The organism is Embleya sp. NBC_00888, from assembly GCF_045207655.1.
Taxonomy (GTDB): domain Bacteria; phylum Actinomycetota; class Actinomycetes; order Streptomycetales; family Streptomycetaceae; genus Embleya.
The window spans coordinates 7,759,709-7,875,051 of sequence record NZ_CP108784.1; the positions used below are offsets into that span (position 1 = coordinate 7,759,709).

A 115,343-nucleotide genomic window follows, 5' to 3' on the forward strand; every position below is an offset into this window, starting at 1 on the left:
CCGGTCTCGGCCGCGCCACCGCCGGTGCAGGCGGCGCCCGACCCCGAGCCCACGCCCACCTTCCAGCCCGCGCCCGAACCCAAGCCGGCGCCGGCGCCCGAGCCCGAATCGGACTTCGAGCCCGCCGAACTGCCGCCGTACGTCTCGCCGTACGCCGGATTCGAGGAACTGGACCAGGACCCGCCGCGCCAGGCCGCGGCAATGCCCTCGGTGCTCTCGGGCGGTTCCGGCTCCGACGAGCCGCTGCCGTACGTCTCGCCGTACGCCGGCTACGAGGAACTGGACTCGGACCCGCCGCGCCAAGCCGCCGCGACACCCTCGGTCTCCTCGGCGTCCTCGGCAGGTCCCGACCCCGACGAGCCGCCGCCCTACGTCTCGCCCTACGCCGGTTACGAGGACGAGCCGGACGAAGCCGATTCGCACATCTTTGCGGATGCGAATGCGGAACCGGAAGCGCTGCAGGCCGGCTCGCCAGGCGCGGGACCCACGGGCTACTTCCCCCGCCCCCACGACTGGGAGTTGGCCGAAGAGAAGGCGGATCGCAAGCGGATCAAGCCGATATTCCTGGTCGCCGCGGGCGCAGCCGGTCTGTTGGTGATCACCATCGGTGTGGTCCTGGTGTCGGGCGGCGACGAAAAGCCCACGGCGGCACCGGAACCCTCCCTGCCGAGCACGCTCGCGCCCGGACCGGCCGATCGGCAGGTGCCGGTCCAGCCCGGCAAGCCGTCCGGGTCCGCGGCCGGGTGGAGCACGCAGACGGCGCGGCCGGTCGAGCAGGCCCAACTTGCCACCCGGGTGCCGCGTTCCGTCGTCGTGAGCGGGTTCGAGAAGGCGCTGAAGGTCGTTTGGGAGGCGCCGGTGAACGTGCAGAACGTGAGTGGATATGTGGCCATCGCGCAGACACCCGCGGGCAGTCTGGTCGAGCGGGTCCTGGTCGGCGCCAACGAGCGGACCGCGGTGTTCTCGCAAGCGCCCCACAGCTCCTGCTTCGTGGTGAGCACGCTGATCGGAGAGCCCACCGGCGTGCTCGTCGCCCGCGGCGAACCGGTGTGTCCGGATGCGAACAAGACCCCGCCGGCGGCGCAGAATTGACCGATTCGTCGGGCCGGGACCGACCGCGCGGCGCAGTCCTCGACGGTCATCCGATTGGCGCGATCGGTCCCACGCAATCTGGATAGTGGGGTTCCCACGGGATGGCTAATGTCGGCGTGCGCCTTGCATCAATCGGCATCATCACGTCTTACGGAGCACCATCTCGTGGCAGACCCCACAATCGGCCGGTTTCCGCCGATGGCACGGCGACGTGGAGGTCTGCCCGGCGCGGAGAGAGCGCGCGCTGGTGACTTCCGTCCTCCCATTTTTTTCGCGCGCGCGCGGAAATACGGCACTACGGCCGATGTTTCGGGTTTTCACCGAGGCATGAGGCTCGGATCGGCGGGGCGGGGCGGTGCCGACTGCCGAACGCCTGGAGATACACATGGTGCTGTTCGATCTGCTGCCGATGGACGATCCGCCGGACGGACCGGCGCCGCCCAGCTACATCGTGCCACCGAATACGGTGAAGCAACTGCCTCCCGATCCCGGGGGGAGCGCGCCTTTCGCCGGGCCGCTGAACGAAATCATCAGCATCGGCATGTACTTGACGATTGCCGCGTGCGTGGTGGGATTCCTGTTGTCCGCAGCGAAGCTGGCCATGACGTATCGCGACGGGGACGCCGAGGGCACGATCTTCGGCATGGGTTGGGTGATGGTCGCCTGCGCCCTGGCCGGAAGTTCGGTGTCGATCGCGAAGGCGGTCGTCTTCTGATGCCGCGCTCCCGGAATCCGGTCATGGTTCCTGCCGCCACGCTGCGACGACCGTCGTAACGCGGGGGTGATCTCGTGTCACGTCGACCTGAAGAACCGAAGGGCAATCCCTGGCTACCACGCGCCGCGGTGGCCGTGGAGAGCGAACCCGAGGTGGAGGCTCCCACCTACGTCAGTCTCGGGCCGCAGACGCCGCAGCGGGGGTTGGTGCAGCCGGGGACCGGAGGTCTGGGTACCTGGACTCCCCCCAGCAGCGCTCGTCCGCCCTGGTGGTGGGTGAGTTGCCATGGGGGAGCGGGGGAGAGCACCCTCGCGCTGGCGATACCGCAGGGTGCCGAATCCGGAGGCCGGGGATGGCCGGTCTCGTCGGCGTCGGGACGAAGCGGTGTGGTCCTGGTCGCCAGGACTCACGCGGGCGGTCTGCACGCAGCCCAGAACGCCGGGCGGCAATGGGCCTCCGGGGCCCTGGAAGGGGTCGACCTCCTGGGTCTGGTGGCCATCGCCGACGCTCCCGGTCCTTTGCCGAAGAGCCTTCAGCAATGGCTGAAGCTCGTCGCGGGAGGAGTGCCTCGTTTGTGGCGAATCTCCTGGAACGAGGCGTGGCGGCTGGGTGAGTGGCCCGACGCTCGGAACTCCGCCAAGGACGTTCGGAAGTTGGCTTCCGAACTGGCCGGCCTCACCAACAACCGATACAGCGGGGAGTAGTAATGGTTTTGATCGCAACAACCCTTGCACAGGTCGGGGGCTTCATTGCGGACAAGGAGCCCAACAAGGGTGGCGGCGGCGGCCTCAAGGACCCCAAGCCGACGGCACCCGGGTCGCTCGGCACCGGCATCAACGAGTTGCTGGGCTACGGCGCCTGGGTTGTGACAGTGATCTGTGTCATCGCGGTCCTGGCATGCGCCGGGCGAATGGCGATGTCGCACAAGAGCGGTGGCAGCGGCGAGCACATCATGAGCCTCGGTTGGATCATGGTCGCCGCCATCCTGGTCGGCAGCTGCGCGTCGCTCGCACAGCTGCTGCTCTGAACTAGCCGGATCTCCCCGGGGGAACGACTGTGGCCTTCCTACGGCGTAACAAATCGGCTGACAAGGAGCACTCCGGGGATGATGGGAACCCGTTCACCCAGCGGGGGTTCGTCGTCGCCACGGCGGGCTTCGGCATTCTGTGTCTGGCCGCAGTCACGGTGATCGTGTTCGAGCCGGACGGGCTGCCCTCGACACCGCAGGCTCGCGCGGCTTCTGCGTCGACGAGCCCCGTGGCCTCGTCGGCGGCGGTTCCGCCCGGTTCGGGCGGCGAGAAGAGTTCGACCAACACGACGAAGCAGTGCCCCGAGTTGTCCGACCGGGATCAGACCATTCCCACGGTGCAGCCGGCGGGTGTGGTCTGGGAGCCGTATCACGGGGTGGGTTTGCCGGTCTCCCGGGTGGCGGGCCCGGGGCTCGCCGATTCCGGCACGGTCCGGTGCTACGCGCGCACACCGGTCGGGGCGTTGATCGCCGCAGCCCAGGCAAGTGAACGGTACGAGACCGCGGAGTCGCCGATTCTGGTGGCGGGCACGATGTTGGCGCAGGGACCCGGCAAGGAGAGTTTCCTGGCGCGCAGTCGTTCGGCAACGTCGACCCGAACTGCGGATCAGGGCCAATCCGTGCAGGACAAGCCGCAGTTCGTCGGTTTTCGGGTGGACAGTTACTCCCCGCAGGCATCGACCGTCACTCTGGTGCGGATGCGCGAGAAGGCGGGCACGTTCGATGCCACCACGTGGACGGTGGTCTGGGACGAAGGCTGGCGTCTGCAACTTCCACCCGACGGCTCCCGGCCTCCGGCCCGATCGGTGTCGACGACTGCCGGATACGTGGCGTGGACCCCCTGACGGTCCGTGAACCGCCGGGCGCTTCCGACCGCGACCGCGGATGTGAGCGATCGCGGCCTCCGAGGAGACGAACGTGACAGCACCCGAGATTCGTACCTACGGCAATTGGCGCAAGCCGACTTCGCCGGGCATCCTCGGCCTGGGGATGGCCGGAACATTGATCCTGCTGGGCGGCATGGTCACGATCATCATCAGCATGATGATCTCGTTGATGTTCGCGATCTTCCTCACGGTAATGCTCGCGGTCGTCCTGGCTCCCTTGCTGTACCGAGATCGACAAGGACGTACGGGGTTGCAGTGGTTGGTCGCCCGAGGCGCGTGGTCGCGGGGCAAAGCGAAGGGTCAACACCTCTACCGATCCGGCCCGCTGGGCCGTGTGCCGTTGGGCACCTGCAAGTTGCCCGGCCTGGCCGCCGGATCGAAACTCTATGAAGCCCAGGACGCCTATCAACGCCCGTTCGCGCTGCTGACGGTGCCCTCCACCAACGACCACACCGTCGTGATCGAGTGCGACGCCGACGGCGGGTCGCTGGTGGACACCGAGCAGGTGGACACCTGGGTCGCCTATTGGGGGCAGTGGCTGGCCGCGTTGGGCAACGAGCCCGGCATCGTGGCCGCTTCGGTCACGGTGGAGACCGCGCTCGACACCGGTGAACGGCTGCGCCGTGAGGTCTTCGACCATCTGCGGCCGGACGCGCCGAATCTGTCCAAGCACGTGCTCAACGAGGTCGTGGAGCTGTATCCGGTGGGATCGGCACGGGTGTCCACCCGGGTCGCGCTGACCTTCTCCGGCGCTCCTCGCCCCGGCGTGCCCAAGCGCACCCCGGAGGAGATGGCCACCGAGTTGGGCACCCGGCTGCCCGGGCTTTGCGCGGGTCTGCAGATGACCGGAGCCGGGCAGGCGCGTCCGATGAGTGGTACCGAACTCGCCGAGGCGGTACGGGTCGCGTACGACCCGAGCGTGGCCGCACTGATCGACCAGGCCCGCTCCGAGGGCGGCGCGGGCATTACCTGGGACGACGCGGGGCCCAGTGCCACCCAGGAGGCGTGGGACCACTACCGTCACGACGGCGCGCTGTCGGTGACCTGGGCGATGTCCGACGCACCGCGTGGCGAGGTCTTTTCCAACGTCCTGGCGCGACTGTTGGGGCCGCACCCCGACATCGACCGCAAGCGGGTCACGCTGCTGTACCGCCCGCACGACTCGTCGACCGCCGCGAACATCGTCGAACGGGACGTGAAGGACGCGATGTTCAAGGCCAAGCAGGCCAAGGTCGGCAACGCCCGCGACTCGATCGCGGTCCGCGCCGCACAGCAGAGCGCTCAGGAAGAGGCCACGGGAGCCGGACTGGTCAAGTTCGGCATGCTGGTCACCGCGACCGTCGAGGACAGCGACGGTCTGGACCTGGCCGCGTCGGCGATGGACAACCTGTCCGCCTCCGCCCGGATCGCGATCCGCCGCGTGTACGGCTCCCAGGCGTCGGCCTTCGCCGCCGCGCTGCCCCTGGGTCTGGTCCTGCCGAAGCACCTCAAGGTGCCGCAGACCGTCCGGGACGCGATGTGACCGGCCACCGGACATCGACCGCGTACTCGCCGGGCGTTCGCGCACGCGGCTAGAAGGGCAGGACGAAATGTCGGTGCACAACCCCACAGGGGTCATGCCCGCGGAGGAGTCCGAGCAGACGGACGTCGGACGAAAGCGGGGGAGACGGTCGAAGCCGGCTCCTCTTCCGCATGGGCCGCAGGGTACGACGGCCAAGTCGAAGGCCGAGCAAAAGAAGAAGGCCCAAGCCCCAAGGCCGAGAACGGCCGGCTGGCGAGGCTGGACCGGGTACGGCGCGGGCTCGGTGGGATATGTGGAGGCGCCACCCGAGTGGCGTGGCACCACCGTCCAGGTCTGTGGGCTTTGGCCGTTCGCGGCCGGATCCGGCACGCCCGCGGTCGGTGTACCGCTGGGGCGTTCGCTGACCGGTGGCGGCACCCTGTGCTGTGACCCGATCAGTTGGTTCCAGCGGGCCAAACTCATCCTCAACCCGAGTGAGTTCGTGCTCGGCAAGCCGGGCCTGGGCAAGTCGACCATCGTGCGCCGCCAGGCACTGGGGCTGGCGGGGTACGGGGTCAACCCGGTGGTGTTCGGCGACCTCAAGCCCGACTACGCCGACCTGATCCGCGCACTCGGCGGACAGGTCATCGAACTCGGCCGCGGGCGTGGCTATCTCAACGTCCTGGACCCGGGCGAGTCGAAGGCCGCCGCCGCGCGACTGCCCGAAGCCGCGCGCCGCTCGCTGTTGGCCGACGCGCACGGTCGACGGCTGAACGCCGTCGCCTCCCTGATCACGGTGCTTCGCGGCGCTCCCCCCGCGGACCGCGAGGAAACGATCCTCAACGCGGCGTTGAAGCTGCTCGACGATCGTTTCGTCGGGGTACCGGTACTCGCCGACCTGCTGAAGGTCATTCAGGAGGCGCCCGACGAACTGCGGGCGGTGGCCCTGGACCGAGGCGACGTGGCTCGCTACCGGGAGATCACCGAAACCCTGGAGTCGTCGCTGATCGGTCTGTTGGGCGACGGCCGACTGGGCGAGATGTTCTCCCGGCCGACCTCGGAGCCGATGCGCCGGGACAGCCCGGTCTGCTTCGACGTCAGCGCCATCGACGACGGCGAAAGCTCGCTTCAGGCCGCGGCGTTGCTGGCGTGCTGGAGCTACGGCTTCGGTGCGATCTCGGTTGCCCAGGCCTTGGCGGACGCGGGCCTGGAGCCCAGGCGCAACTACTTCGTCATCCTCGACGAGCTCTGGCGTGTGCTCCGCGCCGGCCGGGGCCTGGTCGACCGCGTGGACGCGCTGACCCGACTCAACCGCCAGCGTGGTGTGGGCATGGCGATGATCACCCACACGATGTCCGACCTGCTCGCGCTGCCTGCGGAGGAGGACCGGATGAAGGCCAAGGGCTTCGTGGAACGCGCGGGAATGGTGATCACCGGTGGTCTGCCCGCGGCGGAGATGCCGCAACTGAACTCGGTCGTCCCGATGACGATGGCCGAACAGCGCATGATCGAGGACTGGTCGACGCCGCCCTCGTGGGACTCCACCCGCGGCGAGGAGGCCCCGCCTCCCGGACTCGGAAACTTCATGATCAAGGTTGGTGGCCGCCCCGGGATTCCGGTTCACGTCGACCTCACACCGGCCGAACTAGACGTGAACAACACGAACAGGCGGTGGTGACGTGTGTGACTTCGCGCCGGTCAATCCGTACGGCCCCAACATCGCCGACAAGCTCGCGGACAACCAGTACGACTCCGAAGAACTCGTCCGCGGCGACTTCGCCTGGACCGACACCTATGCGATCGGCAAGATCGGGTGTCACGAGTACCATCCGGACGAGAACTTCAGCTGGCACAGCGCCTGCACCCTGACCGACAAGGAATGGGAGTGGGCGGTCAGGAAATGGGCCACCGACAAGACCAACAATCCCTACGGCTTCCTCGGTCAGCCGATCGAGTGGATCCGTTTCGAGATGAGCCAGCTCGCCACGGAAGTGCTGAGTTGGTGGCTCAAGGTCGACCCCCCGTTCACCGGGGGGCAGGATCGCGGGGCCAGCGGCATCACCGGCATGCTGCGCAGTCACACGATCTTCATCACGACGGTCGTCGCGGTGCTGTCGTTGTTGTGGGTTGCCGGGAAGATGGCGCTGTCGCGCAACCCGATGGCGGTCGGGTCGATGGTCAAGGCCATGTTCACCCTGGTCGTGGTCACCACGTCGAGCATCGCGTTCTTCGGCCTACTGCTCACCGCGGGCCATACGTTCACTCAATGGTTCCTGATCAGAGGTCTGTCCGGTAGGAGCGACACGGCGATCAACGAGGCCGAGGTCTGCAACTCCATCCAGAAGTACCTCGAAGTCACGCCCATGGGCAGCACGGACCGCCCGATCAACTTCGCGCTGTTCCTGCTATCGGCGATTCTGCTCATCATCGCCGGCGTCATGTTGTATCTATATATGCTGGCGAGACTCGTCGGTCTGACGCTACTCCTGGGCATCATGCCTGTATTCGCGGCCGGCTCGGGAACCGAAACCGGCAAGGCCGCGCTCAAGAAATGCTTCAGTTTCGCCATCGGATTCGCGTTGCTCGAACCGACCGCCGCGTTCGTCATCGTTCCCGTGTTCCGCATGTGGGCCAATCCGGAGGACGGCAGCACGGCCGAGGGTCTGGCCAGCGTCATCATTCTCGCGGCGGGCACGTTGTCGCTGCCGGCGACGATGCGCATGGTCAACCCCTTGGTCGGCCTCGTGGCGGAGGACGGCAAGGGCGCCCACGGCGCGGTGATGGGGACTCTGGCGATGGGTGCCAAGGGGGTGGCCGCGCTCGGCGCGGTCGTCGCCACGGGCGGCACCGGAGCCGCCGCGGCGATGGCCAAGGGGGCAGGCGGCGGAGGCGGCCGGCGTCGACCGCCGGGCCCACCGGCGAACCAGCAACAGCAACAGCAACAACGGCAGCAGCAACGGCAGCAGCAGCAACAACAGCAGCAGCAGCCGAGCAATCCACCTTCGACACCGGTGTCGCTGGTCAAGCAACCCCCGCCGCCACCACCCCCGGCCCCGCCGGCACCTGCGGTACCGCAGCCACCCGCCGTGCCCGCGAACGCGCCGATCAACACCGCCGCCAAGTTCGTGGCCTCGAACGTGCTGGGCAGCGCCACGGGCCTGCCACCGGGAAGCAGCGCGCTCGCCAAGATGGCGGTCCCGGTCCTGGGAGCGATCGGCGAGTACCAGATGAACCAGGTCGGTGGCGGTGTCGAGGGGAGCGCGTTCATGAAGGAGCCGAAGTACGTGGAGCCCCGACTCCCGAAAGCGCAGGCACGTCCGGTCACCGTCTCCGCGGGCGGGCCCGCAGGAGGAGCGGCGACGGCGCCGCGTTGGTGAGCAGTCTTCGGCCCGGGGCCGTGCGCCCCGGGCCGTGCGTACGAAAGACAAGGGGGTAACGCATGAGCGCCACTCAGAAGCGCAGAGGGCCCAACGTCGAACTCGAGGCGTTGGTATTCCTGTTCGGCATCGTCGCACTGGTGGCGCTGCATGTGATGACCTGGCTCGCCGCTTCCTGGGCGGCCGAAGGGCCGGCGGAGGAGCCGGGCCCCAATCCACTCATGCTGTGGGTAAGCCTGGCCATCGGCAAATACCAATGGCCGGGCGCGATAGCGACGGTGTACCTGTGCCTGCAACTGGTTGTCGTACTCGTCCTGGTCGGCCTCGGGTGGAAGGTCTGGGCGAAGGCTCGGGGCAAGCGCGAGCGGATCGACATGGCCATCCGCTACCTGGCCTCGCCCAAGGAACTGGCGCCGTCCATGACTCACCAAGTCACCCGTACGGCAAGCAAGTTCGGCCTCTCGAAGGGCACCACGCCCGGCGTCTTCATCGGTCGCACCGTGCGCGGTGACAACGAACTGTGGGGTTCCTGGGAGGACATGCACGTCGACATCTGGGGTCCACGAACCGGTAAGACGGCGACCAGGGCGATCCCGAACATCGTCAGCGCCCCGGGCGCGGTCGTGGTCACCTCCAACAAGCGCGACGTGGTGGATGCCACCCGGGCCATTCGCGAGGCCAAGGGCACGGTCTACATCTTCGACCCGCAGAACCAGGCCGGTGGAAAGCCGGTGTTCTGGTGGAATCCGCTGACCTACGTCGGCGACAGCATCGTCAAGGCGGTCAAGCTCGCCGCCCGCTTCGTCTCGGTCAACCGCCAGGACCACGCGCGCAGCGACGCCTACTTCGAACCCGCCGCCCAGGACCTGTTCGCCAACCTGCTGTTGGCGGCCTCGATCGACAAGCGTCCGATCACCCAGGTCTACGTGTGGCTGACCCGCCCGACCGACGACACTCCCGTACGCATCCTGCGCGACGGCGGCCATCACATGCCCGCCGAGGCCGTGGAATCGGTGATCGGTCAACCCGACCGGCAGCGGGCCGGTGTGTACGGCACGGCGATCCAGATGGCCTCGTTCCTGGTGGCCGAGAACATCAACGAATGGGTGACGCCGGGAAGCGACCCCAGCCGACCCGAGTTCGACTACATGGCGTTCGTGCGCTCCCCCTCGGACACCCTCTACCTGCTGTCCGAGGAGACCAACAAGATCGCCGCTCCGCTGGTGATGGCGCTGACCACGATCCTGGCCGAGGAAGCGGAGAACTACTCGCGTGACTCGCCCAACGGACGGCTGCCCATTCCGGCGCTCTTCGTTCTGGACGAGGCCGCGAACGTGTGCCCCTGGAAGGCGCTTCCCGACAAGTACACCCACTTCGGTTCGCGTGGCGTCATCGTGATGGTGATCCTCCAGTCCTGGGCCCAGGGGGTCTCGGTGTGGGGCGACAACGGCATGCAGAAGTTGTGGGGTTCGGCGAACATCCGGGTCTACGGAGGCGGCGTCTCCGACGTGTCGTTCCTGGAGAACCTGGCCAAGTCCGCGGGCATGTTCGAACCTCGTACCACGTCCACCAGCCACAAGTTCGGTGACCATCGCGGGATCAGCCGGGCCAGCCGAGCGGAGGCGGTGCTGGACGCGTCGGACCTGATGTCGATGCCACGCGGCCGGGCCTTCGTGCAGATCAGTGGTTCGCGCCCGACCCTGGTACGCACCGTGCCGTGGTGGGAGACGGAGTACGCCGACCGGATCCAGGAATCGATCAACACCTACGACCCGTCCCAGGTGATGAACGCCGCCCAGATCAACATGGCCAAGGCGGTGCAATGAGCGGCGAACTCCCGGACGAAGACGTCTGGGGGCAGGGCGACGCGCTGGAGCGATTCCGGGCGATGACGGAGGCCGCCGCCCGGCAGGCGCAGGAGGAGGCATCGCCCGATCCGGAGGAGTTCGACGAAGAGCTGGAGCCCGAGCCGGAGTTCGTCTTCGAATCGGTCGATCGCTTCGTCGTCGACTACATGGTCAAGGTGATCGAACGCCGGTTGAACCGCTCGTCGATCATGTGGTGTCCCGCGTGGTGGAAGCACCCCGAGGCGATCATTCGCTTCACCGCGATTTGGCGTGCGTTCGAATACCTGCGCCACGACGCGGCGTTGGGCATGTCGACCTGGTGGCTCCAACACGCGGATCCACATCTGCGCATGCTGATGGATCCCGAACTGGGCCCCTTCGTCGCGTGTGACCCGCGCGAGGGTCACACGGATCGCCCCCTCGCGGAACTGCCCATCGAACCCTCGCCGCCGGAGATGTGGGACGACCCGGCGTTCCGGGTGACCCCGCGCGATCCCGACGCTTCATGGGATGATGGCGACATCGCCTACGAGATCGACGACGATTTCGAAACACCGGGTCAACCGGAACGGCCGAAGGAACAGTACGACCTCCAGAAGGCCAAGCTGAACCGCCCGGGCTGGCCGTGATGTTCGCCGGAGGCATCAGCCGGCACGGAAGGGATGAGCGATGAGCCAAGCCGTCGAGTTCGGCCCCAACGGTGGTCCACATTCGATCGCGGACGCGGTCGACCTGGCCCAGCCCGTCCTTTCTTGGGTGAGCGGGCGGTTCGACAAGGTTCGCAAGCACCTGAAGAACAAGCGGAAGGACCACTACAAGGTCCTCAAGCCGGCCCTGAAGAGCGGCGTGGCCAAAGGCATCAGCAATGTCGCATCCAGGGTGCAGGCCGCGAAGTTCTACGGGCAGAACTCCGGCACATTCGCGGCAGCGCGGGCCTATCGCAAGTACGAGAACCAGGCCGTGAAGGCGGCCGACAATCGGGCCAAGGTGCGGGCGTTCGCGGGCCGCAGTCGGGCGCAGGCGGCGCTGTTGAACCAGATCGCGCTGGGCAACGGGCGCCGGTTCGCACCCGGCATCCAGGCACGCAGCGCACAGCGCCGCAGGGTCAGAGCGCAACGCGGTGCCGCCAGGATGGGCACGCGGGCGGTCCGCGCGCACCGTAGGGCGTTGGGCTTCGCCGCGCAGGCGCAGTCCGGCCGGGACCGGGTAGAGCTGCTGCAGCAGACCGGCAACATGGTGCCCCGTCGGGTCACGCGCGAGTTCAACCTGTGATCGACCAGGAACGAGACCCGAGACATTCGGGCCGGGAGGCGACGTGAGTGAGCAGGCCGGTCCCTCGCGACCCGAGCCGTCGGCGTCCGGGAATCCCTGGACCGCCGGCGGCCAGGCGCCGCCGGCGCGGGACTTGGGCCCGCCGACATCTCCGTGGAGGCTGGGGTACGTACCTCTGGGCATGTCCGCCGCGCCGCAGCCGCAGCCGGCTCCGGGTCCGCTCGCCGTGGCCGGGTGCGGGTTCGGCCCCCCCGCCCAGCCGCTGGATGTGCCCGGCACCTTCCGCAACCAGTTGACCCGGGACGGCATCGCGTCGGAGAGCCGGACTGTCGAGGTCGTCCGCGACGCGAACACCACGCGCGCCGCGGCCGTGGCGATCGGCATGACGCCCGCCGGCAGGTGACCGGCGGGCGGGCCGCCTCCTACTTGAGGCCCTTCAACCGGCGCGGCTCGTACGGCCCCGACCCCGGGAAGTAGAGGTAGGGGATCTTGCGGTAGACCGCGCCGACCCTGCCGGATTCCTCGTATCCCCAGTACTCGGTCTGGCCTCCGTCGGCCCACTTCTCGAACAGCACGACGTGCCCGGAGTTGCCGCCGTCGTCATCGAGGATGATGTCGCCGGCCATCAGTTCGCTCTTCTTGATCGATTCGGTCATGCCGGTCATCGCCGTCGTGTTCGCCCCGGCCTCCACGCCCCACGCCATGGTGACGAAGCCCGAACAGTCGGTGCGGTACCTCTGCTTCGTCTTGCCGTCGGCCATCAGACCGTCCTTGTAGGAGGTCTGGCTGTAGGGAACGCGGGCATCGGTCCACACCTTCGCCCGCGCGATCATGGCCTGTCGATCCTGGCCCACGATCGCGGGGAGGTTGCCGCCCGCCCCCTTGAGCGAATACTTCTCCTTGGCGAGCTTGATGATTTGGTTCGCGTATTCTCGGGGCTTCTTGTTCTTCGCGTCGTCGATCTGCGGCATGCCATCGGAGGCGAACGTCATGCCCGGGGGCGGATCGGTCCAGGCATACGGGCCGCGGAGGTAACCCGCCAGCATCAGGTCCGGCAGCTTGAGCTGGTCGCCGGGCCGGACATTGGGGATCTTGCCGTCTTCGTGATTCTTGTGGAGCTTATCGGCGATATAGCACAGATAGTCACCGATCGCGATGATCATATCCGCCGGATTGCCGATGTCCTTCTTCTTGTCGTTGTCCCCGTCGCGGCCCGCCCCGTCGTCGGGGTCGTTGGGCTTGCCGTTCCAGGTGTCCGGCATGAACTGGCCGAGGCCCTGGGCACGCCCGGAATCATTGTTGACCTCGGGCGGATCCCAGCTCGACTCGGTCTCGATCAGCCCCGCGATCAACGGCGCGGTGACGTCGGCGCAGGCCTCGCCGGCCTTCTCCAACTGGGGTACGTACTTCCGGTATTTCTCCGGAATGGCGGACACGTCCAGCAGGTCGGATGTCGCCCCACCGCCTCTGGAAAGGTATATTTCGCGATCCTGGGACTGCACCAGCATGTTCGGCACCTGGCTACAGCCGGCAAGGGACGCGCCGGCGGCGACGACCGCGGTGAGCCGCGCCAGTCTCGCTTTCGTGCCGGCCCGAATCCCCGAAGCTCCCCCGCTGCTCATTGCCCCCACTCCCGTCGTCCCTTCGACAACCCGAATACCCCGATGACCCTGCGCGGCCGCCAGCGCGCGAGCACGCGCCGGCGGCGTGACGTCGTGGACGACTCGCGGCGCAACACCCCTTCCAGGGCGGCGCACAGACTCCACGCGTCGTCGGCTTCCTGCTGCGTGGCGACCCGTTCGCCGTACGCGCAGTCGTTGACCAGGTCCGCCAACGCGGGCAGCCGTGCCCCGACCTCGGCGGGCAGCAGTGCGCCGCCGTACACCGCGACCTCCTGCGCCGTCGCCGCGCTCCCGGCCGGCAGACCGGCTCGGGTGAGCGCCGCGCCGATCAACTGCCAGGCGCCCAACACCCGTTCGTTCGGCGTGCCGCCGCGACGTCGACGCCGCTCCACGCGCGGCGCGATGAAGACCAACACCGCGTAGCCCAGCAGTACGACGGCGGCGATGACCGCGGCCACCAGCCACCACGGAATACCGGAATCCTTGTCCTCGCGCTCGTGGGGGTCCGGCGCCACGCCGCTGCGATCGGTGCCCTCGATGCCCGCGTCCACCTGGTCGCGGGTGAGCTGCGGAGGCGGCGGCGAGGCCACCGTGCCCGGCTGGGCCACGTCCTGGCCCGGCGCCTTGTTCCGGTCACCCGGTTCGTTCTGGCGTCCAGGGGTGGGGAAGAAGGGCACCCACCCGGCGCCGGCGAACTCGATCTCGGGCCACGCGACCACGTCCCCGGCCCGCACCTCGCGTACCCCGCCGCCGATGTCGGTCCCCGAGGAGAACCCGACCACCACGCGGCTCGGGAGGTTCAGCGTGCGCGCCATCACCGCGAACGCGGTCGCGAACTGCTCCGAGGTGCCGATCTTGCCCGACTCGAGGAAGAACTGGAGGTTGCGGTACGAGTGTCCCGGGGTGGCCGTGATGTCGTACCGGTAGTTGGTGCGCAACCACGACGCGAGCCGCAGCGCCTGCTGGTAGGGGAAGCTGGCGCCGGCGGTGGCCTCCTCGGCGAAGCGCCGAAACACCGGCAGCGCCTCGAACGGTTCGCCCGTGACGTCCTTGTCCGGCATGGTGATGAAGGCGGGATCCGTACCGACCGGCAGGAACTGCAGGCGGTTGGGATCCAGGACCGGGACGCGCGAGTCGACCTCGTAGCGGGTCCCCGCAGGCAGCCGCCGGTGTGCGGCCACCGTGCCGCTGTGCTGCTCCACCGAGATCTCGAGGCCGGCCGGCGGACGGATCTCGCGCGGTCGGTCCGCCGCGGGCAGCCAGATCCCGCCGAGTTCCTTGATGGTCACCAGATGCGACTCGGCCGTCTTGGACACCACGGAGGTGTCCTCGCGGTCGGGAACGCGCCCGGTCGTGGTGCGCAGGTCGTCGGCCGGAGCCCAGCGCACCCCGTTGTAGGAGTCGAACACCGCCAGCCGCCAGTTGCGTTCCGCGGGGGCCGGGCCGGCGACGGTGAACAGTGGACGTTCGGGGGTCTGCAACCACGCGGAGATGCGATCCAACGGGCTGGCCCCGCCCAGGCGCACATCGGTCGGCGGTTCGACGAGCGTGTGCAGGTCCGGCGCCTCGCGTGCGGTCGCCCCGGGCAGCGCGGGACCGACCGCGCCCGCGAACACCGACGAGGCCACCACCAACGGCAGGCCGATCGACAGGTTGCGCAGCCCCGATCCGCGTCCCGGGCGCCGCGAGACGAGCAACAGGCCGACGGAGCCCGCCAACGCCACCGACGCCGCGACATTGCTCCCCGGCCCACCCGTCCCCAGCACGGCCGGCACCGCGAACAACAACACCGCCGGCACCGCGGGTGCGACGACCGTGCGGGTGCGCAGTGCCAACTCGGCGCCGCCGAGGGCGGCGAGCCACACACATGTCGCGGGCAGCACGAGCATCTCGGCATCACCGGGCACCGGCGCCACCACACTCAACACCGCGTGCGGCGCGTCCAACAGCGCCGACCAGATCTCCCGGATCAGCCCGATGCTCGGGAGGAAACCACCCGCGGCCCGGTCCCGGAAAAGCGTCGCGGACAACACCAGCGACCAACACACCACGGTGATGATCAAGGACGGCCACAACGGCCGCACGGCGGGCCCGCGTCGGGCCGCCCCGGCCGCACCGGTCCATGCGGCGGTGCCCGATGGGGCGCGGACCGGTCGCGAGCAGGCGACCGACAACAACACCGGCACGATCGCGGACGGGAGGATCACCGGCACCAGGTCGCGCGTCTCGAAGGTGCGGCCGAACGCCCAGCCCACCGACAACGCGGCGAGCGTCACGGGAATCAGCGACCACAGGGAACGATGGTCGGCGTCCGGCCGATCGAGCTGCCCGCGCGGGTGGTTCGGGCGCGTGGGCGGCGCGGACGCCGGCCCGCCCGGCCGGGAATCGCCGGTGGGCTCGGACTCCACCGGGCGATCGTCGAGAGTGGTGCTCACCGGGATATCTCCTTGCGCCACGCCACGGCCATCTCCTCCAGGCTGGACACCCGGATCTGCGACACGTGCATCGCGGTCGGCCGGGCGGTCGAGCGCCGGCCGGGGTCGGTGGTCGAGGGTGGGGCGACCCGAATCAGCAACGCGCGATCGAACCGGCCCTGGACCCGGTCCATCCGCGGCAACCCGGGGGTGTCGGTGCTGCCGGTGACCACGATCAACGTGTCGCCCGCCCGGGTACGTTCGACCACGTCGAAGGCGTCCGACAACGAGTGATCCTCGTGTGCCGAGACCTCGGCGAGCAGGTCGAGCCAGTGCTCGGCACTGCGGTGATCGCCCAGCGGCGCGGGCAACGCGCCGCGCCCGGTCACCACCTTCAGCGGGAAGTTGTTGCTCGCGGCGGCCAGCGCCACCGACGCCGTGACGTCGACGGCGACCTCGAACGCCTCGTCGCGCTCGTCGGCGTCGACCCCCTCGGCGAACGCGGCGAGGTTGGTGTCCAGGACCAGCGTGGTCTGCGGCAGGCTCACGTCGATCAGCTTGCGGACCATCATCGTTCCGGTGCGCGCGGTGGAACGCCAGTGCACCCGACGCAGGTCGTCACCCATGACGTACTCGCGCAGCGAATGGAAGGTGAGCGTCCCGTCGTCCGCGGTATCGGAGTTCGGGCCCTCGAGGTGATGGGTGCGGCCGGCCGGCAGCGACTGGAGCGCGATCGTGCGCGGTCGCACGAGCAGGGTCTCCAACTCGCCGTGCCGACGCGAACGCCGGGTCAGCCCGAGCGGATCGCTGCGCACGAGGTGCATCGGGCCGATCTCCACCCGGCCGCGGCGATGCGTGGGCAGCGTGTACCGGGCCCGGATCTCGGCACCGGCGGCAACGGGCGGCAGGTCGACGGGAGGAACCATCAGTCCCGCCACGCGGTCCTCGGCCCGCAGCCCGCGCAGTGCCCGCCGCCCGGTGTTCACCAGGGTCACCCGGCCCTGGGCGATGTCGCCGCGGGCGACCTTCGCGGGCACCACTTCGCGTTTCGCGGCCACGGAGGAGCGGCGCAGGGTCCAGGTCACGGCGACGGTCACGGAGACCAGGCACGCGACCCCCAGAACCACTCCCTCGCGATACCCCAACCCCCAGCCGAGCCCGCACAGGACCAGGCCGAAGACGAGCACACCGCGCCCGGTGGAGGAGAGCATCAAGCGTTCGCCTTCAGTGCCGTCGCGCTCGGGACGCTGACCTGGGAGAGCACCTCGGTGAGCACGTCGGCGGCGGTGACGCCGCTCAACTCCGCTTCGGGGGTGAGCAGCAGACGGTGCGTCAGGACCGGTCCGGCGAGCGCCTTGATGTCCTCGGGCAGGATGTGCGCGCGGCGCTGCGACGCGGCCCGGACCCGGGCGGCCCGGATCAACGACACGCTGCCGCGCGGCCCGGCGCCCAGTCGGGTGTGCGTCGACTCACGGGTCGCGTGGCCGATCCGCACGGCGTACTCGACGACCGACTCGACCGCCTTGACCCGGCTGCGGGTGATCTGGACGAACTCCTGGATGTGTTGCGCCGTCGCGATGGTGGGGAGCGTCTCGATCGAGGGTGCGCCGTTCGCCCCGGCCGCGACCGCCACCTCCGAGCGCAGGTCCGGATAGCCCAGGGACATCCGCATCAGGAAGCGGTCCAACTGCGCTTCGGGCAGCGGATACGTGCCGGACATGTCCACCGGGTTCTGGGTGGCGATCACCATGAACGGGCGGGGCACCGGGTGCGCGACGCCGTCCACGGTGACCCGGGCCTCCTCCATCACCTCCAGGAGCGCCGACTGGGTCTTCGGTGACGCCCGGTTGATCTCGTCGCCGATCACGATGTTCGCGAAGATCGGTCCGGGCAGGAACTCGAACGTGTTGGTCGTCTGGCGGAACATCGACACGCCGGTGATGTCGGACGGCAACAGGTCCGGGGTGAACTGCACGCGTTGCCACGCGGCGTCGAGCGAGGCCGCGAGCGCGCGGGCGAGGGTGGTCTTACCGGTTCCGGGCACGTCCTCGACCAGCAGATGACCCTCGGCGAACAGGCAGGTCAGCGCCAGTTCGATCTGCTCCCGCTTACCGACCACGACCCGCTCGATGTTGTCGGCGAGGGCGCTGAAGCACTCGCCGAACAACGCCAGCGCGTCGGGGGCATGGAACGGCAGAGAGTTCTGACGATCGTCGTTCGTCGTCGATGGCATCGTGTTCACGGCGCTCCAGGTCGATCGCCCACCGTCACTCCGTGCCGTGGACGGTCGGGGAAGGCGGGAGGGCTTGCCGCGTCTTGACGGGTGTGTGGTCGCGGACGGGCGGGGGTGACTCGGTGGTGCGCCCCGATCGGGAAAGGGGGCGCACCACCAGGAAATGTGTGTCGCGTCAGGCGGGTTCGCCGGCCGCGATCACTCGCACTGCCAGATATCCGGCGAGAAGCTGCCGCTATTGGAGTTGGGCGTGCGGATGTAGAGGTCGCTGGTCCAACCGTTGCCGGGGTCGCCCGGGCCGCTGTACTCGACCTTGTCCCAGATCGAACCGGTCACGTTGGTTCCCTGGCGGACCTGGTGCTCGCCCTTGACCTGGCAGACCACCGTGATGTTGCCGGTGTAGTCGGCCGCGATGTAGCCGTTGCGCACGGTGCCGGCGACGGAGGGACCCGAGCGAATGCCGATCGTGACGTTGTTGTCGATGTTCGGGCCGACCTTGTAGACGTGCTTCGGCGGGGTCAGGTTCAGGCTCCCCGTGGCCTTGGGGCTGGTGCCGGCCTCGTTGGTCGCGGTGATGGTGATCGGGTATGTGTTGCTGTTCTTGAGATTGCTCACCGCGAACTTGGCGGTGGTGGACTTCGTGGTCTTGTTCTGGAAGTCGATCGAGTACGTGAGGCCGGCGACATCGGTCCACGTGAACGTGCCACCGTGGCCGCCGGCGGCGGCCTTCGCGGTGACGTTCTTGGGCGCCGCCGGGAGCGTGCAGGGACGCACCGCCGTAGAGGGCTTCGACGTCTTCTCCACGCCGTCGGCGAAGACCGCAGTCACGGTGAAGCTGTATTCCGTCTTGCACTGGCCCCCGGTGACCTTGAACGACGATGTGGCCTTGGGGCCCAAGGAAGTGGGTTCGGCCTTCATGCCGTCCTTGAGACCGTCGATGCGGTAGCTCTGGGGTGTCGCTCCACTGGACTTGGCGAACGTGACGGTGATGAAGCCGGCGCCGGATGTTGCCTTCAGCGTGGTGGGAGCCGTCTGCTTCGGGGGGTCGGGTGTCGGCGTCGTCTGCGTGGGGCTCGCCGTCGCGCTACCACCGGGGGTCGTGGGGCTGTTGGAGGCCGTAGGGCTCTTGGACGCCGACGCCGACGGAGACGCGGATGCCGACGGCGTACTGCTCGCCGTCGGCGTCGTCGTGGCCGACGGCGTCGAGGAGCCCGTCGGGACGGGCGGGGCGGTGACCGTGATGGTGGCGGTGGGCTGGGGCTTCGGGTCGTTGCCGGGATCGGGGGTGGACGTGTTGCCACCGCCCTGGGTCGGACGATCCGTGGGCTTGTCCCGGCCCGGGTTGTCGTTGCCGCGGTCGTTGTCGCCGTCCCCGTCGTTGTCCTTCGGGTTCGGGTTCGGCGGAACGTCGGCGTTGCCCGGGTTGTTCGGCCGCTGCTGATTGTCGGCGGGCGGCGTCGAGGGCGGAAGCGTCGGAGGCAGCTCGTCACCCGGGACCGGGTTGCCGCCCTTCTCGTCGTACTTCTGCACCTTGTGCAGCTTGCCGTCGCCGTCGACGACGACCGCGGTGGCGTTCTTCTCGTCGTTGACCCACAGCAGACCGTCGCGGACGAAGGTCTCCAACTCGCCGGCGACGCCGGTGACCTTGACCTGCTCCTCGAGCTTGGCCTGCTCGGTGTTGTACACGATCAGCGAACCGCTGGTGCGGTCGGCGATGTAGACCTTCTTGCCCAGGACCTGGGGTTCGCCCAGGACGTTCCCGCCGGTGCCCAGCGGAACCGCGGACACCTTGCCCGCCGCGATGTCCACCAGGACGAGCGTGCCGTCGGCGGTGCTCAGGACGGGAAGCACCTGTCCTTCGCTCTTGCCGGGTACGACGGCCTTGTCGAGGCCGCCCTTGAACAGATCGGACGGCAGCGTGATGGTCGTCTGCACGCCGGTGTCGGTGAGGATCTTCGCGGCGCCGGCCGCGGCGTCGACGACGACCGCGCGATCCGCGACGAGGGCGAGCATGATCGGGCTGTTCGGTTCGGACACCTTGATCGGCGTGCCCAACACGGCGCCGCGGACCGGGATCACCTCGCCCTTGGAGGGGATCGGGATCCACAACGTGCCCTTGGCGTCCGCCTGGGCGCGACCGATCGGCTTCGCGCCGAGGGCGATCGGCGGTCCCAGCGGCGCGAGGGTGCCCGGATCGATCGGCCGCACCACGGCCGTCGTGGCGCCCGGCGCCGTACCGGACTCCACCAACCACGCGCGCTCGCCACCGGTGACCAACTGCATGCCGGCGTCACCGAGGTCGACCGACAACGGAGCGGTCAACTGGGCGGGGTCGATTCGGGTGACCTGGCCGGTCGATTCGTCCATCACCAGGACGGTGTCGCCGTCCTCGCTCACCTGGTAGTTGGAGCCGGGTGCCCCGGGCAGTCGGACTCGGCCGGTGATGTCGCCGGAGAGGCCGTTGACATGAACCATGCTGCCGTTCGCGCTGGGCAGCCAGGCGCCCACGTCGGCCAGGTCGGCGTCGGCTCCGGCCACGCCGATTCCGACGACGACCGAGGTCGCGAAGAGCGAGCCGACGGCGACCACGGCGACGACGGTGGTCGAGCGTTCGCGGCCACGTCGGATCGAGGCGACGGCCTGGGCGACCTGGCGGCGGGTCGACTCGATCGACAGGGAGGCGGCGATCGTTCGACCCGGCTGCGCGGCAGGCTCGGAGTGTTGGGACATGGATCCTCTTCCCGAAACAGGGAACGATTGTCAATCTTTACGTTCGGCCCGTCGGCGAACTATCCGCCGAGCGCGAAGCGTTCCGCGCGATCGGGATAGTGGCCGGGCCGGCGCCACCGATGTGGTAATCGCGCTTCGGCCGGCTCAACTCTTCTTGGTGGGGAGGGGTACGGCGGGCGGCGGCGGATACATCGTCAGGGTCGTGTCGAACGGCTCCCGGCCCTCCGTGTTGCGGGTCACGAAGATCCCGACGCTGGAGGCGGTGAGGAACGAAGGGGGACGAACTCCGGCGGGCAGCGCCTCGATGCCCTTCGTCGCGATGTTCAGCGCGGCCCGCCCGGCGTTGAGCTTGTTGCTGCCGTCGGAGCTCTGGATCGTTCCGTACGCGATGCCGGCGTTGGAAACCGATTCCAGCCGGACCGCGTTGTTGCGATCGTTCTGGGCGAAGCACACGGCCGCGCCGCGCATGTCCACGGCAAGTGGGCCCACGACGAGGTAGCGGGTGTCGGGGGAATGTCGAGCGGTGAGCAACCGATGATATTCGTCCGGGGTGTCGTCACGCGCGGTGTGGCAGGGGGTTTGCGTCAACGCCGCCCCGGTGACCAGGTCGTGCACGACATACAGGACCTCCTGCGGCTGGTTCTCCGCGGCGGGCGTCCACCACGCCGCCACCACGGCGGTGTTCGTGACACTCACCGGCACCCCGAGCGCGCGCCCCGGAGGCGCAACCGATCCGCTGTTCCAGCGTCCGGCAATCTCGAAACCGCGGCCACAGGCCTCGTCTCGGGAACTGTATACGCGACACGTGTCCGGCAGGCCGTTCTCGTCCTTGGAATCGATCGTCTGCCAGGTCTCGTTGAGCATTCCGGCCGCCGTCGGCGACATCGGATACGACAACATCGTGCAGGTACTGCCCAGCAGACAGCGACGCGGAGTCGGTCCTGTCGGTCCGGTCGGCGAGACCTCGCCCGTATCGGGATTCCACAGCGAACCTCGCCCGAACGGGCCTTCCTCGCGACGGTCCCCACCGTCGCGGAACAACACCCCGCCGTCCCCGACCCGGGCCGGCATTTCGGTCGTCCCCTCGGGCACGTCCCGTACCAGGTGTTGCCGCGGAATCACGTCCCGACCGCTGCTCGCGGCGACGAAGCTGTCCGCCACCACGACGCGGCGGGCCCGATTGAGGCCGTCCTCCGGGATCGTGCCCAACCGCATCAGCACGATCATCTCGGTGTCGCGAACCGTGATCAGCGACAGGATCGGTCGTTCCTGATCCTGCAACTGGGTCACCGGCTTGGACCACCACCAGACCTTGCCGTCGCCGGCGCCGCGGGCGACGACCACGGTCTTGGTGCGGGTGGTGGAGTCGCTGTCCGCCGACGGGATGTTGCTGCGGGTGTCGATGCTGATCAGCGCGCCGACCTTCGGGGCGACGACGTAGGCCCGGCTGCGGACGTCCGCCTGCCAGCCGTTGTTCACGTCGAAGCCGGCGGGAACCACCAGCTTGGGTGCCTTGACCGGCTCGTCGACCGGATTGCGCACCAGGGGAACGCTCCCGCTCCCGGCAGCCGAGCAGCCGCTCACTGCCAGCGCGGCGGCGATCAGCAGGGATATCAAGGGCAAGCGTGGGCGAATCACGGATTTCCGTTCCGCTCGGCGAGGCGACTCCGCTCCGGAGTCCGCGACTCGCCGCATGGACAGGTCGGGCTCGTGCCGGCGCGACAGGAGCCTAGAGGCGCGAATCGGAACGCGATAGGTCACAAAACGCGGAATCAGGCCTGGCTTTCGCGCATTCCGGCCTGTGCCGGATGGTGCTTCGAGGCCCTGCCGGAGCCGGCCTGCCCTTGCCGTGTGGACCTTCGACGACGCGTCGGACGGGACCTAACCCGATTTCGTGGTGCGGACCTTCGAGATCGCGCCCGAGACGGGAAGCAGGCCGATCCTGGCGAGTGCGGCGACACGGTCGGCGTCGGGCTCCTGGGCGGGTTGCGTTTCCGAGAGGTGGCGGGTCGAGGGACCGGACAGGGTGCGTACGGACGACACCCGATGGGTGGGCGACGGGGGTGCGGCCACCACGGGAGCAGGGGCGGGGGTCGAGACCTGGGCGGGGGCCGGAGCCGGGGGTGTCGTCGGCGCGGGCCTGGTCCTGGTCTTGGTCGCTGTGCCGGTCGGTCGTGTCGCCGGGTTCGCCGCAGCCTGCGGTGTCGGTGCCGGTGTTGCCGGGCTCGGGTTCCTGCGGGCGGGCGTGGGCGGATCGACGGCCGGGTGCACCGGACGTGGGCGCACCGGACGCGGGCGCGCCGGCGGCGGGGCGGCGGTCGTCGACTCCGCCGCGACGGCGGCGCGCAGCGACGGGAGGCCGCGGGCTTCGAGATCGATCCCGCCGGTGGGCAACGTCGGTGACGGCGACTCCGCTTCGCGACGGCTCACGTGGTCCGCCCACAACGCGAGCAGTCGCGTCAGGATCCGGCTGAGCAGCTCGGTCACCGCCGGGACGAGCGACGCGGACACCCGATCGGTCAGCCGGGACCACAGCGCGCGCAACCACGACCACCACGCGGTCGACAAGGTGGGCGTGATCCCGGCAGTCGGGACCCCGTTCGCCGCCTGCAGCAACCAGGGGTTGGCGCCGGAACCCTCCGGTACCCACAACGTGCCGGCGGACGGTGCAGAGGCGGGATCGTCCCAGGCGATCGCTCCTTCGGCGATGCGTTCGCGCAAGGCCTGTACGCCGGCTCCGCCGGACAGCGGCGCGACGTCGCGATCGTGGGTGGCCGGCAACAACAGGTCCAGCCGGCGCAGGAGTGCGTCGGCGTCCGGCGCCCGGCGCAGCACGGCGCGGCACGTCGTCGTCCACAACTCGTCCAGCACGCCCAGGGGTTCGGCGACCCGTCCCTGCCAGATCGAGGGGATGCCGAGCCAGTCGTCACCGGTGCTGCGCTTGGGCGCGGTCCAGGTCGGTACGAGATTGCCCGAGGGTGTCTCCTCGTTCGCGGCGACGGACAACATGCCGCGCAGTTCGTCCTCGACGGCGGCTTGCAGCGCGACGAAGTGCAGGACCGAACGGGAGGCCCAATCGGGCGTGGTACACGCCGACAGGACCTGGGGCGTGGGCACGTCGAGCAGTCCGCGCCGAGCCCCGACGATCACACCGTGATCGGCGAACCGTTCCCGAAGCGAGTCGAGTTCGCTCTCGGAGCGAGTCCGTACCGGATCGTCGGCCAGGGCCTGTCGGATCCGCGCGACAGCGCCGTGCAGGGACACCCGCAGGGCCTCGTCGCGAGCGGCGGCTCCACGACCACGCGGCCCGCTCGGCGACGACTTGCGTGACTCGGCACTCATGTAACCGCCTGACCCATCGTTCGTCTCCCCCGAAGCATCGAACAGCTCTAGCAGTATGGGGCAGGCGTTGGCTAGCCCGTCGTACGCACCGGGACTTTCCGCGGCGATGTCGACCGTGTTCGACAAGTCCGCCACCGGGGGAGTCGCGCGCAACAGACGGATCGCGCGAATACCCGTGACCGGTCCGCGTGTTGCGACCTAGTCGTAGCGTGCTCGTGATCACTACCGTGAAGTTTTCCGTGCGTCTGGTCAGAGGGAGATTCGGCCGGTGGCGACCCGCAATCCGTGGATCAATCTGGAGCCCGACGACCGGCGTGGCTTTTTCCGTCGATTCGTTTTGCCTTTCTTCCGGGCGATCGCGAGTCCCGTAGTCGGCATCTGGCGCTTCTTCGGCAACCTGCGGGACTCCTTCGCCACTCGAAATGTGCGGGCGAAAACGATCCCCATCCCCGGCCCGCTGCCCGGTGCCCGTGCGGAAGCCGGCACTGGCACCGCAGGCAATGCCCCGGCCGCCGAAGCGGCAGCCCCGGCTCCGCGAGCGCCGGCGCCGGAGCGAGAGGCACCCGCACCGCAGCGTCGGACCAGGGCCGCGGCCCGGGAGGCGCGGCAGGCGCGGCGTCAGGCGCGGCGGGCGACGAGGACTGCGACCAGGACGGCGGCTCGGGAGGCGCGGCAGGCGCGGCGGGAGACGAGGACCGCGACGAGGGTTGCGGCTCGGGAGGCGCGGCGGGTGCGGCGTCAGGCGCGGGCGAATGCTCCGGCGAATGGGGCGGAGCAGGGTTTCCTGACGAGGTTGCGTGCGGGGCTTCGGGCGCGGGCTCAGCAGGCGGATGCTCGGGCCGAGGGACCGCGTCGGGAGCGGGCCGGGGCTCGAGAGGCGCGGCAGGCGCGGCGTCAGGCGCGGCGGGAGACGAGGACTGCGACCAGGACGGCGGCTCGGGAGGCGCGGCAGGCGCGGCGGGAGACGAGGACCGCGACCAGGACGGCGGCTCGGGAGGCGCGGCAGGCGCGGCGTCAGGCGCGGGCGAATGCTCCGGCGAATGCGGCGGAGCAGGGTTTCCTGACGAGGATGCGGGCGGGGCTTCGGGCGCGGGCTCAGCAGGCGGATGCTCGGGCCGAGGGACCGCGTCGGGAGCGGGCCGGGGCTCGAGAGGCGCGGCAGGCGCGGCGTCAGGCGCGGCGGGAGACGAGGACTGCGACCAGGACGGCGGCTCGGGAGGCGCGGCAGGCGCGGCGGGAGACGAGGACCGCGACCAGGACGGCGGCTCGGGAGGCGCGGCAGGCGCGGCGTCAGGCGCGGGCGAATGCTCCGGCGAATGCGGCGGAGCAGGGTTTCCTGACGAGGATGCGGGCGGGGCTTCGGGCGCGGGCTCAGCAGGCGGATGCTCGGGCCGAGGGACCGCGTCGGGAGCGGGCCGGGGCCCGGGAGGCGCGGCAGGCGCGGCGTCAGGCGCGGCGGGAGACGAGGACTGCGACCAGGACGGCGGCCCGGGAGGCGCGGCAGGCGCGGCGAGAGACGAGGACTGCGACCAGGACGGCACGTGCCCAGACGAGGAGAGCGGCCTCCGCCCTCGACAGTCTGAGTCCGGTCAGCCCCGCGGCGGTTGCCAACGCGGTGGGCATCAGCAACGGCGAACCCGCGCGCCCCCAACCCTCCGTGGCCTTGCCGGTTAAGCCCGAGGCGACGGCCGGCCGCCTCAAGCCGCTGAGCCCGGAGACCGTGCAGAGTGTCACGAACCGCATCGCCCGGGCCGCCGGTCCGACCGTCGTGGCAAGGCCCGCAGCCGGCCGGACGAGCACGCCCGGCCTGGGGCAGGCCGGCAATGGCGCAGGGCCCGAGCGAACCACGACCCCCAGCCGGGACAGGGGCCGAGTGCAAGCACCCGGCGAGTGACGTCCCGGGCGCGATTAGGCAAGACGTCACGGTGAGATGAAAGGGCGCAAGTGCCGATCCTCAAGTACGACCAGGGGAAGGAAGCGATCGGCGATGTCGTCGATCCGCCCCGGAAACACAATCTGGCGGTGCGTGCCATCGCGAGGATGACCCGGAACTCTCCGGACGTGGTCGCGAACAGCAAGCTGTACAAGGTCGCCGCTGCCGGCACCAAGTTCGCGGTGAGTGTGGGCGCGAAGGTCCTCGACGCACACACGGCGGGGCTCGCCTCGACGACCCTCGCCGTCGCCAAGGGAATCGCCGCCGTCAATCGGGTCGCCCGGGGCCAGGAGAAGTCGGTGCCGAGGGAAGTGGCGGGCCAGATGCCGAACTCGATGACCGATCGAGCGGTCGGCAAAGTGGCCCAGTTGGCCATGGGTTTCTGATCCCGCCACAGACGAGCCTCCGCCGCGCACGGCCCCCTCCTCGCCCGCAAGCGCCAGGTCCGCTTGTCCTGCTCCCCACATTCCCGCAGCCTGCGCGGACTTGGCCAACCGGTTCCCATGCCGCAGGCTGGTCGCATCGAAGCGCTTCGCCGCCACACCCCGCGGTGCGCGTCTTCGTTCGCGACACACCCGGCTTGTCCTGAAAGAGCCTCGTCATCCTTCAGGAACCGAAGGGAACCCGATGGACTGCTCCGTATCGTCCCGCGGCCGAGGCCGCGCCGGCGCCCGAGGCATATCCCGCCTCGGCAACGCCGCCCGGACACCGCGCAGCGTGCATCGTGTGCCCGGCGGGCACAAGTCGTGGTCCCACCACCCGACGTCCGCCCAGGCGGACCGAGGGAACTGAGCGCCGCGGATCGGGCGGCGGCCGGGCGTTCCCCCTCAATGGCGCGGGGGAAGCGCACCCTCCCCGGCGATCGCCGCCCGACTCCGAGCGCCAACACCCGTACGGGATCGGGAGATTCGTCCCAGCCCGAGCCCCGTACGCGATTGCGACGCCCCGGAAGACGAGTTGCGCCTCGTCTTCCGGGGCGTCGTGCCGATAGGCCTCCCACCTCGCCGCCCGTCCCGGCGGGCGGCGCAGGCGAACCGAGGTTCCGCCGCCCGCACCACGACGAGTGTCACCCATACGACGACGGAGCGCCGACCCCAGCCGGGGTCGGCGCTCCGTCGTTCCCGTGGACGTACCCCCGCGCATGGTGCCTTCGTCCGCACGAGCGTGGGGGCCGGATCCGCAACGGACCCGACCCCCACGGTTGTTCCACTCGGTGGGTGCGGAGCGTCAGCCCGCGCCCGGTCGGCCGCTGCTCGCGCCTCGGTAGCCGAGGTCCTGAGCGGCGAAGTCCTTCCGCACCACATTGGGTGAGGAAACCGTCGCCACCGTGGCCGAGTTGCGGACGATCGACGCCGAGTTGGTGCCGTAGGCGAGCGGGAACAGCTTCGCCTGTACGCCGGCCGCCGCCTGATAGCTCTGGCCGGCGCCGCCGATCGTCGCGTTCACCGTCGCCGGTGCGACCAGGAAGGTCAGCACCTCCACCGAGTCCCGGGCCGCGTTGGTCCCCGACCTCGGTGTCATCAACTTCGTCTGCGTGCCGCCCGTGGGCTTGGCCGCGGCGAACTGCACGCGATGCGTGAGGTACGCCGTGTCACGCGTGATCCGGGGCCAGGCCCCGGTCTTGAACCGGACCAGGTAGTAGTCGCTGATGTCGACCCAGGTGTGTCCGGAGTTGGCCGAGGGCTGGAACTGGGTGCCCTCGGAGTAGTCGTTCCAGGTGGTGAGCTGTACCCAGTCGGCGCCCCCGGAGATGGTGTTGTCCCACGAGGTGCGCAGGTTCTCGGTGTTGTTCGCCTCGTCGTAGATACCCTGGTTGGGGCGCTCGTCCTGGACCGCGACCGGCTGCATCCAGATCTTGCCGAGGCTGTGCGCCTTGGCGATGTCCGACTGGATGTTGCCCTGACGGTTGGGACTGCGATTGCCCCAGCTCGAGAATCCGTAGCTGACCGACGCGTACTTGTCGGCGTTCGCCGAGAAGTTCAGGAACACCGGGACCAGCGCGGTCCCGAGCTTGTGCGTCTTGGTCATCGCGGTCGCGAACTCGCCCCACCACTGCGGGGTTTGCTGCTCGGCCTTGAAGGGCGAGATGACCACGCGACCGTCCGCGAGGCGCCGGACGGACCGTGAGGAGGCCAGGTCGGCCATCGACGCGGCCAGGCTCGCGGGTGTTGCGTCCTTGAGCGAGGTCATGTCCGGCATCAGCACGATCGCGAAGCCGGGGTCGACGGTCTCGGCGGCCTTGATCAGGTTCTTGATCCTGGTCCAGTGCGCGCCGGTGGTGGACAGTACGTCGACGGTGAAGCCGTCGACGCCCGCCGCGGTCGCGTCGCGGATCTCGCGCTGCATGTCCTGCAGCTGCCAGTCCCCGGTCAACGGCCCACGCGGGACCGGCCGGTCCCGCAGCAGCCCGCCGTACGCGGCGTGCTTGCCACTCTCGCCCGCGGGGTTGAGGTAGTTGCGGCTGTAGTAGTCCTGGCTGGGCTCCTGGTTGTCGAGGGAAGCGGGGTAGGGGGTGAAGTAGTGCGCGTACACCTTCTTGTCGCTCGCGCGCAGTGCCGACGTGGACGGCATCTCGAACGGGAGCGACCCGGTGGTGGGGGTGGCCGGATCGGTCCAGCTCACCGACAGGCGCGGGGCCTGAGCGGCACTCGCGCGCGAGGACTGGAACACGCCCTGCGCGCCCTTCCCGGCCGTGAGCGCGAAGCTGTACGCCCCGTTGCCGGTGAAGGCCGACGAGACGTCGATCGAGCCGACCTGCGACGCGGTGAAGCCGTCGCGTGAGCCCACCACATCACCGAACGCGGGTTGTTTGTTCCAGGTCAGGCTGTTCGCCGACCAGGAACCGGTGACCTTGTGCACGCGCACGGAGGTGTCGGTGGTCCTGGCCGAGTACAGATCCAGGCTCAGCCGCACATCACGCGCGCCCGCGGGTACCCCCGCGACGGTGAACTTGACGAACGCCCGCCGTTCGGAGCGGGGAGCTCCCTCACAGGTTGCCGGACACACCGACAACCAGGTCTGCGTGGCGTGCGCCTTGGCCGGTGCCACCTGGCTCACATAGGCGTTCTCATTGGTGGGCACCGTGGCCTTGGAGTTGTCCGAGTCACCCGAGGCCACTCCGAAGGTCACACCTGCGCCGACCAACAGGAACGCGGGCAACACGAATTTGAGCGAACGAAATCGCAAGAAGCCCTCCACGGTACTTCGCTGCTCCCGAAGTCGACTTACCCGCAACCGGTATGGGGGCGCCTGTCAGGCCACCGGGACTCGGCCCGGAGCCCTGAAAAAGGACACCGGAGCGGTGCGACGTCGGGAGCCTAGAGCAGAGGCTCTCGTGGTGCGAGCGTGGTTCGCGGATCCGCGCATTCCGGATGAGCCGCAGCGGAAATCCGCACCGGATCAGTGCGAACGGGGGCCGGACCGGTGCGGGCGACGGCCGATCAGCAGCAGGGCGCCGACCGCGGCGACCAGGATCGCGACGGACGCACCGGCGATCCGCTTGATACCGCTGTTGCCGCCGGTCTGGGCGAGTTGGCCGGTGACCGGCGGGGCGGTCTCGGGGGTGCGCTGGTCCTCGGACGGCGGGGTGGTGGTGGGCGGCTTCGTGGTCGGCGGCGCCGAACTCGAGGGCGCCGTGCTGGATGGGGTCGTGGTGGGGGGCGCCGTGGTCGGCGGCGCGGTCGTGGGCGGCTTCGTGGTGGGCGGCGCGCTGGTGGGCGGCTTGGTGGTGGGGGGCTTGGTCGTCGGCGGCGCGCATTCCTTGCCGCCGTTCCACCCGGCGATCAGATCGACGGGGAACTTCGCGTCGGGATAGCGCGGCAGCGGATTGGCCTTCCCGTCGTAGACCTTGTCGTTGCCGTACAGATCTATCTGGCCGAAGCAGGGCGGCGCGTACTTGGAGATGTCGAGCTTGGCGCTCTTGTGCGCGCTGCTCAGGGTGACCGTCTTGGAGCCGAGATACCGCTGGATCCCCGAGGTTTTCCAGGTGGGCCCCTCCGCGCTGTAGGAGGCGAGGGAGACCTTGTAACTGCACGACTTGGCCACATCGCCGGCGATGCGCACGCTCACCTTGGTGTGGAGCGCGCCCAACAGGCCGGCCTTGGACCACGTCTTGTCGTCGATGGACCATTCGATGGTGACCGGCCCACACGCCTTCTTGTCGTCGTCGGCCGCGTGGGCCGACCCGGCCGCCGCGATCGGCGCGATCAGCGCGAAGGCGCCCACGCCCAGACCGGCGGCGAGCGAACCGGTAAGACCTCGTTGCACTGTGAAGCTCCCCGAACTCGAGGCGTCGACTCGATCCGATGACAGAGTCCGGGGGGAAGATTTTCGCCGTCCTCGCGCGCGCGGCAAGGGCGAGCCGATGAACCGGCAGAGGTATACGTGCCGGTAACGGTCGAACGATCTTGGGCGTACGATCGGGATCAGAGCCAGAATATTTGCAACTGCAACGATGGTTTTTCGGCGACATGTCCCACTGGAGCAAGTCAAGTCATTCACGATTGCTCTTTGCAAATCCATTGTTTGCGAGTGCAATCCGGTCTAGATTCCCGGCCATGAGATCGAGAGCACTCCCGGCGTGCACCGCTCTGGCGCTGGCCTTCGGCATCGCCTGGGCGCCCACCGGCCAATCACCGGCACGCGCGGCCGAACCGGGCACGCTCAGCCCGGTGATGCTGGTCCTGGACGCCTCCGGGTCGATGAACGAGCGCGCCGGGACCGGAACCCGAATCGATGCCGCCAAGAAGGCGATCGGCACGCTGGTGGACGCCGCGCCGGCGGGCTCGCGGATGGGACTGACGGTGTACGGCACCGGGCAGAGCGGGTCCACCACCGACAAGGCCGACGGCTGCCGCGACGTCACGGTGGTGCGACCCGTCGGCACCGCGCCGGAGCAGGACCTCAAGGCGGCGGCGCAGGCGATCCGGCCGCTGGGCTGGACCCCGATGGGTCCGGCGTTGCGCAAGGCCGCCGAGGCACTGCCGAAGGAGGGCCCACGCTCGATCGTGCTGGTCTCCGACGGCGAGGACACCTGCGCGCCCCCGGAACCCTGCCAGGTGGCACGCGAACTCGCCGCCCAGGGCGTGGACATGCGCGTGCACACCGTCGGCTTCGCGGCGGACGCCAAGACCCGCGCACAACTGATGTGCATCGCCCGGGCCTCGGGCGGCACCTACGCCGACGCCCCGGACGCCGGCTCGCTCGAACGCGAACTGACCCGGGTGACCCAGCGCGCGCTGCGCAGCTACGAACCCGCGGGCACCCCCGTCGACGGCGGCCCCGATCCCGCGCGCGCCGCGGCCGTGCCCCCCGGCGGCCACCTGGACGAGCTGACGGACAAGGAAGTGAAGTACTACTCCGTCGACGTGCCCGCGGGCTACACCGCGTACGTGTCGGGAACCACCGTCAGCAAGGTCAAGGGCCTGGAAGCCCTGGACGTCAAGCAGCTCGGCGAGCGCGGCAACAGCTTCTGCGCGTCGGACACCGGACTCGACCAAGGGCTGTCCAAGGTCGTCACGGCGTCGGTGAGTTGGACGGCAGCCGGTCGAGGCACCAACGGCTGTGAGCAACCCGGCCGACAGGTGTTCTCGGTGACCCGTAGAGGAACCGGACCACCGGTACCCCTCGAACTCCAGGTCCTGCTCGAACCGCAGGCCCTGGACAAGGGCCCGGCCGAGGCCGACCTCGCGCGCTACACCGAACCCGGCGGCGCTCCGCAACCGGTGGTCGGCGGCGGCTCGTTCGGCTCGGCGACCACCCTGCCCGGATCCGGCCACTACACCGACACGATCGCCCCGGGGGAGTGGGCCTTCTACCGGGTCCGCCTCGACTGGGGCCAAAGCCTCGCCTTCCAGACGCGCGTGGGCGGCGGCAAGGAGATCGTCGGCGTACAAACCCACTTCTACAACCCGATCCGCGAGCAACTGGCCCAGGACTCGTGGGGTGTGCACGACACCGAACACATCTTCTCGAAGGGCGTGGACCCCTTCGCGACACGTCCCGTGCGCTTCCTCAACCGCAGCGACCGGCAGCAGGAGGTCGCCGACATGCTGCCCGGCTGGTACTACATCGCGGTAGCGGCCCAGGGCGAGGGGGAGTTGCGCACGCTGGCCGTGGACGTCTCGGTGGGCGGTACCAAGGAACCCGGTCCGGTGTACGCGCAGAGCGGGCAGCCGGTCGAAGGCTCACCACCGGCGAAGTCCGCGTCGACCGCCGCGAACCCGGGCACGAAGACTCCGGCGAAGAGCACGCCGAAGACCTCCGAGTCCTCGAAGGCCGACGATTCCGCGGCGTTCGGCGGCCCGTTGGTCTGGGTCGGACTGCCCGCCGCGATCCTGCTCGGGGCGGCGCTCACCGCGCTGCTGCTGCGCCGCCGACCGTCGCGAAACACATGAGTGCGGATCCCGGGCCCGCAGGTCGACGTTCCCGGTCGTCGCGTCCGTGGCCCGCTCGGCCGCCGTCCGTTCGTCGTCGGTGGTCGCGGCTCCCCCCGAAGGTCTTCCGATGACGGGAAAGGTATCGCGACACCGTGCGAACGGCGGCGACAGGCAAGGGTGTTCGGAAAGCCGGGAGGAACCGGTCCCGATCACCCCCACCCGGCGACCGGCCGAGTCCGAGCACCAGATCTGCTGAGGCTTTACGCCACGTTCCCGGGGCCTGGAAGTCTTGGCCACAGGTGTTCCGTAGCGCAGGCTTGGCGCGTCGAGGTGCTGCGCCGCCGTCTTCCCGGCGCTCCCCGGCTCATCACACCACCGGCTCGACCCTGAACAGATCCGCACCGTCTTTCAGGAACGGAAGGGAACCCGACATGACTTGCTTCGCTTCGTCACACGGCCGAGGCCGAGGCGGCGGTACCAGGGGCGGATACCGCGCCACCGGACCGCGGGTCTCGCAGCACGCGGTGTCGCCCCGCTAGGACGCCGGGGCCGGTCCGCACAGGCCCCGGGCAGGCGCACCCTTTCGGGGTGCGACCGCCGCACATCCCTACACACGACCGGGCGTCGACCCCAGCAAGGGGTCGGCGCCCGGCCGTCGTTCGTGGACCCGCCGCCGGGCCGCCGGAGCCGATCACCGACTCGGGTCGGGACGAACCGCCGCACACCCCGGATCACGGTCGATTCTCGGTCGCCCGATCCGTGGCACATGCGGGCGGTGCGTCGTGGTCGGGCCGCGAGGCGAGCCGCGAAGGCGGGCCGTCCCTCCGGGCGATCCGGCCGCGGTCGCTCAGCGCGCGCGCGTCCTACTCCGTCGGCAACGCGCGGGACAACCAATCGCGCACCGCCTCGCCCACCGGAACGTCACCGATCTCCCGGCGATCGAAGATCCGGAAGCGGTCCGGGTCGTCCTCCGCGAGCAACTCGAACAAGGTCGCCTTGAACCGGAGTTGGGTCGGGTCGAGTCCCTTCTCCTGGTCGTGCGCGCGCAACCGCTCCTCGATCGCTCGCGGTTCGTCCGCGGTCAGCAGCACCAGGTCGGGCAGCGGTCGCCACTGGGCGACGGTCGCGAGGAAGCGCCGCGCGGCCTGGTGCGCCTGCTCGACGTCACGGGGATGACGGGCGACCGCGTCCTCGACGGCGGCGGTGTAGACGCCGCGCTGCTCGACCACGGTGCGTCCGGCCGCCAGGAACAGCCGCGCGGACTCGTAGCGATGGGTCTGCATGGCGATCACCGTGAGCGTCTCGGAGGCGGACCGACCACCACGGATGTACGGTTCACCGCCGGCGGCCTCGGCCAACGCCATCAAAGTGGCGAAATCCGGACGGGCGTTGGGCTCGCGCGCCGACCCGACGAAGATCCGCGGGGGAGAGGCGATCGAACGCAGGAGCGCGGAGCTGACGTCGTGGGCCTCCAGCCCTTCGACCCCCACGAGCGGGCCGGGACGTCGGGTGCGATTGCCGGCCGTCGGTTTCGATGTGCGTTCGCGTGTGGCCTCTTGAGCGTTCTGCGGCATACCCGAAATCCTCGCGATCGGACCCGATGCGAAACAGGCCGCGTCGGGCACTCTCGACGGGTAAACCCCCCGGTAATACCGGGTGTTCGGCACACCGGCGACCGGCGACCGGCGTACCCGATGGCGGCCGACCCCGCCCGGTCAGCTCGCGGCGATGTCGAGCAGGGACGCGGGCAGCGGCGAGCTGTCCGAGATGCCGACACACGCCATGGTCTGCGCCAACACCCGATCCACGACCGCCGCCGGGCCGCCCTCGCGCGCGGCACGGCGCTGCCCGGCGGCGGCCGAACCCCGGGCGAGCAGACGCCCGATCGCGACCTCGACCAGGTCGAGGTCGCCGCTCTCGCGCAAGTACGGGGCCATCTCGGCGACCAGAGCGCGGACCACCGTGGCCGCGGGCAGTTTCACCGCGGCCACGGGGTCGATCAGGTCGCCCTCGATCCCGGAGCGCGCCGCCCGCCACATCGCCCCTCGGGCGAGCATGGGCGAGGGCGTCGGAGGCGTTCGGTCGGCGACGACGGCGTCACTCGCGTACAGGTAGAGCGCGCGGAACAGGGCGGCGATCGCGATCGTCACCTCGACGTCGGCGATCGCGTCGCACACCCGCAGGTCCAGTGCGGACCCCCGCGGGGACAGGCGCAGCGCCGGCAGGAAGAGGTCGCGGTCGGGCACGACACCGACCGCCACCAGGCTCGCGACCAGTTCGTCGTACTCCCGAGCCGAGCGCACCGGCCCGATCGGTCCGGCCGCGGGAAGACGCTCGACGCAGACCTGTCGCCAACTCGCGTAACCGGTGTCGCGCCCGGCCCAGAACGGCGAACTCGCGGACAGGGCGGACAACGTGGCCAGATGCGGCGTGATCCAGGCGATCGCACGAGCCGCCACGTCCCGGTCCTCGACCTCGACCCGGACGTGCATGCCACACGTGATCCACCCCCGGGACAACTCCGCGTATTCGTCGTCCCAGGCCGCGTATCGGGCCTCGGGGGCCGTCCGTACGTCCGCGAGGCTCATCATCGGCGCGGTGCCGCTCGCCAACACGCCCAGGCGCAGACCGGCGGCGCGGTGCACCAGCGTGCCCCGCAGTTCGGTCAACCGCGCCCGGAGCGCGTCCGGTTCCGCGTGTGTCGAGGTCGCGATCGCCACCGTCGACTCCTTGGATCGGCCGACGAAGGGGCCGGCCGGAAGCCGATCGAGGAGGGCGGGGGCGGAGGACACCGTGCGCTTGGTGGCCAGGTCCACGACGTGGAATTCCTCTTGGATCCCCAGCTTGAGCACAGCGACTCCCTCACGACCCGGCGCGAGGCCGACGGAACGAGGCGCCGGGGCCCGCCCGTTCGGCCACACACGGCTGCCACGGACCGCCCGATCGGCGCCGAGCGACAGCGCCCATGATCGCCGGCGGCGGACCGACCGGTAAGGCCGGAGCGGGTACCACGGTCCGGTAAATCCGCCGGTAGCTCCGCGCGCCGCACCCGAGACCCGCCGGCGCCGTCGTGGTCGCCTCGCCGGTCGCCCGGCCGCGCCCCGGCCGCCCCGTCCGTCTCCCGGTTCCGCCGCCCGGTTCGTTGCCTCAAAGACACGAGCGGCGCAAACCGACCACGCCCCGACCCCTGCCCGAACACTCCCAGCGGCCCGTGGGCGGCGACTTGAGGGCGACGCCCGCGTACATCCACTGCCGATTGTCCAGCAGACGCGGCAACCGATCCGCACGCCACGACGAGATCGGGACCACCCCGGGATCGATCGGACTCAGCCCGGTGAACAGCGCCCGCACCTCGGGCGCGGTCCGGGGGAACAACGGCGCCGCGGAATGGCGATACGACTCGGCGGTCGTGCGGGCCGCGTCCGGACGCAGGTCGGCGGCGACGTGCGAAAGCACCAGAACACTGCCGGGCACCGTCGCGTCCATCAACGCGCGCACCACGGAGCGGGGATCGTCGGCATCCGAGAGATAGTGCAGCACGGCGGTCAGCACGACCGCGACCGGTCGGTCGAAGTCCACCCCCGCCCGCCCACCCACCCGACGCAACAGCGTTCGCGGGTCCCGGAGATCACCCTCCACCACCCGAACCCGACCGGGCCGCGCGGACAACGCGCGCGCGTGCGCGAGCACCATCGGATCGTGGTCGACGTACACGGCCCGCGCGTGCTCGGTGCCGAGCACCGCACACTCGTACGTGTCGCCGGCAGCGGGCAGACCCATCCCGATGTCGAGGAACTGGCGGACGCCGATACCGGTCGCGAACGCCACCGCCCGACGCAGGAAGGCCCGATTCGCCAAGGCCATCGCGCGAACCTCGGGCGCCAGGGCCAGGACGGCCTCGGCCGCGCCGCGGTCGACGGCGAAGGTGTTCTTGCCGCCCAGGTAGTAGTCGTACATCCGGGCCGGATGGGCCAGATCGGTACGCAAGTCGGGCGAGCGCGCCGAGGGCACGCGTGCCCTCGGTCGATCCGCCGGCGATCCGTCCGCCGGCGGGCAACCGACGGGGGAACGGGTATCCGTCGCCTTGCCGGGCAGCACAATCATCGGCCTTTCCCCATCCTCGGGTCGCGGGCCGCCCGGACCGGGCGAGGCGGGGGTACCCGCCGGGCGGACCCGCATGTTCCTTCGCACTCCCGGGAGATCAGCGGCGAAGGAATTCCGTGACGACGGCGTCGAAGCGTTCGCCCTCCTCGACGAACGGCACATGTCCGCTCGCCGCGAACCGCTCCACCCGCGCGTCGGGCAGCGCCTGGGCCAGCCAACCGGCCAGGTCCCCGGGGAAGATCCGACTGCGCTCGCCGTAGATCAGCAGCGTCGGCACCTTCACCGCGGGCAACACCGGGCGCCAGTCCGAGTGCGCCATGTCCATCCACACGTCCAACGCGGACGCGGTGTGCGTCTGGGTGGTCTCCGCGTACGCCGCGTCCACCGCCTCCGCCGCCGGCGGCTCGGCGAAACACGCCGCGATGAACGGCTTGATCGCCAACGGCCGGGCGTGCCGCACGGTCTGCGCGAACACCGCCAGATCGACCGGCGAATAGCCGCCCTGTAGCGCGAAGTCCCACCCGGGCCCATCCATGAAACGCGGCGACTGATCGACGAACACCGCGCCGCGCAACCCCTCGCAGCCGAACTGGCGCACGTACGACAACACCACCGAGGTGCCCATGGACCAGCCGACCATGGTCACCTCGTCCAGACCCAGCGCCAGCACCAACTCGCGTACATCACGGGCGTACTGGTCCAGACTGTGCCCCTCGGCAGTCTTGCCCGAGCGCCCGTGGCCCCGGAAGTCGGCGACGATCACCCGATTCTCCGCCGCCAGCGCGGCGATGTTGCCCGACCAGAACGAACCGTTCATCGTCCAGCCGTGCAACAGCAGCACCGGGCGGCCCGCGCCGTGCTCCTCGTAGTACAGCGGAACGGCGTCGGACAACTCCAGATAGGGCACGTCTCTCCTCGGGTCCCGGCCGGCCGATCGCCGACCCGCGCTGCGGCAGTGTGCGCGAGCGGGAGACCCACGCACCAGAGACCGGAGGGGGGTTGCAGCAACGTTGCAGAACGGCGCCCACCCCCGCCACGCCACGGGCCCGACGTCTCGGGCCCAGCGCCGGCATGATGGACGCATGGCGGACGGACCGGACGCACGCGATCGAGCACTGGGCGGTGGGTCGGCCACGGGTGTGCGGGACCCGATCCGGGCCTCGTGGTCGCGCGCGCGGCGACAGGGACTGCCACCCGACGCCTACCTCCCGCCGGTCACCCTCGTCGACGACGAACTGGCCCGACACCGCGAGGAACATCCGCTCACCACGATCTGGCCCCTGCTGCGCCGCACCCTCAGCGGTCTGGTCACCGACCCGGGCCGCCTCCTGTTCCTCAGCGACGCGCGGGGGCACCTGCTGTGGGTGCAGGGCGAACACCCCACACTGCGGGCCGCCGAACGCGTGCACCTGTTGCCCGGGGCGCTGTGGAGCGAGGACGCGGCGGGTACCAGCGGAGTGGGCACCGCACTGGCCACGGGCCGCCCGTTCCAGGTGTTCGGCGCCGAGCACTTCCTGTCCGCGGCCACCGCGTACACCTGCACGGCCACCCCCATCCACGATCCGGCCGGGGGCGAACTGCTCGGCATCCTGGACTTCACCTGCCCCGAACGCAACTGGCAACCGCTCGCGGTACCCCTGCTCGACACCGCGCGCCGACTGGCCCAGGCGGAGCTGGAGAGCGTACGGCTGCGCGAGGAGGCGCGGGTGAGCACCCGCTACGTGGAGCGGATCGCCCGCCGGCTCGGCAGCAAGAGCGCGATCGTGGACCCCAAGGGGCGCGTCCTGCGTTCGGATCCCCCCGGCTGGCTGCCGCAGCGCCTGCCCGGCCCGCCGCGCGAAGGCCCGATGCTGCTGCCCGGCGGGCAGGTCCTGCTCGCCGAGCGCCTCGCCGCCGGCGGCCTGTACCTGCTGATCGCCGAGGACACCGCATCGGGGCCGGTCACCACCGCGCCGCTGCGCCTGCAGGCGCTGGGCCTGCGCCGGGCCCGGCTCGAGATCGCCGGCACCACGCACGAACTCACGCGCAGACACGCCGAGATCGTCACGACCCTGCTGAGCGAGCCCGGCGGGATGACGGCCAAGGCGATCACCGAGGCGGTCTACGGCCCCGGCGGACGCCCCGCCACCGTCCGCGCCGAACTGGCCCGGCTACGCGCGATCCTGGGCCACCGACTGGCCTCCGACCCGTACCGCCTGACCGGCGACTGCGAGGCCGACTTCCTCGACCTCGACCGCGCCCTGTCCGTCCCCACCACCTCGATCGACACCCTGCTCGACCACTACCGGGGCCACCTTCTGCCCGGCTCCACCGCCCCGCGCGTGCTCGCGCTGCGCGAGACCCTGCACGAACGCCTGCGCCGCCGCGTCCTGGACAGCGCCGATCCCGACACGGCGCTGCGCTGGTCGACCTGACCCGGCCACGCCGCACGCGCGTTCCGAGTCGCGAAGCGACACCGGGCGGGCCGCCGTGGAGCGGCGGCGGGTGGCGCACCCGTCGATCGATCCCGACGCCGTGCACCCGCCCACCACCGCCCCGCGCCCCGCGCCGAGGTCCGCTCCCGGGACTTCTCAGCCCTCCGTGGGCGGCTCCGCGCCGGGCGGATGTTCCGGTCGGCGGGGAACCTCGAAGGCCTGCGTGACCTCGTCGGACTCGGGCGCCGTGCCCGGCAGTCGATCGGCGACACCGGGCCGCCAGGTCGACGCCGGATCCCGGACGGGGGCAGGCGGCGCCGCGGGCGGTGGGGGAGGGCCGGGCAGGCGATCGGTCCAGGGGGAGACGGGTTCGGGCGCCGGGGCGGCGAACCGCGTGCGCACCGCGTACCCGAGACCGGCCGCGACCAACAGCGCGACGAGCGCGCCGCCCGCCGGCACGCCCCAATCCGAGGCCACGGACGAGCCCGCACCGCCGTCGGCGCGGGCCGCCGGCGCCGGTGGAGCGCCGGCCCGTACCGGGGAATCGGACCGGGCCGGAGACGGTGAACCCGGCACCACGCCCGCCGTCGGCCGCGGCTCCTCCTCGGGTCCCAACGGCTGATCCGGCCGCTGCACCACGGTGCCCTCGACCGACACCTCGAGCCGGATCGGTACCACGATGCCGCGCTGCGGCCCCTGGGCCCCGGTGATGGACATCTGGATGTAGTACGACCCGCGCAGCGCGTACTTGTCGTCCTTGAATTCCTTGAACGAGCCCTTGGTCCCGTCGAAGTTCTCGTACTTCTTGCCGTCCCCGACGGTCCACGCCCCCGAGGTCGCCTCCAGGTGCGCGGTGCCCGGCACGAGCTGGTTCGTCGGGTTGTCCAGGAGCGGAATGGCCTCGCGCAGCGGGTTGTAGAGGTTCATCACGAACCTCGGGCCCTGCTTGTACGGGAAATCGGCCGGGATGTCGACGGACCCCTTGATGGAGAGCTTCTGCCCCGGCTGCATGTACACCCGCCAGAACAGGAAATCGCCCACCACCATGCTCTCGCGATACACCCCGGGCCCGACCTCGCCCGCGCTGTTGAACGAGAAGCCGCTCGTGGTGTCCGCCGCGGCGGGTGTCGCGGTCATCACCGAGCCGAGGACCGCGGCGAGGGCGGCCCCGGCCGACGCCGCGATGCGGCGTATGCGTACGACGGCGTTCACGCCTGCCTCCCCTGCCGGCGCCGGGCACCGGCGACGAACGATCCCAGCGCGCCGCCGACGAGCACGGCGGCGGCGATCAAGGCGAGGGTCACCCCGGTTCCGGGGCCGTCGTCGTCGCCGGACGACGCGGCGACCGAGGCGCGGTCGTCACCGGCGCCGGGCGCGGCGGCCGGGGCGCCGGTGTCGGCGCTCGCGGGCGCGGGGCCGGACGACGTACCAGTGCTGCCCGGCCGCCTGGGGTGGCTGACCAGGAGTTCGAGCAGGATCCTGCGTTGCGGATCCACCTCGGCGTTGTGCGAGATCCGCAGGCAGCCGATCCCGTCCGGTGCCTTGGCGGAACTCTTCGCCCCGTCGGACGCGCCGGTGGTGACGATGTTGTTCGCCTCCAGGGCCACGCCCTCGGTCAAGAGCCAGCTCTGGGGTTGGTCCGGCGGGCCGGATCTGATGAACAGGTGGGTCAGGAAAGCCGAGTTCTCCCGGTCGTCGGAGACCCGCATGCGCTCCGAGAAGATCGCGGTGGCGCCGATGGCGAGATCCTCGCCCGGGTTCTTGCGAATGCGGTACCACAGGTCGCGACTGGTGACGAACGCGTCGAGGTACTGGCCGTCCTCGACGATCGGCGCGTTGGCACAACCGGTCGTCGCGCCCTGGATGGGTCGACCGGACGCGTCGTAGGGGGTCCACGCCCTGCGGAACAGGCTGGACATGTTCGAGACCAGCGAATCGGCGTCCTTGGCGTCGGCGTAGACGCCGTTCCCGGCGGCGGTGATGCACTTGAGCTGATCGCGCGCGGCGCCCGAGACGTTGAACCCGACCGCGTCGACCGTCAGCTTGGTGCCCTTCGCGTTCAACTCCTTCGCGACATCGCACGGTTGCGGCGGCGCGCAGGTGTCCTCGCCATCGGAGACCAGGATCACGTGGCGCTCGCCCTGGGTGCCGAGGTCGTCGGACGCGGCCCGCAGCGCGTTGCCGATGGGGGTGAACCCGACGGCGTTCAGGGCCGCGACCCGTTGCCGCGCCGCGCCCTTGGCCCCCTCGTTCATCAGCGCCACCGGCACCAGGAGCTGGGTGTCCGCACAGCCGAGGGCCTTGTCCGTACCGGGATAGGCAGCACCGTACACGCGGATGCCGACCTGGGCGGTCGCCGGAGCCGCGTCGATGATGCGGTTCACCGCCTGCTTGGCGGCCTCCAGGCGGGTCTGCCCGCCGGCGTCGTTCTGTTTCATCGAACCGGACAGGTCGAGCACCAGCTCGACCTTGGCCGGGACGGCCTCGGCGGGCGGGGCGGGGTCGGCCGCTGCGAGGGACGCAGGACCGCACAACACCAGGGACACCGCGCCCAGGGCCACGGCCGAGCGTGTGCGTAGGAAAGGGATCACGACGCCGATCATGGAATCCGCGACGTGCGATGCCAAGAGGGAGGGTCCATCACGGTTCCCTCGGAAGCCCTGAGGGGGCGGCCGGGTCGAAGCCCTGGGCGAGGGTTCGGTCGACCGGAGCCGATGTCTTCGGCGGTGCTCGGGCGGATCGGGGCGGGAGCCTGCGGTTGCGCTTCGGCGGGAGTTCGGTGGATCGGGAGAGCCTTCGGCCGGGCTTCGGCCGCCGCCCGGCTAACGTTCCCGCTCGTCCGAGCGCCCGCGATCCGTCTCCCGCGCGTCGCGGGCGGGCGTCGGCCGCCACGGGTGGACGCCGAGCGGTCGGCTGCCGGGCCCCGGGTCCATCCCGGGAAGTCCGCGTGAGGGCACCTGCTTCGCCCAACCGGCGGTGATGGCGGCGATGGTGGCCGCCGAGAGCGCGCCGTCCGCTCGCAGACTCCGGTCATAGGGACGCGGCATGTCCATCCACACCTGCGCGGGCGTCGGGGCCTGCGCCCCGGCCTCCGCCGCGACCTCGGCGGCGGCCGACCTGGTCGAGGGCCGGCCGGTGGACGGCTCGACAGGTGCGACCGCGTCGGTCGGCACCGCGGATCTGGCGAACCGGGCGACCGCCGTGACGACCTCGTCGGTGACCTCCTCCGGGGCCGGGTTCTCCCATCTCGGCGCCGCGCTGGGGGCCTTCCGGGGCGCGGGGGCGAGCCCCAGGTGCGCGGCCTCGGCATGGGCGAACCTCGCGAGGTCGCGCAACCGCACCATCCGCGCCCCGCGCAGGATCCGGGCCTCCCCCTTCATCGAGGCGTTCTGCCCCCACCACACGCCGTAGGCGACCCGCAGGCTCAGGAACTCCGGGTTGGCCTCGCCGCCGACCACGGTGCGGCCGAGCTCGCCGAACATGGGCCCGAAGTACGCACCCGGGTAGGCCACCCGGCCCGCGCTCCAGGGCTGGTACTGTCGCGCCGGCGTACGACCGAGTACCCACGACCGATCCATCAGCCGATCGGAGACCAGGTCCAACGGACGATCGCCGACCCATTGATAACGCGCCCAGCCGTGCAGCGGAGGTCGGACACCCGGCGGAACGGCTCCGCTCTCCACGTACCGGTTGCCCTCGGGCACGACTCCCGCGCGAAGCTGCGCGAGGATCGCCTTGCGACGCTCGTACTCGTGGATGATCTGCGGCCACTCGTCGCCCGAGACGGTACGCGCCAACCGCGCCGCGAACGACGCCACGCGCCGCAATTCCGCCGGGCTGCCGGTGGTCCGCGTCTCAGCCCCGTTCTTCGGCTCCGACCACTCGCCGGCCTCCCATCGGCGATACAACTCGGCCTCGGTGCGCGGCGGACCCGGGGTCTGCTTGTCGGTCGGCTCCCGCTCGTCGATGGTCCACAACTTCGGCATGGCGTACATCTCACCGTCGGGACCCACCCGCGGCCACCAGGTCACGCCCAGGTCCGCCTGCTTCTGCCGCTCGGTGGCGGTGAGCCGGTGCAGCAACCGCAGCGCCCCGATGGCCACCCGATACATGGGCACCCGGCGACGCATCCGGCGATACTCGATCCGAAATCGCTCGTCGCTCTCGATCCACGCTCGACCGACGAGCTTCCGCCCTCGAAGATGGTCGCTCAGCGCATTCGCCATGCGGACCATGATGTCGTGTGCGAGCCTCGGTGCGGGTGCGAGCCGGGTGCGGGTGCGGGTGCCGTCGGCTCGCGGGTCGAACGCGCCGAAGACACCCGGGCGGACAGGGGTAGGGACGGCAAACGCGGGAAACACCATCCGCGGGCCGATTCCTTGCGCGTACAACGGGAATTCGCATTCGGTTCCGCGTCATGCATGATTCAGACCAAGAACCAAGATCGCTCAGCGCAAGAGTTCCTGGACCCAGCGGGGCTTGGCAGCGGGGCCACGGCGTCGCAGTCTGGTCCAACGGCCTTGCAGGCCAATGGGTTTCGGGCGCTCACATTCGCCGGCCCCGGACCTGCACGGACTTTTCTCGATCTCGGGGCACCCCGAACGTCGAGGACACGGGGCACTACCGACTTCACGCGCAACCACATCGCGGTTACGCCTGGTTGCACGAGCCACGCGGTTCCGGTGCCGGCCACCGCACCCATTCGATCCGTCCCGTTGTACGGGTGCCCGATCCGGCGCGGCCGTTCGGCCACGCGGCACAACGACTGACGCAACACACATCTCAAGGGGACACATGTCGATTCGGACTGTGGGTGTCGAAGAAGAGTTTCACATCGTCGACCGACGCACCGGGCGGTTGAGCCCGGCCGGTACGGAACTGCTCGCCGAGCTGCCGACGGTCGGGTTCACGGGCGAGGCCAAGGAAGCCTCCATCGAGACCAACAGCGAACCGCACACCGAACTCGCCGATCTGCGCGCCGACCTGATCCGCTCCCGGACGCTCCTGGCCCGAGCCGCCGAGAAGATCGGGGTGGCGGTGATCGCCTCCGGGACCGCGCCGTTGATGGACCTCGCGGACTCGCCCCAGGGGGCGGGCGACCGCTACGCCTGGCTCAAGCGGGACTACGCGCTGGTCGGGGACGAGCAGGTGGTCTGCGGCCTGCACGTGCACGTCGGCGTCGAGGACCGCGACGTGGCCGCGCGGGCGATGGCGTGGATCTCCCCGCACCTGCCCACACTCCTCGCGCTGTCCGCCAGTTCCCCCTATTGGCTCGGCGACAACACCGGCTACGCGAGTTGGCGCAACATGCTCTGGCAGCGCTGGCCCTCGGCCGGCCCGGCCGACACCTTCGCATCGGCACAGGAGTACGACGCCATGCTCGAAGGCATGGTTCGCTCGGGGGTGATCCTCGACGCCGGCATGCACTACCAGGACCTGCGCCTGTCCTCGCACCTGCCCACGCTCGAGATGCGCCTGTGCGACGCGTGTCCGGACGTGGACACCTCCGTACTCATCGCCGTGCTCTTCCGCGCTCTCGTCCAGCGCGGTGTCCGGGCGGCCGAGAGCGGCGCACGGCAGCCGATGCTCTCACCGGCATGGTTGCGGGCCGCGACCTGGCGGGCCGCCCGCTCGGGCCTGGAAGGTCTGCTGATCGACCCCACGACGATGGCCACCGACTCGGCGCGCACCGTCATCTGGCAGCTCATCGAGGACCTGGGGCCCGACCTGGTCGCCGCCGGCGACCTCGCGTTCGTGCGCACCGTCGCCCGGCGCATGCTGGACGGCGGCAGCAGCGCCGCACGCCAGCTCCGGGTCGCGAACCCGTCCCCCCGGGCGGCCGTCGAACTGCTCCGCGAGCAGACGATCACCTTCTCCGAGTTGCCGGCCGCCCTCGTCAAAGAGCGGGCCGGCACCGCGAAATCGGACCTGGTCGACGAGTCGCCGACCCTGGTCGCCTGATACCGCGAACCCATCCGATCCGACGGGGTCACCGCCTACGGGCCGTGATCCCGTCGTCGGTTCGGCCGCCGGGACGCGCAGCGGGGCAGCCACCCGCGCGGCGACAACACGCACGCGTCGAGCGGCGCGAGCGCGACGCCGAGAGTAACGCCGCGCCCGGCCGACGGCGACCAGGGTGATCGGGCCGGCGCAGTCCGGGGGCCGGTCGCCGGGCCGGGGTGCGTCGGCAGGTCCGTACGGGCGGCCGGCCGGCGACGACGGCACGGGCGGGTGGAAGTGTGGAACTCCGCACTGCCGCGCCGGAGCCCGGCCGCCCGCTCAACCGCCGGCCGGGGTATCGATCCCTCGCGCGGACGACGTGCGCGCGGTTCGGCCCGCGCTCATCCGCTCTTCCAACGGCGCGAGGTCCAGGTCCAACGCCTGGAGGCGAGCGGCCTGTGCGGTGCGCCGCTGCGCGGCCTCGGCGTCGTGGATCACCCCTATGGTGAGCCGCAGTTCACGCAACAGCGCCGCCTGCGCCGGGGCGGACGAGTGCGACGGGGGAGCGCTCGCGGCGGTTCGGGCCGCCGAGCGCAGATTCGGGCCACGCCGAAGCGGCCGGTCGAGTACCGCCGTTCGGGCCAGGACGTCGGCCGCCCGGGCCAGCGGCCCGGGGCGGGCCGGTTCCGCGCGCGCCGACCACACCGCGAACACTCCGGCGACCTCCCGCGCGATGCCCGCCCACCCGGCCACGTCGTCCAGGGGCCGGTCGCGGGTCGCCGAGCGCAGTCGGGCCACATCCGTCGCCGCCCGGGCCCACCGCGCGAGACCGTCCTCGGCGGAGGCCGGATCCGTCGCGGAAGCGGGCACCGTCGTGGTAGCCGGGCCCGTCGCGCAGGCGCCGAGCGGATCGACCGCCGCCGCGCCGGCGCTCCCACCCGCGGTCGTGCCCCACCAGTACCGCAGTCGTGGCAACGACAGGTCCGGAGCGAGCCGCCCGCCTCCGTAGCGCACCGGGCTCGTACCGTCCGGCGGCGGCAGGGCGACCGACAACCCCAGCACCGTCTCGCCGTCCTCCCGATCCAGGCGCGGACGGACCAAGACCCCGGACGAGGACAGTCGCCGGAGGAAATCCTCCTCGTCGACGGCGGCCACCGCCGCACCGCGCATGTGCCGGGCCAAAGTGGCTCGTTCGACCTCCGGACGGCCCCGGCGCGCCGCGCTCTCGGCGTTCGCGCGGGAGTATCCGGGCAGCCCTCGCCCCTGCCGACGGCCCTCGACCGCGATCAGTTCGAATCGCCGCTCCAGTTCGGCGCATACCGCCGAAGCCTTGACCCGATCCTGCCAGGGGCTCGCCCGGGTGCCGTCCTCACGGACCAGACCGACGGCCACGTGGATGTGGTCGTTGCCGTTCTGGGAGAACCCGTGTCGGACCGCGATCCAACGACAGGGCGCCTTCCCCGCCTCCTCACCGAAGCCGAGGCGGTCGATCAGGGTGCGCGCGGCCGTCGCCCATTCCGCGTCGGTGAGCCGGCGGTCCCGCGGGGCGTTCGACAGGCTCGCCGTCCAGACCGATCCGTGTTTGACCTCGGTGCCGAAAAGCTGCCTGGGCGCGTCGAGTTGAGCGGCGAGCGAGGCCGGGTCCCCGGTGAGGTCGAGGCCCGTGGACGCGGCTATCGCGTGCGCGTCCTCGTGTTCGTTGGCGCGGCCGGGACCGAAGAGGTACGTCACGAGCTGCGCCATGTCGTCATGGCGCTCGTGCGCCGCGGAGAGCTTGGCGATCACGGGGCCTGCGTTCGCGGGCAGGCCGACGCGGACGGGTATCCGGTCGCCGGGTCGAGACGGTCCAGCACGGCTGAGAGTCGACCCACGACGTCCGTCCATCCCGGCGTCGTCGCATCCCGCGCCGCCGGGTCCGCGCCGAGTTCGGACAGCTGCTCGGACAGACGGGCCAACTGCCGTCGTACGGCCAGCAATTCGGCGTAGAAGGCACGGCGTTCGGTGGCCGTCGGCGCGTCGTCGAAGGCCGACTCCACCAGCAGCCTCGGGATGCTCACCGCCAGGTCCGCCGCCTTGGCCGAGACACGGGCGTACTCGTCCTCGCTCATCAGCACCTTGGTGACCCGGCGCCGCCCGCCCGTCCGACGGGGCAGCCGAGCCGGACCGCTCCCGGTCCGCGACTGTGCCGTCTCGTCGGTCGACATCCGCGTATCCCCGTTCTCCCGTGGCCGGTTCGCCCGCCGCGCGGCCTTCGTGGTCGAAGTCTCTCGTGAAGCCTGGCGACAGGAAAGCCTTCGAAGCAAGATAGTGCGAAGAGTTACCTGATCTTCGCTCGAACTCCCGGCAGAAATCAGTCCGAAGGGGCCACCGTCGGGCGTCGCGGGGGAAATGCGGCCCAGGGGGCCGCATTTCGGGTCCGGCGCCGCGAGGCGGCGCCGGTACCCACACCCGTGCATCACGATGCGAAGGTGCGCCCCGCCCGGCGTGCGGGTCGGCGGGCGTACGGGCGGCCCGGCGTCCGCCCCGCCCGGGCCCGGCTCGTCGGTGACCCCGAGGCCGGACCGCCCCGGGCGTGGGGCCGCCGGTCGGGACGGGGTCTTGCGGCGGGTCGGCGCGCCGTCGCAAACCCCCGCCCCGGTGGGTCGTCGGTGGGACGGTCTCGGGGCCGGTCGCCACAGCGCACGCCCGGCGGCGACGACGGTGATCGCGCGCTCGCCGACGCCGAACCGCCGTCGCACAGGCGGGGGAGGCGTCGGGGCCGGGCAGCCGGAAGCCCAGACCCACCGGCACCCGGCCCGCCCGGCACGCCCGGGATCCCCGGAACGTCCCCGGCGCCCACCGGACAGCGGGCGGCGAAGTCCGCACCGCCCCGGCTCAGTACCGCCCCCGCCACCGCGTCCGCGCCGAGCAGGTCCACCACCGCCGCGCACGACCGGCGTCCGAGGGCATTCCCCACGGACGACAACCGGCGGCGCCCGCCCGTCCACGCACCGAAGCCGCCGCCGACACGCATGACACCCTCGACGAACCCGGCGACGATCTCCGGCTTCCCGCGCCCGCGTCGGGGCTCGCGGTGCGCGGCGCTCCGCCGAAGGTGCCCTCGGTGGGGCTCACGTCGAGTGCGGTTCCCCCGGCGCGCACCGTGGTTCAGGCGAACACCACGCCGTCGCCGGGGACGACCTCCGCACGAGTCCAGGCAGGGCGAACACCATCCGCCACGGCCCCACGACCACGTTCACGGCGACGTGCGGTCAAGCGCCGCACCCACCCGCGCCCTCGACACGCAAGCGGAGCATGTCCATGCCGGACATGCCCGGACCGCCGAGGACGGCCACCCGGCCCACCTCGACCGTCGGATCCCCGCGCACCGTGCGGCTCGACTCGACGCCCTCGAACCCTCCGGCCACCACGACCCGCAGCACGCCGCCGGGCCGGATCGCCTCGACGGGCCGGAACACCGGCCGCGCGGGCCCGAACAGCAGCCCCGGGTCACGGAGTCCGACCAGGTCGAGCCCGACCCCCAAAACCGCGCCGGTACGCACGTCGTGGCCGCAGACGCGGGGCCCCGTCCACGGTCGAACGCCAGGGGACGTCCCGGGGCCGGTGACCGGCAGCACGTCCATGTCGCCGCGCGGGGCGACGAACGCGCGGTCCGCCGCGCCGCCGTTCGGGAAGATGTCGCAGCCGACTTCGGCGCAACCGCCGGTGAGGACCCGGGGCCCGACCGGCCTTCCGCAGGCGGGCGACCAGCCGCCGCGTGGTGCGGGTCCACGCGGCGCCCACCCCGCGGTGCCGATACAGGCCGCGACGAAAGGCGATCGGCTCGGGACCGAACCCGCCGCCCCCGGGCCGGATCCGGGCGGCCGTGGGCGCGGTCACGAGGGTGCTCCGGTGTGGGGTCCGGCGAACTCGGGCGGGTTCTGCCCACGTCCGGCGCTCGCGAGTCCTCGGGAGAGCGGCGCAGGGTGCCACACGCGGTGTGGGTCTCGGTGATCGGCGAGCCACACCCGACCGATGACCCCCTGTGCGACCGGGCACCGGAGGAGACCATACCCCGGGCATGGTGTCCAGGCGGGAAAGATGCCTGGACACCACACCCGCGCCATGGTCTGGCTGCGCCTGCCCGGCCCACCCAGGGAGTCACCGGCCGGGCGCGCGGCTCGTCGATCACCGAGACCCACACCGCGCGCGGCGGATCCCTCCGTCGATCTCCCAAGGCCTCACGAGCGCCGAACGGGTTGGCAAAACCCGCCCGGAGCTCGCCGGACATCCCACACCAAGGAGCACCACTCATGACCACGCCCATGGCCACCCGGATCCTCTCCGGGGTCGACGAGCTCGGCCCCGAGCTGATCGCCTTCCGCCGCGACCTGCACCAGCACCCCGAGCTGGGCTTCGCGGAGACCCGCACCACCCGGCGACTGGTCGCCCGCCTGCGGAAGGCCGGGCTGCGCCCCCGCGTCCTCCCCGGCGGCACCGGAGCCGTCTGCGACATCTTCCCGAACGACCCCGGCGCGGTGAACCGCCCGTTCGTCGCCCTGCGCGGCGACATGGACGCGCTGCCGGTCACCGACCTCAAGGACGTCCCCTGGCGTTCGACCGTGGACGGGGCATGCCACGCCTGCGGCCACGACGTGCACACCAGCGCGGTTCTGGGCGCCGGGCTCGCCCTGGTCGGGCTCCGCAACCAGGGACTGCTGCCCAGGCCCGTGCGGCTGGTGTTCCAGCCCGCCGAGGAGATCCAGCCCGGCGGCGCGCTGCGGGCCATGACGGCCGGAGTGCTCGACGGCGTCGAGTCGATCCACATGGTGCACTGCGACCCGACGGTCGAGGTGGGCCGACTCGCCATCCTCGACGGTCCGATCACGTCCGGCATGGACACGTTCCGCTTCCACGGCGAGGGCACCGGCGGGCACAGCGCCCGACCGCACCTCACCGCGAACATGATCGCGGGCATGGCGCCGATGATGCTCGCCCTGCCCGGACTCGTGCAGCGGTTCGCCCCCAGCGACGGCGTGGTGTTCGCCTGGACCACGGTGCACGCCGGGGGAACCGCGCTCAACGTGATCCCCACCGAGGGCGACCTCGGCGGATCGCTGCGCACCGCGAGCCCCGACGCGTGGCGCAGGATGCCGGAGTTCATCACCGAGCTCGTCGAGGGCGCCATGCGCGTCGGCGGCTCCGGCATCACGTGGAAGCTCGAACACCACCGGATGCCGCCCGTGGTGAACACCCTCGGCCACCTGTCGCGCGCGGCGGTGGTGGACCTGTTCGGCGAGGAGGCGGTGGCGACGACCGTACAGAGCCAGGGCGGTGAGGACTTCGCCTGGTATCTGGCGGGCACCAAGGACGTTCCGGGGGTCCCGGACATGCCGGGCGTGCCGGGCAACCTGGTGCGTCTGGGCGTCCGGCCGCCCGGGGTCGACCCGGCCACCTACCCCCACCTGCACGAGGGCGGGTTCGACGTCGACGAGCGCGCGATCACCGTCGCCGCCGCCTACCTGACGCGGATGGCGACCGACCCCGAGACCGTCGGCGCCGCCGCCTGACCCACCGGGTCGGGGGTTCGCGGCGGGGCCCGGTGCCCCGTCGCGAGCCCCCGTCCCGACCGGCGGCCGGGACGGGGTCGGCGACTCGGACCGAAGTCCGTACCGGGACCGAGGTCCCGGATGGGCAAAATCGCCGACCCCTGCCGGCGGCTCCCACGAGCAACCACCCCCAGCGTAACCCGGCTCGTGGGTGCGGCGCCGGGTCCCGCCGCACGTCCCTCGTCGGCAACAGGGGCCGAGGGCAAGGTAATTCGCGCACGGAGCGTGAGAGCAACAGAACCCGCACACCTATGCATCCACGGAGTCTCTTCCGTATCCGTGGCCCCATGATTACCCTCTGTCCCGTGCTGACGATCTCCGCCGGGAGCGATCACCGGTATCTCACCGACCAGGTCGGGCGCGGGGCGGAGCACTACTACCTCAAGGCGATCGAAGTCGCGGGGGAGCCCCCCGGCGTCTGGTTGGGCGCGGGCGCCGCCGCGTTCGGTCTCCGGGGCGAGGTCGACGCCGAGGTCATGGGCAGGCTCTACGGCGACATGGTCGACCCGCGTACCGGTGCCCCATTGGGCGCGCCGCCGCGCAACTACCGCGATGTGCAGGAACGCCTGGCGGACGCCCTGGCAGCGCTGCCCGACACGGCCACTCCCGAGGAACGGGACGCGGTGGCCGATCGGGTGCGGGCCACCCAGGTGCGGGCCGTGAAGTATCTCGACCTGACCTTCTCCGCGCCCAAGAGCTGGTCGGTCTTCCACGCCGCGTTACAGGCCGAGGGCCGGCACGAGGAGGCCCAGGCGGTCTGGGACGCGTGGATGGAGGGCGTGCGAGCCGGGCTCGAACACCTCCAGGAACACGCCGGTTTCTCCCGAGCCGGACACAACGGGGTCCGCCGCGTGGACGCGCACGAGTGGACCGTGGCGGCCTTTCGCCAGCACACCTCGCGCGACGACGACCCGCAGCTGCACGTGCACTGCGCCGTGCTCAACCGGGTGCGTTCGGTCGAGACGCACCCCTACACCGGCCAACGCATCGAGCGGTGGCGAACCCTGGACGGGCGGGCCGTGTACGCCGAGCGGCCCGCCGCCGCGGCCGTCGCCGAGCGGGTCGCCGAGGAGGCCCTGACGAGAGCGTTGAACGTGCGCTTCGCCACGCGCCCGGACGGAAAGGCCCGCGAGATCCTCGGCATCGGCGAGGAGGTCCGCGAGCAGTTCTCCTCCCGTCGCCGGGTGATCTCGGCGAAGGTCGCCGACATGGTGGAGGTGTACCGGCTCGTGCACGGACGCAAGCCGTCGGCGTACGAACTCACCTGCATGGCGCAGACCGCGACGCTGCACACCCGCGCACCCAAGAAGAAGCAGGCCGCGTCGCGCGAGGAACTGCTCGCGCGCTGGGAGCGGACGGCCACCACGCACCTGCGCGAGTCGCTCGCCGGCATCGCCCGGCGGGTGTTCGACGCCGGGACCGCCGCCACGGTCGAACCCTTCGATCCGGACCGGGTGATCGCCAGGGCGATCCGCGAACTGACCGCGAACCGTCCCACCTTCCGGCAGGCCGAACTCGTCGCCGAGCTCAATCGGCAACTCCCGGACCGGCTGGGCGGTCTGACGCAAGGTGAGGTCCGTTCCCTGTTGGCCGAGTTGGCCGCCCGGGCGCTGTCGCCGCAGTCGCGGACACCGGGCGGGCCCGCCCTGATCCGGCTCACCCCGCCGGACCCCGTGGCCGCGCCGTCGGCGCTGCTGATGTCCGACGGCACCTCGCGCTACACCCGGCCGGAGGCGGTGCTCTACACCACGGTCGAGCACCTGGACGTCGAGGCGCGGATCATCGCGCACGCCGTGCACGGACGCGCCCGGGCCGTTCCGCAGGCGATGGTGGATCGATTCCTGGCCGGCGCCACCCTCGGCACGGACCAGGCCGCCGCGGTCCACGACCTGGCGGCCGCCGGTCGGTTCGTCGACGTGCTGGTCGGCCCGGCCGGGACCGGGAAGTCCTACACCATCGCGGCCCTGTGCGCGCTGTGGGAGGCGAACGGGGGAACGGTCAAGGGCCTGGCGGTTGGTCAGCGGCAGGCTCGGGTGATGGCCGACGAGGGCGTCTCGCGGGTCGCGAACGTCCGGAGGTTCCTGAACGCCAACGCCGCGATCGCGGCGGGGGAGGTCGTGCCCGACCGGGACCTCTACACCTTCCACGCGGGCGAGTTGGTCATCGTCGACGAGGCCGGCACGTGCGCCACCGCGGACCTGGACAGGATCCTGTCCCTGGCCGCCGAGGCGGGCGCCAAGGTGGTCCTGGCCGGCGACCACGGGCAGACCGCGGAGATCGGCGCGGGCGGCATGTTCGGTCTGCTCGCACGCGATCTCCCGCACACGCACACCCTCGAGGAGGTGCGCCGTTTCCGGGCGGACTGGGAACGCGCGGCCAGTCTGCGGGTGCGCGAGGGCGACGCCGAGGTCTTCGCCGAGTACGACGCGCGCGGACGGGCACACGGCGGCACCGCCGAGGAGATGAAGGAGGCGGTTTACCGGGGCTGGCTGGTGGACCACCTCTCCGGTCTGGACGCACTGCTGGTGGTCCCCACCCGGGAACTGGCCGCCGAGTTGTCGGGCCGCGCCCGTGCGCAACTGGTGAGTCTGGGACGGGTGGAGGCGGCGGGCGTGCCGCTCGCGGACGGGAACGTGGCGGGGCGCGGCGACCGTGTGCAGCTTCGGCGCAACGATCCCACGTTGACGAGTTCGGGGCAGGGCCACTGGGCCACGAACCGGGACGTCGTGCGGGTGCTGGAACGGCACGCCGACGGCGGGCTGACGGTGGCCTACGACGACGGCGAGACCCTGCGCGTGCCGGCCGCGTACGTCCGGGATCACGTCGAACTGGGCTACGCGGGAACGGTGCACGCGGTGCAGGGCCGCACGGTCGAGGCCGCGCACGCGCTGGTCGCCGCCGGCATGAGCCGTGAGCAGCTCTACGTCGCGCTCACCCGGGCCCGGGCGGCCAACCACGTCTACCTGGCGGCCGTGGAACCCGACGAGGCGGGGGCGCGGTCGGTGTTCGGCGCGGTGCTGAGTCGCACCGAGGCGCAGCGTTCGGCGACCGAGGCCATGCGCGACGCGTTCACCGAGGCGGACTCGCTGCGGACGTGGGCGCCGGTGTGGAGCGACCTGGTCGAGCAGCGCGCCGCGGCGGACTGTCTGGGCGTGCTGATGGACGAACTCGGCGCGCGTGACGGCGCGAGCGTCCAGGACGACCCGGCGTTCGGTGCCCTGACCCGATTGTTGCGGCGCGTCGAGGGGGCGGGCCACGACGCGTACGGGTTGTTACGGACCGCGATCCGGGCCAGGGGGTTGGCGGACGCGGACAGCGTCGCCGAGGTGCTGCACTGGCGGCTGGAGCGGGAACTCGACCTCGCGGAGCGCCCGATGCCCGCCGGGCGCGAGGGGCGAACGGCCGAGGGGCGGATCGCCGAGGGGCGGCGGTCGGGCTCGGCGAGGTTGCCCGGCGCGCGATCCCGGGGGGAGGGCGCGGCCCATGGCACGCGGTTCTCGGGGCAGGGCGCGACCCACGGCACGCGGTCCTCGAGCGCCGGCGCCAGGCCCGGATCCGCAGGCCACGACGACCGGGTCGCGCGGGCCGGCGACGAACGCGAGGTGCCACGCGCACGATCCGGGTATCTCGCCCGCACGCCCGCGGCGAACGATCCCGTGGGTGTGTACCTGCGACGGCTCGCGGAGGTGATGGACCAGCGTGTGGACGAACTGGGCCGCGCGGCCGCGCAGTCCCCGCCCGAGTGGGCAATCGAGCGGCTGGGCGCGGTACCGAGCGATCCCGGTGCCCGCGAGGAGTGGACGCGCCGGGCCGGCCTGGTGTCGAACTACCGGGAGGCGTACGGCTACACCCGGTCGGGCGACGCGATCGGCCCGGCTCCGGCCACGGATGCGGTGGACGCCCGGTACGCGTGGGACCGGGCCGCCGAGGCGCTCGGCGTCGCGGCCCACGCACACCGAGCGGACGGAGCCTCGGAAGCCGAATTGCGCCGATCCCTGGAGCGCTACGAGCGCGAGGAACTCTGGGCCCCGCCGCACGTCGCGGACCGACTCAAGGCGGCGGCGGAGGAGCAGGCGCACTGGCAACAGGAGCGGGTCCGGGCGTTGATGGCATCGTGGACCGCCGGTACCGCGCAGGAGTCGGAGGCGGCCGAGCGATCGGCCGAACTGGCCGCGTGGCGCGCCGCGTCGGCGGAGACTCGGGCCCGGACGCTGGAGACGATCCATGCGGCGCGGCTCGCGTGGTACGCGCACACGGCCGAGGCACGCGAGCAGGCTCGGACGGCCCGCGCGGAACTGGACCGACGCGAGCGCCGGGCCGATGCGATGCGAGCCGGCGCGATGCGAGCCGATCGATCCGAGCCGCCCGTGCCCGGGTCGGCCGCATCCGGGTCGGCGGCACCCGGGTCGGTCGGTGCCGGACGTCGATCCGAGGGCGTCATCGACGGCGGAAGCGGCGGGAACGGTGGGAGCGGCGCGAACGGCGCGAACGGCGCAACCGCGGCCGGCTGGCGCAAGGCCAAGGGCGTCACCGCCGACCCGGCCTCCTCGCGTCCGCCGCGACCCGCGCCGCCTGGCAACGCGTCCACACAACCTCCACGTTCGAGCAATCCCCCGCCGTCGGACGAGTCGATGAGTCTGGAGGAGGCATCGGCACGGGCGGCACGGGCCCGAGCGATCATCGAACAACGGCGTCAGGCGGGCGCAGGGGTGGCCGCTGCCGGCTTCACACCGGCCGGCGACATCGCCGCCTCTCGCGGCCCCGCCGACGAGAGCGCGGGGGAGGCCGCTCATACGGTCGACGGCGCCGAGCCCCGGCACGAGATCCCCGCCCGAGTCGATCGCGAGCCGGGCAGGGGATAACCACCCGGGGCCACACCCCAACGGCTTTCGTATGCCGTGGTGTTCGCGTGTGGGGTCGCACGCGCCCGAACTCCGTTGCCGTGTTCGGGTGTCGGTGGTCCGCGCTATCCAACCTTTGGGTGCACTAGGGTGGTTCGCGCTTCGTGACGGACGGGTTACTGCGGTGCCCGCTTCGTGTCCGGGTGAACCTCGATCGATCGAGAGGGACTATGGCCGACAAGTACCAACGCAAGGCTCTGGAGGCGGGGGTTCCGGATCCCAAACTCGCCCTGGCGATTCGCGATCAGAAGAAATACCCCATGCAACCCTTCGGGTTCGTGCCGCCCAAGCCGTTGTACACCGCCCCCAAGGCTCCCGAGACGAAGTCGGAACAACAACTCGGCTTCCATGCGCCCGATCCGCGTGGTCTGCCGATGCCCGCGCCGAAGTACTCGGCGGAGATGCCGATCGGTTACGTGGCACCGGGCACCGCCGACAACTCGTTGCGGACCAACTCCGCGCCGACGCGGATCAAGGCGGGCTTCGTGGCCCCCGCGCCCACCGGCGGACCGTACCGGTCGCCGGACGGCTCCTCGCGGCCGGGACTGGGCTTCGTCCCCGCCAAGGATGGCGGTCGGGGCGCGCAGGCCGGCTCGGAGCGGGCCTCGCACCGTTTCGGGTTCCAGGCCCCCGAGGCGACGGCCGCTCGGGACCAGGGCGCCGGCGCGGACCGGGGATCCGGGAACAGGCAGCGTTTCGGGTTCCAGGCCCCCGACGCGGCGGCGTCCCGGGACAGCGGCCACCGGGGCCCGGAACGCTGAGCCGACCCGGGAAGATTCGTACCGCCGCGCCGGATTGGTGACCGCCCGGGGCCGCATCGGGCACAGCACCCTGCGCTGACGAAACCACGCGTTCGCAAGCCCCGGCCGGCGCCGCTGCCAAGGCGATGCCGCTCGATCCGAAGCTGTGCGGGCGCGGGTCCTCGAAGTACTACGAGGGCTCCTGACACCCTTCGCCTACATCGGCACGCAGCGCTCTCGACGCCCCCGCCTACATCTGCACGCCGCGCTGGACGTCCGTCCGAGGCACTGCCGCGGGAGCGACCGCGGGGTGCCGGGTATGCGGGGTGGGCGACGACGGGATCCGAGGCGCTCGAGTGGGGCGCACATGACCCGAGGTCGCCCTCGCGGGTGACCAGCCCCGGCCGGCGACGACGGCGGCGGACACACCCTGGGCCCTTGCCCCGGGACGATATCGGTCGGAGTTGATCACGCTCGCCGCGGTGAGGACCAGGCCGTCCTCCGCCACCATCCACTGCCCCGAAACGCCGGTCAGCGGACGGCCGTTCACCTCGGGGCCGGGGGCCAGGAGCACGTTCGCCCGGAACGTCCCACGGTCCGGGTCGATCAGCACTTCCGCCTGCCGCATGCCCACTTTGGTCCGGGCCAGCGGATACCACGCCTTGAAGGCCGCCTCCTTGGCACTGAACAGGATGCGATCCCACGGGACGTCGGGTCGCTCCGCCGCGAGTTCGGCCAGTCGGCGCCGTTCCGCCGGCCCCGTCATGCGATCCCACCCCACGGTGACCGGTCTGCTTCCGGCGTTGGCGTCGATCCCGATGCTGAGGATGTCCGCGACTCGGGCGACCGCGGCGCAGCGGTATCCCCGGTCGTGGGTGATCGTGCCGGTGACCTCGTCCGGCCACACGGGTGCCTTGTCCGGACCCTTGAGCACCGGCCCGGGCGGACAACCGAGTTCGGCCAGGGCACGGTGGGCGCATCGTCGACCGGTCGTGAACTCCCTGCGCCGTTCCACGCTGGGAGCGCCGGCGATGATCGCCTCCTCCTCCGGAAACAGCGCGTGCCCCGGCGGGTCACCGAACACCTCCGAGAAGACGACTCCGGGAGGCAGAATTCGTTCGATCATCATTTGCCTGTCTCGGACGTACGGGCCACGGGAGGCGAAGGAAGTCGAAGATTATTTTATCCGTGTCCGCCCCGGAACCCGCCTCGGATCGACAACGCAGTGCCGGGCAGCATGATCGCGGATGCACCCTGGAGCAGCCTTCACGTGATTCGCGGCCTACGCCTCGGGCCCACGCTGTTCCTGCGCGCTCCTGCGGCTTGTGTCGATCGTGTTGTTCTGCGTGGGGCCGCGTTCGTCGGATCGACCTGTCGCCGAGCGCGCGGATTGCGCCGAGGAGGACAGCGCCGTCGAGGCCGGGGCCCACCCGGCTGTCACGATCGATACGGGAAGTCGGCCCTTCGTGCCTGCAGGTTCGACCGGGATTCCTTGGCTGACGGCCCAATTTGCCCATGCCTCGCGAATCTCCGGCTTGCGCAATTCGGCTTCTGCCTTGCCCACATACGATGCTTTGTCATGGTTGTGCGTCATTTTCGCCAGGTCGTCCCACCAGGGCCGCACCGCCGCGGCCGGCAGACGCTCTTTGGCCAATGCGGTGTACAGCCGCAAGACGCTCGGCGCGTCCATGCGGGGGGCGAAGCTGTTCAAAAGGGAGTGCAGTTCGGGCTCGACCGGGCCCGATCGGGCGACCCAGTTGTGCACCTGTTCCGTTCCCGCGTCGCGCTGGATGTCGAGGGATTCCCGGGAGGCTCCGGAATCGGCGTGGGTCCGCGCGTAGTCGTGGATCGCCAACCAGGCCCCGGCCTTGACCGCGTCGCGTGTCGCGGGGGAACGAAGTCGTTCGTCGACCAGGACGGGATTGATGAAGGTGAGCCCGGACCAGTCCATGGGTATTCGACTCTGGAGACCCTGTACCGGGCCGGACCGCTCGATGCGTTCGGCACTGGTGAGCGGACCGCCCAAGAGGTACTCGAAGGCGTAGACACCCTCGAGGGAGGCGAACGTGTAGGCCGGATCCTGTGGGAGGAAGTCGAACGGACTGCCGGGGCCTGTCGGCATGTCCACCAGGTAGCCGCGTTTGGTGCCGGGATGCGGGTCATTCGGGGTACCGAGGTAGGCCATGTAGGCGCCGGAGAACGTTGTGCGGTCGTACAGGGCCCCCAGCAGTTCCTGGATGCTTCCCTTGAAGCCGTTGTCCACGACCGTCACGGCACTGTCGGTCCGGCCGACCGGGACGCCGGCCGAGCGCAGGTATCGCGTGAGCATCCGCGCCGAGCCGGAGACCTCCTGCGGGGACCTTCGACGGTCGCTGCGAAGGCCGGCGACCTGCGCGTTCTCGATGCCGAGACTGTATTCCGCGTCGCGCAGGGCATCATCGGCGAGCCGGCGGGAGAGCACCACCTCGCTGCAATGGCGTTCGAAGAATTCGGGGTCGAGGCCACGAAGCGCGCCTGCCAGGACGTGCCCATCGCGCCCGAGGAACGCGATCCGATGCGCGGGGTTCTGCGCCACGCTTGCCCGGAAATCGTGTGCCATGCGGTCGACGGCGGACGTGACGATCGGGCCGAACACGTCGTGGACGGTCCGGTAGGCGGATTCGACGGCGACCGCTTCCCCGGCTCCGAGACCGAAATAGTCGACGATCGCATCGACGCGGGGGAATCTCTGTTCGAGCGGATGCATCAGGACCGCGGTATGGCCACGGCTTGGTGAAGCCACTGGATGAAGGCATCGGTATGCACGTCGACACCCGTCCAGGGCATCCGGTTCTGTCCCGGCCACTCGAGGAGGTCGGAGTCCAGATAGGGCAACTCGATGGCGGCCGACAGGGCGAGCGCGGCGGTGAGACGGATGGGACTCTTCGCCGTCCGCGCCCACCATCCCTCGGGCACCTCGATCGCGGCGAGCCCCGCACAGGCCAGCAGGTTCCGTCCGAGCAGGAGGTGCAACGACTCTCCCGGTTGCACGGTGAGTGCCCGGGCACACAACGATCGCGGAACGAGTTCGGGTGCCGGGACACCTTCCGCGGACAACAGGGACAGCAGCACTCCGACGCTCGACGCGTTCGCGGGAACCACCTGTGTCACCCGAAGCCGGGTCGCCACGTCGCGGAAACCCTCACAGACCGACAGCAGTGGGGCCGCGTTGTCGGTGCCCACCCAGCGAATACGCCCGTCCACCGCTGTCACGACGTCCGCCGCCCGTGCCGTGACCGTGACATCGCGACGATCGCACGCGGTCAACAGCGCCCGGACCATCGACGCGTACTGCGACTCGACAACGACCGCGATCAGTTCCGGAACACGGCGCGCCGCGGCCACGACCGCGAGGAGCGAGGCAGGGTCCTCCTCCGGCGCGACGCACAGGACCAGGGGACAGCGGCGCAGATCCTCCGGAAACGGCGACCCTTGCGCGCCGGAACCGATTCCAAGCTCGGGAACGGCCTCGCCGAGCGCGGCCAGAGCTTCCCACTCCCTGCGCAACTCGTCCCAGGACGCGTCGTCGTCACGTTCGTCCATCACGCCCCCACCCCCGTGACGTGCCCGCCGGGATCAGCCCGCGAAACACCATGTGCCCAGTGCACCCGCCAACTTTACAAGTGGACGAACCATGAACGAACGGAACCACGTGCATTCCCACCAGGCCGACGGCGGGCGCCACACTGTTTGCCGTCCTACGGCGCGGCATTTCCGCACCGACGCATGCCGCGGTGCGCTCGGCTGGACCCAAGGCCTCGCCATCGGTGCCCACACCTTCGAAGGCCCACCCCGGCAGCCCGCCGCACCAAGCTCGCCGACACTCCGGCACCGGCCATCCGGGGCACCGCCGACCAAACCCTCGGGAGCAATGCCTGCCGGCGCGGGCCGGTTCACACCGTCGTCCCGTTTGGGCCGCCTTCCCCCGCGCGGCCCGTCCGAAGCGACCGCGCGGGGATGGCCCTCTGATCGGGTGACGGGCCGCAGTCGGCTGCCGACCACCGTCATCGACGCGGTGCGACGATGCCGCCGAGGTCACACCCCCGGCCACCATCCCGCCGCAGCACCGCCACCGACCGAGATCCGCCCCTGCTGCTGCCCGCCGCCTACGCCTTGCCGGCCGGCGCGTCAGCGCTTTCGCTTGAACTCGTACACGGTGGCGCGCGCCGCACAGTCACGCGGCGGAATCATCTCGACGCGCAGAACGCCCGTGTGCCGGTCGTAGTCATCGCCCTCGGTCTCGAAGTCGACGGCCGCACCGGGACAGGCGCTGAGCAGGGGGAGCGCGCCGAGCGAAGTCACGTGCCCGGTCACCGTCTGCCCGTTCAACGCCTTCTTCAGCTCGATCTGCAGGAGCGGCTTGGCCACGGGAAACAGCTTCGCGTCGGAGTCGTCCGAGGCACACAACAGCCGCTTGGCGTCCAGGAACGTGCATCCCTGGATGTCCTTGACCGGACGATCCAGCTCGATCGTCGCGGCGAGCGGCAGCGTACCCCCGCTGCGCGGCGTGGCCCCGTTCAGGATCGGCGTCGGGAAGACCAGCAGCCGGGTCATCGTGTCCCACTCGCCGGAGACGAGCCAACGGCCGTCGGGGGCAACCGCCGCGAACGAGTTGTTCATCGCCTCGCCCGGCGCCAACGCATGTACGTACTCGTGCGCGACACCCGAGGGCGTGGTCACCCTGAACATCTTCGACGTCGCGTCCCCGCCGCCCTGATAGGCGTCGAACACATATCCGCGAGAGGAGTCGGGGTCCCCGATGTGCGACCACCCGCGCTCCCGCACAGGCGCGGGAATCGAGGTGTTCCCCGCGTAGTACGTGTACGGCTCGCCACCGTGCGGCCGTACGCCGGCGAGCCCCTGAGCCTGGGACTGCGCGTCGATCTCGTACTGCCCGATCGCCTTCCACCCCTCGATCGCGGACGGGAACGCCGCGCTCGTGCCCTCCGACGCCTGTTCCGCGTGCGCCGTGCCGGTAAGCCCGACCGTCGCACACAGCGCGAGGCAGGCCGCGCCCACCGACAGTCCTCGCCGCACCGTTTTCCGACCCCGCACGATCAGCTTCACGTCCACCCAACTCCTTGTCGCGCCCACGCCGCACCACCATGTCCGGCCGCCAAGACCATGGCGCAGGAACCATGTCCGGCAGGCGCCGCCCGCCTGAACGATCAAGGAATTCCCAACCCCTCGGACCCACCCGCCCCATCCGGCGCCGACGCGCGCTCCCGGCGACCTCGACCCGGATCCGTACGACGCGGGGTGCGCGCGCGTCGGCACGCCACCGACCCCACGTCGATATCGGCGGCCCGACCTCCGCGCAGATCCGACCGGTTGCATCCCACGGGGGGCAGCGAATCCAACACCCGCCTCTCATGCCCAACCACCGCATCACCTCCACCTGTTCCTGACGCTCGCGTCGCGAGGACGTACGGAAGCGCACATGCACGGAGCCGCTCCACGTCCTGTCGTCCCGCGCCCGATGTCCGCCGGACGCCCACCCGGTCTCTCGTCAAAGCGCCCCAATTCCCTTTCAAACAAGCCAAATTCGCTCCCGGCCCATAACATCGCCAAGAGGGGAGATTGCTATTACCCGTGGAATCCGGCGTTGGGGATCCTGGTACCCCCTGCACCCCACACGCGAGAAATCGCCTGTCGTCGGAAACGAGGAACTTTGCGAACAACCAAGATCGTCCCCGCCCTCTTGGCCGCATTGCTCATGGTGCTCACCCTCGGCGCCACCGCCACTGCCTCCCCCGCCCCACCCGGCGTTTCCAACGACAATCCGTCGGCCAACGGTCCCCGGCCGATCATCGGTGGCGGATACGCACAGAACGCTCCCTGGGCAGCCCGCCTGTTCTCCGCCGGCAGGCAGACCTGTACCTCGACCATCATCGCGCCCACCTGGATCCTCACCGCCAAACACTGCGTCAGCGGTGGGCAGTTGACCTTCCGGATCGGCAGCCTCGACCAGAGCTCCGGCGGCACCGTGGCCAACGGCGCCCAGACCTACACCAGCCCGTCGGCGGACCTGGCCCTGGTACGCCTGGACCGCTCCGTCTCGGCGACCTACTCCCGACTCGGGCAGCCCGGTTCGGTGACGGTGGGTCAGAGCGTCCAGGTCTACGGCTGGGGCGCGACGTCCCGGTGCGGCCAGGAGATCAACTGCCAGTCGCAGTTCCTGAAAGTCGCCAATGTGACGGTCACCGGCGGCTGCCGCGACGCGTACAACGGCTCGGCGATCTGCGCCCGTTACGGCAATGGCATCACAGCGGGCGGCGACTCGGGCGGTCCGATGAACGCGAACGGCATCCAGGTCGGCGTTGCATCCACCAGTGACCGACAGACCACCACCGCCTACACGAACGTGACCGCGTACCGCTCGTGGATCCAATCCATCGCGGGCGTCTGACCGACTCGTCGTCCCCGAGCACCCCGCTTTTTCCTCGCGCCCCTGGACCCGTCCCCGCCACCGAACCCCGGGCGGGCCCAGGGGCGGTGTCCTGCGTCGACGCGCCGCCGGACGCCACACGGCTTCCAACACCGCCGCCCCACCGAGCTCCGACTCGACGTCGTCCGACAGGGACAGCTCCTGGAACCGCCTCGTGAGCACGCCGCCATCCGGGACGAGGCCGCGCATCGAGGCGGCGGTCACCGGCGTGCCGCGGTCGACGTACCGCCGGGTATCGGATCGTCACGCGGGGTTCAAGAGGTTCGTATGTCACGGTTTCATGGGTGTGTTGTCCCGTCGATTGTGACGTGCGGCGCGGAACTCGAACGGATCTTGGTTCCGTCCTTGGAACCGTCCCGTTGTTCATGCACGTGTTCGAGAAGAGCCACCATGTCTGTGCGTCGTCGCCCCTTGATCCTGTCGACCGCTCTCGTCGCCGGCGCCGTCCTGACCCTCGCGGCCTGTGGGTCCGACGGCGAATCCTCGCCCGCGGCGGGTGGTTCGGTGTCGTCCCCGTCGACCGGGGCACCGGCCGCGCAGCCCGATTCCCGCACGTCGGGGCAGCCCACCACCGCGCCCACGTCGTCCCCTTCGGCGTCCTCGCGTCCGAGTGGGCCCGCCGGGGGCACATCCGGCGCGAACGGCAAGCCCGGCGGCGGAGCGGACGACGCCTACGCCTACACCCACCCGTGCGACAAGCAGAAGTTGTCGATACGCGTGACCCCGCGTCCCGGCGCGACCGGTCAACGGGTGATCGAGGTCCGCAACACCGGTACCACCGCGTGCGGTCTGAGCCACTATCCACTGGTCTACCTGGACTCCGCGAAGTCGTCCGATCGCAGCGCGAGCGTCAAGCCGCTGATCCCCGGCGGCCTGGGTGGGGCGCCGGCGTACCCGCTGTCGGTCGGCCAAACGGCCTACGCGGTGATCGACCTCGACCCCGATGGCGCGAGTACCTCCGCCACCCGGGTCGACGAACTCAACGTCCTCGCGGACCCCGAGCACATGGCCAACGCGGACACCCTCAACTTCCCCCTCGGCTCCGCCACCCCCGTGCTCAAGCCCAAACTGGGCCTCTACCGCAGCACGGTCACGGACGCGGTCGCCTCGATGGCCGCCGCCGACACCCCCACAACCTCCTGACCCCAACGGCAACGCGCACGGAGGCGCCACCGAACCCAGGCCCTGGTCACCCCACAACCCCGCCCTCGCCACACCCGGCGACCCCCCCAAGAGCCCGCCCGCACACCTGCGCGGGCTGGATCCCGGCCACAACCCCGCAAGACCACGGCCCCTGTCGCGACCCATCCGCACGGCGAGCCTCGGGCGTCGGCGCGGCCTGCCGTGCGGATGGGTCCGGGGTCTCTGCGCGTGCTGCTCCGGGGCAGGGTCGGTCGGTCACCAGGGACCTGTTGCCGTCGGGTCGATGGCGCTGCCCGGGGGAGTGGCGAACCGTCAGCCGTAGACCATGGTCCAGCCGCTGCACTTGTAGTCGCCGGTGAGGCCGACCCGCATCTCGAACCACCAACCGGGGCCGACCTCGACCCGCTCGCTCGTTCCGAACCCGCGCTTGGCGTCCGGGTACCAGTAGCCGACCTGGCCCTTGTTCCGGTAGCGCACGGTCGCCCGGCGGCCGTCGGACGCGGTGTCCTGGATGGTGAGGTATCCGGTGCTCCGGTCGTACGTGGCCCTGGCACCCTTGGTGGGGTTGGAGATCGACGTCGTCGCGGCGCTCGCGGGAGCGGCGACGGCGGTGGTCACCCCGAGAACCGCGAGGCCGGCCGCAACGCCGACGCCGAGCCTGCCGGTGACGTCCGCCGGCCGTGAAACGGTGGCCGAGCCCAACAAGGGACGGCGCGCCGATCGCCCACCGTCCGAGCACCCTTCGGGCACCGCTCGAAAGATCTTGGAACCCGGACTGGACGGAACGGGCCTCGCGAACGGGATAACGGCGAAGGCATTTCGCGCCTCCCGCGCGCTCCGGGCGTACGCCCCGGACATCCGCGGGTCGCGTGCATCGATCGTTCGGAAGGATCACCCCAGTGATAGGCACCACCTGGCCCACCGGAGCCGGGAACCTCCGGCCCCTCATAGTCGTGCTCACCTTCGTTTCCCTCGTACGGGCCGGAATTCCCACACCGCGCCCGACCGGGGTCTCGCGACACCGAGGCCGCCCCGGGTACGGCCTCCGTGCCACGCGCGCCGTGCGCGGGAAAGGCGGCGGACGATGAGTGAATCCCCCGAAAGGGTCGACGCCCACTGGTTCGACCCCACCGAAGCGGAAATCCGCGCTCTCGGCCTGGAACCGGTCGACGTCTTCCCACGCCTCGACGGCGACGGCTTCGACGACCTCGACGTGTTCGCCGGCATCGACCCGATCGACCCCTTCGCGGCGCCGCACCCGAGAACCGAACCACCCGTCCCCGCCGTCGAGATCGTCCATACGACACCGACCCGGGACGGATCCCTCGACATAGACCTGACGGACCTTCTGCGCAACGACTACCACGCCTTCGCGCAGACCCATCTGCCCACCCTGACCCGCCTCGCCTACCGATCCCTGGGATCCGTGGACGACGCCGTCCGGGCCGTCGAGGACGTCATGGTCGTCGTCGACCGCCGCTGGGACGAACTCCTGCGCGCGCCCGGCCCGCCCGTCGACACCGTCGTCAAACTCCTGATGGAGCGCCTGGACGACCACGCCGCCCGATGCGCCCGCGTTCGCCACGCCATGGCACCCCACCGCAACGCCGACGAGGGCCCAAGGTTGCCGGTCGAACTGCCCTGGGCCGACGAGTTCGTCGACTTCGCCCGCGCCTACCGCCCCACCCTGACCTCGCTCGCCCGCCGACGCCTGGGCTCCCTGCGCCAGGACGCGGAGGACGTCGTCTCCGAGGTGATGCTCGCCATGTGCGTGCGCTGGAACCTTCTGGTCCAACACCCCAGCCCGCCCCAGGCCCTGGCCTACCGCATGCTCAAGCACAAAGCCGTCGACTGGCAGCGCCGGGCCGTCCACCGCCGCGAGATCAGCGTCGACTTCACCGTTTTCCCGGTCCCTGCCGGCACCCGCGCCCTCGGCGACCCCGCGACGTTCGTCCCCGACCTGCACGGCGTGCACCGCGCGATCTCGCTGATGCCCCCCAAGCGGGCCGCCTGCGCCTGGCTGCACCTGGTCATGGAGGTCCCGCCCGCCGAGGTCGCCGACTACCTCGGGATCACCATCTCCACCGTCCGTTCCCACGTACACGCCGCTCGCCGGGAACTCACCGCCGCGCAGTACGGAACCGTCCCCTACGACCCCGTCCGACCCAATCCTCCCGAGGGAAAGACGACATGAACCCCATCGACCGCGCACTCCAGGAGCAACGCCGAGCGCTCGACGAGGCGTTCGCCGACTACGATCCCGCCGCGGCGCTCCAGCGCCTGGCATCGCGCGTCGTGCAGGAACGGCTCGCGGCCGAGCTGATCCGACCGACCCCGCCCCGCCCTCCGTCCCCGGGGGAGGCGGGCGTCGACGACAAGGTCCGCGGTCGGGCGGCGGTCGAACTGGAGCACCTGTGCCGACTGGTGGTCGCTCGCGACGACACCACGGGACTGCTGGCCGACTTCGTCGATCACCGCACCCCGGCCGGTGCCGTGGTGTTCGGATGCCTGCTCTACCTCACCGGACGGACCGAACCGGCGGCGTTCTGGTGGCGGTTCGGCGCCGGGGCCGAGGACGCGGAGGCGATGCGCTTCCTGGTTCTGCACCACTGCGCCGAGAACGACCGCTACGACGCGGCGTGGTGGACCCGACACATGCCCGCCGGCGCGTCCGCACCACGACCCGCGCCCGACGATCCGGGGCCCGAACCGCATCCCGATCCGGACGCCGACACCTACGTCGCGCGTGTGGAACCGGGGATCCGGGGCGTGGAGGACCCCGACTACGGGGAGGTGTGCGTGCCCCACGCATGGCTCAAGTCGCGGGTGCAGACACCGGCCGACCACCCGCCGCGCCCGGCCCCGCGCGTCCTGCCCGACAGGCAACCGACCGCTGACTGCCGACCGTTGACCGCCGAGTCGACCGCTGACCGCTGACCGCTGATCGCGAACGAGGTCGGTCCCCATCCACGGGCTGTCCGGTTGCCGGGAACAGCCGAGCCCCGCCGGGTTGCTCTTCCGGCGGGGCTCGTTCGAGCCTGTGACGGGTCGACGCCCGTCACGAGAGGTCGGGGATTGTCGTGACGGGCTTTTGCACGTCCGTGTGTCGGTGTGTCCGGGTGTCCGCGCGTCACATGACGCGAAGGCGTTCGACGTTGCCGTTCTTGTCGTGCGGGAAGAGGTCGTAGCCCTCCTCCTGTCGTTCCTCCAGGTACGTGGCCAGGTGCATTCCATCCGGTCCTGGCGAAGTCCCACACACGCTGGGACGGTTCGACATGATGGAGTGACCAGCCAACGAGGGGACGCTCATGGGCGGGCGCCGGAAGCCGACGAAGAACAGCAAGGCCGACCCGAGTTGCGGCGATCCGGCCCGGCCCGGCTGGCGCAAGAGCACACACAGCGGTGCCGAGGGATGTTGCGTCGAGGTCGCACCGGTGTCGATTCGCGTCGGCGTTCGGGACTCCGGGTGGCCTCGGCCCGAGAGCATCCTGTTCGGCCGACCGGCGTGGCAAGGCTTCCTGGCGTCCACGCGGGCGCGGCCTGCGGATTCGGACCGTCCGTGAACGACTCACTCATCGTGGCGATCGTCGGGGTGGTCGGTACGCTCGCCGCCGGTGTCTTCGCGCAACGCGGAGCGATGAAATCCAAGATCATCGAACTCCGCCACGCGGAACGCATGCACATCGACACCGAGGCGGAGAACGCGCGCCGCGCCCACCTTGAGGCACGGCGGCAGTCGTACGGCGACCTGAACCAGGCCCTTCGCGACAAGTACACGCACCTGCTGCACCATTGGCGGACCTTGAAGGCAAACCAAACGATCGAGCCGTCACACATCCAGGTCGAAGACGAGTCCGAAGGCGAACTGAGGGCCGCCTACGCGAAGGCACAGATGATCGCCGCCGACAACGTCATCGAACTGGTCGGGCCACTCGTCCAGCGCCTGTACCTCGTGCACCGGGTCGTGCGGCAACACGACCGGGGCGAAACGCCGGATGAGAACCTCGACGCCGTGAAGGCGCACATCGACAAGGCCGCCGAGATGTTGTACGAAGTGCGCCAGGTGATGCGACGAGACCTGGGCATCACGGATCTCCCCCTCGACCGCCCCCCGGGCTACGGCTCCGTCGCCCGATAGCGCCGTACGGGCAGACGCCCACCGGCGTCCGCGAGGTGCCCTCCCGCGTTTCCACGTAGGAGAAGCCGTCGCGTAGCTCCCGGAGCTCCCGTAGCTCCCGGTATCAGCGAGCCTCGGCCGATCGGATTCTGCAAAATTCCATCCACAGCGCATTCCTGGCACCCGGTGCCGGTGCGCACAAAGCCTGGAAAAAGGCTGACGACGCGCGGCCCATGGAACCGCGTTCACGTCGAGCGTGGGAACAAGCGCGAGTCGACTGCCGCGTCGTGACGATGATCGGGACCGCCAGGGTCCAGGACGCCACCAACACCGCGGGCCATGACCACGATTCCCACCACCCCGATCACACCACCGACTCTGCCTCCGGATCCGCGACGCCGGACCGTCACCGAGATCGTCCTCGGCGGAGCCGTGTCCGGAGCCGTCCCTGCCCTCGTCGGCCGGCTCCCGGCCCACCTCACCGACCACACCTGACACCGGCGCCGGCCCCGACCCCACCGCGGGCCGAGGCCGGCGATCAGGTTCGGAGTCGCATCCGTCGGCCGGCAGCGGGCGCTCCTCGCCTCAGGCCCTGTCCGGCGGATCCTGGTGGGTCCGCGTCGCCCGGCACCGCGCCTCGCCGCACCGGAGAAACAGCCGAATGTAACCACCATGCGGCTGCCTCTCCGGCACGCCGACGCACGGCATCCGCCCTTCGGGCTCCTCGCTGCGCTCACGACGCGGCCTTATTCACCAAGATCCGCCGGACAGGGCCTAGGGTCGGCGGATGGCGAAGTATTTCGATGTGCACCCCGATAACCCCCAGCCGCGCACCATCACCAGCGTGGTCGACCTGATCCGCTCCGGATCGCTCATCGCGTACCCGACGGATTCCTGTTTCGCACTGGGATGCCAATTGGGCAACCGTGACGGGATCGGCCGGATCCGGACGATCCGCAACCTCGACGACCGGCACCACTTCACCCTGGTATGCGAGAGCTTCGCCCAACTGGGCCGGTTCGTACACCTGGACAACGACGCGTTCCGCGCCATCAAGGCATCGACGCCCGGTCCCTACACCTTCATCCTCCGCGCCACGTCCGAGGTACCGAAGCAACTGTTGCACCCGAAGAAGAAGACGGTCGGTGTCCGGATTCCCGATCACGTCGTCACCCGGGCCCTGCTCGCCGAACTCGGTGAGCCGATCCTCTCCAGCACGCTGCTCCTGCCCGGCGAGGACGAACCGCTGACACAGGGCTGGGAGATCAAGGAGCGGCTCGACCACGTGGTGGACGCCGTGGTGGACTCGGGCGACTGCGGCACCCAGCCGACCACGGTCGTCGACTACTCCAGCGACGAGGCCGAGATCGTACGCCGAGGCGCGGGCGACACCGCGCGGTTCGAGTAGCCGCCGACCCTCGGGCGAAGACGCCGGCGCCCGGGTCGAGCCGCCGACCCGGGCCCGAGCGACACCGGACGTGCCTCCGTGCCGCCGTGCCCCGGCGTCCCGGTACGTCTCGGGGCGTCGAAGTCGGTGCCCCGGACGTCGACAACGCGTTCGGTACGCCCGGCCTCGGCCGTGTCCATCGGGCGCGCACATCACACCTTGCCAGGGCAGTGCGCGAGCCGACCATCGGCGGGAGCGTCGCTCGGCGCCGGTGGGAACGAAGCCACAGGGATGACCTGCTCCCTTCGGGATGAGACCGCGCGGCCGCTTTGTGCCACGGCAGATTCAGGCCGGCTCCACCCCATGGAAAGCCAGACGAGCAGCGGCCAGGATTTCCACGACCGCCACCTTCGGCGGTCAAGGGAAGAACCGCGGCGTCATTCGAGGACGTGCCGCGGATTTCGCATCGGATTTCGAATTCGGTGTTCACGTCTTCCTGGTCGAAACTCACTCCCGGGAAAACCATGCCTGCTTCATCTTTTCGCCGCCTGATCACCGCATCCGCGGTGCCGGCGCTCGGCGCTTTCGCCCTCGTCGCCCTGTCCGCAAGTCCTCCGACCGCAGCCTCCATCGCCACCTGGGACAAGGTTGCCCAGTGCGAAAGCACCGAAAACTGGTCGATAAACAATGGAAACGGATATTACGGTGGGCTGCAATTCTCCATGAGCACGTGGCGGGAATTCGGTGGAGCGCAATACGCGGCCCGCGCCGACCTCGCGACCAAGAAGCAGCAGATCCTGATCGGCGAAAAGGTGCTCGCCAGGCAGACGGAGAGGGCCTGGCCCACGTGTGGACCGGCGGCAGGGCTGGGTCGTGACCACGCGGATCCCTACCCGGCCGAACCGCCGGTAATTCCCGGTATAGCCGAATTGGCAACGGGTGACTTCAATGGGGACGGCAATTCCGACATCGCCGCCGTTCCGACGTCGGGGAACCTCGCCATCTACCCGGGCAACGGCGTCGGCTCCTTCGATGCCCCCACTCCGGCGGGCACCGACTGGAACACCGTGGCCAACCTGGTCGGCGGCGACTTCAACGGCGACGGAAAGGCAGATCTCGCCGCCGTCGAGAAAACAACCGGGAACCTGTTCATATATACAGGCAACGGAAACGGGACATTCGGCACCCGAATATTCTCCGGCACCGGCTGGAACAGCCTCGACCAGCTCACCGCAGGCGACTTCAACGGCGACGGGAAGTCCGACATAGCCGCCGTCGGCAAGGGTGACGGAAACCTGTACATCTACCCCGGCAACGACGTCGGCTCGTTCGGCACACCGATCTTCGCGGGCACCGGCTGGAACAGCCTCGACCAGTTCACCGCAGGCATGCCCCTGTCGAGTCCCGCCCGATGGTCCACGTCTGACCGTCCCGCCCAGTCGCCCGATGTCACCACCGTCGGGGATGTTCCGGGGGCCGATCACGGCCCCGGAACCGGCCACCACACCGTGCGAGACCCACGAACACGTCACGCCCGACCCGCGCAACCGACGAACCGCACGAACCGGGAGCCCCCTCGGACCCCATCCGGACCCCATTCAGTCGGTCAAGATGAAGAGGTCACCGGTACCCGCCCACCATCCCGACGTTCGAGCAGGTCACAGGCCCTTCCGGTGCACCGGAAGGGCCTCTTGCGCACCTGGGCAATCGACGAAGAGGCCACAGACGCAAAGCGGTTGCCACGGCTGCGGACCCGCAGCTCATGCCCACGTCGATGGCGCCGTGCGAGCCCCTCCGGGCGAGGTGTCGCGGTCGAGTGGTGGAGGTTGCGGAAGCGGACGCGGCAAAGGCCGACTTGCGGCCGGCGCGGGACCGGCGCGCGCTGTGGGTCGGCCCGTCCGATGTCCGGTCGTGCCGCGGTGCTTGTGGTGGTCAGGGGTGCACGGTCCAGTGGTGGTTGGCTGCGGCGCGGGTGAAGGTCAGCGTCGGGCACAGGAAGTCGCTGCCGCGTGGGTTGGTGCTGGTCCAGGGGGAGTCGGTGGGGGTGGCGAGTTGCCATGCGCCGGCCCTGCGGAGTTTGATGTCGGCGCTGTCGAAGGCGGTGCTGCGGGCCTCGGTGCAGAAGTAGCCCTTGCCGGTGGCGGGGTTGACCGTGGCATAGATCTCGAAGATGTCCCAGCCGTAGGCGAGCCGGCTCTGGTCGGTGCCGGAGGAGCGGAAAAGCAGTTCCCAGGCCTGGGTGCGGTGGTTGTACAGATACGACGACCACGCGTTGCCCGAGGTGGCGTCCTTGGTCAACTGCACGCTGTAGGAGGTGATTCCGTTGGCGGTGGTGGTGTACTTCGCCAGGAAGTCGGCATTCACCTTCAGGGTCTTGGCGGGGCCGCTGGTGCCGCACCAGTCCCACGCCCATATCTCGGCGCCCTGGCTCCAGTAGGCGGTGACCACCTCCATGCACGAGTTCTGCGCCTTGGTGGTCGGGGCGTAGGTGAAGTTCTGCGAGTTGGTGACCTTGTACGAGGGATCCACGCTGTGCGTGGCGGTGATCCCGTCGTGCGTGCCCGGCTGCGGGAAGACACCCCAGAAGTTGTGCGTCGGCGCGAGGCTCGCGCCCGCGATGCCCGTCGCGGCGTGGTTCGGCGTGTCGGCGGAGTCGCCGGCGAGCGCCGCGCGCAGCTCGTCGCGCTGCTCGACGAAGGCCCGAACGGCCGTGTCCCGCCCGGGAGTCGGCACGTCGGGCCCGGTCTGTGCGACGACTCCCCGATGCGGCGCGGTGGGCGAGGGAACGGCGCCGGACGGCGGCGAGCCGGCCGCACCGGCGGGTCCGGCCGGGCCCAGCGCGACGAGCGCGACGAGCGCGGTGACCACGGCGGTTGCCAGGGCCATGGGTAACGAGCGAGGACGTGGACGGGCGCGGCGGGACATGCGTCTCCTCGACAGGGGCGGAAGTGGCATGAAACCGGAGGACGAGCGCCGCCGCGGAGTCCGAACCGACCACCGTCGAGCGGGACGTTCCCGTACAGCTCCGATCGGGCGGCACCAAAGTAGCCGGTGGCCCAGTCCCCGGGGTAATCACATCTGCCCATAACATCAAGCGATCTGGGCGCCACAAGTGCGTCCGCGCACGCGGTGCTCATGGGCCTTCGAAGACACCCCCGCTCGCGTGAAACAGCCGCAACCCGGACCCGGCGATCCACGGACGAGGCCGACCGGTGGTGAATGCTTGCCCGTTGTCGGACGGGGACCGGCGGGCCGCGTAACGGCCCGGCGAACAACCCGACGTCGATTGCGACTTGAACCCGACGTCGGTTCCGTGTCGAACCCGACGTCGGTTCCGTCTCGGGTAGAGGCGGAGTGCGCGCGCGGCGTCGACGCGGCTGTGGATGGTCGTGTTTCCGGGGCGACGTGCCTTGCGGCGTATGACCTCGTTGACGCCGGACGGCGCAAGGGGAGTGCGGCGCGCGTCCCCACGCGGGGCCGGCCACGACGGAGCCCCCTCCCCAAGGACATACGTCGTCGGCGCGCGGCCACCCCCACGGCCCGGCCGCCCCGTAGGGCCCAACTCGGCACCCGAGGCGTGGGATCTTCCCGGCCCGGCCCGCCCCCGCGCGGGCCTCAGGCCGCCGAGAGGCCGATGTCGGCGGCGAGGGCCTCGGTGAGCCAGTCGTGTGCGGCACCGGGCGTGGGCTCCGCCGCGCCGGAGCACGGCGTACGGATTGCGGCCACCTGCTGCCAGTAGTGGTCGACGCGCGGGTCCGAGGCAAGTTGGCCGTGCAGGACGCGGCGGAAGGCCGCCGTGTCGCCGGTGCCGCGTGACGTGGCGTACGCGTCGACGAAGCAGTTCAGGGCCTCCCCGGGTTCCGGCGTCCGCCGCGCCCGCAGGTGTGTCGATGCCAGCGCGTACGCGGTGACAAGGCCGTCGTAGAGCACGGCGGGCCGGTAGCCCTCCTCGGGCCGGTGTACGGCGGGTTGGCACTCGTCGACGTTGTCCCCGGGGCAGTTGCCGGTGACGAACGCGTGCAGTCGGGCGAACGCCAGGACCTGTTCCGGCGTCGGGTCGTCGGGGGGTTGTGGCACCGCGTGGTCGATGATCATCGCGGTGACGCGGGCCGGGAGCCGCGCGGGGAGCCAGCGACGCCAGAAGCGGGCCATGGCGGTGGTGTCGGGTGGCGTGGCGATGGCACCGACGAGGCGGAGCCGGTCGGCGCGTTCGTCGGGGGTGGCGTCGCGGAGCAGCAGGAGGGCGGCCTCGCGCCAGCGGAGTGCGGACATCTGCGAGCCGAGTTCGCGCAGGTGATGGGCGACGGCGTCTTCGAGGGCCTCCTCGTCGACGTCGCCGGGGGCGCCGTCGCGGTCGAGGATGCGACGGATCGCGGGGAGGGGAAGGTCCAGGCCGCGGAGCGAACGGATGAGGCGGAGGCGTTCGAATGCCTGGGGCGCGTAGCGGCGGTGACCGCCGGCGCTGCGGCACGCCTCGGGCAGCAGGCCGTGGTCGGAGTAGTAGCGCACGGTCTTGACGGTGACGCCGGCCTGTTCCGCGAGTTCCCCGATGCTGCGCAGACCATCGGCCGACAAAGACGCGAACGAGGAAGAGGACGAGGAGGACAACGACGAGGGCGGGCGCGGGCGCGAAGACGGTGGCGACGGCGTGATCCGGGGCCGCGATGGAGACGACACTTGAACCTCCCTCAAGGGGAGTTCCTACCGTACCCACGAGCGCGGACGGCCGATCGGGTCGGGTGCGCGGCAGCGCGGCGACGCGGCGTCGCGATGGTACGGAAGGAGAAGGTCATGACGGCATTCGTCCTGGTGTCGGGTCCTTTCACGGGCGGCTGGATATGGCGGCGAACGGCCGCGCGGCTGCGGCGGGAGGGGGCGGAGGTGCACGCGGTGACGCTGACCGGCCTCGGTGACCGCCGCCACCTCGCGGGCCCGGGAACGGACCTGGAGACGCATATCGAGGACGTGCTGCAGGTGATCGAGCACGCCGACGCGCACGAGGTGGTTCTCGTGGGGCACGACTACGGCATCCATCCGGTGCTGGGCGCGGCCGATCGTCGGCCGGACCGTATCGCGCGGGTGGTGTACCTGGACGCGGGCATGCCGAGCAACGGCGATGCGGCTCTCGCGCTCGTGCCGCTCCAGGGCGTCCGCGACGGGCTGTCGGAGCGACACAGGGAGCGGACCCCCGGAGAGGTCGACACGCGGTTGCCCGCACCGTCGCCGGACGAGTGGCATCTGTGGGGCAGTACGGACGGTCTCGCGCCGGAGGCGCTGGCGGCGATGACCCGGGCGGCGGCGCCCCATCCGGAGGGGACCTTCGGACAACCCCTCGTGCTCTCCGGCGCGGTCGACGAACTCCCGGCGACCGGCGTGTTGTGCACCTCCAGCGGTACGGACATCGCCCTGCTCGAATCGCTCGCGAGTCTCGGTGACGCCCGTCTCGGGGCTCTCGTCGAACGCCGCGTGACGCTCTTCGAACTGACCACCGGGCATTGGCCGATGGTGTCGGCCCCCGACGAACTCGCGACGGTGCTCATGGGCGCGGCCTCGGGCCAGGGGCACGTGATGAGTGCCGCGACCGCGACGAATGAGGAACCGACGCATCGGCGGCCGTTCCTGCTCGACGCTCCGCCGTGCCCGCGTGAGCGGATCGGTACCGTCGACCTGCATCTGCCGGGCGGCGATTCCCCGCGTCCCGCGGTCGTGTTCCTGCACGGCGGCCCGGTGCCCTCGGACGCGCGGCCGACACCGCGCGACTGGCCGGGTCTGGTGGGCCACGCCCGACTCGCGGCGAGTCTGGGGGCGGTCGGTGTGACGGTGGATCACCGGCTGCACGGTCTCGAGGACTTCGAACGGGCCGCCGCCGACGTCGTGGCGGCGGTCGAGCGGGTACGCGCGCATCCGCGCGTCGACGGCGAGCGCGTCGCCCTGTGGTTCTTCTCGGGCGGCGGCCTGCTGACTACGGACTGGCTCGCGGCTCCCCCCGAGTGGCTGCGCTGCCTGGCGGCGAGTTACCCGGTGTTGGCGCCGCTGCCGAACTGGGGGTTGGGGGACTCGCGGTTCCGTCCGGCGGACGCGGTGGGTGCGGCGGGTCGGCTGCCGATCGTGCTCACCCGCGTGGAGTTGGAGCACAAGGCGATCGCCACGACCGTGGCGCGGTTCCTGTCGGCGGCGGAGGCGGCGGGAGCCGACGTCGAGGTGGTCGACGTACCGCTCGGTCACCACGGCTTCGACACGATCGACCACACGGAGGAGGCGCGTGCCGCCGTGCGGGGTGCGATGTGCTCGGTTCTGCGTCACCTCGCCGGGTGAACGCGTCGGTCGGGCGCGGGTGTTGGTCCCGGCCTCCCGACCTCCCCGCCGAGGCGCATCATCCGGCGCCGGCGTGGTAGGTGCGGTACGCGGGCCCGGTCCTGACGGATCGTCACGAGATGGGCCGCGCCCGACCGGACGACCCTCGATGACGGCCGTGCCACCGCCGTCGCGGCGGTGGCCCGTTCCGACGCAGGAGGTCGTTCAGAGCCCTCCGCCACCACCACGCATCCAGGCGGTCGTGCCCTCCGCGCGGCGTGAGGCGGCGCCGTGGCTGATGGGCGCAGTCGTACCCACCCGCAGTAGGTCGTTACCGGCCGACGCCGCCTCGGCACGTCGCCGCCGCCTGCGGTCCCGCAAGGACGCCGCATCATTGATGGCCTTCTTCACCGCGTGCAACACTGGCGCCTCCAAGACCGACTGGTTGTCACCGCATTCATAGCAAACGAACGCACGCGCCAACCGAGGGAATCCCCTCCCCTCCCGCCGACACCCCACAACAGGCAGGAGAGGCACGGCGGTTGCGGGGGCGTGCGCCGGTAAACGGCCGAGTGGGGAACACCGCTCCGGCTCAGACGGGTTCGGCGCGGTGTGGGTTCGGTTCCGCGGCGTGGATGGCGGCGAGGAGGCGTTGGCCGGCGAACGGCCGGAAACGGGGCCACAGTTCGGGGTCCTGCGACACCGGGGTGACGACGCGGATGTGGGTCGCGTCCCGGACGTCCTCGTCCGAGGACGCGAGCAGTGCTTCCACGATCGCGGCGAGCGCGGGTAGTCGCCCGACTTCACCGGCGCGGGCGGCCGGAGCCAGGACCGGCCAGAAGAACGCCTCGGACAACACGCTGTACGGGTTGAGCGCAAGCGTGACCGAACCGGGAATCGCCCGCTCCGCCGGCGTGGCGTCGAGCCCGGCCTCGTGTGCCAGTCGGTCCAGGTGGGGCCGGGCCGCGGGGCACGCGCGCCAGAGCCGGTGGAACAGCCGACCGGATGCGGGCCGGGTTCGTCCGGAGTCGTATCGGGGTCGTGTCATCCTGCTGCGGCCTCGCGCTCGTCGTGCTCGTGGATCGGTGGAGCCGGGTTCGGCTCGGGAATCGGGTTCGGGTCCGGGTCCGGATGTTCCTGCCCCAGTACGATTCCGAACGCCGGTTCGGATCGGAGATAGGTGGGGTCCTCGGCGTTTCCGCTTCCGGCGCAGGTCCGATCCCCGACTCGGGAGCCGGGGTCGGACCCCGGGGTGCTCCCGTCTCGGGTGCGGTTCCGATCGTCGGGCCAGGTCGCCGAGCCGCCGAGCCGCCGAGCCGCCGGATCGCTGGGTCACCGGGTCACCGGGTCACCGGGTCACTGGCGGCTCGGGAGCCGGGGCCGGCCCCTGTGCGTTCCCGTGCCTGGTGGGGTTTCGATCGCCGGTTTCGGATCGGAAGCCGGGTTCGGGTCAGGAGCCGGGTTCCGGCCCGGGGCGCTCCCGTCTTCGGTGTGGTTCCGTCGGGGCCGCAGCCGGGCCCCGGCGACCGTCGCCGGGTTCGACGGCGGGTTCGACGGCGGGTTCGACAGCGGAGCGACTCGACGTCGGGAGGCCGGCGGCCGTGATCCGCGTGGGATCGAGACCGGCAGTGGCCGGCGGCGCCGCGCCGCGACCTTTCCTCGCGGCCCCCAGGTCGCGGAGCAGTCCCCGCAGCGGTGCGGCGGCGATCAGCGTGCGTCTGCCGTACGGGGACGTCTCGAACCGGGATCCGGTGGCCGGCGCCAGGTCGGGGTCGCGCCGGACCCGGTCGGCGACGTCCAGGACGGTACGCACGCGTGCGGGATTCCCGAGCAACCACCGGATGATCGCGCCGGCTTCGTCGGGCGCCTGCAACGCGCTCCACAACTCGGTGGACTCGGTGACGGCGACCTGACGGTCACGTTCGGTGAGCGTACGGTCGTGGCGCAGCAACTTGTGATACCGGCCGAGGAGGTCGGCGACGTCGACCGCGTGGAAGCGGTCGTTACCGGTGCGTTCCCCCGTGTCGAGTTCGTGGGCGAGGGCCGCCGACGCCTTGCCGTTGCCTCTCCACGTCGACGTACCCGGCTTGGCATAGGTGTCGCGAAGCACCAGCGAAAGCCTCTCGCTGTCCACCTCGGGAGGCGTGGCCCTTGCTTCCGGCTGCCGACCCACCGCGCTTCACCGCCCTGTACCGACTCGGATGTCCAAGCGATTGGGGCTGATGACGCCGCGCGCAATCGCCGCCTTCCCCGGCTCGACGTTCCGGGGAACCGGAAACGGACGATCATGATAGATGCCCGACTTCAAACGCTTTGCAGCGGCTCACACCAAAAGACCAACCGATCCCGACCGCCGGGCATCGACACCACCGAACACCCCGACGACAAGGCCGACATCACCGATTCCCCGTCAACCCACGGCCGAACACACCGCCCTGCCCAGCACGGATTCGCGGCGAACCCGACCCGCAGACTCCCGGGAGCACACCGAGCCGAAGGAGCGCCGCCTCCGGGGGAACGGGCACCACCACCGCGTCGAGAACCCCGCCCTCGCGGGCTGTGCGAGCCCTGTCGGCGGCGTGCACACCGAGCGCGACTCGCCGGCCGATCAACACGGACGGCAGAACACCCACAGGGGCGGCCCGCCCGCGGCACACCACGCACCGCCCGGGACCGCGAACCACTCACCCCCGGCCGCCGCGCCGCAACACGCCGCAGCCCCCGGGCCGCAATACGCCGCCGCCCCCGCGCCCGCCCCACTCCGTCCCGTCCCACGCCGTCTTGCTCACCGGTGGTCCCGACATCGTGATCGAGGGCGCCGCGAGGAAGTGCCGCCGGGTGCCGCCGTCACTCGCGCCCACCGCATCCCTCCCTCCCCACCCCAGCATCGCCCGCATCGCCCCGCATCGTTCCGACCCGCCTCACCGTCGGGGCCGACGGCACCGGTGTCCATCCGCACATCCCCAGACACCACCACCAAGGTCGTCACCGGTGTCGCCGTCACCCCCCGCGCCCACTCCGCCTCGGCCCTACACGGCGCCTCACTGTCGACGCCGGTGGCACCGCCGTGCAGCAGCCACACATTGACGACCGGCTTCGTTCTTTTGGACCGCCACTCACGGGTGGGCCCTTTCGGCACGCCGGGAAGGCGGGGCGTAGGGGTGGAGGAAGTCGATCTCGCGGCGCTGTGACGGAGCCCCCGATCGAGTTGGCGGTCGAGTTCGCAGCGGCCGGCCCGACCGTCTCCACCTGTGTGCCGGACGTCTCACGCTCGTCCGGTCCCGTCGGCGCGGTCATCACTCCTTCCCCCGTGCGCTGAAGCGCCCGTCCGGGGCCGTTGACCCGGTGGGCGAGGATTTCGATGGGGCCGGGTGCCCTGTGACGATCTCCCGCCTGACCCACCGCGATGCTCCGCGGCCTGCCGGAGGACCCGCGTAGTCCGATCGTTGACACGGTGCCCGCCCCCTCCCCATCCGGTGGCCACGGTGATCGGCTGCCGCCCTGGAGGGCAGATACACCGTCAGCGCCCACGGCACGGATGAGGGCCTCGTCGATCCGGCGGCTGCGGGGAAAGGGAAAGCAGCCGTGTCGGCGACCGTGCGCCCGGCTGCCCGGTGCTCCTGGCCCCTTCGAGTCCGGGGCCGGGGCTCGGGTGGTGGGAACGGCCCCTCGCCGGCGGGCGACCCGGTTCGTGGGCCTCGCGCTCGCCGGTCATCCACTCCCAGGGGTGAGGTGGTCGTGTCGGGCCGCGGCGCTGTCGTTGGCGATGTTCCGGGCGACGCGTTTCACTTGACGTGTCAAGAACGCCACCGCTGCGGCGCAGGCATCGCCGTCGCCATCCACGTCCGGGCGGCCGCGTAACAGCTTCGCCCTGGACGGAGGGAGGCCACACCACGCGCGCGGTGGTGGTCGTTCCGAGCGACCGGCGCCGGGAACGCCGGCCGGCCCGACGGTCCGCTGCCGCGCCCCACGTCCCCGGGCGCATTGCCGTATGGCTCACGACGTCGAGGCCGTTTCGACAAGGGGAGCGGCGTCGTTCGTGTGGAGGCGGCTGCGTGTCGGTGTCGGTGTCGCCGGGCCGTCCGGCGGATTTGCCTCGTCGGGGCTTTTTCGACAAGGGATGGGCGGCCTCGTCCGTGAGAGGGCCGCTTCGTGTCGGCCTCGTAGTCGCCGCGACCCATCCGGGAGGTCGGGGTTCCGAACCTCGGCGTGGGTCCGGGTTCGAGGCGCGCGAGGGTCGAGGTTTCGAACCCGTGCCGGGTGGGGGGTTTCGAGGCCCGGTGATGGGTGGGAGTCAGGACAGGTCGAGTTCGCCTATCCGTTCGTCTCCGCTGGTCTCTCCCGTCGGCCGGAAGCCCAGCCTCAGGTAGAAGGCCTCCGGTCCGTCGTCGCCGGGGTGCCAGCTGGTCGTCAGGCGGGTACCGCCGCGGCGCCGGATCTCGTCGGCCACGGACGCGACCGCGAACCGGCCATATCCGCGGCGTTGTTCCCCGGCCGCGATGTTCAGGCGCCACAGCCCCGAACGCAGGTCGGTGGCCTTCCCGCCCCTGCCCCCGTCCCCGGCTTCGGCTTCGGCTTCGGTCGGATCGTCGTCGAAGAACGCCATGTCGATGTCGAAGAACGCCATGAGGAACCCGACGGGCCGGTCGCCGTCGAGGATCAGACGTGGCCAGGCCGTATCCGGATGCACATACGCCTGGGCGAGCGACTTCACCACCGGAGCGACCAGATGCGCCTGGTTCGGGCGTACCCGCAGGTCGACGGCGTCGTCGAAGTTGGCAGGGGTGATCTTCTCCAGACGGAGCGTAGTCGTCATGCGTAAACCCTCGAACGGTCCGCGCCGAGGGGTCAACCAGGTTTCGCCTTCACGCCCGGCGGCGGAGTATCGAGGAACTCGCCCGGCGGCGGCGGAAGAACACCCGGCTACGCCAGGCCGTGGAGGTCCTGAGAGAGACCCGGTGACGGTGCACCCGTTCATCGAGACGGAGAAAAGCGCAGGTCACACAGCGTCAAATGCGCCTGTGAACTGCTGAAGGTCTCCCGAGCCGCCCCTTACCACCGCCGCAGCCCGGTCCCGGCCCCGAGCCGTCGAGGATGCCAAGCTCACCGGGCAGATCACTGAGGCCCACCAGCGCTCGTGCGGCAACTACCGCGCGCCGCGCATCCATGCCGTCCTGGTTCGCGCCGGCGCCCGGGGCGGGTGGTGTCGGCGTACTCGTCAAGTACCCAACCAAGTGCACGTGAACGTGCTCACGTGAGGACGATGCCGGTGCCCGTCTGCCCACTGCCTGGTCAGCGGAACCGGCCTTTCGTCCTACCGCCTCTGCGGCACGGCCGGCAACGGCAGATCGAGCAGGCGGGCAAGGGCGGCCGCCAAAGAGGCGGAGCGGCCGGGCAGGTGCCGGGATGCCCAGTCGGCCGCCGGCGCGACGAAGTCGGCCAGGTCCCGCTCGACACCCACCAGCAGCCGCCCGAGCTCGGAGGCGGACAGCTCGATCACCGGGCTGTCGCTCTGCCCGGACCCGACGGTCAGCCGGACGGTGTCGCCGAACCGCTCGGCGGTCGGCTGCGGATCGTGGCCGAGCCAGGGCCGCTCGCCGCCGTCGACGACCTCGTGCCACTGACGCCGGCCCTCCAGCCCACAGCAGCAGCCGGGCAGCAACGTGACTCCCGTGGAGCCGTCCACGACGCACAGCGGCTCACCGGTGAGAGGAAGGTAGCCGAACGGCTTCGTCTCGGCGACGGGCCGGAAGGCGAAGTCGCCGTCGGGCACATCCATCTCCAGCACGGGCTGCATCACGATCACCCGGCGAAGTGTGCCCCACTCCCCGCCCACCCCACCTCTCGTTTACGCCTGGGCACCCCCCATCACCAGCGCGGGCACGAAGTAACCCGATGACAGCCCGTACAGGTGGAGCAGCGGAAGTACCTCGCTGATCTTCGGAGACTTGCGACACCAGGGCGGGAGGATCGCCGAGGAGAACCGCTTGCGTTCCCCGGTCGCCTCGTCCACGCGCTTGTCGTTGACCCGCGGAGCCTCGACCTCGATGGTCCCGGGGCGGTGGTGACCTTCCGCGGCTGGTGGTAGTCGTTTGCGGACCTCCGGCCGGCGAACGCCCTCATCACACTCGGCTGCCAACTCGGCTACATACGTGTTGACTTCGTCTTCGGGCGCGGCGGCCGGCATGCGTCGGGTGCCCGCGCGGACCATCTCGTCGATCAGGGAGCCGTTCGGGGCGGAGCCATCACGCCCTGCGGCCAGAGTACGGCTCGCCGATGCCGACGCCCCACGCCCGCGCCGGCATCGGCGCCGATGGCGATGGGCCCGAGGAGCCAGCGGCCGGGGCGGTGTCGCGACGAGGTCGCGGCGTCCCCCATTTCGGCGCGCTTTCGTCTCGCGAACATCCGTTCGTTCGGGCGTAGGAGAGGGCCCGTGGGGACAAGGATCGATCCGACCCGTTTTCCCGGTTACCCTGTGGAGGACCACTGTGCGCAAGAGGCTGATCGTCTCTGCCGCCGCCGGCGCGCTCGCCATGCTCCTGTCCGTCCCCGCCTCCGCCGCCAATGTCGGCCCGGGAGCGGCGGGCATCGGCGACCCCTATTACCCGTACGCCGGCAACGGCGGCTATGACGTCTCGCACTACGACATCCGGCTCAAGTACCAGCCCGCCACCGACGAGTTAGAGGGCACCACCACCATCCTGGCCACCGCGACCCAGGACCTCACCCGCTTCAACCTCGACTTCGTGCTCAAGGTGAAGGAGGTGCTGGTCAACGGCCGCACCGCCAAGTTCGCCGGCACCGGTGAGCATGAGCTGGAGGTCACCCCCGCCCGGGTGATCACCAAGGGCAGCCCGATCACCGTCGTCGTCCGCTACGCCGACAAGCCCGGCGAGGTCGAGCGTGGAGGCCAGTCGGCCTGGCTGCGCACTCCCGACGGCGGCGTCGCCGCCAACGAGCCGGAGGGCGCGGCCTGGTGGTACCCGAGCAACGACCACCCGACCGACAAGGCCACCTTCGACGTGTCCGTACTCGTGCCCGACGGCACCCAGGTGGTCAGCAACGGCACCTCGACCCAGAGCTCGCGGGCCGGCTGGACCCGCTACAACTACCGGCAGACCAAGCCGCAGGCCACCTACCTGGCCACGCTGGCGATCGGCAGGTTCGACATTCGCACCGACACCACCCCGGGCGGGCTGCCCGTGATCACCGCGTACAGCAAGGACCTCGGCGACAACGCCGGTGCGGCGCAGGCCAGTGTCGAACGGACCGGCGAGTTGGTCGACTGGCTGAGCGGCTACTTCGGCGCGTACCCGTTCGGCACGGTCGGCGGCTATGTGCCCAACGTGCCCACCGGGTACGCGCTGGAGACCCAGGGGCAGATCTTCTACAGTCCCGCGCAGTTCGCCCGGGGCGCCAACACCTCCGTCGTGGTGCACGAGTTGGCCCACCAGTGGTACGGGGACAGCGTGTCCGTGCAGCGCTGGAGTGACATCTGGCTCAACGAGGGCTTCGCCCGGTACTCGCAGTGGCTGTGGTCCGAGCACGAAAACGAGGGCACGGCACAGGAGTTGGCCGACTACGTCTACAACCTCTACCCGGCCGACCACGCGTTCTGGACCGTCAAGCCCGGCGACCCGGGCGCGGACCATCAGTTCGACATCGCCGTCTACGACCGGGGCGCGGTGGCGGTGCAGGCGCTGCGCAACGCCGTCGGGGACGACAAGTTCTTCCAGATCCTGAAGGGGTGGCCGACCGAGCGCAAGTACGGCAATGCCACCATCCAGCAATTCCAGGCGTACGCGGAGCGGATCTCCGGCAAGCCGCTGGGCGAGCTGTTGAACACCTGGCTGTTCACGCCGGCGAAGCCCGCGGCGGGCTCGGCCGGTGCGGCGCCGAGCCCGGCGAAGTCGAGTGTCACGGCGGCGGACGTACTGCCGGAGCCGAAGTCCTGGAAGAAGATCCAGGAGACCAACACGGTGCACGAGCACAAGGATTGATGATTCGTCCGCGCTGAACCCCGAACGGCCCGGCCATCCGCAGGTGGAGCGGACGGCCGGGCCGTTCGCCGTGCTCGGCCCCGGAGGTGCCGGGACGCGGACGGACGTGGGCCAACTCCTCCATTCCGTACGGGGAATTGCTCCATCGCGAAGCGGCGGAGGACGGACGAGCCACCGTCGGGGCGAGTTGCGGCTCATCGGCGGTCCACAGGGCGCCCAGGGCCAGCCGAGGCGCCCGGCAGGCCGGGATGCAGGCCGAACCCGACACACCGGCCGGCCACGCTGCGGGCGTCGGCGTCGGCGTCGGCGTCGGCGTCGAATTCGACATCGACATCGACATCGACATCGGCGGTGGCGGGGCAGCCCGCGTGCTGTGACCAGGCCGACCGAGAGCAGTTCGCGGGCTTCGCCCCACCGCCTACGACACGTCCCTGGCCCCAACCGCGCGTTCCTCGTCCGGGTGCCGCCACAGACCCTCCGCGGCCAGCCTCGGCAGCACTCCCTCCCCGAACCAGTACGCCTCCTCCAGGTGCGGATAGCCGGAGAGCACGAACTCCTCGATCCCCAACGCCGCGTACTCCTTGATCAGTTCGACGACCTCGGCGTGGCTGCCGACCAACGCCGTGCCCGCGCCCCCGCGCACCAGCCCGATCCCGGCCCACAGATTGGGATGGATCTCCAAGCCGTCCCGGCTGCCGCCCCCGTGCAGCGCCAGCATCCGTCGTTGCCCCTCCGACTCGCTGCGGGCCAGCCCCGCCTGTACGGATCTCACCGTTTCGGGATCGAAGCCGGCCAACAGCCGTTCCGCCTCCGCCCACGCCTGTGCCGAGGTGTCGCGGGTGATCACGTGCAGGCGGATGCCGAAGCGCAGCACGCGTCCGTGTCCCGCCGCCAGGCCGCGGATCCACGCGATCTTCTCCGCGACCCGGGCCGGTGGCTCGCCCCAGGTGAGGTACACGTCCACGTGTCGGGCCGCGACCTCTCCGGCGAGGGCCGAAGAACCGCCGAAGTACACCTCGGGCACCGGATCGGGGACCCGGGCCAGCGCCGCGGCCTCGACCCGGAGGTGTTCGCCACGCGCATCGACGGTCTTGCCCTCCCACAGGCCGCGCACGATCTCCAGGAACTCACCGGTACGCCGGTAGCGGGCGTCCTTGTCGAGGAAGTCGCCGTAGGCGCGCTGCTCTTGGCTCTCGCCTCCGGTGACGACATTGAGCAACAGCCGTCCACGGGTCTGGCGTTGGAAGGTGGAGGCCATCTGCGCGGCCAGCGTAGGCGAGATGAAACCGGGCCGGAACGCGACCAGGAACTTCAGCCGTTCACTGTGCTGAGCGACCATCGCGGTGGTCAACCAGGCGTCCTCGCACCATGCGCCGGTGGGTGTGAGTGCACCGACGAAGCCGAGATCCTCGGCGGCGCGGGCAATCTGACTCAGGTATGCGACCGTCGGCGGCCGGTCCCGCCCGGAGGTGGTGACCGGGGCTCCGTGGCCGCCGCCGACGACATGTCGGCTGTCGCCGTTGGTGGGCAGGAACCAGTGAAAGGTGAGGGACACGGGAAGACTCCGCTTGGCTCGTCGGCTTGGATCGTCGGCACATCGAGGGTGTTGTACGTGCGGTGCCGGGACACCTTGTCGACGCGGCCGACCGCCGAGGACCACAGCGTCCACGCCCCGTCGAGGGCGACGCTCCCGCTCCCGGTGAGGCGCCGGCCGAGTTCGTCCCGGTCGTCGTGAAAGCTCAGGCCCGCGGAGTCGAAGCCCACGCTCGCGAAGCCGTGGCCGTCGGCAGGCGCGGACACGCGGAACTCCCGTTGCGGATACCGTCGATTGCGGATGCTCCCGAAATCTTCAGTACGCCGATGTCACCGAACACGACGAACGCACCGGGCACACCGGACGGGCCGGGCACGCCGGACGCCGGGTTCAGGCGCCGTGGCTGCGGTGATCGCCCGACAACCGCCGTCCAGCAGTGGACGTGAGCACGGGAAAGGGGGCGGGCCTACGGGGTCGAACCCGGAATCAGGCCTCGGCGCAACAGAAGGCGCTGGAGACACGCGAGAGGTCGACATGGCGTCGCCGCGTGAGCACCAATCGCGTCTGCATGTCGCCGATGCTCGCAGTCGACACCAACGATCGTCAAGATCCAACCCATGCCACCAACCGCAAGACACCAGCCGGAGAGCCCCGGCCCAAGAGCGCCACCCCACCGCACGGGAGCACTTCCGGCGGTGGTGGTCGGTGTGTTGCGGGTGGCGTCGGGTCTCGGTGGCGCGGCCCGAACGGGCCGCGTGGCCGGTTTCGGTGACGAGTCGGGTGCCGTCAGCGATGGCGGTGACGGCGGCTTGGCGGATCAGGCAGGTGAGGCTGCCGATGCGTCCGGCAGCACGCCGGCGGGTGGTGGGACGCGAGGCGGGGGAGTGCCCGCGTGGTGCGCGTTTCGGGTCGAGGGTGCCTTCCACTCCAGCGATCAACGTGCATCCACCCGCCGGCCGACCAAGGCCAGGCCGGGAAGGGACCGCGCAGGCATACCGGGCCACCCGACGGCAGATCCCGAGACAGGATCCCGAGACGCACCGCACGAGGTTCCCTGTACGGCGGCCGAACGCAGTCCGGCCGCTCGGCAATCCCCGGCACGCTGCTTCTCAGTTTCGCGTGGGCAGCAGGCCCCGCACACCGCCTCCCCGCCCCGCGAGGTCAGGCCGCCGCGCGGCGCGTCCCGCTCCGTACCCGTCCGCCCTGAAGCGCCGCCCGAAGTGTCGGCCCCAACACGCGTCGCACGTCGGCCGGGGACAGGCGTTTCGCAGCCGGCAGCGGTTGCAGGTACCGCGTGAAGATCAATCCGCCGATCACCGTGACGACGGCGGTCGCGCGCTCGGTCGCGTCCGTCCCCCCGAGATATTCAGCAATCTGCGGGAGCACCTCGCCGTCGAGGTACTCCCGCAGGACTGCCATCACGTTCTCGTCCTGCAGTGCGTCGCGGTTGACCACCGTGGCGTCCCACAGGTCCGTGACGGCCGCCAGGATCCTGTCGGCGACCCCTGCCGGGTCACCGTGCAGCGCCTCGGTGAGCCCCAGCGACTGAGCGCACTGCAGCTCCGTGACCTCGCCGAACAGCCGTTGTTTCGATCCGAAGTGGTACTTGATGAGCGCCTGGTCCACGCCGGCCGCCGCGGCGATGGCTCGCAGGGTCGTACGGCGGTATCCGTGCTCGAGGAACAGGCCGCGGGCGGCTTCGGCGATGAGCGCTCTGGTCGGCGGGTTGCCCCGCGGACGGCCCCGAGATTTATTCATCGTCTTTGAATACCACGCCTTCGCCCAGGCAGAGTCGGCGTCTGTCGAGCCCCGGGGACGTCCGGGGCGGGAACAAGGAGCGAACACATGCGCATCACCGTCTTCGGCGCCACCGGTCCGACCGGCCGCCGGCTCACCGACCAGGCCCTCGCCGCCGGCCACCTCGTCACCGCCGTCTCCCGGCGGGCCGATGCCCTGGCCCCCCGCGAGGGCCTCACCGTCGCCGGTGTGGATGTGGCCGACGCGGACGCCGTCGCCTCGGCGGTCGCGGGCAGCGACGCGGTGGTCTCGGCGCTGGGAGTGCCACCGACCCGGGAGTCGGTCACGGTCTACTCGGGCGGCGTACGGAACATCCTCGCGGGCATGGAACAACACGGCGTGAAGCGCCTCTTGGCGGTCAGCTCCAGCGTGACGGACCCCGCCTGGCGACCCACCGGCGAGCACTTCTTCAACCTCGTCATGGACCCTCTCGTCAATCGCAGGATCGCGAAGACGGCGCACGACGACATGCGCCGCATGGAAGCGCTGATGAGGACAAGCGATCTGGACTGGACGATCGTGCGTCCCGGCGGGCTCTTCGAGCACCACGAGGTGACGAACTTCGAAGTCGGCGAGGACAGCGTCGATGGCCTCTACACCGCGCGGACCGATCTCGCCGCCGCCATGTTGAGCCAACTGGAGGATGGTCGGTTCGTCGGGAAGGCCATGGGAGTGGCGACCCGAGACGTCCCGATGAGCATCCCCAGGTTGATCCTGCGCCAGGTCAAGGCAGAGAAGAAGGCCAAGGCGGAGAAGAAGGCCGAGGCGCGGACGAAGGCCGACACGCGCAAGAACGCCAACGCACTGCAGAAGGCGGGGAAGTGAACCCGTCTGCCGAGACGCTGTTGGTGTCTCCGAGCGTCGGGACGCTGACGACACTTCGTCCCGACGGCTCGCCGCACGTGGTGGTCGTCCGCTTCACCTGGGACGACGCGTCGGGACTGGTCCGGGTCCTGACGATCGACACGACACGCAAGGCACGGAACGTGTCGGCCACCCCGGGAAGCCGGGCCGCGATCTGCCGGCCGGCAGGCTTCCGGTGGATCACCCTGGAAGGCCCCGCGACGCTGTCCGCCGATGCGCGGCGAGTCGACGAAGCTGTCCGCCGCTACGCCGCCCGGTACGGCTCGCCGCCGCCTGATCCGCCGGGCCGCGTGGTCCTCGAGATCGCGGTGGACCGTGTATTGGGGATCCATTAGCGTCCACCGCTACACCACGATCAGCTCCGTTGCCGGCGGTGATTGCGTGCGATCCGGATCACCGGGGACCCGATGTGCGATCCGGGTCGCCGGGGACCCGATGTGCGATCCGGGTCGCAGGGGGCCGGCGGCACTCGCCTATGATCCCCCAACCCCCTCCGTTGCACAGCCGCCATTGGCCCGCCCCCGGCACTCCGCCGCAGTCGTCGAGCAGCCGGGCCACGTCCGCCGGAACTCCGGGTCGGGGGGGCGTCGTTCGTCGACCTCGCCGAACGAGGGAACGTACGGAGACACCACGCGCGGTCGACACGCAGGCCCACTGCCCGCACGCAGGACACCGCCCGACCGGATGCGGCAACGACCTGAACGTGAAGCTCGGCGCACCAGCAACACCGCGGAGTGCCCGATCCACGGTGATCTCTCGGTGCCCCAATCCTGGTCGGCGGATCCGGTCCGCGGGGCTTCGACATCGTCGCCCCCGGCGACGTCACCAACGACAGCCTCCCCGACCTGGTCGCCCGCAACAAGGCCAACGGCGACCTCCACTGCGCGCACCGTCATGACGGCAGGAAGAGCGTGACCGCCTCATGGCAGGAAGACGGCGACCGCCTCGTCGGCGAGGACGGCGGAGTGCGGGGCGTCCGGATCGGTTTGTGCCAGGTGCAACAGCCCGAGGATGGCCGCGTAGGCGACATGGGCCCGGGACGCCGCCCGGTCCGGTGTCAGGCCGAGCTCGCGGTAGGTACGAGCCAGGAGTTCCAGCCGGGCCCGGTTCACCTGGCGCACCACATCTTTGACCCGTGGGTCGTTGCGGTCGCCGAGCAGGCTCAAGTGCACCGATGGCGCCGGCGGTTGGACGGCGTGCACGACCGTGGTGAGCAACTCGCGCAACCGCTGTGCCGGATCGGTGATCGCGGCGAATTCGGCGAGGCTCTCTTCGCCGTGGCTTCGCCCCCATTCGGCGAGTGCTGCCGTGATCAGCTCGTCCCGGTTCCGGTAGTGCGCGTAGAAGCTGCCCTTGGTCACGCCGAGCGTCCGTGCCAGCGGTTCGACCCCGACCGGCCGACCACCGACCACCGACCACCGCAGCCCTGGGCTGTGCCGGGAGCGCCTCCTGGGAGTTCGAGGAACTCGACCATCAGACACCCGCAGTCGCGTGATCCAACTCCGGACGCACGGCCTCCACCGCCTCATCGAGACGGCGGCTGCGAGCCGGCTGGAGCGCCAACCCGCCGGCGAGACAAGGAACTTCCACCTCGAGGGCCGAGCGCAGCACCGCCACGGCATCGGCGACGCGGCCCGACTGCTTCAACCGCTCCGCCAAGGAGCCGACGGCTCGGCGGGCGTGTAGCCCGGTGGCGAGCAGACGCAACTCGTCCAAGCGGTCGTGCCGGACCAGGACCGCGGTCATTCGCGCGCGCCTACGTCATCCCGGCCGGCTGATCGGTCCCCGGGTTCGGGTGCGCGCACCATCGGCCCCGCCTGTAGCGGGTTCGCAAGCCCTGCCGTCACCGATATCCGCGCCTGTCCTGCGTCGGCGGCTCCACCGTCCAGCCGGAGAGGTGATCACGGGGGCGGGCGGAAGGGGCTGCGCGGTGGGGCGGGATCCGGGTCTGGACACGCTGGTGGACCACTTCACCCCGGACAGCGATGAGGCGGGGTGGTTACGGAGCAAAGCGGGGGCCACGAGGTTGGGCTTCAGTATTCAGCTCAAGTTCCTGACCTGCCGCGACCGGTTTCCCAAGGCACGGCACGAACTTCCCGTGGAGTTCCACTCCTCCAATCATCGGCGCAAGCCCGTCATCGAGGCCCTGAAGCTCATCGAGCGGCACACGGGCTCCTCCTCCAACCTCCACCACCTACCCGCCGCTCGGCGAGACCATCCCGCTGGACCGGCGTCGTGCGCAAGGATTGCAAGGAGTTCGCCATCTTCACCCCCGACAAGGGGCCCAAGCGCGTCGTGCGCCCGGTCTACGGGATGGATCGCATGCGCGTCGACTTGATCGACGGTCGTCACCAGCCGCCGAGCCCTCGCCTCCTTGGGGTTCGATGCCGAGTTCGTCAAGCTGCCGGAGCTGTCCCGGCCTGAGTTTGGCGCGTACCGCTGCTCGCCTCTGCTGCTGCGCCCAGGATCGGATGCCGTCGCCGCCGACGGTGTATCCGGGCACCAGCTCCTCAAGGGTGCCGTTTCGTGCTTTTCGTGTGCCCAGTGATAGGGCACAACGTCCTTCCTATGCCGCGGTGTTCCCGGAGGGTGGCCGGGTCACCGACCGGGCCTGCTCGGGGTTCGAGGTACGCCGGCCGCGGAGCGTGCGGCACGATGCGCCCGGTCGCCGCTCGATGCTGTGGCGTCGCGACTCAGGGGGAGGTTTCGATGTGCCGGACGGGCCGGCGGTGGTCGCCCGACCACCGCCGGCCCGCCCCTGACGTTGCGCCGGGGTGCTGGGCTCAGCGCCCCGGGGGTCTCGACGACGCCGGGACGGCCGTCAGACCTGCTCGAGCCAGAACATGTCGGCCGTATAGCGGTGTTGTTCGGTAACCGCGCCGACCACCGAGAAGCTCGGGATGGAGACGAACATCTTGGTGTGCTGGACCTGCATGACGAACGGCCGGGGGTGCGCCATGGGGCCGTCGCTGAAGAACAGTTTGAACCGCTGGTGCGGAAGGTTGTTGCAGTCCTCGACCTTGAGCATGGCGCCCTCGTGGGCGGCGCCTCCGGTGACGCCCATGCACCACGGGCCACCGGCCCACCTGGTGACGAATGTGTACTCGAAATCGTCGATGGGCCCGCCGAAGACCGGCCGAGTGCGGCACATGGTCCACTTCTCGTCGTCCCAGTCGTTCCAGGGCATTTGGATGACCCTGCCGTGCAGGGGTTCCCAGCGGTTCTGGTCGAAGTCGAGGAGCATGCCGCTGTTGGTGTGGATGATGTAGACGCCCCCACAGTCCATGTCCGACGGCCAGGACGGACCGGCCTGGGCGGTGGGCGAGGCGGTGAGGAGCATCGCCGCCGCGACGATCGTGGTGGTGACCGCGGCGACGAGGCGCCGGATCGGTAACAGGGTTCGGGTCGTACGCTTCATCGGTTCCCTACCATTTCGGGGTTGGTGGGACGGGGCGTGGGACCGGACCGATCAGCAGTGCAGGCGGGCACGGGCGACCGCGCGCACGGTGCCGGGGGGTTCGGCTTGGGCACACGAGACGGTGCCCTGATCGGGGAATGTGTAGGTGACGTACGTTCCCGTGCCGGCGCTGCCGCCGACCCAGACCCACTTGCCGGTGGTGGGGCCGGTGCGGCCGCAGATTTCCAGGAGCCACTGGCCTTCCACCCGCTCGGTGCCGCGGTAGAGCCCGTAGACACCGGGTTGGTTGAAGTGGACGTCTTCCGTCAGGGTGCTGGTCGTGGTGCTGCCGGCGCTGGTGGCGACGCTGAGACCGAACTTGGTGCCGACGCTGCCGAGGGTGGTCTTGTCCTCGGACGAGAAGTCGACGCTGTTGTTGACCGATGTGCTGACCGAGTTCACCTGGGTGAGGGTGCGGGTCTGGTCGATGGAGGTACCCGGCGCGATGGCGAAGCTGTCCCACTCGGTGATGACCGGCGTGAGCACCGCGGTGATGGGCGTGCCGCGATAGCGGGTGATGTTCGGGTTGCAGTCGGGCGAATCCGCGTACGCGGGGGCGGCCTGGATGCCCACGGCCATGCACGCGAGCGTCGTGAAGGCGGCGGAAGCGGCCATCGAGCGCCGTAATATCGGACGGGGAACACTACTCGTACCCACGGATCGACTCCTTCGATGGAGGAAAGCCGCTTCCTCCGCGCCGGCGAGGGAGCGCGTCGTTGCGGAGGGCGGCCCGCATGAGCGTGACATCGGTGACGTGGACCCCCCATCAACTCGTGGGATGGAAGCCGAGGACATCCCATCGGAGGAGTTGGCGGCGGTCGGTGATGTCGTGGTGACCATCCGACGTCATCCGGTCGCAGGATTGTCGGAACATGCGATCTTGTGGGAATGGCGCGTCGCGTGCATGCCGGCGACGTTTCGATGTCCGTGCAGGTCATAAGCCGTGTGAAGGGGCGTCCTGTGCGGGCGGGTTGCGGTGCCGAGTCCATCGCACGGGCGGGTCCTGGGTCGAATGGCACCGGCGAGTGCCGGCTTCGGCTCGGCCGCGCCGGATGAGACCGGCGGAGGATGTCCGCGGGGTCGAGGACGCGCATCGCGGCGGCTGTACGTCTTCAACGGGCGGCGCGCGCATCACGCCTGCGTGCGCACGCCTACGCCTCTCCGCCGATGATTGGGCCGACTACGCCGTCGAAGTGAGGTCGCGAACAACCACCACCAAGGAGTCCGCATCATGAATTCCCGCCCCTACGACGCCGTGCTCTGCGACATCGACGGCGTGCTTCGGCACTGGCCGAGCGCCGATGACCTCGAACGCAGCCATGGACTTCCCGTAGGGGCGCTCGCGGCCGCAGCCTTCACGCCGTCCCGGCTGCACCCCGCGATCACCGGAGCGATCACCGATGAACAATGGCGCTCCGCGGTGGCCGAGGACCTCGCTGGAATATGTGGGTCGACGGACCGCGCCCACGCCGCAGTCACCGCCTGGTCCGATCTGGTGCCAAGCGTCGACCACGAGGTCGTGTCTCTCCTCGCCCGGGCCCGTGCAGTCGCAACCGTCGCCTTGCTCTCCAACGCGACCACCCGGCTGGAGCGGGACCTCGCCCGACAAAGGCTCGATGATCTCGCCGATACCGTAGTGAACACCGCCCGTATCGGCCTGATCAAGCCCGACCCCCGGGTTTACCACCTGGCCGCCGAACGGGTCGGCACCCCGGTCCACCGCTGTCTGTTCATCGACGACACCGCCACCAACGTCACAGCAGCCCGCGAAGTAGGGATGACCGCCCTCCACTACCGACGGATCGAAGATCTCCGCACAGCCCTGACACCCCTCCTCGTCAGGGCACCAGACGCACAGGACACGTGACCCGCAGAGGCATTCGTACAGTTCCAATACCCGGCGGCACCATTACACCTGAGGATCACTCGCGAGTGTGGGCGTCGCCCCGCCGCCGGCCGCGGAGGAATCACGGTGGCCCTTGCCGCGCACGACGCGGACCAAGAAGGAGACGACGCCGTTCGTGCCGTTCACCAGCCTCGAAGGCCGTTCACCATCGACCACCTCGAAGACCTCACCGGGAACAACGCCCGCGAGCACGAGTACACGCGCGACTGTCGGCGTCTGCGCCGGCTGGGGTTCCCCGGCCTCAACCGGATGCTCGGTTCGACGTCATCGACCAGCCGTGGCTGCGCCAGGCGTGCGAACGCTTCATCCGGTGGCGCATCGACACCGAGGTCGGGCCGAGCAACATCCACGGCCAACACCACCCACCTGCGGCGCGCCGTCCACGAACGCCAACAGGCCGCACGCACTCGGACCCTGGCCCGCTCGACGACCTCACCCGCGGCGATGGCCACGTCTCGGTCTCAGTCCCGCGCGGTCGTCACACACGCGACGACAAGCGCCGCTACGTCTACCTCGGCATCCCAACGGCGGCAGCCATCGCGATCCGGCTCCGCGGACGATCGACCGGGGAGCTCCTGGTCTCCGAAGGAGTCGGCAGGCGGTTCCCAACGCGGCTATCGGCCGATTCCGTGCTCTCGTCGTGGGCCCGGGGGCGGTGTCCCTCGTGCTGGATCGGTGGCTTGCGGCGCGGAGCCCTCGCCCGGCGTTCGCCGCGGGACTTCCGGCCCCGATGCCTGTCCGGCGTGTGGGGCGGCACCCGGACGCGGCCCGCGCTCGGATGTCCTGGCGACACCGGGAGCGTCCACCTCGGGGGCGGGCTTCGGGTGGTTTCCGGGGTCGCGGTCGCCTGTCGGCCCGGACGTCGGCACGAACCCGGCGGCGGCGGCCTTGAGGCGGGACGGCGCGCCCGGCGGTGCCTCGCCTTGTCCCCCGCTCGCGTTCCCCGTTCCCCGGGCCCCCTCGTCGACCGCCGCGGACTCGGATGCGGCCTGTCGCTTCTCCGTGCGGGCCAGGGAGGCGTCGATTCCGGCGATGGCCGTGTCGGCCTCGCCCAGAATCCTGTTCACGCCCCTACCGTCCACGGACCACTCCGCGCCCGCGCCCGCCGACAGCCCCCGGCCGGCCGGTCCGATCACGTTCCCGTCCGCCCTCCCGTCGGGCTCGATACCGGAGCCCTGCACCAGCGAGGGCGTGTCCGGGTTCAGGACTGTGGCCGAGCGGTCCTCCAACATCTGGATACGGTCGGCGAAGACGTCGGGCTCTGTCGGTGTCGTACGGCCGTGCGCGAGATCCTCCAGGATCGCTCCGGCGAATTCCTTTCTGTCGGCGACGAGCTCGATGAACCCTTGGGGTGGGAAAGCCTCGGTGTGCTCCGCGAGTTGATTGCGGTAGCCCTCGGCTTCCCGCTCGAACTCGCGTGCCTGCACCGCCCAAGCCGCCTGCACGCGCTCGGCGATGTCATCCAGGGCCTCGACGGTCATCGGCAGGTCTTCCCTCCATTGGAGCCTGATCGACGCTGCCGCGTTCGGGATCGCGTCTCTGCTGAAGTCCTCGTATGCGGCGCCATCGGTGCTCGCGAACTCCTCGGCCGTGGCGTGCAGCCCGGCCAACTGGAGGCGGGTCTCGCTGTGCATCGCGTGGATCCGCTGCTCGACACCGGCCGCCCTCAACTGTCGGGCCGCGTCGGCCAGGAGGGCCGTGCCCGGGACGACACGGTCTCGGCTGTAGTGGTCGACCATGTCTTCGAGGGTGGTGGCCGTGATTTCGTCGAGGTCCGCGCGCAGGTGTTCCTGGGACGCCTGCCACTCGTGATAGTCGGCGAGCTCACCGGCACGTTCGTCGGCGGCCTGACCGGTGATCTCCCGCGGCCGTGGAACCAGGTTCCGGGCCACGACCGCCTCCCACACCTTCTCCCTGGTCCGGGCCGCCAGTTGCTCCTGGAACTTCTCGTCCACGGACCTTTCATCGGCGGGCTTCCGCGGCCCGGAGCGATTCCAGAATCCGCGGCGCTTCCCGCCGGCGGGTGCCTGCCCCCGGTCGGGCTTCCGGTTCTGCTTGCCCCGTCCGCTCGCCTTGTCCGCCTTCGCCGCGGCTTCCTGCTCCCGCTTGGCGGTCTCGTCGATCGTCCGGGCTTCCTGGGCGAGGTTGACGAAGGCCTGGCCCAAGCCGTTCATGCGGGGTCCGTCCAGAGCAGTCGCGCCAAGCGCCTCGTCCACGGACGCGTACCCGGAGAACCGGTACGTCGGGCGGCCGACCCGCCCGATCAGGTCGGGATCGCGCTGTGCGGCTCGTGCCCTGGAGTAGTCCGAGAGGATCCCCCGACGGATATCCCGCTTGCTCATGCCTTCGCCGAATCGATTCTGCCTGCTCATACCTCGCGGCGACGCTCCCTCGAACCACTTCGTACAACCGTGCCGTCCTATGTTCGCGTGTGATGGCGTGAGGGCGTGACGGCGCCCCCCGTTCCGCGTTCAGCGGCCGGGCGGCGTTGTGGGGATCATGGCCTGAGCGTGAGCGTGAGCCTGAGTCGGATGGCGGCGAGGGTGACGGTGCCGTGGAGGACATAGGCTCCCGAGTCCTCGCCGTCGACGACATCCTTGTGGAACTCCCGGCCTGCCGCCGGGGCGAGGTCGAATATTTGAAACCGGTGCTCCGGGCCCGAGGGGGCGGGGCGGTGTGGGCCCGCAGGTGGCGGGTGTTGCCGTCGCGGCCGCCCGTCGGTTGCCCGACGCGGTTGCCCGACCCGGGTGCCGAGCGTGGGCGACGCGGTGACTGCCGGGCTCAGGCCGGGCCGCGCAGCATGGGGAGCAGGACGTCGTCGACGACGGACACCACGAATTCGTCGGTGAGTTCCGCGGGTGCGCTCAGGTTTTGGTAGGTGATCATGGCCGGGCCGACGCGGGCGGTGAGGGGGGTCGCGGAACCGGGGCGTGTGTCGCCGCGCTCTTCCGCCGCGCGCAGGGTCTGCAGCATCAGGCGCCGGGTCGGTTCGGAAATGCGTTCGCGCACCATCGCGTGTGTGGCCTCGGACTGCTGCTTGACCGTCTGTAGTGCCGTGTCGGCGGTGATCGTGCACGCGCTGTGCAGGAACCGCAGGATCGCGATCAGGTCGGATCGCAGGTCGCCGGCGAGCGGGATGTCGTCGGCCGAGGGCAGTCGGTCGCGCAGCGCGTCGACGAGCAGGGCGTCCTTGTCGGGCCAGCGCCGGTACAGCGGGGCCTTGCCGGTCCGCGCGGCGGCGGCGACGCCGTCCATCGTCAGGCCCGCGTAGCCGACCTCGCGCAGTTGCTCGAAGGTCGCCTGGTAGATGGCCTGTTGGAGCTCGCGGCCGCGCCGTCGGGTGGGTGACGCCGCGGCGTGGCGGGGTTCTCCGGAGGGGGGTTCCAACGCGGTCACCTTTCTCGTCTGCGGACTCCAGTATCCCCATTCCCTTGTAAGAGACTATCCAGTCTCCTATAGTCCTCATAGGAGACTCATCTGTCTCTTAAATTCCCCTGTCCTGACCTTCGGAGGTCAGCCATGCCTTCTACCACCGCGTCCAACGGATCCGCCGCGTCCAACGCGTCCAGCGCATCCGAGGCGTCATCCGAAGCGCCGGCCGGGTCCTCACCCGGGTCTTCCGGCGGCCCACCCGGGCCCGGAGCCCGGGGGGTCGGCCTCGTACTCGCGGTCGTCACCGGCTCGATGCTGCTCATCGGCATCGACGTCACCGTGGTCAACCTCGCGCTGCCCGACATGGGCTCCGCCCTCCACCTCTCGCCGACCGCGTCATCGTGGGTACTCAACGCGTACACGCTCGCCTTCGGCGGCCTGCTCCTGCTCGGCGGGCGGCTCGGGGACGCATTCGGGCGCCGCCGGATGTTCCTCGCCGGCGTCCTGCTGTTCACCGCGGCCTCGCTGCTCGCGGGCCTCGCACCGTGGGCCTGGTGGCTGGTCGGCGCCCGTGTCCTGCAAGGCGTCGGCGGCGCGCTCGTCGGGCCCAGCACGATGGCCCTCATCGTCAGCACGTTCGAGGGACCCGCACGGGCGCGCGCCCTGTCGTGGTACTCGGCGGTCCTCGGCGGCGGCGCGTCCGTCGGCCTCATCCTCGGCGGCGTGCTCACCCAACTCGCCTCGTGGCGCTGGGTCTTCCTTGTCAACGTGCCGCTCGGCGCGCTGCTCGTCGCGCTCGCCATACGTGTCGTCCGCGAGCCGGAGCGGCCCGCCCCGGCCGTGCGCCCACGCTTCGACCTCGCCGGCGCGCTGACCGGCACCGCCGGAATCACCGCCCTGGTATACGCCTTCATCCGCGCGGCGTCCGATGGCTGGCACGACGGCCGCACCCTCGCGGGCCTCGCCGCCGCGGTCGTCCTCCTGCCCGCGTTCCGGCTGGTCGAGCGGCGCGCCGCCGAGCCCGTCCTACCGCTGCGCCTGGCCGTGTCCGGCACCCTTGCCCGGGTACTGCCCATCGTCGCGTTCTATTCGGCCGCGATGTTCAGCGTGCTCTTCATGCTCGGCCGGTACTTCCAGGAAGGGCGGGGCCTCGGCCCGGTCGAGAGCGGCCTGGCCTTCCTGCCCCTGATGGCCGCCCAGTTCACGATGGCCAGGCTCGCGCCCGCGCTCGCCCGGCGCGTGGGCACCGCGTGGCCGGTGGTGGTCGGCGCGCTCGCCTGCACCACCGGGCTCGTGTGGCTTGCCCGCCTCGGGGACGCCACCGGGTACCCGACGGGCGTCCTCGGACCGGTGATACTCATCGGAGCGGGCGCCGGCATCGCCATGACGCCGCTGAACATCTACGGCCTGTCGGGCGTCGCCGCGCACGAATCGGGCGCGGCGTCGGGGCTGTTGCAGACCACGCAGTGGATGGGCGGCACCCTGGGACTGGCGGTGTGGGTAACCGTGTTCGGCGCCGCGACGCGCGGGGCGCCCCCCACGCAGAGCCCCGAACACGTCCTTACACACGGTGTGGCGACCGCGTTCGGCGCCGCCGCCATCAGCGCCGGACTCGCCGCCGCCACGGCGCTCACACTCTTCCGCCCCGCGCGCCCGGCGCAACCGGATGAGACGACGCACGCCCCACTGTCCACCGAGCGGACGACGTAGCGGCGGAGCCATCCGTTCTTCAAAGCCGCGAAGAACGACTCGGCCACGGTGCCCATGTCTCATGAAGACGACTGAGAGATCCTCGTATACAGGGCGGGAACGAGCAGCCGTCGTGCTCTCGCGGTCACAGCGCCCGCGGTCACGGCGCCCGCGCCGGGGGCAACGGTTGCGCAGCCGTTCGGTGGCGATGCATGACGGCGCCGGCGACAGGGAACGCCCGGTCTTCGGGGCCCGTTGACCGGCGAAGGCGGACCGCCGATCGGACGCCGCGCACTGTTCGGGGCGGGATTTCGCGGTTGACCGACGAGGGGTCCACCCCGCCGACGACCGCTGTGAGTTCTCGGTTTTCTTCGGTGTGTGAGTGGGGTTCCGGGTTGTGGTCCAGGGCGTCCGCAAGCACGCCCGCCGCCACGGTGAGCGTGCCGGGGCTGGATGGATCGAAGTTTTCCCCGTTGTGTCGGTCGAGCTGGGCGGCTCGCGGGGTGTTCGGTTCTGGTCGAACCCCGGAACGTCGACCGTCCCGCGCCCGGCCGCGTGGTGGCCTCGACGGTCTTGTCGCCGTCGGCTGCGGACGGGGAGTCGACGCGTGTGGCGTCTTCGAAGGGTCGCGCAGGCGGTGGCGTGCGGTGTGCACACGGATGAACGCTTCCTGGACGATGTCCTCGCAACTGTCGGTGTCGTCCGAGAGGAGCGAGGCCAGTCGCGGCAGGGAACCGTGGTGGACGCGGTAGCCGGACGTGAGGAGGCCGGCCTCGAGCCGCTCGCGGCCCCCGGGGTCCGCCGATGTGGTCACCGGGGGTCGCCCGTGGTGGAAGGGCGGGTCGGACGTCGCGGCCCGCTACGGCGTCGAGGTCCTCGGCGACCGGGTCTTCGGCGGTGCCGGGCGTGGATTCCCGAGGGAGGAGTGCCCGATCGCACACAGGTGGCGTTCGGCGGCGCTGTCGGCTGCGGCGGGGTCGTGGTCTTTGAGACTGTGGAGAGATCCTGGCGACGCGGGCACGCAGCACCACGCCGGAGCAGGTGATCCCGCGCTTCCAGGAGTGGTGGACGGCCGCGCCCGCCGCGACGCCGGTGCGCCGGCGTCACGCCAGAAGAAGGGGAAACACCATGTCCGAAGCACCGATTGAGCAAGCAGCGGCCGGCGCCGCGCAGACCGCCGTGGTCGCGCTGCGGGTGCTCGTGTTGATCACGCAGGCGATCAGGGAGCGGGACCGGAAGAAACCCGAGGAGGGGAAGAAGTCACCGGCCGCCAAGGTGGCCGACCCGCTCGCCGAGGCGGTCCGGGAATCCCTGGCCGAACGCGGTATCGGGGATGCGGTCTTGGCATCCGGTCAGTGGCCGCGGATCCGCGCCGACCTGACCGAGTTGTCGGCGGCCGGTGTCGACGTCCGGCAGTTCTTGCGCGAGGCCACCCCGTTCCTGGAGCGGGTCGACGCCGAACGCGCCACCGCCACGGCGGGGAACGCGAACACGGCCGGGCAACAGGTGACCCGTGACCCGTATGCCGCACCGGCCGAGGAAACGCCGACACGGGAGGCGACGGAACGCCGAACCCTCGGCGAGTGGTTCGCCGGTCTGCGGCGCCGGACGATGGACCCCGAGGCGAGCCGAGCGGCTCGACTCGATCAGCACGGAATCTCACCGCAGCAGCACACGCAGTTGGTCATCATGACGTGCGCGACACTGGCCGACGAGAGCCGGGCGACCAGCTTGGTAATGGCTCGGGGGTGGCCCGACGTCGCGGCCCGGATGGTGAAGGCACACGAGGCCGGTCGCGATCCGCGCTCGGCATTGGCGGCGGTCCCGGAACGCATCGCGCAGGCGAAGGCCGCCGGCATCGAGCTGACATCCGTCGAGGCCGCGAGTGGACTGCTCCGAGACGCCGAGCGAGCGCGGTCCCAGCCGACGAAACAGGCCGCCCCCGGGCGTGCTGAAGGCACGACCCGAGCGGCCGGGCAGGGCCGAGCCGCAGGCGCGGCGCCCGGACAGGCACCGCCGCAGAGCCGAAGCGCCGCCGCGGCGGCGAAGTCCACCACGGTCGCCCCCGGCACCGCCCCGGCGCCGCGCAAGACGGCGTCCGGGGCCCGGCGGCCCAAGCCGACAGGAGCGCCACAGCAGGGGCAGGGACGCAGACGCGGGCAGTGAGAGGAGACCAGCGATGAAGCGTCGACAATGACCCTGCCGCCTCTTCCGCGGGGAGACCGACGGTCTCCCCGCGGAAGAGGCGCCGTGCTTTCCGGCGCCGGTCGGTGGGGGCGCAATCGGCGCACGGGTGCGAGGCGTAGCAGTGCGCGTCAAGTTCGATCCCCGAAGTCGACCCCAATTATCACGTGACGATTGCACGTGCCGCCGGTACGTTGGAGAAATCGTCACGTGATGATTGACCGAGGGATTCATGGCGATGACATGTCTGGTGTGCGGTGGTGAGTTGCCCGCGCGACGAGGGCCTCGGCCCCGGCGCTACTGCTCGCGAGCCTGCCAGGCGAAGGCATACCGGGAACGCAATCCGCAACAGCCGAACGTGGCTCGTCTGCTTGCCGGATACGAGGGCGTCTCCTCAAGAGAGCTCGCCGACCGGCTCACTCTGGCCGGCCTTCGGCTGGCCGACGCCCTGGACGCGGGACTGTCCGTCGGCGACGCCGACCTCGACACCGTGACGCGGCTCCCGGCAGTCCTGGCCGCGCGCGCCCGCCAGGGTGTTCCCAACGGAAAGGCCGCTCTCTTCCAGATTTCGAATGACGACCCGGGGAGGGCGGAAGAGCCTCCGGCCGGCACGTCCGACCCCACCTCGGAGAGAGCGAAACCGTTGAAGGGGGAAACGACTTGATCACGAACGAGGGATCAGATCCAATGCGCAACACACGTCTGTGCCAGTACAGGCGATCGTGCGGGCAATTATCAGGGCTGCGGCATGACAACGCTCTGCAGGCAGTTCAGGTGATCGGCGACCATGCGTCGTACCGAGATGAAATAGGGGACTCAATGGGGGAAGAGCGGAACGAAACCGCTGATGAGCTGCGGCAACACTGGACCGCGATGACTCAGCTCGGGCGTGCGGTGCCCGACAGTGGACTGGCCGGGATCGGCGAGGCGTTGGAGACATCCGGTCCGTGGCCGGAAGACCTGCGACGCACCCCCATGATCATCGACACGGACATCGGCGGCGACGCCGACGATGCCCTTGCGGTGGCGGCCGCGGCACGGCAGGTGCCCGAGTTGGCCATGGTCATCACCGGCGACGAAGTACGAGGTGAACGGGCCCGCTTCGCACGGCACCTGCTGGACTTGATCGGTCGCCGCGAGGTGGTCACGCTTTCCGGAGCATCTCTCGGCGAGTCTCGCTACTACTGCGTGGACGGCCTGATCCCGGACGACGTGCCTGCTCAACCCACTGATGTCGTCGCGGCGGTACGCCAGGTGTGTGAAGCGGCCGACGGACCTGTGCGCTGGGTGGGAATGGGCCCGCTGACGAACCTGGCCCGCGTGATCGCCGAGGCCCCCGACCTGGCTCGCCGGCTACGGCTGACCCAGATGGGCGGCGCGCTGCGCTACCGCGATCCCAGTCGAGCGGAACACAACATCCGGATGGACGTGGCCGGCGCCCACGCCGTTCTGAAAGCCGTGGAGAGCGGCCTCCTTCCCACTCCCGAGTTCATCGCTTCGGAGATCACCTTCACGCCGCGTATCGAGGTCACCGCGAAACACCCTCTGTATCAGAGCCTGCGGGACCCTCAAGGCCCCGTATGGGCACAGCTGCTCGCCGATCACCTGGAACGCTGGTTCGCCCGAACCCGCTACGCGGGCACCATGCAGCACGACGCATTGACCCTGTCGGCAGCCCTCGACCTGCCCTTTGTCGACTCCGACCACCTGAACATCTCCATGGACTCCATCGGGCGAACCACGAAGGCCGAGGAGGGAGAAGGAGTCCGTCTGCGCTGGAGCCTGTCAGCCGAATACGAGGCATTCATGAACTGGTTGAGCATTTCACTGACGGGTCCCGCCCGGCTGGATGTCGCTCATGGGCAAGAAGGCCGTTGAGTGGAAAACTACTCCCAATTATCCGATCTGCTCGATGCCTACCAGCTTCCCTCGCAAGCAGGGGCCGCGGTGGATGAAGCCTATGAGGCGTTCCGACAGTTCCACGGTCCCTTCATCACCGCGGTCACGGCACAGATGCTGCCGGACCTGCAAAGAGATGCCGAAGCCGGGCGAACCATTGTCTTCCTGGGGCGGGACGGGCACAGTTTCGCCGCCGCTGCCCAAGCACTGGCTCCGGACTTCTTCGCCGCCCACTGCCGGGATGTCGTGCTCTCCCGACTGGTCGCGGACGCCGCGCTGTTGGACCTGGAGGCCCAACGGGGCGCTCAGTTCCCCGAGGTGGAGCAGTTCCGCTTCCGCAAGAAGCAGTTGCCCCCCGAGGAGATACCCGGCGCGTTCCGGCAGCTCACCGCCTACCTGCGTGCCGCAGGCATTCCGATCGGGCATCCGGACAGTGCGGTCACCTTGGTGGACAGCAGCTTCAAGGGGACCGTGCAAGAACTTCTCACGGCAGCGTATCCGCAGACCGACTTCCAGGGCCGCTACGCATTCTTCGGCACGGCGCCCTTCGACGCCCGGCCGCACAAGAAGCTGGGCTACGTCGTCCACCTGTCCGCGGAGCAGACCGGTGAGGGGCGAGGGGTGCCCCTCGCCGAACTGCCCGCCGACCCGGCGCTGACCTTCGCCACCCAAGAGGCGATATACAGCATTGAGGACACGCTGCACGGCGCCCTGGGCAGCCCCATCGGGCTGTCGGCACAGGGTCCGGTCCAGCAGCCCCAGCGCCATGATCCTTTACTTCGCGGGTACAACCCGCTGCTGGTGCCGGATCGGTTCCGCTCGCCGATGACCCGGGAGGCTGTGAAGGCAGCGGCGCTGTTGGCCGTTCGTGACGCCGCCGTCGAGGCGGCAGCCATGCGCGGTCGGCCGGAGGAGGCCGGCTGGCTGAAGCAAAACCGGGAAGGCTTCACGTCCGAGGTCCGCAAGTGGATCGAGCGGTCCCCCCAAACCGATCCACGTCTGAAGACGGTGCTGGACTCCTTCGCCCGCCGCGTCGACCACAAGGTCATCTCGAAGCTTCAAGACCACCTCGCCGCACGCGGCATAGCCGAACGCGATGCACTGCATCTATGGGAGCAGGTCGAGCGTGCGCCCACGCACCAGGCCCGTGCCGATCTCGTGGACACCCTGACCCGGCAGACTCCTCCATCGAGCGCCGCCGCCGCCAGGTCCAGGTCGACGACCGTCCGAAAGCCAACCCATCCGGACCGACCTGCTGTACCGAAGCCGGCCGAACAACCCCCACACCTGCGTCGCCCGAGAAATGAACCTGGCCGCGGCCAGGGCCCCCAGAGGTAGCACCCGCTGTGATGACATCACGCCCCCGGGCATCGATCGGTATCGCACGGGCGCTCGGTCTGTGTGCGGCGAACAGGATGTCCGGGGACGAAGTGCTCTGGAGGGACTTCGGACGGTGAAACGCCCCATGCCGGCGCGGGCGACGCCGGGCCATGCCCGCCGGTCACCTCCAGCACGAACCGGCCGGCCCTCTGCCCACCGTCCACTGCCTCCCCAGGCCGGACGGCTCGCCGGAGCCCCGGGAGCGACACGGTCGCGCCATGCAAGCCCGCAGGATGGCGCCGGGGCCCGAGGGCAAAGGGGTTGGGGGTCGGTTCACGGCTCGTTGAGGTCGTCTGCGGTGAACGGCAGTGGCGCGAACGGTACCGCGTCGTACATGCCGGGGGCGCGGTGCCGGATGCGTGCGACGTTGGTTCCGCAGGCGTTGAACGGCCCGTCTGCGCTTCGGAGTTGGTGCATGCAGGGGTCGAGGTGGTCGCGGTGCCAGACGCTCGGCCCGTCCCAGCCGCCGGCCTCCGGGGCGGTGTATTGCTGCCAGGCCAGCCACAGCGCGTGGAGGCGGGCGACGGCCTCGGGGTGCCGGAACCACTCGTCGCACCAGGGGGCGGCCGAGTTGACGTCGCGGAGGTAGGTCACCAGGACCAGGCGCACCCATTGGTCGAGCGCGACGAGCTCGGCGCGGTACTCCGCGGTGTCCTCGTCAAGGAAGAGGATGAAGGTCGGGGCGGCCGCCGCGTTGTCCTCGTCGGGTTCGTCCACGTCCTCGGCGAGCCGGGCCGGGTTCACGCCGTTGTGCTGCTCGGTCACGGGGATGCCTCCGAGGGGTCTTGCGGGTAGGGGTGCACGCCGAGGCCCGGGGGCGGTGCCGCAGCGATGGCGGCGCCGGCCGCGGTCGCGCGGTCGGTGAGCGCGGTTTTGGCCTTGGCCTCCTGCGCTGTGATCACGTCGGCGCCCGGCTCGCGGAACCACGGGCGGAAGCGGATGGGTGCGATGCGCATGCCGGTGGCCAGGAGGAGGCCGGTTCCCTTGGGCATGGCGCGGACGTCGGCGGCGTCCATGACGCGCTCGCGCCGGGAACTGATGGATGTGCTGCGGCCGCTCGCGCTGTGCGAGGTGCTGTACTCGGTCACCCGATGGTCGCCGATGAGCCGCGAGATCTTGTCGGCGAAGTCCGGGTCATCGAGGCCCGCGCCGAGGAGTTTGACGGTGGCCGCGCTCCACAGCGCATCCATGCCGACGTCCCCCCAGGCCCGCACGCCCTGCCGGTAGCTCTGGAGGATCGTGATGGGGATGACCCCGCGCCCTCCCAGGTGCGAATACAAATTGGGAAGGTCTTCGATCTTGCAGATGTTCGCCGCCTCGTCGAGTACGGCCAAGACGGGCGGGTCGACGCGGCCGCCGCGCCGCTCGGCGAGGTCCATCCCGGCGAGGAACACCGAGTCGGCCATGGCAGCGATCAAACCGGAGACGGAACCGCCGCCGTCCTTGGACAGCAGATAGACGGTGTCCCGGCTGTCGACCGCGTCGGAGGGGCGGAACTGCGGAACGGCGGGGTCGCGGGTGACCCAGGCGAGGACCCGCGGGTTGAGGAGGGAGGCGACCGCGACGCGCGCGGTTGCGTACACGCCGTCGCGTGTCTCGACCGCGACGGTTGCGGTCGAGGCGAGTTGGTCGGCGTACGGGTGCTGGCCCGCGTGGCGCAACGCGTCGATAGGCGTCCGCTCGCCGGGCGTGGACAGCCACGCCAGCACATCGGCGACGGTGCCGCCGGAGACCGCGGCCGCGTGGAACAGCGCGGTGAGCGTGCTTTTCGCGGCCTCGGCGAAGAAGTCCTTCGTTTGCGGGTTCGAGGTGGCGTTGAGGAAGTGCCCGGCGAGACGGTCCGCCCCCTCGATCGTGCGCGCGATTTCGAGCATGTCCCACCACAGTTCACGTGTGGAGTGGGTGATGCCTTGCGGGTCGATGAGCCAGATGCGGCCCACCTCGCGGCGGGCGGACGCCGTCGTCAAGTAGACGTCCGCTCGGTTGGTCGTGACAAGTGCCATGCCGGGCGCTCGGAGGATCGCCGGGACCGCGAGCGCGGTTGTCTTCCCCGACCTCGGCGCCATGATGGCGATTACGACGTCTTCCCACGACGCCCGCAGCTCGGGACCGCGGGGGGACAGGTCGCCGAGCAGCAGGCCCGCATCATCGGGGCTGATCGTGTCGGCGTTCGCGAGCGAGGGCCGCAGTTGCCGCGCTCGCTTTTCCAGCGCCGCATGCGCCAGCGGTTCCATCTGGTGACGCCCGGCCAGGCCCGACGGTCGGGCGAAGCGCGCCCGCGCGGCGATGCCGGCCGCCGTCGCGGCGGCGACGGCCAGGACGAGCATCGTGATGGTGCCGACGGCGGCGGCGGTGCCGTGGCCGGGCCACACTCGGCCCGGCTCGCCGCGCAGCAGGAAGCCGAGCGTGCGGCCGGAGTACGCGGGGGCGTGCCAGCCGCCGCCGATGACGGCGACCGCGAGGGTGCCGCCGACCCAGGCGAGGGAGAACAGGGCCATGGTGCCGACCACCACGCCGAGCACCGCCCAGGCCGGGCCCGTTCCGCTGGTGCCGGAGGGCCGTTCGGTGGTCCCGTTCACGGGGTCACCACCTTGCGGCGGCGCATCGCGGTGTCGGTGTCGTACATCTCGTGTTCGGCCGTCGTCAGGTCGAGGCGGGCGGGCGAACCGGCCCTGGTCCCGATCTTGATCAAATACTTTCCTCTGCCCGGGTGGCGTTGGTTGGTGCCGTCGATGCCGGTGATGCCTGGTGCCGCCCACGAGGCGACCAACGCCCGCTCGCCGCTGGTCAGCGGCTTTTGGACGTGTACGCGGTCCAGTTCGCTCACGGGGAGCGCGCCGAGAATGAGCGAGTCGCACCGCTCCATCAGGCCCAGGGCTTTGGCGCGGTCCTCGGCGGTGGGCAGGGCCTCGGTATCGCGCAGGGAGTGTGTGATGAAGATCGTCACTTCGCCTTTGGAGCGGTTGAGGCGGGTCATTCCGTCCATCGCGTCGACCATCCCGGGCCCGGCCCGCAGCGCTCTCCACATCTCGTCGAGGGGGATGACCAGGGGGCGGTCCATCATGCCCAGGGCGCGGGCGGAGTCGACGGCGCCGTACGCGTAGGCCCAGGTGGCGAGCAGGCCCGCGGCCACCACGTGGTCCCCCGCGGTGAGGAGCGCGGACAGGTCGACGGACACGGCCGGCGCGCTCAGGTCGAGGGGTTGGGTGGTGGGCCCGTCGAAGAGTCCGGCGAGCGGTCCCGTGCACAGGTTGGCCAGCGCGGATGTGACCTCGCGGACCAGGTCGTTGTAGTCCTCCGCGGAGTTGACGAGGAGTTGGGCCCACAGTTCTTTCGGGCCCTCGCGCAGCACCCGGACGACGTCGGGGATCACCGGGTCGTCTTCGAGTCGGTCGGACAGCAGGCTGACCGCGTGGCCGACCGCGGTCGCCTCCACGGCGCTCGGCCGCCGACCCAGGCCGTTCGGGGTGGCGAGGAGGGCGTACAGCAGATCCGCCCGCCTGCCGTTGATCTCCGTCAGGAGCGCGTCACGGCGATCCTGCGGCAGTTCGGCCGCCCGTTTGCGCAACGGCCCGGAGTCGAGCGGGTTGAGCCGGTCGAGCCGTCCCCGGCCGATGCGCACGACCTGGCCGCCGAGTTTTTCGATGAGCGGCGCGTACTCGCCCTTGACGTCACCCGGGACGATGATCTTGTGCCCGTAGGAGGCGTACACGAGGCAGATGCGCTTGGCGATGGCGGATTTGCCCGCGCCGGGCTGTGCCATCACCCACACGCCGGGGTTTTGGACGAGCCGGCCGGTCCAGCCGGCCGGATCGAAACAGACCAGTTCGTGAGTCAGCAGGTCGGGGCCGATGGGGACCCCTTCAGCGGGCAGCGAGGAGCCGAGGACGAACGGATACAGCCCGGCGACCTCGGTCGTGGTGCCGAGGTAGATGCTGCCGGTGTCGGTGTTCGGGGCGCGTCCGGCGCCGCGGCCGCGCCAACCCTGGCGCGGGGCAACGACTTTGGCGTTGAGGCGCCATACCGGTTCGGGTTCGCGGGCGGGCCGCGCGGCGGGCGCGGGTTTGGCGGTTCGTCGTCGCACGGCGAGGTGTCCTTACTGTCCGTCGGTCCCGAACCGGGTCAGCCCACGAGCGGATGTACGCCGACCGGCAGCCCGGCCGTGAAGGATGCGCCCTGCGCGCCGTAGGCGTACCGGAAGCGCAGGCCGCCCGCCCTCTTGGCGGCCTGTTCGACTTCGCGTTTGGCGGCGGGCAGGTCGGCCGGGTCGGTGACGGTGGTGGTGATCGTGATCGTCCATTGGGTCATGCCCGCGCCGTAAGCCTCCTGGTTGGCCGCGCGGTCGGCGGCCTGCGCGTCGGCGCGCTCGCGGCGGGTGGTGCTGCGCCGAGTCCTGCGGTTGTACTGCTCGCGTGCGTCGGACGCGTTGATCTCGCGTTCGACGATCGCGGCGGCCTCTTCGGTGGGGAGGACCCGGTACCCGAGCGTTATCCGGCGCGGGTACTTGCCCGGTGCGAGCAGCGGCAGCAGGACGTCATAGGTCACCGACTTGCGGGGTGCTTCCCGCAGCACCCAGGAGACCGACACCGCGCCGTCGTGCCGGTACTCGGTCCAGTCCTCTTCCGCGGCGACGGGCCCGGTCTGATCCCAGGTGAGTTCGGCGATCTGGGATTGCGGGGCGTCCATGTCGGCCGGGCTGAACGCGCCGCGCACCAAGCGCATCAGGTCCGTGGCCGTCGCGCGCCGCAGGACGTCCGCGCCGGCCCCGCCCAGGTCGACACTGCCGAGGCGACGCAGCGCCTCGGCAGCGCCCTCGGCGGGGGTGGTGGCCCGGTCGGGGGCCCGCGACGGGTCCACCACCAACGTGAGCCAGGCCGCCAGTTGCGCGGAGGTGCGCGGAGCGGTGGTGACCAACTCGCCGATGGTGTCCCGCGCGAGCTTCGGTGCGTTGCGGTCGAGGCGGTCCCGGACGTGGTCGGTGAGGGCGGCCCCCGAGGACGGGGTGACCTGGAGGGTCACCGTCGCCGCTTCCACGGACTCCTCCGAGGACAACGCCGCGAGGGTTTCGCCCCAGGAGGTCACGTTGGTGTTGACCTGGCCCCGGTCGGCGAGGAGGGCACCGCCCGGCGCGAGGAGGAGACTCCCGGCGAAACGGCCCGTTGCCTGATTCCACACCAGGCCGACCGCGGCGCCGGTTTCGTCCTGTGCGCTGACGAGCATGGTCGGCGCGAGGACGCCGGGCGGGTTGAGGGCCAGGGGATGGCGCAGGTAGAGGCCGCGGTAGGTGGTCTCGCCGCGCGACGCGGCCAGCTTCCAGCGCACGCGCGCCGTCGCGAGGGACAGCAGCGGCATGCCGTGACGCTGCCACACCGCGAGGCCGCCGACCAGGGCCGCGATGGGCAGCGACACCAGCAGCGTGGCGAGGCCGACGAAGGACGCGAGGAAGACCGGCACCATCACCGCGCCCACACAGATGACGGTCTGCACGCCATTGAGGTGCGCGACGCCGAGTGTCCGTGAGCGCCGCCACCCGCCGTACAGCCGGGGCGAACTCCCGGACGTGGTGGTCGAGGTCATGTGTTACCTCCGTTGTCGGCGAACGCGGAACCGGCGGCGTCGGAGCCTTGACGCCCGACCTCGGCCGCGACCAGGGTGATCCCGGCCGCTCGGTTGAGCGAGGACGATTCCGGCGACGGGAGGCCGCCGGAGGGACCGCCGACGTCGTCGCCCGACGGGGCGCCGGAGTCCGTGCCTTCCGTTCCGCCGGTGCCGTCGCCGCTGCCGCCGCCGGTGCCCGTTGTGCTGTTCGTGGCCGATTCCGTTGCGTCGCCCGATTGGTCGCCGCCTTGCTGCGGGACGCGCCCGCCCGATTCGTCCTGGCCGGTCGCGTTGCTCGCGGCTTGCCGCAACATCGAGGAGTTCTGCTCACTGGCGGGCCCGTGCTGGTCCATCGCGCTCGCGTGGGAGACCGGGTTGAAGGAGCCCCCGTTGTCGCCGCCCTTGCCGCCGCCCCCGCCGTCGCTGTCGCCCTTGCCGCTGCCGAGGGCCGAGCCCAGAGCGGCCGCGCCGCCGAGGTTGCCAATCGCGTTGGCGAGCCCGCCGGTTGCACCGGCCATCTGCATGCCCAGCGGCGAGAACAGGCCCATCATGGCCTTCAAGGCAACGACGCTCAGGACCAGCGTGGTCAGGCCGCGGACCCAGTCCACCCACGCGTTGCCGTTGGCCATCTCCGTGAACCCCGCCGCCATGATGAGCGCCGCCATGGGCTTGTAGGCGATGACCGTGAACACCGAGGTGTAGAGCCGGGGCAGCCATTGACGGGTGCGATCCCCGCCGATCTGCCCCGAACTGGCGACCGGCAGCAACAACGCGTAGATGGGGATCGCGGCCTGCCGAAGGAACACGGTGATGAGCTGAACCAGCCCGACGAGCAGCGCGATCACGCTCACCAGCAGCAGCGCGAGCACGTTGATCCCGGTGGGGAAGAGCATCCGTTCCATCTGCATGACCAGGTTGGCGTTGCCTTGGAACATCGTGTCGATGATCGCGAACGTGAGTTTGTCGGAGGCGATCAGCAACGAGTCGATGATGGCGATGCCGGTGATGCAGACGACCAGGTGGATCACCAGCCCCTGTATGGCCTGCGCCATCGGTGTGCCCTTGCGCTGCACGATGGTTCGGATGCCGGCGAACATCGTCAGCAGGACCGCGACCAGCGACCCGACGCCCAGGCAGAGGCCCTGGAGGGAGACCGGCACGGTCCCCACGTCCTTGGGCGGGAACCAATGCTTCGACAGGCACGCCGCCGGGATGGTCTCCGACAGGTAGTAGCAGCTCTGTGCCATCGGGTCCTGCGGCGTGGTCACGCCGGACTTCTCGATGGAGATGGAAGGCGATTGCAGCCACCACACGAGGCTGCTCGTGATCACCTGGGCGGCGAAACTCTTCGCGCCCTCGGCCATGGGGCCGATGATCGAGTCACCGAGCTTCTTGGCGGCGTCGGCGGCCAGCTTGTCGGCGCCGAGTAGTTTCAGCCCCTCGCACGCCGCGACGCTGCCCGCCACGCCCGCGACGGGGTTTGCGGTGACCGCGCTGATGGTGGGCGTCAGTACCGCGTTGCAGCCGATGTCCCACCAGGAGATCGACGGAGCGGCGGGAGCGGCCAAGGCGGGCGCGGGTGCCACCCCCCGGGCGGCGGCGGGTTGCACGGCCGGGGACGTCGACGCGGCGGCGGGCGCCGCAGCCGTGGCCGCGGGCAGCAGCGCCACGAGCGCCAGCGCCAGGAGGACATGCACGAGGCGCCTCACCGGATGTCGCCCTCCCGAATGGCGGTCCACCCAGCCTCGTTGAATCCGCTCTGCCCGACGTCGAAGGGCTGCGGCTGTTGCCCGGCCGGGGCGTTCTTCGTCCGCCAGTCCGACCCGTCCCACACGATCACCGACGTCCGGGCGACCACCAGCGTGGTGGCCTCACCGCCGGGCGCCGTGGTGACGATCAGGCGCGCCGAGACACTGACGTCCACCCGATCGGCGCCGACCGGCTGCCATTTCACGCCCACCGCCCATACGTTCAATGCCGCCCCGGCGGGCAACGGGCCCGTGGGCGGCACGCCCATGCCCGCGCGGGACTGCCCCGTGGCCTGCCGTGCCGCCTCTTCGATGTCGGCCGCGTCGGCGGGCAGGGTGTAGGCGAGGGCGGCGCGGGCGGCCGCGTCCGGGTCCCACGACCATCCGTTCCGGGTCGCGGCCACCGCTGCGGCCACCGCACCTTCCGGCGTGTGCGGGTAGTTCGTCGGGAAGCCGTTGCGCTGTCCGGCCGAGGCGGGAAGGGTGATCCACCGCTGCGGGGCTGTGTAGACGTCGCTGCCCGCGTTGCCGGACGGTTTCGGGTTGCCCGGGACGGCGGCCGGGCCCGCGCCGCCGGGAACGACGGCGGGCGCGTTGGGAGCCGACGACGAGCCGGTGTCGTCGTCGGCGATGAACAGGGCCAACACCGCGCCCGCGAGGACGACCACCACGGCGATGAGGACCGCGATGGTGCGACGCGCCCGACGGGCGGCGGCCTGCTGGTTCAGGTCCAGGGCCATACGCCTACATCCCCATCAGGCCGGGGACGACACCCGCCGCAAGCATCGCCAGGCTGACGCCGGCGACGGTCCACAGGATTCCGTTGGCGCCCTCGGCGGCGAGGTGCGCGCGGTTGCGGCGACCGATCGCCATCATGACGCCGCAGGCGATCAAGCCGAGCACACCGGCCAGGCCCGCGATCCACTTGCCCCACGAGATCCACTTGCCCGCGGGCTCCTGCAGGCCCGGAGGGGCGACCGGCGGGGGGTTGGGGATGCCCCCGGGGTTGGGATTGTTGGTAGAACCCGGGGTCGGGGTGTCGGCAGGGAGCAGATTGACGGCGTCGGTCAGTGTGGACAGCCAGTGCATGACGGTTGGTTCCTCCTAGTCGGCGTGGCCGAGCGCGGCACGAAGTGCCTGCGCCGCTTTGGCCACCGGGCGGTGCTCCAGCGCCTCGGCGGGCGTGTCGGTCACGCGTAGGCGGTACAGGTACGGGACGTGAACGACCCCGAGCGTGCGCGGAGCCAGAACCCGCAGGCGGTAGCGCACCGGCAGGGGTGCGCCGATCACCGCATCGGCCACGACGACCAGGTACGGGCGCGGCAGGTGAGAGGGCCAACTGTCGAGGACGCTCAGCGCTCGCGCGGTGCCCGAGGCGGTCGAGCGCACGACGAGTACCGGCACGATGCCCTCGGCGAGCGCGAGGGGCGTGCCGGGATGCAACTCGCGGGCGAGGCCGGTCGCTTCGGGGTCGAGCATTGTCGCGACCGTGGTTGCCCCTGCCCCACCATGCGCCGCGAAGACGGCGAACCCACGGGCGAACTCGCGTGCCAAAGCCACCGGTTGGGTGACAGAGTTTCGCGCCATGGTCAGCAGGCCCCCGTACTGAAGATCGAACGGCAGGTTAGCATGCGTAACTAACTGTGATTACCGACTATTCGAACTCACGCCAATGGGCCAATGCATCCAGACGGCTTCCGCCCCGAACTCCTCGCCGCCTCAAGGCGAAAGGCCGGGTTCTCGCACGACGCACTCGCGGTTTCGGCAGGGGTCGGTCCGCAGACGGTACGGCGGGTCGAGGAAGGGGGGCGGCCACCGGGCGGACGGGTGGTGAACGCCTTGGCCACCGCGCTCGGCACCACCGCGGAAGCCCTCGCGCCGAGCGAGCCGACAACGCTCGGTCGGATCCGGGACCGAAGAGGGCCGACACGGCGCCGGATGGCCGAGGCGGTCGGCTACGGCACCGGCACGGTCCGCGCGGTCCAGGCCGGGCGGTGCGGGGTGCGCCACGCCGAACGGTGGGCGAGGGGCCACGAGTTGAGCGAGGACCGGTGGCGGGCGGCGGGGGAGGCCGGCCGCGAACGGTGCCGCGAGGCGATCCGCCGACGTTCCGGCGGGCAGAACCGGCCGACCCCGGACGAGGGGACAGGCGAGCAATGACGAGGGGGATACGTGCGGAAAGCCGCAGCGGGGTGCGGGACGGCCGTAGTCGTCATCATGGTCTTGTCGGTGCTGATGGTCGCCGTCATCGCCACCGGCGGAGCGGCCCCGTCGTGGCTCGCGGCCGGTTACGGGGGCGGCGGTGCCGGGGAGGACTCCGACGACGTCTCGGACCTGATGCGGTCGCAGGTGCCCGGGCACCTGATGCCGTGGATCGAGAAGGCTGCCGCGATGTGTCCGCAGGAGAGCCCGGCCCTGGTAGCCGCCCAGCTCCAACAGGAAAGCGGGTTCGACCCCACCGTCACCAGCGAGGTGGGGGCCCAGGGCATTGCCCAGTTCATGCCCTATACCTGGCCCGAGTACGGCCAGGACGACGACGGGAACGGCCGGGCCAACCCGTACGACGCCGTGGACGGGATCATGGCGCTCGGCCGGTTCATGTGCAAGCTGTTCGCCCAAGCCGAGGCCGGCCCCTACCCAGGCGGCCCCGTTGCCCTCGCCCTGGCCGGCTACAACGCCGGGTGGTACGCGGTCCAGAAGAACGGCGGCGTGCCGCCGTACAAGCAGACGCAGGACTACGTCGCGAAGATCACCGCCCAGGCGAAAGCGTGGGGCGCGCCGAAGAAGACACCGACCGTGTCCGGCAGTGGCGTGGGAGCCGACGCCGTCCGGCGGGCCGCGCAATACGTCGGCGTGCCGTACGTGTGGGGAGGCGGCACACCAAACGGCCCCTCGAAGGGCTTCTGTGATGGGCGGAACGGCTACTTGAACGGCGTGTGCTTCGCCGAGAACAACGCCGGGTTCGACTGCTCGTCCCTCGTTCAACTCGGTTGGTGGCCCGCCGTCCACCTGCCACGGGTCGCGGCCGACCAGTACAACGCCACCCGACACCGGCCCGTCTCCGTCGACCAGTTGCAGCCAGGCGACCTCATTTTCTACGACCGCAACGGCGGCGGCATCGACCACGTGGTCATGTACTACGGGGACGGCAAGATCATCGAGGCGCCACGAACCGGCAAGAACGTGCAAATCGTCGCTCTCTACAAGGCCGGATTGGTCGGCGCGACGCGCCCGGCGTGACGCCGTCGGCCGGGGGGTTCGCCTTCGGCGTGCAGTCCTTCGACGAGGACCGGGTACGTGACTTCGCGGTGGAGATCCAGAATGCCGTGGCGGGCGAGAACGCTTTTCGATCCCACCCGTCCGCGTGGCTCGAACAGAGACAGGAAGAGCCGGCCGCGACTCGGTAGGACACCGCCTGCCTGGACGCGGCCCGTGGGCATCTGTCCCAGGTCCTGGCCCGTCGGAGCCACGATCCCCGCCGGAAGGAGGCCCTCGTCGAGCTGAGCGGAGCGTGTGACCGGTGGCAGGAGCTCACGGGGCGCCGACCGACGTGTCCCATACGCGCGGGTGCCGCGTGGCCGATTCGCGCGGATACCACGGGAGAGGCGGCGGCCTGGCATCATCCACCGAAGTCAGGCGATTCCACGGGGGTATGGCAATGAGCGGCGAGCACTCGTCCAACGCAACAGGGCGGCAGCGGGGAGCCGGAGGCCGTCGGGCGTTCCTGGCCGGCGCGGTGACGGCGGGCGCGGCGGGGGTCGCGCTCGTGGCGACGACGTCGGACTCGGCGACCGCGGCGGGCAACGCCGTGGACTGGTACGACGTCAAGGTGCACGGCGCGGTCGGCGACGGCGTCGCGGACGACACCACGGCCATCCAGTCGGCGATCGACTCCGCGGCCCGGGCGGGCGGCACGGTCTACTTCCCGGCGGGCCGATACCTCGTGACCCCCAGGCCGGTCGCCGGCAAGCCCGCCGCCGCGCTGTCCGTGGGCGGTGACGGCGTACGCCTGGTCGGCGCGGGGAGCAAGGCCGCCATGCTCGTCAAGAAGGCCGACGGCATCCTTCTGCGGATCTCCGGCACCGGCCCCTCGCTCGACGCGAAAGGCGCCACGCACCGGCGCTACTGCGCGGTCGAGGACCTCGGCCTCAGCGGAAACGGCCGGACGGGCCTGCTGCTCGAGCTCTACTACAGCAACAACACCTACGTCCGCGACGTGTATCTGACGAGCAACTCGGACATCGCCGTGGACGCCGTCGAACTGTGGGACTCGCGGTTCTACAACATGGTCGTGGAATCCTGCACCGGCCCCGCGGACAGCAAGCAACACCCCAACGTCTGGCTGCGGAACTCCTCGGCCGCGAACACCCAGGAGTGGGGCTACAGCAACGACAACGTCAACCAGGTCCACCTGATCGGCTGCCGCCTGGA

General features: G+C 70.7%; 89 protein-coding genes and 1 pseudogene (2 of these 90 running past the window's edge). 42 read left to right on the forward strand and 48 right to left on the reverse strand.

The window, feature by feature from the left end:
* From OG948_RS32910 to OG948_RS32965, 12 genes are all read left to right on the forward strand, one after another.
* Nucleotides 1-1,092, forward strand: the 3' portion of a protein-coding gene (locus tag OG948_RS32910; protein ID WP_406299963.1) for a hypothetical protein. It extends 450 nt beyond the left edge of the window; the window shows 1,092 of its 1,542 coding nt (coding positions 451-1,542); its start codon lies off the left edge, out of view; its stop codon occupies nucleotides 1,090-1,092.
* 385 nt (nucleotides 1,093-1,477) lie between these two features.
* On the forward strand, nucleotides 1,478-1,807 hold the full coding sequence (locus tag OG948_RS32915; protein WP_406299964.1) for a hypothetical protein: 330 nt from the start codon (nucleotides 1,478-1,480) through the stop codon (nucleotides 1,805-1,807).
* Nucleotides 1,808-1,881: 74 nt separating this feature from the next.
* Entirely contained in the window at nucleotides 1,882-2,511 is a 630-nt protein-coding gene (locus OG948_RS32920) for a DUF6668 family protein (RefSeq protein ID WP_406299965.1), read from the forward strand.
* Nucleotides 2,512-2,513: 2 nt separating this feature from the next.
* Entirely contained in the window at nucleotides 2,514-2,834 is a 321-nt protein-coding gene (locus OG948_RS32925; RefSeq protein ID WP_406299966.1) for a hypothetical protein, read from the forward strand.
* 29 nt (nucleotides 2,835-2,863) lie between these two features.
* The gene (locus OG948_RS32930) at nucleotides 2,864-3,679 is read left to right on the forward strand and encodes a hypothetical protein (protein WP_406299967.1); all 816 of its coding nucleotides are present in this window, start codon (nucleotides 2,864-2,866) and stop codon (nucleotides 3,677-3,679) included.
* Between the two features lie 73 nt (nucleotides 3,680-3,752).
* Complete coding sequence (locus tag OG948_RS32935) at nucleotides 3,753-5,243, forward strand: SCO6880 family protein (RefSeq protein ID WP_406299968.1); 1,491 nt, start codon at nucleotides 3,753-3,755, stop codon at nucleotides 5,241-5,243.
* A 283-nt stretch (nucleotides 5,244-5,526) separates the two neighbouring features.
* Complete coding sequence (locus tag OG948_RS32940) at nucleotides 5,527-6,900, forward strand: ATP/GTP-binding protein (RefSeq protein ID WP_406299969.1); 1,374 nt, start codon at nucleotides 5,527-5,529, stop codon at nucleotides 6,898-6,900.
* Nucleotide 6,901: 1 nt separating this feature from the next.
* Nucleotides 6,902-8,599 carry a hypothetical protein gene (locus OG948_RS32945; protein ID WP_406299970.1) on the forward strand — a complete coding sequence of 566 codons (1,698 nt, stop codon included), beginning with the start codon at nucleotides 6,902-6,904 and terminating at the stop codon, nucleotides 8,597-8,599.
* 62 nt (nucleotides 8,600-8,661) lie between these two features.
* Complete coding sequence (locus OG948_RS32950) at nucleotides 8,662-10,425, forward strand: type IV secretory system conjugative DNA transfer family protein (RefSeq protein ID WP_406299971.1); 1,764 nt, start codon at nucleotides 8,662-8,664, stop codon at nucleotides 10,423-10,425.
* Nucleotides 10,422-11,075 carry a DUF4913 domain-containing protein gene (locus OG948_RS32955; RefSeq protein ID WP_406299972.1) on the forward strand — a complete coding sequence of 218 codons (654 nt, stop codon included), beginning with the start codon at nucleotides 10,422-10,424 and terminating at the stop codon, nucleotides 11,073-11,075. Before OG948_RS32950 ends, OG948_RS32955 begins: the two co-directional genes overlap by 4 nt.
* 40 nt (nucleotides 11,076-11,115) lie before the next feature.
* A complete protein-coding gene (locus tag OG948_RS32960) occupies nucleotides 11,116-11,718 on the forward strand; it encodes a hypothetical protein (protein ID WP_406299973.1) in 603 nt (200 codons plus the stop codon).
* A gap of 181 nt (nucleotides 11,719-11,899) precedes the next feature.
* Nucleotides 11,900-12,121 (forward strand): hypothetical protein, encoded by a 222-nt coding sequence (locus tag OG948_RS32965; protein WP_406299974.1) that lies wholly within the window; start codon nucleotides 11,900-11,902, stop codon nucleotides 12,119-12,121.
* Nucleotides 12,122-12,140: 19 nt separating this feature from the next.
* On the opposite strand, the gene OG948_RS32970 is transcribed toward OG948_RS32965, so the two are convergent.
* The 7 genes from OG948_RS32970 to OG948_RS33000 all read right to left on the reverse strand — a co-directional run bounded on the left by OG948_RS32970 (nucleotide 12,141) and on the right by OG948_RS33000 (nucleotide 24,059).
* Nucleotides 12,141-13,340 (reverse strand): hypothetical protein, encoded by a 1,200-nt coding sequence (locus tag OG948_RS32970; RefSeq protein WP_406299975.1) that lies wholly within the window; start codon nucleotides 13,338-13,340, stop codon nucleotides 12,141-12,143.
* Nucleotides 13,337-15,775, reverse strand: coding sequence for a transglutaminaseTgpA domain-containing protein (locus OG948_RS32975; protein ID WP_406299976.1), 2,439 nt, complete (start codon nucleotides 15,773-15,775; stop codon nucleotides 13,337-13,339). Before OG948_RS32975 ends, OG948_RS32970 begins: the two co-directional genes overlap by 4 nt.
* Nucleotides 15,772-16,965 (reverse strand): DUF58 domain-containing protein, encoded by a 1,194-nt coding sequence (locus OG948_RS32980; RefSeq protein ID WP_406299977.1) that lies wholly within the window; start codon nucleotides 16,963-16,965, stop codon nucleotides 15,772-15,774. The genes OG948_RS32975 and OG948_RS32980 overlap by 4 nt, the downstream gene beginning before the upstream one ends.
* Entirely contained in the window at nucleotides 16,965-17,987 is a 1,023-nt protein-coding gene (locus tag OG948_RS32985; protein ID WP_395867456.1) for an AAA family ATPase, read from the reverse strand. Before OG948_RS32985 ends, OG948_RS32980 begins: the two co-directional genes overlap by 1 nt.
* 198 nt (nucleotides 17,988-18,185) lie before the next feature.
* Nucleotides 18,186-20,717 carry a hypothetical protein gene (locus tag OG948_RS32990; protein WP_406299979.1) on the reverse strand — a complete coding sequence of 844 codons (2,532 nt, stop codon included), beginning with the start codon at nucleotides 20,715-20,717 and terminating at the stop codon, nucleotides 18,186-18,188.
* Between the two features lie 144 nt (nucleotides 20,718-20,861).
* Nucleotides 20,862-22,478, reverse strand: a complete 1,617-nt coding sequence (locus OG948_RS32995; RefSeq protein ID WP_406299980.1) for a hypothetical protein — start codon at nucleotides 22,476-22,478, stop codon at nucleotides 20,862-20,864.
* Between the two features lie 120 nt (nucleotides 22,479-22,598).
* Nucleotides 22,599-24,059 carry a hypothetical protein gene (locus OG948_RS33000; RefSeq protein ID WP_406299981.1) on the reverse strand — a complete coding sequence of 487 codons (1,461 nt, stop codon included), beginning with the start codon at nucleotides 24,057-24,059 and terminating at the stop codon, nucleotides 22,599-22,601.
* Between the two features lie 2,040 nt (nucleotides 24,060-26,099).
* Between OG948_RS33000 and OG948_RS33005 the strand changes: the two genes are divergently transcribed.
* Nucleotides 26,100-26,378 carry a hypothetical protein gene (locus tag OG948_RS33005; RefSeq protein ID WP_406299982.1) on the forward strand — a complete coding sequence of 93 codons (279 nt, stop codon included), beginning with the start codon at nucleotides 26,100-26,102 and terminating at the stop codon, nucleotides 26,376-26,378.
* 841 nt (nucleotides 26,379-27,219) lie between these two features.
* On the opposite strand, the gene OG948_RS33010 is transcribed toward OG948_RS33005, so the two are convergent.
* Together OG948_RS33010 and OG948_RS33015 are read right to left on the reverse strand one after the other, a co-directional pair.
* Nucleotides 27,220-29,178, reverse strand: a complete 1,959-nt coding sequence (locus OG948_RS33010; RefSeq protein WP_406299983.1) for an endo-1,3-alpha-glucanase family glycosylhydrolase — start codon at nucleotides 29,176-29,178, stop codon at nucleotides 27,220-27,222.
* 213 nt (nucleotides 29,179-29,391) lie between these two features.
* Nucleotides 29,392-30,258 (reverse strand): hypothetical protein, encoded by an 867-nt coding sequence (locus OG948_RS33015; RefSeq protein ID WP_406299984.1) that lies wholly within the window; start codon nucleotides 30,256-30,258, stop codon nucleotides 29,392-29,394.
* Nucleotides 30,259-30,548: 290 nt separating this feature from the next.
* On the opposite strand from OG948_RS33015, the gene OG948_RS33020 reads away from it, so the two are divergent.
* On the forward strand, nucleotides 30,549-32,387 hold the full coding sequence (locus OG948_RS33020; RefSeq protein WP_406299985.1) for a vWA domain-containing protein: 1,839 nt from the start codon (nucleotides 30,549-30,551) through the stop codon (nucleotides 32,385-32,387).
* 845 nt (nucleotides 32,388-33,232) lie between these two features.
* Here OG948_RS33020 and OG948_RS33025 read toward each other — a convergent pair.
* The 4 genes from OG948_RS33025 to OG948_RS33040 all read right to left on the reverse strand — a co-directional run bounded on the left by OG948_RS33025 (nucleotide 33,233) and on the right by OG948_RS33040 (nucleotide 37,380).
* A complete protein-coding gene (locus OG948_RS33025) occupies nucleotides 33,233-33,943 on the reverse strand; it encodes a hypothetical protein (RefSeq protein WP_406299986.1) in 711 nt (236 codons plus the stop codon).
* A gap of 141 nt (nucleotides 33,944-34,084) precedes the next feature.
* Nucleotides 34,085-35,221: a YbdK family carboxylate-amine ligase gene (locus OG948_RS33030; protein WP_406299987.1), complete on the reverse strand. Its 1,137-nt coding sequence runs from the start codon at nucleotides 35,219-35,221 to the stop codon at nucleotides 34,085-34,087.
* A gap of 295 nt (nucleotides 35,222-35,516) precedes the next feature.
* Nucleotides 35,517-36,356 (reverse strand): SAM-dependent methyltransferase, encoded by an 840-nt coding sequence (locus OG948_RS33035; RefSeq protein WP_406299988.1) that lies wholly within the window; start codon nucleotides 36,354-36,356, stop codon nucleotides 35,517-35,519.
* A gap of 214 nt (nucleotides 36,357-36,570) precedes the next feature.
* On the reverse strand, nucleotides 36,571-37,380 hold the full coding sequence (locus tag OG948_RS33040) for an alpha/beta fold hydrolase (RefSeq protein WP_406299989.1): 810 nt from the start codon (nucleotides 37,378-37,380) through the stop codon (nucleotides 36,571-36,573).
* Nucleotides 37,381-37,555: 175 nt separating this feature from the next.
* Here OG948_RS33040 and OG948_RS33045 point away from each other — a divergent pair, with 175 nt between their 5' ends.
* Nucleotides 37,556-38,887 carry a GAF domain-containing protein gene (locus tag OG948_RS33045; protein WP_406299990.1) on the forward strand — a complete coding sequence of 444 codons (1,332 nt, stop codon included), beginning with the start codon at nucleotides 37,556-37,558 and terminating at the stop codon, nucleotides 38,885-38,887.
* A 156-nt stretch (nucleotides 38,888-39,043) separates the two neighbouring features.
* Here the strand turns inward: OG948_RS33045 and OG948_RS33050 are convergent, their stop codons facing one another.
* The 3 genes from OG948_RS33050 to OG948_RS33060 form a co-directional block, all read right to left on the reverse strand.
* On the reverse strand, nucleotides 39,044-40,099 hold the full coding sequence (locus OG948_RS33050) for a hypothetical protein (protein ID WP_406299991.1): 1,056 nt from the start codon (nucleotides 40,097-40,099) through the stop codon (nucleotides 39,044-39,046).
* Nucleotides 40,096-41,478 carry a vWA domain-containing protein gene (locus tag OG948_RS33055; RefSeq protein ID WP_406299992.1) on the reverse strand — a complete coding sequence of 461 codons (1,383 nt, stop codon included), beginning with the start codon at nucleotides 41,476-41,478 and terminating at the stop codon, nucleotides 40,096-40,098. The genes OG948_RS33050 and OG948_RS33055 overlap by 4 nt, the downstream gene beginning before the upstream one ends.
* 231 nt (nucleotides 41,479-41,709) lie before the next feature.
* Complete coding sequence (locus OG948_RS33060) at nucleotides 41,710-43,113, reverse strand: hypothetical protein (protein ID WP_406299993.1); 1,404 nt, start codon at nucleotides 43,111-43,113, stop codon at nucleotides 41,710-41,712.
* 568 nt (nucleotides 43,114-43,681) lie between these two features.
* Here OG948_RS33060 and OG948_RS33065 point away from each other — a divergent pair.
* The gene (locus OG948_RS33065; RefSeq protein WP_406299994.1) at nucleotides 43,682-44,848 is read left to right on the forward strand and encodes a glutamate--cysteine ligase; all 1,167 of its coding nucleotides are present in this window, start codon (nucleotides 43,682-43,684) and stop codon (nucleotides 44,846-44,848) included.
* A 318-nt stretch (nucleotides 44,849-45,166) separates the two neighbouring features.
* Here the strand turns inward: OG948_RS33065 and OG948_RS33070 are convergent, their stop codons facing one another.
* The 3 genes from OG948_RS33070 to OG948_RS33080 form a co-directional block, all read right to left on the reverse strand.
* Entirely contained in the window at nucleotides 45,167-46,612 is a 1,446-nt protein-coding gene (locus OG948_RS33070; protein ID WP_406299995.1) for a relaxase/mobilization nuclease domain-containing protein, read from the reverse strand.
* On the reverse strand, nucleotides 46,609-47,031 hold the full coding sequence (locus tag OG948_RS33075; protein ID WP_406299996.1) for a hypothetical protein: 423 nt from the start codon (nucleotides 47,029-47,031) through the stop codon (nucleotides 46,609-46,611). The genes OG948_RS33070 and OG948_RS33075 overlap by 4 nt, the downstream gene beginning before the upstream one ends.
* A gap of 1,047 nt (nucleotides 47,032-48,078) precedes the next feature.
* Nucleotides 48,079-48,369 carry a hypothetical protein gene (locus tag OG948_RS33080; protein ID WP_406299997.1) on the reverse strand — a complete coding sequence of 97 codons (291 nt, stop codon included), beginning with the start codon at nucleotides 48,367-48,369 and terminating at the stop codon, nucleotides 48,079-48,081.
* A gap of 750 nt (nucleotides 48,370-49,119) precedes the next feature.
* Between OG948_RS33080 and OG948_RS33085 the strand changes: the two genes are divergently transcribed.
* The 3 genes from OG948_RS33085 (at nucleotide 49,120) to OG948_RS33095 (ending at nucleotide 56,077) form a co-directional block, all read left to right on the forward strand.
* On the forward strand, nucleotides 49,120-50,376 hold the full coding sequence (locus OG948_RS33085; protein ID WP_406299998.1) for an amidohydrolase: 1,257 nt from the start codon (nucleotides 49,120-49,122) through the stop codon (nucleotides 50,374-50,376).
* A 344-nt stretch (nucleotides 50,377-50,720) separates the two neighbouring features.
* On the forward strand, nucleotides 50,721-55,277 hold the full coding sequence (gene mobF, locus OG948_RS33090) for a MobF family relaxase (protein WP_406299999.1): 4,557 nt from the start codon (nucleotides 50,721-50,723) through the stop codon (nucleotides 55,275-55,277).
* A 209-nt stretch (nucleotides 55,278-55,486) separates the two neighbouring features.
* On the forward strand, nucleotides 55,487-56,077 hold the full coding sequence (locus OG948_RS33095) for a hypothetical protein (protein ID WP_406300000.1): 591 nt from the start codon (nucleotides 55,487-55,489) through the stop codon (nucleotides 56,075-56,077).
* Nucleotides 56,078-56,306: 229 nt separating this feature from the next.
* On the opposite strand, the gene OG948_RS33100 is transcribed toward OG948_RS33095, so the two are convergent.
* The 4 genes from OG948_RS33100 to OG948_RS33115 form a co-directional block, all read right to left on the reverse strand.
* Nucleotides 56,307-57,182, reverse strand: a complete 876-nt coding sequence (locus OG948_RS33100; RefSeq protein ID WP_406300001.1) for a 4'-phosphopantetheinyl transferase — start codon at nucleotides 57,180-57,182, stop codon at nucleotides 56,307-56,309.
* A gap of 156 nt (nucleotides 57,183-57,338) precedes the next feature.
* Complete coding sequence (locus tag OG948_RS33105) at nucleotides 57,339-58,901, reverse strand: hypothetical protein (RefSeq protein ID WP_406300002.1); 1,563 nt, start codon at nucleotides 58,899-58,901, stop codon at nucleotides 57,339-57,341.
* Nucleotides 58,802-59,638 (reverse strand): hypothetical protein, encoded by an 837-nt coding sequence (locus tag OG948_RS33110; protein ID WP_406300003.1) that lies wholly within the window; start codon nucleotides 59,636-59,638, stop codon nucleotides 58,802-58,804. The genes OG948_RS33105 and OG948_RS33110 overlap by 100 nt, the downstream gene beginning before the upstream one ends.
* Nucleotides 59,639-60,223: 585 nt before the next feature.
* Nucleotides 60,224-61,162, reverse strand: a complete 939-nt coding sequence (locus tag OG948_RS33115; protein WP_406300004.1) for a hypothetical protein — start codon at nucleotides 61,160-61,162, stop codon at nucleotides 60,224-60,226.
* Between the two features lie 649 nt (nucleotides 61,163-61,811).
* Between OG948_RS33115 and OG948_RS33120 the strand changes: the two genes are divergently transcribed.
* Nucleotides 61,812-62,504, forward strand: a complete 693-nt coding sequence (locus OG948_RS33120; RefSeq protein ID WP_406300387.1) for a S1 family peptidase — start codon at nucleotides 61,812-61,814, stop codon at nucleotides 62,502-62,504.
* Between the two features lie 429 nt (nucleotides 62,505-62,933).
* Nucleotides 62,934-63,686 carry a DUF4232 domain-containing protein gene (locus OG948_RS33125; RefSeq protein WP_406300005.1) on the forward strand — a complete coding sequence of 251 codons (753 nt, stop codon included), beginning with the start codon at nucleotides 62,934-62,936 and terminating at the stop codon, nucleotides 63,684-63,686.
* Between the two features lie 312 nt (nucleotides 63,687-63,998).
* Here the strand turns inward: OG948_RS33125 and OG948_RS33130 are convergent, their stop codons facing one another.
* Nucleotides 63,999-64,304, reverse strand: coding sequence for a hypothetical protein (locus OG948_RS33130; protein WP_406300006.1), 306 nt, complete (start codon nucleotides 64,302-64,304; stop codon nucleotides 63,999-64,001).
* A 466-nt stretch (nucleotides 64,305-64,770) separates the two neighbouring features.
* Here OG948_RS33130 and OG948_RS33135 point away from each other — a divergent pair, with 466 nt between their 5' ends.
* The 7 genes from OG948_RS33135 (at nucleotide 64,771) to OG948_RS33165 (ending at nucleotide 71,166) form a co-directional block, all read left to right on the forward strand.
* On the forward strand, nucleotides 64,771-65,880 hold the full coding sequence (locus OG948_RS33135; RefSeq protein WP_406300007.1) for an RNA polymerase sigma factor: 1,110 nt from the start codon (nucleotides 64,771-64,773) through the stop codon (nucleotides 65,878-65,880).
* A complete protein-coding gene (locus OG948_RS33140; protein ID WP_406300008.1) occupies nucleotides 65,877-66,623 on the forward strand; it encodes a hypothetical protein in 747 nt (248 codons plus the stop codon). Before OG948_RS33135 ends, OG948_RS33140 begins: the two co-directional genes overlap by 4 nt.
* Before the next feature lie 371 nt (nucleotides 66,624-66,994).
* Complete coding sequence (locus tag OG948_RS33145) at nucleotides 66,995-67,249, forward strand: DUF397 domain-containing protein (protein WP_406300009.1); 255 nt, start codon at nucleotides 66,995-66,997, stop codon at nucleotides 67,247-67,249.
* Nucleotides 67,246-67,824, forward strand: a complete 579-nt coding sequence (locus OG948_RS33150) for a hypothetical protein (RefSeq protein ID WP_406300010.1) — start codon at nucleotides 67,246-67,248, stop codon at nucleotides 67,822-67,824. Before OG948_RS33145 ends, OG948_RS33150 begins: the two co-directional genes overlap by 4 nt.
* A 318-nt stretch (nucleotides 67,825-68,142) precedes the next feature.
* Nucleotides 68,143-68,298: a hypothetical protein gene (locus OG948_RS33155; RefSeq protein ID WP_406300011.1), complete on the forward strand. Its 156-nt coding sequence runs from the start codon at nucleotides 68,143-68,145 to the stop codon at nucleotides 68,296-68,298.
* Nucleotides 68,299-68,590: 292 nt separating this feature from the next.
* Complete coding sequence (locus OG948_RS33160; RefSeq protein ID WP_406300012.1) at nucleotides 68,591-69,211, forward strand: L-threonylcarbamoyladenylate synthase; 621 nt, start codon at nucleotides 68,591-68,593, stop codon at nucleotides 69,209-69,211.
* Between the two features lie 461 nt (nucleotides 69,212-69,672).
* Nucleotides 69,673-71,166: a transglycosylase family protein gene (locus tag OG948_RS33165; RefSeq protein ID WP_406300013.1), complete on the forward strand. Its 1,494-nt coding sequence runs from the start codon at nucleotides 69,673-69,675 to the stop codon at nucleotides 71,164-71,166.
* Here OG948_RS33165 and OG948_RS33170 read toward each other — a convergent pair.
* Entirely contained in the window at nucleotides 71,123-72,076 is a 954-nt protein-coding gene (locus OG948_RS33170; RefSeq protein ID WP_406300014.1) for a carbohydrate-binding protein, read from the reverse strand. The genes OG948_RS33165 and OG948_RS33170 overlap by 44 nt on opposite strands.
* A 729-nt stretch (nucleotides 72,077-72,805) precedes the next feature.
* On the reverse strand, nucleotides 72,806-73,765 hold the full coding sequence (locus tag OG948_RS33175; protein WP_406300015.1) for a MerR family transcriptional regulator: 960 nt from the start codon (nucleotides 73,763-73,765) through the stop codon (nucleotides 72,806-72,808).
* Between the two features lie 216 nt (nucleotides 73,766-73,981).
* Here OG948_RS33175 and OG948_RS33180 point away from each other — a divergent pair, with 216 nt between their 5' ends.
* Nucleotides 73,982-75,505 (forward strand): alpha/beta fold hydrolase, encoded by a 1,524-nt coding sequence (locus OG948_RS33180; protein ID WP_406300016.1) that lies wholly within the window; start codon nucleotides 73,982-73,984, stop codon nucleotides 75,503-75,505.
* Between the two features lie 571 nt (nucleotides 75,506-76,076).
* Here OG948_RS33180 and OG948_RS33185 read toward each other — a convergent pair.
* From OG948_RS33185 to OG948_RS33205, 5 genes and pseudogenes are all read right to left on the reverse strand, one after another.
* Nucleotides 76,077-76,532, reverse strand: coding sequence for a hypothetical protein (locus OG948_RS33185; RefSeq protein WP_406300017.1), 456 nt, complete (start codon nucleotides 76,530-76,532; stop codon nucleotides 76,077-76,079).
* A 402-nt stretch (nucleotides 76,533-76,934) separates the two neighbouring features.
* The gene (locus OG948_RS33190) at nucleotides 76,935-77,618 is read right to left on the reverse strand and encodes a hypothetical protein (RefSeq protein ID WP_406300018.1); all 684 of its coding nucleotides are present in this window, start codon (nucleotides 77,616-77,618) and stop codon (nucleotides 76,935-76,937) included.
* Nucleotides 77,619-79,778: 2,160 nt separating this feature from the next.
* On the reverse strand, nucleotides 79,779-80,300 hold the full coding sequence (locus OG948_RS33195; RefSeq protein ID WP_406300019.1) for a GNAT family N-acetyltransferase: 522 nt from the start codon (nucleotides 80,298-80,300) through the stop codon (nucleotides 79,779-79,781).
* A 498-nt stretch (nucleotides 80,301-80,798) separates the two neighbouring features.
* Nucleotides 80,799-81,281: a hypothetical protein gene (locus OG948_RS33200; RefSeq protein WP_406300388.1), complete on the reverse strand. Its 483-nt coding sequence runs from the start codon at nucleotides 81,279-81,281 to the stop codon at nucleotides 80,799-80,801.
* Between the two features lie 75 nt (nucleotides 81,282-81,356).
* Nucleotides 81,357-81,695 (reverse strand): annotated as a pseudogene (locus OG948_RS33205) (IS256 family transposase); the annotation flags it as partial.
* A gap of 322 nt (nucleotides 81,696-82,017) precedes the next feature.
* On the opposite strand from OG948_RS33205, the gene OG948_RS33210 reads away from it, so the two are divergent.
* Together OG948_RS33210 and OG948_RS33215 are read left to right on the forward strand one after the other, a co-directional pair.
* Nucleotides 82,018-83,484, forward strand: coding sequence for a M1 family metallopeptidase (locus OG948_RS33210; RefSeq protein WP_406300389.1), 1,467 nt, complete (start codon nucleotides 82,018-82,020; stop codon nucleotides 83,482-83,484).
* A 248-nt stretch (nucleotides 83,485-83,732) separates the two neighbouring features.
* Nucleotides 83,733-83,861 (forward strand): hypothetical protein, encoded by a 129-nt coding sequence (locus OG948_RS33215; protein WP_406300020.1) that lies wholly within the window; start codon nucleotides 83,733-83,735, stop codon nucleotides 83,859-83,861.
* Between the two features lie 41 nt (nucleotides 83,862-83,902).
* Here the strand turns inward: OG948_RS33215 and OG948_RS33220 are convergent, their stop codons facing one another.
* From OG948_RS33220 to OG948_RS33230, 3 genes are all read right to left on the reverse strand, one after another.
* On the reverse strand, nucleotides 83,903-85,039 hold the full coding sequence (locus OG948_RS33220; protein ID WP_406300021.1) for an LLM class flavin-dependent oxidoreductase: 1,137 nt from the start codon (nucleotides 85,037-85,039) through the stop codon (nucleotides 83,903-83,905).
* Between the two features lie 465 nt (nucleotides 85,040-85,504).
* Entirely contained in the window at nucleotides 85,505-85,588 is an 84-nt protein-coding gene (locus OG948_RS33225; protein WP_395867460.1) for a putative leader peptide, read from the reverse strand.
* 591 nt (nucleotides 85,589-86,179) lie between these two features.
* Entirely contained in the window at nucleotides 86,180-86,776 is a 597-nt protein-coding gene (locus tag OG948_RS33230) for a TetR family transcriptional regulator (protein ID WP_406300022.1), read from the reverse strand.
* An 87-nt stretch (nucleotides 86,777-86,863) separates the two neighbouring features.
* Here OG948_RS33230 and OG948_RS33235 point away from each other — a divergent pair, with 87 nt between their 5' ends.
* Both OG948_RS33235 and OG948_RS33240 read left to right on the forward strand, forming a co-directional pair.
* On the forward strand, nucleotides 86,864-87,640 hold the full coding sequence (locus tag OG948_RS33235) for an NAD(P)-dependent oxidoreductase (protein ID WP_406300023.1): 777 nt from the start codon (nucleotides 86,864-86,866) through the stop codon (nucleotides 87,638-87,640).
* The gene (locus OG948_RS33240; protein WP_406300024.1) at nucleotides 87,637-88,014 is read left to right on the forward strand and encodes a pyridoxamine 5'-phosphate oxidase family protein; all 378 of its coding nucleotides are present in this window, start codon (nucleotides 87,637-87,639) and stop codon (nucleotides 88,012-88,014) included. Before OG948_RS33235 ends, OG948_RS33240 begins: the two co-directional genes overlap by 4 nt.
* Nucleotides 88,015-88,599: 585 nt before the next feature.
* Here OG948_RS33240 and OG948_RS33245 read toward each other — a convergent pair.
* The 4 genes from OG948_RS33245 to OG948_RS33260 form a co-directional block, all read right to left on the reverse strand.
* Nucleotides 88,600-89,208, reverse strand: a complete 609-nt coding sequence (locus OG948_RS33245; protein ID WP_406300025.1) for a TetR/AcrR family transcriptional regulator — start codon at nucleotides 89,206-89,208, stop codon at nucleotides 88,600-88,602.
* A complete protein-coding gene (locus OG948_RS33250; protein WP_406300026.1) occupies nucleotides 89,153-89,425 on the reverse strand; it encodes a hypothetical protein in 273 nt (90 codons plus the stop codon). Before OG948_RS33250 ends, OG948_RS33245 begins: the two co-directional genes overlap by 56 nt.
* A 1,075-nt stretch (nucleotides 89,426-90,500) precedes the next feature.
* Entirely contained in the window at nucleotides 90,501-91,097 is a 597-nt protein-coding gene (locus OG948_RS33255; protein WP_406300027.1) for an RICIN domain-containing protein, read from the reverse strand.
* Nucleotides 91,098-91,148: 51 nt separating this feature from the next.
* Nucleotides 91,149-91,751 (reverse strand): hypothetical protein, encoded by a 603-nt coding sequence (locus OG948_RS33260; protein WP_406300028.1) that lies wholly within the window; start codon nucleotides 91,749-91,751, stop codon nucleotides 91,149-91,151.
* 616 nt (nucleotides 91,752-92,367) lie between these two features.
* On the opposite strand from OG948_RS33260, the gene OG948_RS33265 reads away from it, so the two are divergent.
* Nucleotides 92,368-93,003 carry an HAD-IA family hydrolase gene (locus tag OG948_RS33265; protein WP_406300029.1) on the forward strand — a complete coding sequence of 212 codons (636 nt, stop codon included), beginning with the start codon at nucleotides 92,368-92,370 and terminating at the stop codon, nucleotides 93,001-93,003.
* Nucleotides 93,004-93,656: 653 nt separating this feature from the next.
* Here OG948_RS33265 and OG948_RS33270 read toward each other — a convergent pair.
* Complete coding sequence (locus tag OG948_RS33270) at nucleotides 93,657-95,414, reverse strand: hypothetical protein (protein ID WP_406300030.1); 1,758 nt, start codon at nucleotides 95,412-95,414, stop codon at nucleotides 93,657-93,659.
* A gap of 409 nt (nucleotides 95,415-95,823) precedes the next feature.
* On the reverse strand, nucleotides 95,824-96,438 hold the full coding sequence (locus OG948_RS33275) for a TetR/AcrR family transcriptional regulator (RefSeq protein WP_406300031.1): 615 nt from the start codon (nucleotides 96,436-96,438) through the stop codon (nucleotides 95,824-95,826).
* A gap of 123 nt (nucleotides 96,439-96,561) precedes the next feature.
* Here OG948_RS33275 and OG948_RS33280 point away from each other — a divergent pair, with 123 nt between their 5' ends.
* The 5 genes from OG948_RS33280 (at nucleotide 96,562) to OG948_RS33300 (ending at nucleotide 103,524) form a co-directional block, all read left to right on the forward strand.
* Nucleotides 96,562-98,124, forward strand: a complete 1,563-nt coding sequence (locus tag OG948_RS33280; RefSeq protein WP_406300032.1) for an MFS transporter — start codon at nucleotides 96,562-96,564, stop codon at nucleotides 98,122-98,124.
* Between the two features lie 1,107 nt (nucleotides 98,125-99,231).
* The gene (locus tag OG948_RS33285) at nucleotides 99,232-100,269 is read left to right on the forward strand and encodes a hypothetical protein (RefSeq protein WP_406300033.1); all 1,038 of its coding nucleotides are present in this window, start codon (nucleotides 99,232-99,234) and stop codon (nucleotides 100,267-100,269) included.
* A 376-nt stretch (nucleotides 100,270-100,645) separates the two neighbouring features.
* A complete protein-coding gene (locus OG948_RS33290) occupies nucleotides 100,646-100,951 on the forward strand; it encodes a hypothetical protein (RefSeq protein ID WP_406300034.1) in 306 nt (101 codons plus the stop codon).
* Between the two features lie 155 nt (nucleotides 100,952-101,106).
* Nucleotides 101,107-102,165 (forward strand): nucleoside hydrolase, encoded by a 1,059-nt coding sequence (locus OG948_RS33295; RefSeq protein WP_406300035.1) that lies wholly within the window; start codon nucleotides 101,107-101,109, stop codon nucleotides 102,163-102,165.
* Nucleotides 102,166-103,524 (forward strand): ABC transporter permease, encoded by a 1,359-nt coding sequence (locus OG948_RS33300; RefSeq protein WP_406300036.1) that lies wholly within the window; start codon nucleotides 102,166-102,168, stop codon nucleotides 103,522-103,524.
* A gap of 315 nt (nucleotides 103,525-103,839) precedes the next feature.
* Here OG948_RS33300 and OG948_RS33305 read toward each other — a convergent pair whose 3' ends face one another.
* From OG948_RS33305 to OG948_RS33340, 8 genes are read right to left on the reverse strand one after another with little or no spacing between them, the layout of a single operon-like run.
* Nucleotides 103,840-104,331, reverse strand: coding sequence for a DUF4913 domain-containing protein (locus OG948_RS33305; protein WP_406300037.1), 492 nt, complete (start codon nucleotides 104,329-104,331; stop codon nucleotides 103,840-103,842).
* Nucleotides 104,328-106,145, reverse strand: coding sequence for a type IV secretory system conjugative DNA transfer family protein (locus OG948_RS33310; RefSeq protein WP_406300038.1), 1,818 nt, complete (start codon nucleotides 106,143-106,145; stop codon nucleotides 104,328-104,330). The genes OG948_RS33305 and OG948_RS33310 overlap by 4 nt, the downstream gene beginning before the upstream one ends.
* Complete coding sequence (locus OG948_RS33315) at nucleotides 106,142-107,650, reverse strand: ATP-binding protein (RefSeq protein ID WP_406300039.1); 1,509 nt, start codon at nucleotides 107,648-107,650, stop codon at nucleotides 106,142-106,144. Before OG948_RS33315 ends, OG948_RS33310 begins: the two co-directional genes overlap by 4 nt.
* A 38-nt stretch (nucleotides 107,651-107,688) precedes the next feature.
* Nucleotides 107,689-109,143 carry an SCO6880 family protein gene (locus OG948_RS33320; protein WP_406300040.1) on the reverse strand — a complete coding sequence of 485 codons (1,455 nt, stop codon included), beginning with the start codon at nucleotides 109,141-109,143 and terminating at the stop codon, nucleotides 107,689-107,691.
* Complete coding sequence (locus OG948_RS33325) at nucleotides 109,140-110,861, reverse strand: hypothetical protein (RefSeq protein WP_406300041.1); 1,722 nt, start codon at nucleotides 110,859-110,861, stop codon at nucleotides 109,140-109,142. The genes OG948_RS33320 and OG948_RS33325 overlap by 4 nt, the downstream gene beginning before the upstream one ends.
* An 8-nt stretch (nucleotides 110,862-110,869) precedes the next feature.
* Nucleotides 110,870-111,652 carry a hypothetical protein gene (locus tag OG948_RS33330; RefSeq protein ID WP_406300042.1) on the reverse strand — a complete coding sequence of 261 codons (783 nt, stop codon included), beginning with the start codon at nucleotides 111,650-111,652 and terminating at the stop codon, nucleotides 110,870-110,872.
* Nucleotides 111,653-111,656: 4 nt separating this feature from the next.
* On the reverse strand, nucleotides 111,657-112,001 hold the full coding sequence (locus OG948_RS33335) for a hypothetical protein (RefSeq protein ID WP_406300043.1): 345 nt from the start codon (nucleotides 111,999-112,001) through the stop codon (nucleotides 111,657-111,659).
* A 15-nt stretch (nucleotides 112,002-112,016) separates the two neighbouring features.
* Nucleotides 112,017-112,391, reverse strand: coding sequence for a hypothetical protein (locus OG948_RS33340; RefSeq protein ID WP_406300044.1), 375 nt, complete (start codon nucleotides 112,389-112,391; stop codon nucleotides 112,017-112,019).
* 201 nt (nucleotides 112,392-112,592) lie between these two features.
* Here OG948_RS33340 and OG948_RS33345 point away from each other — a divergent pair, with 201 nt between their 5' ends.
* The 3 genes from OG948_RS33345 to OG948_RS33355 all read left to right on the forward strand — a co-directional run.
* The gene (locus OG948_RS33345) at nucleotides 112,593-113,072 is read left to right on the forward strand and encodes a helix-turn-helix domain-containing protein (protein WP_406300045.1); all 480 of its coding nucleotides are present in this window, start codon (nucleotides 112,593-112,595) and stop codon (nucleotides 113,070-113,072) included.
* A 57-nt stretch (nucleotides 113,073-113,129) separates the two neighbouring features.
* Entirely contained in the window at nucleotides 113,130-114,152 is a 1,023-nt protein-coding gene (locus OG948_RS33350) for an NlpC/P60 family protein (RefSeq protein WP_406300046.1), read from the forward strand.
* A 418-nt stretch (nucleotides 114,153-114,570) separates the two neighbouring features.
* Nucleotides 114,571-115,343, forward strand: the 5' portion of a protein-coding gene (locus OG948_RS33355; RefSeq protein WP_406300047.1) for a glycosyl hydrolase family 28-related protein. It continues 628 nt past the right edge of the window; 773 of the gene's 1,401 nt are visible here — the first part of the coding sequence; its start codon is at nucleotides 114,571-114,573; the stop codon falls past the right edge of the window.

Excerpts from the sequence above, each read along its gene's own strand:
- OG948_RS32915 (WP_406299964.1), top strand. The coding sequence starts at position 1,478 with ATGGTGCTGTTCGATCTGCTGCCGATGGACGATCCGCCGGACGGACCG.
- OG948_RS32925 (WP_406299966.1), top strand. The coding sequence starts at position 2,514 with ATGGTTTTGATCGCAACAACCCTTGCACAGGTCGGGGGCTTCATTGCG.
- OG948_RS32950 (WP_406299971.1), top strand. The coding sequence starts at position 8,662 with ATGAGCGCCACTCAGAAGCGCAGAGGGCCCAACGTCGAACTCGAGGCG.
- OG948_RS32955 (WP_406299972.1), top strand. The coding sequence starts at position 10,422 with ATGAGCGGCGAACTCCCGGACGAAGACGTCTGGGGGCAGGGCGACGCG.
- OG948_RS32960 (WP_406299973.1), top strand. The coding sequence starts at position 11,116 with ATGAGCCAAGCCGTCGAGTTCGGCCCCAACGGTGGTCCACATTCGATC.
- OG948_RS32965 (WP_406299974.1), top strand. The coding sequence starts at position 11,900 with ATGTCCGCCGCGCCGCAGCCGCAGCCGGCTCCGGGTCCGCTCGCCGTG.
- OG948_RS32970 (WP_406299975.1), bottom strand. The coding sequence starts at position 13,340 with ATGAGCAGCGGGGGAGCTTCGGGGATTCGGGCCGGCACGAAAGCGAGA.
- OG948_RS32980 (WP_406299977.1), bottom strand. The coding sequence starts at position 16,965 with ATGCTCTCCTCCACCGGGCGCGGTGTGCTCGTCTTCGGCCTGGTCCTG.
- OG948_RS32985 (WP_395867456.1), bottom strand. The coding sequence starts at position 17,987 with ATGCCATCGACGACGAACGACGATCGTCAGAACTCTCTGCCGTTCCAT.
- OG948_RS32990 (WP_406299979.1), bottom strand. The coding sequence starts at position 20,717 with ATGTCCCAACACTCCGAGCCTGCCGCGCAGCCGGGTCGAACGATCGCC.
- OG948_RS33000 (WP_406299981.1), bottom strand. The coding sequence starts at position 24,059 with ATGAGTGCCGAGTCACGCAAGTCGTCGCCGAGCGGGCCGCGTGGTCGT.
- OG948_RS33005 (WP_406299982.1), top strand. The coding sequence starts at position 26,100 with ATGACCCGGAACTCTCCGGACGTGGTCGCGAACAGCAAGCTGTACAAG.
- OG948_RS33020 (WP_406299985.1), top strand. The coding sequence starts at position 30,549 with ATGAGATCGAGAGCACTCCCGGCGTGCACCGCTCTGGCGCTGGCCTTC.
- OG948_RS33025 (WP_406299986.1), bottom strand. The coding sequence starts at position 33,943 with ATGCCGCAGAACGCTCAAGAGGCCACACGCGAACGCACATCGAAACCG.
- OG948_RS33045 (WP_406299990.1), top strand. The coding sequence starts at position 37,556 with ATGGCGGACGGACCGGACGCACGCGATCGAGCACTGGGCGGTGGGTCG.
- OG948_RS33060 (WP_406299993.1), bottom strand. The coding sequence starts at position 43,113 with ATGGCGAATGCGCTGAGCGACCATCTTCGAGGGCGGAAGCTCGTCGGT.
- OG948_RS33065 (WP_406299994.1), top strand. The coding sequence starts at position 43,682 with ATGTCGATTCGGACTGTGGGTGTCGAAGAAGAGTTTCACATCGTCGAC.
- OG948_RS33075 (WP_406299996.1), bottom strand. The coding sequence starts at position 47,031 with ATGTCGACCGACGAGACGGCACAGTCGCGGACCGGGAGCGGTCCGGCT.
- OG948_RS33085 (WP_406299998.1), top strand. The coding sequence starts at position 49,120 with ATGACCACGCCCATGGCCACCCGGATCCTCTCCGGGGTCGACGAGCTC.
- OG948_RS33095 (WP_406300000.1), top strand. The coding sequence starts at position 55,487 with ATGGCCGACAAGTACCAACGCAAGGCTCTGGAGGCGGGGGTTCCGGAT.
- OG948_RS33100 (WP_406300001.1), bottom strand. The coding sequence starts at position 57,182 with ATGATCGAACGAATTCTGCCTCCCGGAGTCGTCTTCTCGGAGGTGTTC.
- OG948_RS33110 (WP_406300003.1), bottom strand. The coding sequence starts at position 59,638 with ATGGACGAACGTGACGACGACGCGTCCTGGGACGAGTTGCGCAGGGAG.
- OG948_RS33120 (WP_406300387.1), top strand. The coding sequence starts at position 61,812 with ATGGTGCTCACCCTCGGCGCCACCGCCACTGCCTCCCCCGCCCCACCC.
- OG948_RS33125 (WP_406300005.1), top strand. The coding sequence starts at position 62,934 with ATGTCTGTGCGTCGTCGCCCCTTGATCCTGTCGACCGCTCTCGTCGCC.
- OG948_RS33135 (WP_406300007.1), top strand. The coding sequence starts at position 64,771 with ATGAGTGAATCCCCCGAAAGGGTCGACGCCCACTGGTTCGACCCCACC.
- OG948_RS33140 (WP_406300008.1), top strand. The coding sequence starts at position 65,877 with ATGAACCCCATCGACCGCGCACTCCAGGAGCAACGCCGAGCGCTCGAC.
- OG948_RS33145 (WP_406300009.1), top strand. The coding sequence starts at position 66,995 with ATGGGCGGGCGCCGGAAGCCGACGAAGAACAGCAAGGCCGACCCGAGT.
- OG948_RS33155 (WP_406300011.1), top strand. The coding sequence starts at position 68,143 with ATGACCACGATTCCCACCACCCCGATCACACCACCGACTCTGCCTCCG.
- OG948_RS33160 (WP_406300012.1), top strand. The coding sequence starts at position 68,591 with ATGGCGAAGTATTTCGATGTGCACCCCGATAACCCCCAGCCGCGCACC.
- OG948_RS33170 (WP_406300014.1), bottom strand. The coding sequence starts at position 72,076 with ATGGCCCTGGCAACCGCCGTGGTCACCGCGCTCGTCGCGCTCGTCGCG.
- OG948_RS33180 (WP_406300016.1), top strand. The coding sequence starts at position 73,982 with ATGACGGCATTCGTCCTGGTGTCGGGTCCTTTCACGGGCGGCTGGATA.
- OG948_RS33185 (WP_406300017.1), bottom strand. The coding sequence starts at position 76,532 with ATGACACGACCCCGATACGACTCCGGACGAACCCGGCCCGCATCCGGT.
- OG948_RS33195 (WP_406300019.1), bottom strand. The coding sequence starts at position 80,300 with ATGACGACTACGCTCCGTCTGGAGAAGATCACCCCTGCCAACTTCGAC.
- OG948_RS33200 (WP_406300388.1), bottom strand. The coding sequence starts at position 81,281 with ATGCAGCCCGTGCTGGAGATGGATGTGCCCGACGGCGACTTCGCCTTC.
- OG948_RS33210 (WP_406300389.1), top strand. The coding sequence starts at position 82,018 with ATGCTCCTGTCCGTCCCCGCCTCCGCCGCCAATGTCGGCCCGGGAGCG.
- OG948_RS33215 (WP_406300020.1), top strand. The coding sequence starts at position 83,733 with ATGCAGGCCGAACCCGACACACCGGCCGGCCACGCTGCGGGCGTCGGC.
- OG948_RS33225 (WP_395867460.1), bottom strand. The coding sequence starts at position 85,588 with ATGCAGACGCGATTGGTGCTCACGCGGCGACGCCATGTCGACCTCTCG.
- OG948_RS33230 (WP_406300022.1), bottom strand. The coding sequence starts at position 86,776 with ATGAATAAATCTCGGGGCCGTCCGCGGGGCAACCCGCCGACCAGAGCG.
- OG948_RS33235 (WP_406300023.1), top strand. The coding sequence starts at position 86,864 with ATGCGCATCACCGTCTTCGGCGCCACCGGTCCGACCGGCCGCCGGCTC.
- OG948_RS33245 (WP_406300025.1), bottom strand. The coding sequence starts at position 89,208 with ATGAGGCGGTGGAGGCCGTGCGTCCGGAGTTGGATCACGCGACTGCGG.
- OG948_RS33250 (WP_406300026.1), bottom strand. The coding sequence starts at position 89,425 with ATGACCGCGGTCCTGGTCCGGCACGACCGCTTGGACGAGTTGCGTCTG.
- OG948_RS33255 (WP_406300027.1), bottom strand. The coding sequence starts at position 91,097 with ATGAAGCGTACGACCCGAACCCTGTTACCGATCCGGCGCCTCGTCGCC.
- OG948_RS33260 (WP_406300028.1), bottom strand. The coding sequence starts at position 91,751 with ATGGCCGCTTCCGCCGCCTTCACGACGCTCGCGTGCATGGCCGTGGGC.
- OG948_RS33265 (WP_406300029.1), top strand. The coding sequence starts at position 92,368 with ATGAATTCCCGCCCCTACGACGCCGTGCTCTGCGACATCGACGGCGTG.
- OG948_RS33270 (WP_406300030.1), bottom strand. The coding sequence starts at position 95,414 with ATGAGCAGGCAGAATCGATTCGGCGAAGGCATGAGCAAGCGGGATATC.
- OG948_RS33280 (WP_406300032.1), top strand. The coding sequence starts at position 96,562 with ATGCCTTCTACCACCGCGTCCAACGGATCCGCCGCGTCCAACGCGTCC.
- OG948_RS33285 (WP_406300033.1), top strand. The coding sequence starts at position 99,232 with ATGTCCGAAGCACCGATTGAGCAAGCAGCGGCCGGCGCCGCGCAGACC.
- OG948_RS33295 (WP_406300035.1), top strand. The coding sequence starts at position 101,107 with ATGGGGGAAGAGCGGAACGAAACCGCTGATGAGCTGCGGCAACACTGG.
- OG948_RS33320 (WP_406300040.1), bottom strand. The coding sequence starts at position 109,143 with ATGACCTCGACCACCACGTCCGGGAGTTCGCCCCGGCTGTACGGCGGG.
- OG948_RS33330 (WP_406300042.1), bottom strand. The coding sequence starts at position 111,652 with ATGGCCCTGGACCTGAACCAGCAGGCCGCCGCCCGTCGGGCGCGTCGC.
- OG948_RS33335 (WP_406300043.1), bottom strand. The coding sequence starts at position 112,001 with ATGCACTGGCTGTCCACACTGACCGACGCCGTCAATCTGCTCCCTGCC.
- OG948_RS33340 (WP_406300044.1), bottom strand. The coding sequence starts at position 112,391 with ATGCTCGACCCCGAAGCGACCGGCCTCGCCCGCGAGTTGCATCCCGGC.
- OG948_RS33345 (WP_406300045.1), top strand. The coding sequence starts at position 112,593 with ATGCATCCAGACGGCTTCCGCCCCGAACTCCTCGCCGCCTCAAGGCGA.
- OG948_RS33350 (WP_406300046.1), top strand. The coding sequence starts at position 113,130 with ATGGTCTTGTCGGTGCTGATGGTCGCCGTCATCGCCACCGGCGGAGCG.